This is a genomic window from Candidatus Tectomicrobia bacterium (genome assembly GCA_016192135.1).
Classification (GTDB): domain Bacteria; phylum UBA8248; class UBA8248; order UBA8248; family UBA8248; genus 2-12-FULL-69-37.
Genome location: JACPUR010000004.1, coordinates 56,915 through 145,310, shown reverse-complemented (window position 1 = coordinate 145,310; position 88,396 = coordinate 56,915). Strand labels below are relative to the sequence as shown.

Sequence of the window (88,396 nt, the reverse complement as noted above, 5' to 3'; positions counted from 1 at the left end):
CTCGGCGTGGACCTCGTGCGCCTGGCCACGAGCGGCCAGATCACCGACGCCATCCTCGTGGCGAGCGACAGCAACCTCGTGCCCGCCGTCTCGGCGGCCAAGGAGTGCGGGGTGCTGGTGTCTCTCTTCCACGGGCGGAAGGCCGGCGCCAACGAGGACCTCTGGACCCTCTGCGACGAGCGCTACGCCATCACCGATGACCTGCTGACGGCGGTCCAGCTCGCTCCCCGCAAGGACGGCCACGGGGTGCACGACATGCACAGCACTACGACGCTCTCGGCCTGAGCGCCGTTCCAGAAACGAAAAAGAGGGGGGCGGCGCGGGCCGCCCCCCTTCTCTTTTCTCCCCCGTCTCAGTCGTACACCGTCTCCATGTAGTGGCCGGAATCCACCTGGGCCTCGATGACGGTGGGGCCCGCCGCTCCCAGGGCCTTCCGGAGCGCCCGCTCCAGCTCCTCCGGCCCGCGCGCCGCGACCGCCGGGACGCCGAAGTAGTGCGCGGGGGGATCGGCGGGCATCGCCCCCTTCCCCTTTTCGAGGGAGGTGCCGTAGACCTCGAAGCTCCGGCGCTCCTGCTTCACCTGGATGAGGGAGAGCCACTGGTCGTTCAGGACGACGATGGGGAGGGAGATGCCCAGCCGCTTCGCCGTGGCCACCTCGCCGCAGGTCATCTGGAAGCAGCCGTCCCCGATGACGGTGACGGCCGGGAGCTCCGGCCGCGCCAGCTTGGCCGCGATGCCCGCCGGGATGCCGAAGCCCATGGAGGACCAGCCGTTCGTGATGAGGAAGGTGCGCGGCGCGTGGGCCGTCCACTGGCTGGCGATCTGGTGGGTGTGGGCCCCCACGTCGAAGGAGAGCAGCCCCTCCCGGGGCAGGGCGGCGCGCACCACGTCGATGGCCTGGTGGGGCGAGAAGCGGGGGGTCTGGGGCCGGAGCGCGCGCTGGAACTTCTCCTTCTGGCGCAGCGCCGCGTCCGAGGGCCACTCGTAGCGGCCGGGCCTCAGATCGATCATCCGCTTGAGCGAGGCGTCGAGGTCCCCCACCACCTCGTGGACCACGTTCACCTTGCCGCCCGTGTCGGCCGGCTCGATGTCCACGCTCGCCAGGGGCACCTCCTTGATCCAGGCCTCGTACTCCACCTCCACCACGTCGTAGCCCAGCCCGAGGATGAGGTCCGCCCCGCGCAGGAACTCCCGCTGCACCTGGCGCCGCGCCCGCTCGATGCACCCGATGGAGAGGGGGTGGTCCTCGTCGATCATCCCCTTGGCCATGGTGGTCGAGGCGAAGGGGAGCTGGTGCTTCTCGATGAAGGCGCGCAGGAGGCCCGGGTCCTTCATCCGCATGGCGGAGGCGCCGATGACGGCCACGGGGCGCCGGGCCCCGCCGAGGACCTCCTCCAGCTTGCGGAACTGCGTCTCGGGCGCCGGGTGGAAGCTCCGCCCCGCGGGGGCGGGCGGCGCCTCCTCCGTGGCCGGGGCCAGGCAGACGTCCTCCGGCAGGTCGAGGTGCACCGGGCCCTGGGGCTCGCTCAGGGCGGCGCGCAGGGCCTCCTCCACCGCCGGGGCGACGCGGCCCCTGCGCAGCGGATGGCTCCCCTTCGTGATCGGCCGGAAGAGGGCGTGGTGATCGATGTACATCTGGATGCGCCGGCCGATTTGGTCCGTCGGGATGTTGCAGGTGATGGCGATGAGGGGGGAGCGGTCGAGGTAGGCGTCCCCCACGCCGGTGGTCAGATTCGTGGCCCCGGGGCCCAGGGTGGCGATGCACAGGCCGGGCGCCCCGGTGAGGCGGCCCATCACGTCGGCCGCGAAGCCGGCCGAGCCCTCGTGGGCCACGAGGACGAACTCGATGCCCCCCTTCCGCATGGACTCGATGAGGGGCAGCACGTTTCCGCTGGGGATGCCGAAGGCGTACCGGACCCCGGCGGCCTTGAGCATCTGGACGATGAGGTCTCCGTTCGTCTGGGGCATGTCCTTCCTCGCCGGCGCCGCCGGGGCGGCGCGGTGGATGTCCGCGTCCGTTCAGGGAGCGCGGTTACCCGTGCGCCTGATCTTATGGCGCACGGTAAATATTGATGAGGTCCTTCAGCAGGGCGGCCGCCGCCCCCCTCGGGTCGCTCTTCCCGCCCAGGACGGTGACCCGGTCCATGGAGTCGGTGACGTACGTGATGCCCTTCTCGGCGCCGTCCACGGCGGCCAGGGGATGTCCCGCGGGCAGGGCCTCCGGCGCGACGCGAGCGGTGACCCGCCCATTCTGCCCCCGCTCGGCCCGGCCCACCAGCCGCATCACCCGGCCCTCGGCGGCCGCCCGGCGGACGTCCTCTTCCCCCACCCCGGTGATGCCCGCGCGGGCCACATCCTCGGGGCGCAGGTCCGCCCCCATGCACACGTTCGCGATGAGGGCGAGCTTGTTCGCCGTGTCGTAACCCTCCACGTCCAGGGTGGGGTCGGTCTCGGCGATGCCCATCCGCTGGGCCTCGGCCAGGGCGGCGGCGTAGCCCATCCCGCCGCGCATCCGGGTGAGGATGAAGTTCGAAGTGCCGTTCAGCACCCCCTCGATGGCCAGGATCTCGGCCCCGGCGAGGCAGGTCTGGGCCACGTCCAGGGTGGGAAGCGCCGCCGCGGCCGCGGCCGATAGCTTGAGGGCGGCCCCCCGCTCCGCCGCGAGGGCGCGCAATTCGCCGAAGTTGCGGATGAAGGGCCCCTTGTTCGCGCTCACGACGTGCATCCCCTTGCCGAGGGCGGCCCGGATGTGCCCCAGCGCCGGCTCCCCGGTGCGGATGTCGGTCGGGGTGCACTCGACCAGGAGCTCCGCCCGGGCCTCCCGGACGAGGTCCAGGCCCTTCCAGGCCGCCTGGAGGGCGGGATGGCCCCCGAAGCCCTTGCGGGCCTCGAAGAAATCCGCCGCCTCGGACGGGTCAATGCCCTCCGGCTGGTGGAGGCTCCCCACAAGCTCCCCGATCCCGGCCAGCCGGAGGTCGAGGCCGTAGGCGGCCCTCAGCGGCTCCCGCTTCGCGGCCAGGAGCCGCGCGAAGGCGCGCCCCACCCGCCCGAAGCCGCAGAGCAGGAACCGGACATCTCGGGCCACGGGATTTCCTCGCGCCGATGGGAAAAGAAAACGGGGGAAATCCCCCCCGGCCCCTCCTCATGCCACGCACGGGGGAGGGGGTCAAGGAGGGGCGGGGTGTCCACCTAGAACCACCCCCCCAGAACCTCCCCCCCTGAGGGGGGAAGGAAAGAACTCGCCTCATTCGAGGGCTGAAAGAACCCGCCCCCCCTTTTGGGCCGCATGCGGTCGGGTCCATGCGGACCCGACGTCCGCTTGCGGGCAGGCTTGAAGGGGGGAGGGAGCGCCCCGCCCAGGCGGCTCGCCGCCTGGGGACCCGGAAAGAGGGGCGCGATGGGGGGAGGTTTGGCTTGAAAGAGTACCTGCCGGACACCACCCCCCTGAGAGCTCCCCCTCGGCCACGGCCGTCCTTGCGCGGGCGGGGGATGTGTGGGAGAGATGGTCTGCCCCCGGCGCGGGGAACTCCCACACCCTCAGGAGGATGAGCCGCGATGGCCGACCTCGAGCTGACAGGCGCGTTCGGCGACTACGACCGCACCCACTACCTCACCAAGGGCCTGGTGAAGCCCGAGGGAATCGCCCTGCGGGTGGTGGAGATGCCCCCGACCGAGATCTTCCACCGGATGTGCAACTACCTCGAGTTCGACTGCTCGGAGATGTCCATGGGGGCGCACTGCTTCCTCCTGGGGGCGGGCGAGAGCCCCTTCGTCGGGATGCCCGCCTTCCCGAGCCGGGCCTTCCGGCACTCGATGGCTTACGCGAACACCGGCGCCAAGGTGGAGAAGGTTCCCGACCTGAACGGAAAGCGCGTCGCCATCCGCGAGTGGGGGATGACCGCCGTCGTCTGGATCGTGGGCATCCTCTCGGAGGAGTACGGCCTCGACATGAAGTCGGTGGAGTGGGTGGCGGCCCTCAAGCCCCGGGTGCCCATCCAGATGCCCAAGGGGATGAAGCTCACCTACATGAAGCCGGGCCAGAACCTCTCGGACATGCTCGACTCGGGCGAAGTGGACGGCGCCCTCTACCACCAGGTGCCTGCCTGCTTCGCCAAGGGCTCGTCCCGGGTGAAGCGGCTCTTCCCCGACTACAAGGCGGCCGAGGTCGAGTACTACCGCCGCTCGGGCATCCACCCGCCCATGCACTGCGTGGTGGTGCGCAAGGAAATCGCGAAGCGCGAGCCCTGGGTGGTGAGGAGCCTCTACAAGGCCATGTGCGAGGCCCGCAGGCGCGCCATGGAGGCGCTCTCCGACAGTGGCGCCTACTCCGCCATGGTGCCCTTCCTCCCCTCGGCGGTGGAGGAGACCCGCGCCCTCTTCGGCGAGAACTACTGGCCCTACGGCCTCGAGGCCAACCGCAAAACCCTCGAGAAGCTCGTCCTCTACGCCCACCAGCAGGGGCTCACCCCGCGCCTCCTCGAGGTGGAGGAACTCTTCGGGGAGAGCGTCCGGGAGGGGTAGCTCCGCCGAGCGGGGCGCTCACCCGGCACGGGAGTTCGCATGGCGGTGGCCCCTCCCAAGGAGCTCTACGTCGCGTCCTTCCACCGGCTGGAGGCCCTCGTGGGCGGCCTCCTCCGGCGGATGGAGGGGGGCGATCCCTTCCGCGCCCGCCGCGTCCTCGTCATCTCGAACCTGGTGCGGGACCGCCTGCAGGAGCGCCTCGCGCGGGAGGGCGCCTGGGCGGGGGTGGACTTCCTCACCCCGCTCGACCTGGCGAGAGAGATCGCGGGCCCGCGCGTCCGCCGCGCGGGGCTCCGGCCCCTTCCGCCCGGCGGGGACGCGGCCCTGGCCTCGCGCCTCCTCCGGGAGAACGCCGGCCGGCTGCGCCGCCTCCGGCCCCCCGAGGGGATCCCCGGCTACGACGAGGCCCTCGCCGCCACCCTGGCCGACCTGCGCGAGGCGGGGGTTTCTCCCGCCGATCTCCAGCGCGCGGGAGACGATTCTCTCCGCGACCTCGCCCTTCTGCTCGACGCCTACGAGGCCCGGCTCGCGTCGTTCGGTTTTTACGACGAGCCGGGGCTGCTCCGCGCCGCCTGCGGGGAGGCGGAGGCGTCGCCCCAGGACATCCCCACCCTCCTCTACGGCTTCGCCGACCTGAACGCCCTCCAGCGGCGGCTCGTGGAGGCCTGCTGCCGGAGCGCCCCCGCCGCCGCCCTCGTCCCGGCGGAGGAGGGTGCCCCCGCCTGCGCCTTCGTCCGGCCCATGCTCGCCTGGCTGCGCGCCCTGGGGTTCACGGACCGGAAGGTGGAGAAGGACGGAGAGCGACCCTTCGCGGAAGCGGGCCGGGCCCTCTTCTCGGCGGAGGGCGGGGCCTCCCTCGCGGGGGATGCCCTCCGCATCGTTTCTGCCCCCGCCCCGGGCCGCGAGGCCTTCGAGCTGGTGAGGGAGCTTCTGTATTCCCCCGGCGGGAGCCGCGAGGCCGCCGTCCTCGTCCCCGGCGGAGAGGGCTACGCGTCCCTCTTCGAGGAGACCTGCCGCTCCCTGGGCGTCGAGGCGCGCGCCGAGCGCGGAGTTTCCCTTGACCGCACTCCGGCGGGGCGGGCGCTGCTCGGGATGCCCCTCCTGCGCGAGCGGGGCTACCCCCGCGCCGAGGTGTTGCGTTTCCTGGACGAGGGGAGCTTCGCCGCCAGTGCCTCCTTCCTCGAATGGCGGACGGCCAAGGGCAGCGGGGAGGAGGATTCTTGCCTCGCCTCGCGCTGGGAGGTCCTCTCCCGCCGGCTGCCTTACGCGAACGGAGAGGACGGCTGGCGCCGGGCGATTGACCGGGCGAAGGAAGAAGAAGCGTCCGCGTCCGTAGGGGCGAGGCGCGCCTCGCCCCTGCGCACCTTCGAGGCCGCGCTGAACATCCTCTTCACGCATCTGCGCGCCCTGCCCGCGAGGGCCCTCCCCTCCGTCCACGCGGAGGCGGCGAAGAGAGCCTTCGAGGCGCTGACCGGAGAGATTGAGGGGAAAGAGGGCGTCCTCGCGGCGCTGGAGGGCGCGGGGCGGCTCGACCCTTTCCTCGGCGAGGTTGAGGGCGCGGAGTTCCGCCGGTGGGCCGCGCTCGCCCTCGAGCGCCCGGGCGGGGGCGAGCCCCCGAAGGCGGCGCGGGTGCGCATCCTCTCCCTCCAGGGGGCGCGGGGCCTCTCCTTCGGGACGGTGGCCATTCCCGGCCTGGCGGAGGGCCTCTTCCCCGCCCACGGCCGGGAGGACCCGCTCCTCGCCGACGACCTCCGGCGGCGGCTCAACGGGCGCCTCGCCCCGGAGGAGAAAGGGCTGCCTCCCCGCCTCGCCCTGAAGGGGGAGCGGATGGCGGAGGCGCGCTACCTCTTCTGGCTGGCGCTCCAGTCGGCCGGACGCCGCGTGGTGCTGGGCGTCCCGCGCGCGGGGGGTGACGGGGAGCGTTCGGAGCGCGCCTCGAGCCTCTTCTTGCATCACCTCGCCTCGGCGCTGGGGATCGCGGGAGAGGACGAGGGCCTGCCCCGCTTCGGCGCGGATATCCTCCGCATCGCCGCGCCGGGGCTGGAGAAGGAAACCCTCCGGCGCCGGCCCGTCAGCGCGCTGGAGGGTGACCTCGCGGCCCTCGCGGCGCTCCTGCCTCCGGCCCGGGCGGAGAGGGGGGCCCTCGCGCACCTGGGCGCGGCCCCGGGCTTCGCGCGGCGCAGGCAGGCCCTCGACGACCGCTGGCGGCCGAACGTCCTCACCGTTCACGATGGGATGCTGGAGGATCCCGATCTCCTGGAGCGGCTGCGCGGGCCGCTCCATCCCTCCCGGGCCGCCGTCGCCGTGACCCGCCTCGAGCGCTTCTTCCAGTGCCCCTATCAGTTCCTGCTCGGAAGCCTCCCGGAGCTCGACGCGGCGGAGGCGCCCGGCCCCCCGCTCGACGCGGACGGCCTGCTGCGCGGGAGCCTCTTCCACGCGGCCCTGGAGCGCTTCTTCCGCTCGCTGAAGGACCGGGGGGCGGGCCCGGGCGAGATGGCGGAGGAGGAATTTCACGGGGCGGTTTCCGCCGCCGCCGCGGGCGCGTTCGAGGAGGCGGAAGAGGCCGGTTCCGCCCTCCTGCCCCTGCCCTGGCGGCTCCTCCGCGCCTCCGTGGAGCGCCAGCTCGAGGGCTTCCTGCGGAGCGCCTACCGGAGCGGCCCGCCCGCCTGGCGGCCCGTCGAGGTCGAGGGAAAGTTCAAGGACTTGGCGCTTGCGCTCCCGCCCGAGGCGGGGGACGGCCGCCTCCTCGTGAGCGGCCGCTACGATCTCCTGGAGCGGAGCGCGGAGGGGGAGTACCGCTTCGTGGACTTCAAGAGCGGGCGCACCGCCCCGAAGAAGAAAGATCCGCTGGGCGGGGGCCTGTGGCTCCAGCCCCACCTCTACGTCCGGCGCGGCGAGGGGATGCTGGAGCCCGGCGCCCGCATCGGCGCGGCCTACGCCTTCGTGGCCGAGGGGGCGGGATACCGGCTGAGCGGGCTTTCCCCGGAGGAGATGGCCCGGCTGAGGCCCCAGGTGGACCGCCTCCTCGCGCTTTTCCTCCGCTCGGCGGAGGCGGGGGTTTTCTTTCCGCTGCCCTCCTCCGCCTGCGGCCATTGCGGCTTCATCGAGGTCTGCGGCCCCGAGCGCGGGCCCCGCGCCCGGCGCAAGGCGGAAGCGGCCGGGCGGCAGGCCCTGCGCATGGCCCAGGCGGCCGGCGAGCCGGACGGACCGGAGGAGGAGGAGGCATGAGCCGGCGCAAGCCCCTCGCCGATCAGGAGGCGCGCGATCTCGCCGTCACCTGGACGGAGGGCCCCGTCCTCGTCGAGGCGGGGGCGGGCACGGGCAAGACGCGCCTCCTGGTGGACCGGGTGGTCCACCTCGTCGAGAGCGGGGGTGCGCGGCTCGACGCCATCGCCGCCATCACCTTCACCCTCAAGGCCGCGGCCGAGCTGAGGGAGCGGGTCCGCAAGGGGCTGCGGGATCGGCTGGGCGGGGCGCGGGACCCGGGCGCGCGGGAGCGCCTGCGGGCGGCGCTCGAGGGGATCGATCAGGCCCAGATCTCCACCATCCACGGCTTCGCCCTGCGCCTGCTGCGCGAGAGGGCACTGGAGGCCGGCCTCGCCCCCGGCGCGGGGGAGGTGGATATCGTCGCCCACGAGGCGCTGCGGGACCGCCTCTGGCAGGAGTGGCTCGCGGAGCGCTTCACCCGGGGGGACGAGGGGATCGAGGCCTTCCTCTCGCTCGGCCTCTCCCTCGGCCACCTCACCGCGCTGCGCGACAGCCTCCTGGAGCTCCCCGAGCTCCGGGAGGGCTTCCCCCGGGCGCGGGACCTCTCGTCCGGAGAGCTCATGGAGAGGGTGCGCGCCTGCCACGCCCGCTGGGCGGCCCTCGCGGACGCGGAGTGCCTCGACCGCTCCGACAAGGCCTACGCCGAGGTGGCGCGGGTCGCGGAGTGGATGGGCGCCCTGCCGCGCGCCTCCGCGCCCGATCTCCTCCGCTCGCTCTGGCGGCCCTCGCTCAGGCTCAACAAGAAAGTCGGCAGCCCCAAGCGGTGGAGCGGAGGCATCAAGCCCTTCCGCGACGGCTACGACGCCTTCCTGCGGGAGGCCTGCGCCGAGGCGGGGCAGGAGATCCTGGCCGGGGCGATCGCCTCCCTGCGCGACTTCGCCGGGCGCCTCGGGCGCGCGGCGGCGGAGGAGGGGCTGCTCACCTACCAGGACATCCTCCACCGCGCCGTCCGGCTCGTGCGCGGGAGCGCCGGGGCGCGCGGGGAATTCCGGCGTCGCTGGGCGCACTTCCTGGTGGACGAGTTCCAGGACACCGACCCCCTCCAGGTGGAGCTGGTCTTCCTGCTGGCCTCGGGCGAGCCCTGCCCGGAGGACTGGCGCGGGGCGAGGCTCGCGGGGGGCGGCCTCTTCCTCGTCGGGGACCCCAAGCAGGCCATCTACCGCTTCCGCCGGGCCGACATCGCCGTCTACGAGGAGGCGAAGAGGATCGTCGAGCGCAGCGGGGGGAAGGTCCTCGCCATCACCCAGAACTTCCGCAGCGCGCCGGGCGTCATCCAAGTGGTGAACGGGATCTTCGGGCGGCTCATCGCCAAGGACGGGGACTTCCAGGCGGCGTACATCCCGCTCGAGGCGGACCGGGAGGAGGAGGGCCCGCGCGTCCTGCTCCTGGCGCCCAAGGATGCGGACGCGAAGGAAGCGCAGGGAGAGGAGGACGAGGCGGAGCGTTCTTCCGGCGAAGAGGGCGAGGCGCCGGAGGCCGGGAAGCCGGACGGCGCCGAGGCGCGCCGCAAGAAAGAGGCCGCTCTCCTCGCCTCCGCCGTGAGGCGGCTCGTCGAGGACGAGCGGCCCGAGATCCCCGCGCCGGGCGGGGGGCGGCGGCCTCTGGGCTACGGGGACGTGGCTCTCCTCTTCCGGGCGCGGACGGGCTACGCCGAGTACGAGGAGGCCTTCCGGGCGGCGGGGGTGCCGGTCGTCTCGGAGGGCGGGCGGGGCTTCTACGACCGGGCCGAGGTGGCCGCGGCGGCGGCCGTGCTGCGGGCCGTCCTGCGCCCCGCCGACAAGCTCGCTCTCGCGGCGGCGCTGCGCTCGCCTCTTTACGGCTTCGCGGACACCGACCTGGCGCGCGCTTTCATGCCGGGCCTCTCGCCCTCGCCCGGGTGGGCGGCGGCGGCGAAGGAGATCGGGGAGCTCCACGCCCTGCGCGGCGGGATGAGCGCCCGCGCCCTCCTGGGCGAGATCTTCCGGCGCACCCGGGCCTTCGAGCTCTTCCTCTCCACCTTCCAGGGGGAGCAGCGGGCGGCCAACCTCCTCAAGCTCCTGGACCTGGCCTTCGAGTATGAGGGGGGAGGGGCGCGCGCGGCGGAGGAGTTCAGCGCCTTCCTGGACGCCCAGGTGGCGCTCGGGAAGAAGGCCCGGGAGCCCGAGGCGGAGGCCGGGGGCGCCGGGGCGGAGGCCGTCCGCTTCATGAGCATGCACTCGGCCAAGGGCCTGGAGTTCCCCGTCGTGGCCCTGGCGGACCTGGGGGGGCGGGAGGGGTTCCGGAAGCGGGTCTGGCTCGCCGACCGGAGCGAGAACCGGGTCGAGATCGGGTTCTACGAGAAGAACGGGAAGGAGAATATCTGGTCCGTGGAGAGCCTGGGGTTCGCCCGGGCGGAGGAGCGGGAGCGGCGCTTCTGGGAGGCCGAGCAGGTCCGCCTGCTCTACGTTGCCGCCACGCGGGCGCGGGATTACCTGATGCTTCCCCTCTTTTCGGACAGGAACGACGCCTGGGCGCTCATGGCGAAGGGCGGGGTGACGATCGAGGCGCTGCGGAAGGGAGGCTTCGGGCCGGTGCGCCTGCTGGAGATGGAGACTCCCCGGGCGGAAGAGCCGGAGAGCTACTTCCGCCTGCCGCCCTCCGCCTTCGAGCCGGACGAGCGGAAGATTGACGAGGGGCGCCGCATGCAGGCGGAGCTGGAGGGGCGCCTGGCGGAGCTGAAGGCGCCTCCCGCCTGGCGGCCCCCGCTCGCCCCCAGCCGCCTGGCGGAGCACGAGGAGGGCTCCCGGGAGAGCGAGCGCTACGCCGGGGCGGACGGGACCGGCCGCGAGCGGAGCCTCGCCTTCGGCGCCCTCGCGCATGCCCTCCTGGCCGGGGTTGGCTCCATCCCGCCCGGTGAGTGGGAGGCACAGGCCCGCGCCCTGGCCCGCGAGAAGGGACTGGACGAGGCGGCGGCGCGGGAGGCCCTGGAGCTGATCCGCAAGGGGGCGGCGGGAAGGCTGCTCCAGCGGGCGGCGGCCGCCCCGCGCGCGTGGCGGGAGTTCTCGTTTTTCGCCCGGGTGGAGGGCCGGCTGGTCCGGGGCTTCGCCGACCTCGTGTTCGAGGAGGGGGAGGGGCTCGTGATCGGGGACTTCAAGACGGACGACGCGAAGGCCGGGGATGTTCCCGCGCGCGCCGCCCGCTACGCCCCCCAGGGCGCGGCCTACGCGCTGTGCCTGGAGGCGGCCTCGGGGAAGAAGGTGAAGGAGGTGGTCTTCTCCTTCCTGCGGCCCGGGGCGGAGCACGCCTTCCCGGTGGACGAGGCGTTCCGGGAGCGGGGGCGCCGGGCCGTCCGGGAGGACGGGCAGGGGACGCCAGCCGATATCTGCTAAGATTCTTTTTTCATTGTGCCGCGTATCGGGGAGAGGGACATGAAGGTGGCCTCGGTCGAGGTCTTCCGCGTGGACATGCCCATGCGGGGCTTCTTCAGGAACGCCTTCCACAACCACGACGTCCAGCCCTGCTGCCTCGTGCGCCTGCGCACCGACGACGGCTTCGAGGGGGTGGGGGACGCCGAGCCCTTCAAGGGCTACTCCTCGGGGGGGCGGGACGAGACGGCGGAGGCGATCGAGCGCCGCCTGGGCCCCGCGCTGCTGGGGGCCGACCCCAGGCGCGCCCGCGCCGCCGCGCGGTTGATGGACGAGGCGGCGGAGGGCCTCTACGAGGCCAAGGCCGCCCTCGCCATGGCCCTGGCCGACCTCCACGCCCGGGCGCTGGGCGTCCCCCTCCACGAGCTCCTGGGCGGGGCGGTGGTGGAGGAGGTCTTCTTCAACGGCTGGATCGGCATCCTGGGCCCGGAGGAGGCCGCCCGCGAGGCGAGCGCCTACAAGAAGCGGGGCTGGATCTCGGCCAAGGTGAAGGCTGGGGGGGACGTGGAGGCGGACGCCGCCCGGGTGCTCGCGGTGCGCGAGGCGGCGGGCCGGGACTTCGAGATCCGCATCGACGCGAACGAGTCCTACGCCCGGGTGGAGGACGCGGTGGCCTTCGCCCGCGAGGTGCGCGGGGCCGCGCCCTCCCTCTTCGAGCAGCCCGTCCCGCGCGCGGACCTCGAGGGCATGGCGCGCATTCGCCGCGCCATCGGCTTCCCGGTCATGGCGGACGAGTGCGTGTACGGCCACGAGAGCCTGCTGCGGATCATCCGGGCCGGGGCGGCGGACATCGTGAAGCTCAAGATCCTCAAGCAGGGAGGCCTCCTCCCTGCGCGCGAGATGGCGGCCACGGCCGAGGCGGCGGGCCTGAAGCTCGTCATCGGGCACGGCTTCGGTCTCACGGCCTACACCCTGGCCGAGATCCACCTCGCCGCGACCTCCGCGGCCTTCCTCAGGGCGATCGAGTCCGTGGGCCCCGACAAGATGCGGGACGACGTGGTGGACCGGCCCCTCGACATCGGCGCCGGACGCCTCGCCGTGCCCCGGGAGCCCGGCCTGGGGGTGCGTCTCGACGAGGAGAAGCTCGATCTCTACCGGGCGAAGGGAGCCGCCTTGGTGTAGCATTCCATCCGGGCATCCCTTTTTTCCGCCGTCCTGTCAGGGGATCGTTTCGTGCCGTTTCCCGAAGCCGATGTCCCGGCCCTCGTCCCGAGCGTCCTCCTCCCCGCGCTCCGCTACCTTTTTGGATTGGGCGCCGCGCTGGCGGCCGGGGGGGCCGTCCTCATGCTCCTGCCCGCCCTCGAGGCGGGCCGCAGCCTGGACCCCCGGTGGGGCCGGCTCGCGGAGCGGGACGCCCGCTGGACGCTGGTGCTCCTCCTCGGGGCCTTCCTCGCGGGAGGGGGCGCCTGGCTGGGGGAGATGGTGCTCTGGCCCCGGGCGGCGGAGCGCCTGGCGGCGGCCTTCGGGCCCGCCCTGGGGGCGGGCGCCCTCCTCGCCCTCGCGGGAACGCTCTGCCTCGCCCTCTACGCCTTCGGCTGGAGGAACGGGCGCGGGGGAGGGCGCCTGCATCTCGCGTCGGGCGCCGCCGCCGCCGCGGGAATCTGGGCGGGCGCCCTGGTGCTCGCCTCGCTCGGATCGTTCCCCGCGAGCCCGGGAGTCTGGCTGGAGTCGCGCGCCCTGCGGCATGCCCTCCTGCACCCTTCCGCGCCGCCCGCGGCCCTGCTCTGGGCGGCGGAGGCGATCGCCCTCGCGGCCGCGGCGGGCCTCGCAGCCGCCGCGGGCCAGCGCGACGCCCCCTGGCGGCTGGCGCTGGCGCGGGCGCTGGGCTCCTGGGGGGCCCCCGCGGCGTGGGCCGGGGCGGCGGGCGCGGCGTGGTGGGCCTATTCGATCTCGCCGGAGGAGGCCCGGACCTTCCTCGCGCTGGCCGGGGCGGCCCTCGCCCTCCAAGCGGGGCTCGGGATGTATCTCTACCGGTGCGCCGTCCGCGACCCCCGCAGGCTGAGCCGATCCGGGGCGCTCCTCGCCCTGCTCGCCGCGGCGCTGTCGCCCGCGCTCGTCCAGCTCGCGGGGGCGGAGGCGCGGGGGCCCTTCCTCATCCGGGGCGGCATGTACCGGAACGGGGTCCTCGTCTCGGAGATTCCGGAGCTCCGCCGGGAGGGCTTCTGGCGCCCGGCCCCCTGGCGGCCGGGGGAGGAGCGGCCCGCCCCGCCGGAGCTGGGCGCCCTCGTCTTCCGGGCCGAGTGCGGCCCCTGCCATCCCGCCTGGAAAGAGGGCGCGGGCGGGCTCCCCCCCTTCCGGGAGCAGGGCGCGCCGCTGCGCTTCCTCGGGGAGATGGAGAAGCGGCATCCGGCCTTCCCGGCCTTCGCCGGATCGGACGAGGAGATGAAGGCGGTGGCCTCCCACATCGAGGGGATGCTGAAGGGGGCCGGGGTGGCCCTCGCCGTCCCCGCCCCGCCCCCCAAGCCCGCCCCTCCCGCGCCCCCGAAGAAGAAGGAAGAAGAGAAAAAGCCGCCCGCCCCGGCTGCGGCCGCGCCCCGGCAGGGGCCCCTCACGGGGCAGCCGGCCCCCCTGGGCCAGCCCGCCTCCCCCGGCCAGCCCGCCAAGCAGGGCGATCCGGCGCGCCTGGGGGACCCGGCCTCCAAGGGCCAGCCCGCCCCTCTCGGCCAGCCCGCCCCCAAGGGCGAGCCCGCCGCCCCCGCGCCGGAGACCCCCCCGGTCCAGGCCCCGGCCGCTCCTCCCGCGCCTCAGGCTGCTCCCGCGCCGCCCTCGCCCTCGGGCCCGCCCGCCCCGCAGCCGCCACAAATCCCACCCGCCCCGAAGCCCTCCTCCGCGCCCGCCGGCCCGCCCATCCCCGAGGGCCAGCCCGGGCCTTCCACTACCCCGCCCCGCCCGCCCGAGATCCCCCCGCCCAGGCTTCCCGCCCCCGCTCCGGTGCCGCCGGTCGCGCCCATCCAGCCGGTTCCGCCCGTCGCGCCGGAGCCCGCGCCATCCCAGCGGCGGGAGGAGCCGCGGCCCGTCCCGCCGCCTCCGGCCCCGCCCGCGCCTGCGCCCCCTCCGGGCGGCGGGAGCGGCAGCCCGGGGGTGCCCGGACCATGACGGCGCTCATCGCGGGGCTCGACGGCGGGCGCATCCTCGGGACGCTGCTGGAGGTGGCCCTGGCCGCGTCGCTGTGGGCCGGCATCTCGCTGCCGCTGGCCGCGGCCCACCTGGAATTCTGGAGCGGGAGGCGGGGGAGGCCCGAGGACCGCGAGGCGGCGGCCCGCCTGGGCGAGGCGGCGGTGGCCAACCTGGGCGTCCTGGCTGCCGCGGCCGCGGGAACGATGCTCCTGGCCCTGGTCCGGAAGCCGGACCGGCTGCTGCCCCTGCTGATCTGGCTGGCTCCGGTCCTGCCCTGGGCCTGGCTGGCGGGGACGGCTTACGCGGCGCTGGTCCTTCTCTACGCCTCGGACTGGGGATGGAGAGGAAGGCCGCCCGCCGCGCGCACCGCCTGCGGCGCGGCCGCGGGGCTCCTGGCCCTCCTGCTGGCGGCGGTGCGCGAGAGCGCCGAAGCGGCGGCGTCGGCGCCCGCGCTCTGGCCGCTCGTGGCGGAGAACCCGTGGGTGATCTTCCGGCAGCCGGGGGCGGCGCTGTTCACCCTGCACCACGCCCTGGGCGCGGGGGCCGCCGGAGGGGTGGCCCTGATGCTGGCGGGCCGCGGGGCGTTCCGCTGGGAGAGCTCCGTCCCCCTGAGCGCGGGCGCCCGCCTCATCCGCTGGGGCGCGGCGTGCGTGCTGGCGTCCTCGGCGCTGCAGATACTGCTCGGGGCCGCCTGGGTGGGCTCGAAGGGACCGGCCTGGGTGCGGGCCACCTTCTACGGCGGGGGCCGGCCGCTGCTCATCGGCGTCGCCCTGCTCGTGGCGTCGGCCATCTTCCTGCTGGAGGTGGCGGTGAGCGCGCTGCGGCGCAAGGGGAGCGCCCCCCGGGCGGGCCTGGCCGCGGCCGCCCTGCTGGCGGCGGTCGCGCTGACGGCGGGCTGGGTGCGCGCCGGGGTGGAGGGCGCCTCCCGCCCGGGCCCGCCCAAGACGGTGCGGGCCGAGACCGGGGGGCGGGCCGCGAGGTGAGAGAAGGCCCGACATCCCGCCGTCCCCTCCACTGGGGCTGGCCCCTGGGGTCGGCCTGCGCCGCCGCGCTCGCGGCCTTCGGCTCCCTCGTCGCCACGAGCGGCCTCATCGAGCGCATCCGCGCGGACCTGGGCCTCACCTACGCGCAGGGCGGCTTCCTCCTCTCCATCCCCTTCCCGCTGATCGCCTTCTTCGCCGTGGCCGGGGGCCGCGTGGTGGACCTCCTCGGGGCGCGGCGCGTGCTCATGGCGGGGGGGCTCCTGGTGCTGATCGGCGGGGGCGGCCGCGCCTGGGCGGGGGGCTTCGGGGGCGTGGCGCTGGGGACGGCCCTGGTCGGGGCGGGGATGGGGCTCATCTTCCCCGTCCTGCCCAAGATCGTGAGCGGCGGTGTCCCCCCCGGGCGGCGGAGCCTGGGGGCGACGCTCTACACCGTCTCGCTCGTCAGCGGGGCGGGGTGCGGGGTGGCCCTCTCCCACCTGATGGGCGGAGCGCTCGGCCCCTGGCTCTCTCCCGGGGCTTCGGGCGCCGTCTGGCGCGGGGGCTACCTCGCCTGGGCGCTCCTGCTGGGGGCGGCCCTCCTGCTCTGGGGGGCGGTGGGATCGGGCGGGGAGGAGGAGGCGGAGGCGCCTCCTTCCTCCGCGAGCCTCTCCCAGGCGGTGCTGCGCAACCCGGCGGTGTGGGGGGTGGCGGCCTCCCTCTTCATCAACAACCTCGTCTTCTACACCGGCCTCGGCTGGCTCTCCTCCCTCCTCGCCGGGAAGGGCTGGAGCCCGGCCGGGGCGGCCGGGCTCGTCTCCCTCATGCCCTGGCTCGGGGTGGCGGCGGTGCTGGCGACGGTGCCGGCGGCCCGCGCCATCGGCGGCGACCGGAGGATGATCGCGGCCTGCGCCCTCCTGACGGCGGCGGGCCTCGCGGCGATGCCCCCCGGCGGGCCCTGGCTCGCGGCGGCGGGCCCGGCCCTCCTCGGCTTCTCGACGAACTTCTGGTTCCTGCTCTGCCTGGCCTTCCCGGCCCGCCGGGTGGAGCGCGCCCATGCAGGGACGGCGGGGGGCCTCATCATCGGGGTGGGCTACCTGGGAGGCTTCATCGGCCCCTGGGCGGCGGGGGCGCTGCGCGACCTGGCCGGGGGCTTCGGCCCCGCCGTCTACGCGCTGGCGGCCCTCTCTCTCCTGGGGATCCTGACCGCGCCCGCCTTCGAGGCGGGCCCGAAGGAGTGAGGGAAGAGCGCCCGCGCTGGCCCGGCGGAGGGCTTCCCGCTAGAATTGCCGCTCCGGTTGCTGTTGAATTGCCGTTCCCCCCTTCCTCCGGGCCTTCGCCCGCCGAAGCGAGCTTTGGGAAGGCGGGAGGGGGCAGGGGGAGGGAAGGGCGGTCGCCACCTCATATCTTTCCCCCTCCCCCGGAGGGCGAGCCGCAGAGCCTAAGCCGTTCGGTTTTCCTGCGAAAGGAAATTGCATGACTCAAGACGCCTCCCCCCGCCCCGGCGCCCAGGCCCCGGACTTCCGCCTCCCGAGCACGGAGGGGGAGGTGCGCCTGGGGGAGTGGACGGGAAAGGGGAAGGTGGTCCTCGCCTTCTACGCCGAGGACGGCACGCCCGCGTGCGCCTCACAGCTCGAAGGCTTCAAGGCCGAGTACGGCCTCATCCGGGAGCTGGGGGCCTCGGTGATCGGCATCAGCCGGGACGATCTCGCGAGCCACCGCGCCTTCGCCGGGCGGGCCGGGGGCTTCCCCTTCCCGCTGGCGAGCGACGCCGACCTCGCCGTGGGCCGCGCCTACGGGGTGGACGACCCGGACTCCCGGCGCCACCGCCGCGCCGTCTTCGTCATCGGGGAGGACGGCGGCGTCCTCCACGCCGACACCCATTTCCAGCCGGGCAGCGTGCCCGCCATGACGGCGGTGTTCGAGGCCCTGGGGCTGGAGTTTTGAGCGCCGTGGACCTGCCCCGCCTCCGGCCCCTCGAGGTGATCCCGACCGAGCAGGAGGGCCGGCGCGCCCTCATCCTGCGCGACCCCTTGCACCTGAGCGAGGCGGTGCTGGTGGTGCCGCTCCCCCTCGTGCCCGTCCTCCAGCGGATGGACGGCCGCCACACCCCCGCCATGATCCGCGAGGAGATCATGGCCGCGCACCGCGTGGACGTGCCCGAGGCGAACCTGCGACAGATCGCGGCTCAGCTCGAGGAGGCGCACTTCCTCGGGGGGGAGGGCTTCGACGCCTGGAGGCGCTCGGTCGAGCGCGCGTTCGTCGAGTCCCCGGAGCGGCCGAGCTTCCTGGCCGGGAAGAGCTACGACGCCGACCCGGCCGCCCTGCGTGCGAGGCTCGATGGCTTCTTCACCCATCCGGAGGGCCCGGGCCTCCCCGAGCGGAACGGCCGGCCCGCGAGGCCCCTGCGGGGGCTCGTGGCCCCCCACATCGACTTCCACCGGGGCGGCACGACCTTCGCCTGGAGCTACCGGGCGCTCGCCGAGCGCTCGGACGCGGACCTCTTCGTCGTGCTGGGCACGGTGCACGCCCCGACGCGCGGCTTCTACACCCTGACGGAGAAGGGCTTCGAAACCCCGCTCGGCACCCTGGAGGCCGACCGCGGGTTCATCCGCGCCCTCACCCGCCGCGCCCCTGGCGACCTCTTCCGGGACGAGTTCGCTCAGCGGGCCGAGCACTCCATCGAGTTCCAGGCCGTCTTCCTCCGCTACCTCTACGGCGGGGAGCGCGAGGTGAGCTTCGTGCCCCTGCTCGTGGGCTCCTTCGGGGAGTTCGTCGCCGAGGGCCGCTCCCCCCGGGGGGACGCGCGGGTGGAGGGCTTCGTCGGGGCGCTCCGGGAGACGCTCCGGGAGGCCGAGGCGGCGGGGCGGCGCCCCTGCCTCCTCGCCAGCGTGGACCTGGCCCACGTGGGGCCCCAGTTCGGGGACGAGGACCCGGTGGACGGGGAGCGCCTGGCCGCCCTCGATCGGGCGGACCGGGCCTCGCTCGAGGCGGCCTGCCGGGGGGACGCGGAGGCGTTCTGGTGGAGCGTCGCGGAGGACGGGGACGCCCGCAAGGTGTGCGGCCTCGCCCCCATCTACACCCTGCTCCGCACCCTGGACGGTTGCCGGGGGGAGGTGCTGCGCTACAGCCAGTGGCCCGACCCGAACGGCACCGTCACCTTCTGCAGCGTTGCGATTGAATGATCCAAACCTGCCACCAGGGTTTGTCCGTAGGGGCGAGGCATGCCTCGCCCCTACGGAAAGACGCGATATGCGGTTGGCATTTCCCTCCCCCTCCCGGAGGGTGGGGGAGAGGCCAGGCCGGTTGAACATCATCTATCGAGGCAAAGGAGATTCACCGTGCTCTACCTGAACGAGAAAGAGATCGAGAGCCTCGTCACCATGCCGGACGTGATGGAGGCGGTGGACAAGTGCTTCAGGCTCCAGGGGGAGGGCCTGGCCCCGAACCAGCCGAGGCGGCGCATCTTCATGCCGAAGGGCACCCTCCACGCCATGTCGGGGGGCCTCGTGGACGGCGGCGAGTCCTACCTCGGGGTGAAGGCCTACACCACCTTCCCGGGGCTGGGGACTCGCTTCATTTTCATCCTGTGGGACGCGAACTCGGCCGAGCTCCTCTCCTTCATGGAGGCGAACATCCAGGGCCAGCTCCGCACCGGGGCGGCGAGCGGGGTCGCGGCCAAGTACATGGCCCGGGAGGACGCCTCGGAGGCGGGCCTCTTCGGCACGGGCTGGCAGGCCCGCACCCAGCTCGAGGCCCTCTGCTGCGCCCGGCCCCTCAAGAAGGTGAAGATCTACAGCCGCTCGCCCGAGAAGCGCGAAAAGTTCATCGCCACCATGCAGCCCAGGGTCAAGGCCCGGCTCGTTGCCGTAAGTTCCCCCGCCGAGGCGGTGCGGGGCTCCCAGATCGTCTGCACCATGACGAACGCCAAGGACCCCGTCTTCGACGGCAAGGACCTCGAACCCGGCACCACCGTCATCGCGGCGGGATCGAACCGGGCCGCCAACCGCGAGGTGGACGAGGAGACCTTCCGCCGGGCGGCCAAGGGGCGCATCGCCACGGACAACATCGAGGGCTCCCGCTTCGAGAGCGGGGACCTGATCGCGGCGGTGGGGGCGAACGCCGTCCAGTGGGGCCAGGTGGTCGAGATCGGCCTCATCGCCTCGGGGCGGATGCCCGGCCGGGCCTCCCGGGACGAGATCAACCTCTTCCTGAGCCAGGGGATCGCCATCGAGGACGTGGCGCTGGGCGCGCTCCTCTACAAGCGCGCCAAGGAGCGGGGCGTGGGGACGAAGCTCCCGGTCGAGGGCGTCTTCAAGAAGGCGACGTGACCACCAGAATAATCATTTTTTTGATGGTGGCGAGGGCGGAGGCGCAGGTCTCGGTCTGATAGGGGGTTCGCCGCGTGGAAGTTGGCGATCCTCCCTTAACGGGATATTAGGAGTAGGCTTTGGTGGAGGAATCGGCGCGTTAGGTCCCTTGCCCATCATCTATTCCTCCCGAGGTAAATAAAGCCTTCAACGACTCCGTAGGCAATGCCTAGGATGAAGAGGATGAGGGCAGTGCCACCTAATAAAATGCTATACCAAACTTTTGGCTGAATGTTCTGGGCCTCTTCGTCAAATTGAGCAAAAGTTATTCGATTTGAGATAAAATTACTATATACCTTTGTCACTTTTCCATAGTAATAATTCAGACGTAAATATTCCACGCCGACTAAGATTGCGGAAAATATAAGCCCGAGAGTGAGAAAAAGGAGAGGGTATCCGAGGCTTAAGTCGGGCAGTTTAGTAAAGGTTGCTCCCTTATAGCTTAGGACAGCGACCGCGCCCCCACCGTTCAGTAAGAAAAGATGTTTGATGTACAGAAAGGCAGCTTGATTAATTTGATCTTCGCCACGTATGTAATAACTTGTATGCTCCTGATGTATCTTTGATTTGTAATCATCAGGAAAATCCTTAAATTTTCGATTGTCGTTCAAGAGTTTTCCTCCACCGCAATATATGTGAAATTATACCAATTTCTGTCCAATAAAGTCGAATGAGGCTGTAGCCATGGGCTTTTATAAAAATGAGGCCGCCCGCCTGAACGTCGAGAGCTTCACCCGCCGGGCGGACTGCTTCACCGAGCGCACGAAGGGGGACCCCATCCCCGCCCTGCGCCGCGCGGTGGAGCGGATCGGCTTCGGCCCGGGCCGGTGGGCGGCGGACTTCGGGGTGGGCACGGGCAACTCGGCCCTCCCCTTCCTCCAGGCGGGCGGGCGCGTCCTGGGCATCGACATCACCCCGGCCATGGCGCGCTCGGGGCGCAAGCGCCTCGCGGAGGAGAGCCTGGCGAGGAACGCCCACTTCGTCCTCGCCCTCTGTGAGCGGGCCCCGCTGCCGGACGGGGCGGCGGACTGCGCCGTCTGCCGCAACACCTTCCACCACCTGGCCCGGCCCGAGGAGGTGCTGCGCGAGATGGCGCGCGCGGTGCGGCCGGGCGGGGTCGTCCTCCTGATGGACCACCTCTACCCGGACGACGGCCGGGAGCGCGCCCGCATCGAGGAGATCGACCATGTGCGCGAGCCGGCCATGGTGCGCATCCTCTCGATGAAGGACATGCGCGCCCTCTTCGCGCGGTGCGGCCTGGAGGTCGAATCCGCCGAGACGATGAGCCGGCGGGACACCTTCGACAACTGGCTCCGCGGGGCGGAGACGGCGGCCGGGAGCGTCCCCTTCGTCCGGGCCGGGGTGGAGCGGCTCCGGGAGGAGGGCGGGAGCTGGATGGCCCCTGAGGGGGAGGGCGCGGGCCTCACCGTCCTCCGCTGGGACGCCCTGGTGACGGGGAGGAAGGGGTAGGGGAATCCTCGCGTTCCGGTGGCTTCTCTCCTTCCGTGGGGGCGGTTCGCGAACCGCCCCTGCAAAAGGCGCCCGACCGTTGCGTCCGTAGGGGCGCACGCCCCGGACGATCCCCCCCCGGCTTGATATTTCCCCCCGGCTCGGCTATGGTTTGGCCTTCCACCGGCGGGGCGGGGGGCGGTGGGCTCTCCTAACCGGCGGATTTTTCTTGGGTTGAAGGCTTTCGTCGGCTGAAAGGCTGGGGCCATGCGCGAGATCATCCAGTTGGAATGCACCGCCTGCAAGAAGTACCGCTACTCCACCACCAAGAACAAGCGGAAGACGACCGACCGGCTGGAGCGCAAGAAGTACTGCAAGTTCTGCCGGAAGCACGTGCCGTTCAAGGAGACCAAGTGATGGCGGCCTCGAAGAAGCCCCTCGCCAGCCGCCGCTGCGCGGTGACGGGCCGCACCGTCAAGTTCGGCAACAGCGTGAGCCACTCGAACCGCAAGACGCGGCGGCGCTTCGAGCCCAACCTGCACGACAAGCGGTTCTGGGTGCCCGAGGAGAAGCGCTGGATCACGCTGCGCGTCTCGGCCCGGGCCTTGAAGACCATCGCCAAGCGCGGCATCTCGGTCGTCCTGGCCGACATGCGCCGCAAGGGCGGGAAGTAGGGGAGGTTCGCGAACCGCCCCCGCGTTGCATCCAAGCTTCTCCGGACCGGGCGCCGCAGGGCGCCCGGTTTTGTTTTTTCCCCCCAAGCATGAACCAGCGCGAAATTGGACGAAATTGCGGTAGCGGCTCCTCCGCGCCCGGGGCGTATCTTGCCCGAGGGCCGCGGCGCGCCCGCCCTTCCGTAGAGGCGCACGGCCGTGCGCCCGTGGAGACCGGGAGTGACGGCAAATGACGCTTAGTGACGGATAAAGCCCATGAAAAAACGCTGTGGCGCGGTATGACCACCCCGGGGTGCGCATCTGAGACCCGCCCCACAGAACCGGGAGGCCATCGGGTGGCCGTCCAACCGCCCGTCACGGATATTGAGGGATATTGAGGGAAAAAGCGCGTCAAAAGACCCCTTTCCTCAGTCGACTGTGCGCGGTGAGGCCGGGGGCTTCCGGCGGTTTCCGGGAAATTCCGGGGGATTCCGGCATTTTCATCCGCCCGGCTTGAGGACGCCGGCCGCCAGGGCGGTCAGGATGACCACGATCCAGGGGGGGAGCTTCCACAGCATGAGGAGGCCGAAGGCGGCGAGGCCCAGGGCGAAGTCGAGGGGCTTGTGGATGGCGCTGGTCCAGACCGGGTGGTAGAGCGCCGCCAGGAGCAATCCCACCACGGCGGCGTTCACCCCGCGCAGGGCGCTCTGGACGGCGGGCCGGGCGCGCAGGGCGTCCCAGAAGGGGAGCGCCCCCACGATCAGGAGAATGGCGGGAAGGAAAACCGCGATGAGGCAGATCGCGGCCCCGATCCAGGCGGTGGGCGGGGTGGCCATCACGGCCCCCAGGTAGGCCGCGAAGGCGAAGAGCGGCCCCGGGATGGCCTGGGCGGCGCCGTAGCCGGCGAGGAACTGCTCGTTCGTCACCCAATCGGGCCGCACGGCCTCGGCCTGGAGCAGGGGCAGCACCACGTGGCCTCCCCCGAACACCAGGGAGCCCGCCCGGTAGAAGCTGTCGACCTGGGCCAGGGCATTGGAGGGGACGGCCCGGGCGAGGAGGGGCAGCAGGACGAGCAGGCCGAAGAAGAGAATCAAGGAGGCGGCCGCCACGCCGCGCCCCACCGTGCGGCCGAAGCCGTCCGAGGCGGAGGCCTCGCCCTTGAGGAAGGCCCAGCCGATGATCCCCCCGATGAAAATCACCGCCACCTGGGACCAGGCGGCGGGCACGGCGAGGATGAAGATGGCGGCGAGGATGGCCACGGTGGCGCGGGGAGGATCGGGGGCGAGGGAGCGGGCCATCCCCCACACGGCCTGGGCCACCACGGCCACGGCCACGATCTTGAGGCCCGAGAGCCAGCCGCTCCCGGCCGCCCCCTCGAGCGCGCTCACCCCGAAGGCGAAGAGGACGAGGGCGAGGGCCGAGGGCAGGGTGAAGCCGAGGAACCCCGCGAGGCAGCCCGGCAGCCCGGCCCGCATGACGCCCACCCCCATCAGCACCTGGCTGCTGGCGGGGCCGGGGAGGAACTGGCAGAGCGCGACGAGGTCGGCGAAGGCGCGTTCGTCGAGCCACTTGCGGCGCACCACGAACTCCTCGCGGTAGTAGCCGATGTGGGCGATGGGACCCCCGAAGGAGGTGAGGCCGAACTTCAAGGAGACGAGGAGGTATTCCCAGAAGGTGTTGGGGTGAGTGACGGCGGCTTTCCGTTCCGTGGCTTCGGCCATGAGACTCCCCCGGCTATCCTGGAGGAACCGCGGACGCTTCGCACGAGAGGGCGGGGCTACTATAGCAGAAAGTCTTTGGGCGGCGGAATCGAAAGGGGGTCAGGGGCGTTCGGGCGGGCGGTCCTCGTCGAGCATCTTGCGGTAGGCCTCGTAGGAGGGCGGGAAGCCCCCGGTGTAGTTCAGCCAGTTGGTGACGGGGTAGCGGGTGGCGCCCGCCTTGTGGGTGGCCTCGAGGCCATCGAGGATCTCGTCCATCGCATCGAACGGAAAGCTGAAGGCCACCTCGTGATCCTGCACCTGGCCGAAGATGCGGTCGCCGGTGCAGGGGACGATCATCTGGGGCTGGCCGGTCGTGTGGGGGGCGATGGCCAGGTCGGCGCAGTCGATGCGCCCCCGGAACTCGCTCGTGAGGGTGCCGCCGCGCTTCCAGAGCCAGGCCTGGCCCAGCCGCATGATTTGGGCGCTGTTACCGTAGACGATGATGGAGTGGGGCTCGAAGGCGGCCCGGCCGAGGGGGGCGGCCACCACGCCGACGTGCTCGCCCTCCGGGAGGCGGGGGACGCTCTCCTCGCTCAGGCGGCCGGCCGCGAGGCTCTCGGTGTAGAGCTGGATGCAGAGGTTCCCCTCCTCGTAGTGAGGGAGGCGCCGCTCGATGCCGAGCGCCATGGCCCCCAGGACGCAGCTGCTGTCCTCCCGCCCCAGGGCCACAACCCAGCCGTAGCGCCGGGCCATGGAGATCGCCTGGCAGGTGGTGAAGCGGTTCCCCAGGTCCTTGAGGGGCCGCTTGGCGCGGGGGGGCAGCTCGTCCCAGCTCTTCAGGAACCGCACCGCCACCGGGAAGGTGTTGAGCCTCAAGTGGCGGTTCAGGCGCTCCTCGCATTCGGCCATCCGGGCCGCGTCCATGCAGGTTCCTCTCGCGTGGAAGGGGTGGCGCGGGGCCATAATACCATTTTCGGAGGGAGCGGGGCGCCCGTGGCCGGTTTGCATGACGGGCGATGGATGGGTTGGGCCTTTGCCCTCCGCGGGGGGCTTTGGCCTCCGACCTTCAGCCGGCCAGAGCCGGCTTTCGGCCGGCGTAGGCCGAAGGAGGGGATGGGGGTGAGGAAAGCCGCGTTCGGGATGGCGGCAGAATCGCCAAACCGGCCCACGATTCCCCAATCCCGGCGATTTCATGCGCCGGAAACGGGCTTGAAATGAAAGTGGGGTTTAACTAGGATGCGGCATCGCTCTGCGAGCGTCTCCTTGCGTTTCCGTGACGGCCGCGGGACTCCCATCCCGGAGCACGCCCCCCGGCGGATGCCGGGCGCCGCGCGGCTTCCATGCAGGCACACGCCCCGCGCCGAAGGGCGGACCGCCGCCCCGGGGGGCTTCTTTGGAGGGGAAACCTTGATGCGCACGATGATAAGAGGATTCGCGCTGGCGCTTTGGCTCGCGGCGGGAGCCGCCGTCCTCGTTCCGCCCGGGGCCTCCGCCGCCCCCGGCGGGGAGCAGGCGATCCGCGTCCGGGCGGACGACGATCTCATCACCATGGACCCGGCCTACATCGGCAAGCCCTCCGACCACATGCTGGCCATGAACGTGTTCAGCGGGCTGGTGCGCCTCAAGGCGGGCACCCTCCAGGTCGAGCCCGATCTGGCCACCCGTTGGGAGCTCTCCCCTGACGGGCGGACCTACACCTTCCACCTGCGGCGGGACGCCAAGTTCCACAAGGGCTACGGCCCCGTCACCGCGCGCGACGTCAAGTTCTCCTTCGACCGCATCAAGGACCCGAAGACGAAGTCGCGCTTCCGGGGCTCCCTCCAGTCGCTCGAGAAGGTCGAGGTGGTGGACGACCACACCGTCCGCCTCACCATCAGGCAGCCCCATCCCGCCTTCATGGTGGCGGTGCTGGCCTTCCGGCCGGGCTGGATCGTGAGCGAGAAGGCGGTCAAGGAGAAGGGCTCCAAGTTCGGGCAGGACCCGATCGGCTCGGGGCCCTTCATGTTCGAGAAGTGGGTGCGCGGGAGCGAGATCGTCCTCGCCCGCAACCCGGACAGCTGGGAGAAGGCGCACCTCTCGAAAGTGGTCCACAAGGTGATCCGCAACGACACGGTGGCCAAGCTCGCCATCGAGCGCGGCGACCTGGACGTGGCCACCCTGCTCGAGGGTGCCTCGATCCAGGAGATCAAGAAGAACCAGAAGCTGAACGTCCTCGCCACGCCGGGCTACGCCACCCATTTCATGCAGTTCAACCTCAAGCGCAAGCCCTTCGACGACGTCCGCGTGCGCCGCGCCTTCCTGCACGCCACCGACCGGGAGTCCATCGCCAAGCACGTCTTCTTCGGCAACGCCACGCCCCGGCACAACCTGCTGAACCCCCACGTCTTCGGCTACAAGGAGCTCTACAACCCCTCGGACTACGATCTGGAGAAGGCGAAGAAGCTCCTCGCCGAGGCGGGCCACCCCAACGGCATCGACGTGGACGTGAACGTCATGCCCTCTTCCCAATGGCCCCAGATGGCCGCCGTGCTCCAGGAGCAGTGGAAGAAGGCGGGCATCCGAGCCAAGATGAACGTCCCGGAGCGGGCCATCTACGACAAGCGGTCGCGGGCCGGGCAGTTCGACGTCGTCTTCATCCGGATCACCCGGAGCGACGCCGACCAGTACCTCTACGAGTACTTCTTCAGCAAGAGCCAGCCCTACCCCAACGCCTCGGGCTACATCCGGGCCGACGACCTCCTGCTCAAGGCCCGCCACACCGTGGACGACGAGCAGCGCAAGGCCTACATCGAGCAGGCGGAGCGGAAGATCCTCGCCGAGGACGTCGCGGGCTTCGCGATCGTGAACGTGAACTACGTCGTCGCCATGCAGCCCTACGTGAAGAACAACGTGCCCACGTTCCAGGACTCCTTCCCCTGGCGCCAGGTCCGGATCGAGAAGTAGCCCTCGCCGCCTCCCCCCGCCCCCGGGCGGGGGGAGGCCGGGATTCCCGCCGCCATGCGCTACGCGATTCAACGCTTCTGGGCCACTCTGCTGACGCTGGCGGCCGCCTTCGTCATCGTCTTCTTCATCGTCCATCTCGTGCCCGGCGACCCGGCCGCCCTCATGCTCTCCGACCTCGGCGGGGACAAGCAGGCCGTCGCGGACCTGCGCCGCGACCTGGGGCTGGACCGGCCCCTCCACGTGCAGTTCCTCCGCTACCTGGGCCGCGCGGTGCAAGGCGACCTGGGGCAGTCCTACCGGAGCCAGCGGCCGGTGATGGCCGAGATCGCGGCCATCTACCACCACACCCTCTACCTGGCCTTCGGCGGGGTCCTCATCGCCGTCCTCATCGGCATCCCGGCGGGCTTCCTCTCGGCGGCCTACCGGAACAGCTGGATCGACCGGCTGTGCATGGTGGGAGCGCTGTCGGGCATCTCGATGCCGGTGTTCTGGCTCGGCATCCTCCTCATCATCTTCCTCTCGTTCCAGCTCAGGCTCTTTCCCACCATCGGGGTGGGCGAGCCCTCGAGCCCGACCGACGTGGTCTGGCACCTCTTCCTCCCCGCCCTCTCGCTGGGGTTGCGGGGGGCGGCCCTCATCGCCCGGGTCACGCGCTCGAGCTTCCTCGAGATCCTGGGGCAGGACTACATCCGAACGGGCCGGATGAAGGGCCTCTCCGAGGCCGCCGTGAAGGGCAAGCACGCCTTCCGAAACGCGCTCCTGCCCATCGTCACCGTGATCGGGCTGGACCTCGGGCAGCTCCTGGGCGGCACCACCGTGACGGAGGTCGTCTTCAGCCGCCCCGGCATGGGGACGCTGCTGATCGAGTCGGTGCTGGCGCGCGACTACCCGATGGTGCAGGGGACGATGCTGGTCTACCTGCTGGTGATCATCTTGGTGAACCTCGCGGTCGACCTGATCTACGGATACGTCGACCCGCGCATCCGGTACGGGTGAGGCGATGGTGGCGGCGGGAACGGTGACCCCTGGTGCGACGGCGGAAGAAAAGGGCGCCCTCACCGCGCGCCGGGGGGCGCTCCGGCTGCTGCTCGGCTCCCCCTCGGCCCTGGCCGGGGTGATTCTGGTGCTGGGCGTGGTGCTGGCGGCCGTCTTCGCCCCCTGGGTCGCCACCCACGAGCCCTCCGCCCAGATACTCGCGGATCAGCTCCAGCCCCCCGGCGCCAAGTACCTGCTCGGCACCGACCAGCTCGGGCGCGACATCTTCAGCCGCATCGTGTGGGGGGCGCGCATCTCGCTGCGCATGGGCATCCTGGCGGTGGCCATCGGGCTGGCGCTGGGGCTGGTGGTGGGCTTCCTCTCGGGTTTCATCGGGGGGTGGGCCGACATGCTCCTCATGCGCCTGGTGGACATCCTCCTCTCGTTCCCCCTCTACCTCCTGGCCATCCTGGTGATGGCCATCCTGGGGCCCTCGCTCACCAACGCCATGATCGCGGTCGGGATCGCCACCTTCCCCCACATCGCGCGGCTGGTGCGCGGCGAGACCCTCGCGGTGAAGGAGCGGGAGTTCGTCGAGGCGGCGCGCGGCCTGGGGGCGGACTACCTGCGCCTGGGGACGCGCCACATCATCCCCCAGATCATGGGGCCGCTCGTCGTGCTGGCGACCTTCCGGGTGGCGACGGCCATCGTCGTGGAGTCGAGCCTGAGCTTCCTGGGGCTGGGCCCCCCGCCCCCGACGCCCGCCTGGGGGCTCATGATCGCCGAGGGGCAGCAGGTGCTGGAGATCGCGCCCTGGGTTTCGGTCATCCCGGGCGCGGCCATCATGGTGCTGGTGATGGGCTTCAACCTGGCGGGCGACGCCCTGCGGGACGTGCTGGACCCCCGCCTCAGGGGCTCCGCGCCGGGCAAGGGCGCCGAGGAGGACACGGCGTAGGGGAGGCAGAGAGAATCGCCTCGGTGCCCGGAACCTCTCCCCCACCCTTACCCTCCTCCGGAGGGGGAGGGTAATTCCAACTCCACCTTGACCTTCTGCTTCTCCCCCTCCCTCCGGGAGGGGGCAGGGGGAGGGAACTCCTCCAGGTGAGATGCGCCGCCCCGCGCCTTGGCGTGAAGCGCCCCTATCTCCCCTCCGCTATCTCCGCCGCCTGGCGCAGCGCTGCGGCGGCGCGGTTGCGCTCCCGCACCAGGCGGGTGTAGAGGAGCCGCCCCTCGTGCGAGGCCGCCCCCGCGGCGAGATAGCCGTTCAGGCGGTGGAGGCCCGGGAAGCGCACGGCGGGCGAGGCCGGGTCCTGGTCGTAGGGCCCCGCCTGGGTGTAGAGCACGGGGTTGAGGGTGTGGCTGATCTTGAGGAGAGCGCGGTTCGCCTCGGGGGCCTTCAGCTTCCCGATGCGCTTCATCAGCCCCTGGGCCGCCCCCCGGAACTCCCGCGCCGCCTCCTCGGCCTCCGCGAGATCGAACGCCCCCGCCGCCTTCTTCCGCAGGGCGGCGAGCTCGGCCTCGGCCACCCCCGCGACCGTCCTCGGGTCGAGGGGCGCCACCTCCATCGAGCAGAGCTCGTGCAGCGCCCCCGCGTAGAGGCGGCAGTGCTCGGCCAGGAGCTTCTTGTCCATCTTGTCCAGGGTGTCGGCCGGGTTGTGCCAGTACTCCGGGAAGCCCGCGTGGGGGTGGTCCTTCTGGAGGTCCGGCGCCCCCTCGGGCAGGACGGGCAGGAACGAGAACGAGGGCACCCCCACCCCCCAGAAGGACTGGTCCGCCATCCGCAGCGGATGGGTGGGGACGGTCTTCTGGCCGCCCAGGCGCTTCACCACGTCCTGCACCCAGGCCGAGATGTCCGCCGTCGAGAAGGGCCGGTAGAGAGTGGCTTGGCGGGCGCCCGGCTGGTCGATGTTCAGGTAGCCCACGCAGCGCGCGCGCAGCTCCTCGAACTTGTGGTCGGCGTACCAGGTCGAGCCCGAGAAGCGCCCGTGGGAGTGGCCGTTGAACCAGATGACCCGGAGCCCTCGCCGGAGCTCCCTGCGGCGGGCGTGGATGAGCCGGGCCAGCTCCATGAGGGTGGTGTCCCCGGCCGCGTTGTCGTTCGCCCCGATCTGCCAGGAGTCGAGGTGGCCGCCCAGCAAGGCGAACTCCTCGGACTTCTTGGAGGGCGAGATGTCGGCCACGGGCATGCGGGTGCGCCGCCAGCGGGTGTCGGCCTTGGACCGCACCCGGAGCCGCACATGCCGCCTCGTCTTGAGGCGGTCGATGAGGTCCTGGCCCTGCTCCCGGGAGAGGGTGACGAGGGGGGTGCAGGGGAGCCGCCCCGCCGTCTCGGGGGTGGGGGAGCCCCAGATGGTCGAGATGGGCCCCTCGTGGGCGTAGCCCAAGTTCACGTACACCTGGGCGATGGCGCCGGCCCGCTCGAAGGCGAAGAAGCGGGCGGGGCTCATCATCCGCTCGGCCACCACAATGCGCCCCGCGACCGAGCCCTCGCCCGGGCCCTCGGCCTCGCCCACGTAGGCGGCGTCGCCCGTCACTCCGGCTTCCCCGGTCGAGGCCGCGAAGACGGCGGTGATAGCGGGGATGCGCTCCTCGTCCTTGCCGAGGATGTCGAGCGAGGCGGGGCCGGGGATGCTGATGTAGGCGTCGAATTCGTGGACGGTCACCGGAATGCCGAGGGCGTCCATCTCGCGCGCGATGTAGTCCACGGCGGCGTTCTCGCCCGCGGTGCCCGTGTAGCGCTCCCACTGGCAGAGCGCCTCCATGTGCTTCCAGAGAAGATCGGCGTTCACGTCGGCGGAGATGGATGCCATCGCGTCCCTCATGCGGAAAATATGGGTAAAAGCGGGGGAGAAGCGGGCCCAGGATAAACGAGCGGGGTGGCGCTGTATAGCGTCAGGGGGAGGGCCGGGCGCCCCCGATCTGCTCCCAGGGGACGCGGTCCAGCGCCTCCCCGATGGCCTGGCCCATCGCGAGGCCCGCGCCCCCGCCCAGGATGCGCGAGTCGTCGTGGGCGCCCCGCCCGGAGGACGTCCAGCGGCCCCGGAGCTTGCCGTCGCTGCCGGCCGCCTCGACCGTGAGGACGGCGGCCGCCTCCCAGCGGTTCTTCTCGAGCGCCGCCTCGAGCCGGGTCAGGACCACGATGAGGCGCCCCGACGCCATCCCCGCCTCCCGGGCCTCGAGCGGATCGAGGCCGAAGGCCCGCATCCGGGGCGCGGCGGCCTCCAGCAGGGTGGAGGCGAGGGAGGCCTTGGCCCGCAGCACGTAGTCCTTGGTGCGGGCGAGGTCGGGCTCCGGGAGGGCGTCCGCCGCCAGGAGGACGTAGCGGGCGCGCACCGGGGCCGTCCGGCCCCGGGGCGCGGGCACGCGGATCTCCACGGGCTGGCTCCTCGCCTCCTGGGTCGCGGCGCAGCCGGCCAGGAGAGCCAGCGCGGCCAGGGGCGCGAGGAGCCGAGCGAGCGATCGGGCCATCATGGAGGCATCTGACTCCTCGCATGGGACGCCCGTCAACCCGCCCGGACGCTCCTTTCGCGGACCGGGCGATTTGTGCGAACCTGGGCGGGTTCCCTCTCCAAAGACCGCTCTCCACAGACAGGAGGTGAGGCCATGGCTTCCGTGGGATTCATTGGACTGGGCCTGATGGGCAAGCCGATGACGCGGCGGCTGCTGGGGGCGGGCCACAAGGTGGCGGTCGCGAACCGCAGCCGCCCGGCCGTGGACGAGCTCGCGGGCGAGGGCGCCGTCCCCTGCGGGAACCCCGCCGAGGTGGCGAAGCAGGCCGAGGTGGTCTTCACCTGCCTGCCCGACGCCCCCCACGTGGAGGAGGTGGTCCTGGGGCCGAACGGGCTGGCGGGGGCCATGCGCCCCGGCAGCGTCCTCGTCGACTGCACGAGCAACCAGCCCGCCAGCGCGGCGAAGGTGGCCAAGGCGCTGGCGGAGCGGGGGGTGGAGATGCTCGACGCCCCGGTCTCGGGCGCCCCCGAGGGCGCGGCCGCGGGCACCCTCTCCATCATGGTGGGGGGGCCGCGCAAGGCCTTCGAGCGCTGCAAGCCCCTCCTCGACGCCCTGGGGCGCAAGGTGGTGCTCGTGGGGGAGGCCAACGGCTCGGGCTGCATCGCCAAGCTGGCGAACCAGGTGCTGGTGGCCGTCACCTTCCTCGGGGTGGGGGAGGCGCTGGTCCTGGGCGCCAAGGCGGGGCTCGACCCGGCGGCGCTGGTCGAGGTGCTGGGCGCCGGGCTCGCCCGCTGCGGCGCCCTCGAGGTCAAGGCGCCCAAGATCCTCTCGGGGGACTTCCGTCCCGGCGCGCGCGTCACGATGCACGTCAAGGACCTGCGCTACGCGCTCGATCAAGCCCGCGAGCGCCAGGTGGCGCTGCCGGGGGCGGCCCTCGTCTCGCAGCTGTTCAACGCCCTGGTGGCGAACGGGGAAGGGGACCTCGACCACATCGCCGTCGTGAAGCAGATCGAGCGCATGGCGGGGGTGGAGGCGCGGGCGCGCAAGTCTTCTTGAGCAGGAGGGGGGCGGCTCCCTATACTGGCATCGGCATGCGGCCCCGCGCCCGCCCGAGGAGAGAAGGGTGAAAGCCGAACCCGTCCTGGCCAAGCTGAACGACCTCCGCAAGGACGCCCAGGGGGAGGAGAGCGTCGAGGAGGCGGCCCTCCACCACGCCTTCTGCTACGTCTCCTACCAGGCGGGGCCCTTCGCCGAGTTCGTCGAGAAGGAAAAGCCCCCCGCCGCCAAGAAAAACACCCCGCCCGGCGAGCGCGCCCGGGAGTACCTCGAGGCGCTCAAGAGGCTCCGGGACGAGGCCGCCGGGGACGCCTCGGACATGGAGTTCATCGCCCTGGACCGCGCGGCCGGCTTCATCTCCCGCACCCTGGGGGATTTCCAGGCCTACCTGGACGAGGCGGGGGAGGGCCGCTGATCCGCCCGCCCTCCCTGCTCCGGCTGGCCGCCCTCGCCCTGCTCCTGATGTGCCAGTCCGCGGCCGCCGCCCCGGTCGTCTACCGCTACGAGGTGATCCCGGAGCGCAGCCGCGTCTCCTTCTCCTTCCGGGGGATCATCCTTCCCAGCGACGCCTATTTCGGGATCGTCCGGGGGGAGATCCTCCTCCCGGTCGGCGACGGCCTCGAAGGGGCCTCCGGCCGCATCGAGGTGGAGACGGCCTCGGTCCGGGCGGGCGACCCCATCCAGGAGCGGATGCTCCGGGACCAGGTGCTGGAGGCGGAGCGCCACCCCAGGGCGGAGCTGCGGGTCCCCGCCGCGCGCGCCTCGGGGCCGCCCGGGCGCCGGGGCCGGGAGCGGGACTGGGAGGCCGAGGGCCAGGGGGTCCTCTCGCTCCACGGCGTGGAGCGGCGGGTCTCCCTCCGGTTCCAGATCGCCGACACGGGGGCCGAGCTTTACCTGCGGGGGGAGGGGGAGGTCCGGCTCTCCGAGTTCGACATGGCGCGTCCCGCGACCCTCCTCCTCATGCCCGGGAGCGACGCGGTGCGGGTGAGGGTGCGGCTCGTGGCGCAGCCGGCGCCGCGCCCCGCAAAATAGCGCGGTTCGCGACGCACCCAGCCGGATAGCGTGGCCCTCGTCCCGCCTCTGAAATAGCGGGGCCCCCGCCCGGGCGGGCCCGAGGGCCGCCGCGCCTTGCCGGGCCGGAAAGCGGTGGTGTAAGGTCGGGCCTTCCCGGGATTTCCGAGTCATTCGCGCGAAGGAGAGGACGTGAACTTCGAGGAGACCGACCTCCAGCGCAGCGTGCGCCAGATGGTGAAGGACTTCGTGGACCGCGAGGTCCGGCCCGTCGCGATGGAGTACGAGCTGGCGGACGAGTATCCCGAGCCCCTCGCCCGGAAGATGCGCGAGCTGGGCTTCTTCGGCTTCACCATCCCCGAGCGCTACGGCGGGGGCGGGATGGACGAGGTGTGCTACGCCATCCTGATGGAGGAGCTCTCGGTCGGGTGGATGAGCCTGGGCGGCATCCTCGGCACCCACATGATGACCGCCTGGATGATCCTGAATTACGGCACCGAGGAGCAGAAGAGCACCTACCTGCCCAGGATGGCGACGGGGGAGTGGCACTCGGGCATGGCCCTGACCGAGCCCGGCTCGGGCTCGGACGCCGCCGCCCTCAAGACCTCGGCCCGAAAAGAGGCCGACTGCTGGGTGGTGAACGGCACCAAGATGTTCATCTCGAACGCCGGGCACGGCACCATGTTCAGCACCTTCGTGCGCACCGACCCGAGCCTCCCCAAGGCCAAGGGCATCTCCTGCCTCCTCGTCCACAAGGGGGCGCCCGGCTTCAAGGTGGGCCGCCACCTGAAGAAGCTGGGCTACCGGGGGATCCGGACGAGCGAGCTCATCTTCCAGGACGCCCGCGTGCCCCTGGAGAACCTGCTCGGGAAGGAGAACGAGGGCTTCCCCATGATCATGAGCGCCCTGGAGGGCGGGCGCATCAACGTCGCCGCGCGGAGCGTGGGCCTCGCGCGGGCCGCTTTCGAGGACTCCGTCCGCTACGCCCAGCAGCGCGAGACCTTCGGGAAGCCCCTGGCCCAGCACCAGCTCATCGCCGCCAAGCTGGCCGAGATGGCCACCCGCATCGAGGCCTCGAAGCTCCTCACCTACCAGGCCGCGAGCCTCAAGGCGGCGGGCAAGCGCAGCGACCTCGAGGCCGGGATGGCCAAGTTCTTCGCCTCCGAGACGGCGGAATTCTGCGCGAGCGAGGCCATCCAGGTGCACGGTGGGATGGGCTTCATCCAGGAGCTCCCGGTCGAGCGCTACTTCCGCGACTGCAAGCTCCTGACCGTGGGCGAGGGCTCGAACGAGATCCAGCGCCTCATCATCGCGCGGCGTCTCCTGGAGAAGTACCCGGCGTAGGAGAAACACGCCGTAAGGCCGTTCTGCGTAGGGGCGTTCCATGGAACGCCCCTACAGATGAAAATCCTGTGGCGCGGCGTCTCCTTCATCTTCGCAGGAGGGAACCCCCATGCCCGAGTTCCAGATGGGCCGCTGGTACGAGGACTTCGTGGTGGGCGAGGTCGTCAAGCACCGCCCGGGCCGCACCATATTGGAGTCCGACAATACCTGGTTCACCCTCCTCACGAACAACACCCACCCCATCCACTTCGACCGCCACTACGCCTCGAAGACACCCTTCGGCCGGCCCATCGTCAACTCGGCCCTCACCCTCGCCATCGTGACCGGCATGACGGTGACGGACATGTCCTACCGCTCCATCGCCAACCTGGAGTGGGAGCACATCCGGATGCCCGCCCCCGTCTTCGCCGGCGACACCCTCTACGCCGAGAGCGTGGTGGTGGAAAAGCGCGAGTCCCGGAGCAAGCCCGACCGGGGCGTCGTCACCATCGAGACCCGCGCCCACAACCAGCGGGGCGAGCTCGTGATGGAGTTCCGCCGCAAGTCCCTCGCCGCGAAAAAGGGCTCGGGCGCCATCCCCGACTACGAGAACATCCCGCTGGACGGGGAGTAGGATAATGGAGGTAAATGAAGCCGATGTAGTAAGCAAACTGCTTACGTTTGGTGAGACTGTTGGGGCCAATGAGCTTGTTTTTGCTTCTGATAAATTTGTGGGGAATCTGCTTAGAGATGATCCGTTTGGATTCTTGCTCGCCTCCTCTATAGACCGCGGTCGTCCCGCAGAAAGTATCTGGCAGATTCCTGCAAAGATTAGAGGTTTGTTGGGCCATTTGGATCCATGCAAAATGGCCAAGATGTCGGAAGATGAGTTGTTGGCAGTTATTCAACAGATTAAAGGCAAGCCCAGATACCCTCGCAAAGCCGCGCGTGCTTTTATTTCAGCGGCCCTCTTAGTCTGTAACAATTATCAGGGCGATACTCGAAATATCTGGATTGGGAGAAAGGCGTGGGATACGCATCGTCGATTGCAGGAAATTAAAGAAGTCGGTCCAGGGATTGCCACAATGATCATATTGCTTCTTGAGAGGCTTAATGAAATTGTATTCGACGCGAGCGAATTAGCTTTTCTTGACATTAAACCCGATGTTCATACCAGACGGGTATTGCGAAGACTCGGATTTACACATGGCGACACAGACCACGAGGCCATTCAGGCGGCAAGAAGACTCTACCCTACTTATCCTGGCAAACTGGATGCGCCATTGTGGGAAATAGGGAGAAAATGGTGTCGACCGCAACATCCAAAATGTTCCGAATGCGTTATGGTGGGTCTATGCTCGCAAGAAGTCTAACAACAACTCGTCAACGGAAAGGGGGGAGCATTAGCTCCCCCCTCCGTTTTCTTGCCTTTGAGGATTAGCTGAACGCCAGCGGCGCGGCGGCGTCGATGTCGCTGATGACGTCGAGGACGACGGGGCCCTTCTTGATGGAGAAGGCCTTGTCGAGGGCGCCCTTGAGGTCGCCCGGCTTCTCGACCCGGATGCCGGTCGCCCCCAGGCTCTCGGCCACCTTGGCCAGGTTCACCTCGTTGAAGCCCCAGAGCTCGAAGCCCTTCTTGGTCTGCTGGCCGCCGTAGGCGCGGTCGAAGCCGCGCTTGGACTGGTTGCCGGAGCGGTTGTCGTTCACCAGGATGACGGCGTTGATGTTCCAGCGGGCGGCCGTCTCGACCTCGCCGATGTGGTAGTAGAAGCCGGCGTCCCCGGTGAAGCAGAGGACGGGCCGCTCCGGCGCGCCGCACTTGGCGCCCAAGGCCGCCGGGAAGGCCCAGCCCAGGTGGCCGGCGCTGCGCATGTAGCCCTGGCCCTGCTTCAGGTCCCACATGCCCCCCATCCACATGCCGGAGTGGCCGGTGTCCACCGCCGCGATGGCGTCCGAGGGAAGGTGCTCCGAGAGCTCCCTGCAGATGCGCTCGGGCCGCATGGGCACCTGCTCGGAGTTGAGGAGCGGGGCGTACTCCTCATAGAACTCCTTGACGATGGCCTGGGCGCGCTCGACCCAGGGCTTGCGCGAGGCGGCGGTCGAGGGGTCGGCGGCCTCGGCCAGCTTCTTGAGGGAGACCTTGGCGTCCCCGTTGACGGCGGCCTTCAGGGGGTAGTTGCGCCCCAGGGTCATGGGGTCGATGTCGAGCTGGATGGCCGGGGTGCCGATGGGGGGGACGGCCCAGAAGTGGGTGGCCATGCCTCCCGCCGAAGAGCCCACGAAAAAGACGAGGTCCGCCTCCTTCACCACCCGGTTGGCGCTCTTGCGGGAGTAGGTGCCCACCACCCCCACCGAGAGGGGGTGCCTGGCCGGGATGGAGTCCTTCCCGTTCAGGGAGGTGGCGACGGGGATCTGGAGCTTCTCGGCGAGCTCGAGGAGCTCCTTCGAGGCGCCCGAGGCGCGCACCCCGCCGCCCGCGACGATGACGGGCTTCCGGGCCGCGCCGAGGAGCCTCGCCGCCTCGCGCACCTTGGCCGGGTCGGGCTCGGGCCGGAAGGGCGACACGCGGGAGAACTCGGGCTCGACGCGCACCTCCATGTCCGCCTCCTCGGCGTCGAGCTGGCCCTCGTTCCCGGCGAACTGGAGGTGCACCGGCCCGGGCGAGCCCGTGGTAGCGGCGCGGAAGGCCTGGCAGAGCATGTCCGGGATGCGGGCCACGTTGTCCACCGTGGCGTTGAACTTGGTCACGGGCTCGAAGGAGGGCACGTCGTCCACCTCCTGGTACACGCCCCGGAACTTGGTGGCGGCGGAGCGGCCCCCGGTGAAGGCGATGACGGGGGAGCGGGCGAGCCAAGCGTCCCGCAGGCCGGCGGCCAGGTTGAGGGCCCCGATGACCTGGGCGCCGCACACCCCGGGACGGCCCGAGGCGCGGGCGTAGCCGTCGGCCATGTAGGCGGCGGCCTTCTCCCCGTGGGTGACCACGCGGTTGATCTGGGTGCGCTCCTCCATCTCCACCATGGTGCGGCGCAGGATGGCCGGGACGTGGAACAGATGGGTGACGCCGTAGCCCTTGAGCGCCTCGGCGAGGTATTGGGCGCCGGTCATCTTCGGCATTCTATTTCCTCCGGTCGATAAGTCGGGATGATGGCTGGGGTGGACCCGGCGGGATTCTCTCACAGGACGCCGCCCGCCTCCAGGCGCGCAGGCCCCCCGGACCGGCGGCCCGCCGGAGAGGCGCAGGAGGCTACTTGAAGGCGCTGAAGGCGAGGAGGGTGTGGCTCCGCCGCAGGCCCGGGATCCGCTGGATGCGCCCGGTGATGATGCCCGGCACGTCGTCCATGGACTCCACCACCAGCTTGGCCAGGATGTCGTACTCCCCGCTGATGGAATAGACCTCGTGGACGGGCTCGATCTCGATGAGAGAATCCGCCACGGCCTCGGCCCGGCCGGGCTCCACTTCTATCAGGGCGAATGCGGCGCGCACGGGCGTCCCTCCTGTTCCGGGAAAAGGACCGAAGCGGATGAATTCCACCAGAACGCCGCCCGGAGCCTCACCGGCCGAAGACGGCTCGGGAGGGAATGGCCCAGGGCCGGGAACAGAACCCGGCCCTCAAGGGTTTATTTCTTGACACCCTTGATGTGCTTAAAGTATAAGCGATCATCTCTTTTATGTGAATTGCAGCGGCCTCTTAGGCGAACTCTTTTCTCTCCCCCCTCCCTGCAGGGAGAGGGGAAGGCAGGGGCATGGGGGCCCGCATCTTTTTGCTGCGTGTTTCGATGGCGCGGTGAGGGGGCGTTTCTGTTTCTAAGGAGGGTTTCGAGATGGCACCCGAGGGGCAGAAAGCGAAAGGCAATGCCGGGATTTCCCGCCGATCGGTCATCGCGGGCGTAGGAGGCCTCATCGCCGGGGGGGTCGTCGGCTACGCGGCCGGCAGGAAATCCGCGCCGGCCACTCCTCCCGCCTCCGCTCCCAAGGCGGTGGAAGCGCCGATGGTTTCCCGGGCACAGACGGTCACGCTGAAGATGCAGGGAGCCTGGGGCGCGAAGGACATCTTCAACGAATTCGCCGAAGACTACGTGAAGCGCGTCAACGAGATGGCCGGAGGGCGGCTCAAGATCGACTATCTGGTCGAGGGGGCCGTGGTGAAGGCCTTCCGCGTCCAGGACGCCGTGCACCGGGGGGTGCTCGACGCGGGCCACCAGGTGACGGTCTACTGGTACGGCAAGAGCAAGGCGGCCTCGCTGTTCGGGACGGGGCCCGTCTTCGGGCAGAACGCCCACCACATCCTCGCCTGGATCGCCTACGGCGGCGGCCAGAAGCTCTACGAAGAGCTCATCGAGAAGCTGGGCCTCAACACCGTCGGGTTCTTCTGCATGCCGATGCCGACCCAGCCGCTCGGATGGTTCAAGACCCCCATCACGGACGCCAAGCAGATGGAGGGCCTCAAGTACCGGACGGTGGGACTCGCGGCCGACCTGTTCCAGGCGATGGGCGTCAAGGTGACCCAGCTCCCCGGCGGCGAGATCGTCCCCGCGCTCGAGCGCGGCGTCATCGAGGCGTTCGAGTTCAACAACCCCACCTCCGACCGCTCCTTCGGCGCCCAGGACGTGAGCAAGGTCTACATGATGGGCAGCTACCACCAGGCGGCGGAGTTCTTCGAGATCATCTTCAACAAGGCCAAGTACAACTCCCTCCCCAAGGAGCACCAGGCCATCCTCAAGTACGCGGCCGAGGCGGCCTCCTCGAACAACTACTGGAAGGGGCTCGACCGCTACTCGGCCGACCTCGAGTGGCTGCGGGATAAGGCGGGGGTCAAGATCATCCGCACGCCGACCGCGGTCATGCAGGACCAGCTCAAGGCCTGGGACAAGATCATGCCGGAGCTGGAGAAGGACGAGTTCTTCAAAAAGGTGACGGCGTCGCAGAAGGCCTTCTCGAAGCGAGTGGCCTACTACGAGCTGTTCAACTCGGCCGACTACAAGCTGGCGTACGAGCACCACTTCGGGAAGCTCGGCTTCGTCTAGGCCGCGGCCCGGAACCGGAAAGAACCTTGCCAGCGCGCAGCGGGGCGGCGCCCATGCGCCGCCCCGCCCGCGTGAGGACCCGCCCCCCCTTGAGAGAGCGTCCGCATGCAGAGGGTTCTCCTGTACATCGACAGCCTCAGCCTGAAGGTCGGTCACGCCTTCGCCTGGTGCATCCTGTTGCTGACGCTCGCCGTTTGCTACGAAGTCATCCTCCGCAAGATATTTCGCAATCCCACAGCTTGGGCCTTCGACGTCAGCTACATCATGTACGGCACGCTGTTCATGATGGGAGGGGCATACGCCCTCTCGCGGGATAGTCATGTGCGCGCGGATTTTCTCTTCCGTCTTTGGCCCCCGCGCGTCCAGGCGGGAGTCGAGTTCGTGCTGTACATCATATTTTTCTTCCCCGGCGTTCTGGCCTTGGTGTATTCCGGGTACGACTTTGCCCGGGAGTCCTGGAGTTACAGGCCTTATGGCCCGGCCGGCCCGGTCGGCGAGATCAGCATCAATAGCCCGGTGGGGGTGCCGGTTTCTCCCCTCAAGACGGTGATCCCGGTCGCGGCTTTTTTCCTTCTGCTCCAGGGGATCGCCCAGATCATCCGCTGCGCCATTTGCCTGAGGACGGGAGAGTGGCCGCCCCGGCTGCACGACGTGGAGGAGACGGACGTCGCGCTCAGGGCCGCGATCGAAGCCAGGAAGCGGCGGGAGGCCGAAAAAGCGAAGGGGGCCGGCGGATGAGCAATCCCGAAGTCGCCCTCGTTCAACTGGGAATCTTCATCTTCCTCATCATGCTGGGCTTCCCCATCTGCTTCACCCTGATGGCCCTGGGGGTGGCTTTCGGCTACTACGCCTACGCCTTGCCCGACCAGATGCAGAACATCTTCGCGAACCGGATCTTCGATCTCCTCGTGAACCAAACCTACTCCGTGATGACGAACGATGTCCTGGTGGCGATCCCGCTGTTTCTCTTCATGGGCTACATCGTCGAGCGCGCCAACATCATTGACCGGCTCTTCTACAGCATGAGCATCGCGGCGAACAGGGTGCCCGGCTCCTTGGCGGTGGCCTCGCTTGCGACGTGCGCCCTGTTCGCCACGGCCACCGGCATCGTCGGCGCCGTGGTGACGTTGATGGGGCTGCTCGCGTACCCCGCCATGCTGCGGGCGGGCTACGACCACAAGCTGTCCGCCGGCGTCATCTGCGCGGGCGGCTGCCTGGGCATCCTGATCCCCCCGAGCATCCTGCTCATCGTCTATGGCGCCACGAGCGGCATCTCCGTGGTCAGGCTTTACGCGGGCGCCATGTTCCCGGGGCTTTTGCTGACCAGCCTCTATATTCTCTACGTGGTGGGCAGGGCCATCCTGAACCCTTCCCTCGCCCCGAAGCCCCCCAAGGAAGAGTCGGATATCCCTTTTCTTCAGGTTGCCTGGTTGCTCATCACGTCGTTCGTCCCGCTTTCGGTTCTCATCATCGGGGTTCTGGGGGCCGTCCTTTTTGGTTTTGGAACGCCCTCGGAGGCCGCGGCGGTGGGGTCGGGCGGCGCCTTGCTGCTCGCCGCGGGCTACCGGGAGCTCACCTGGGAGCGCCTGAAAGAGTCGGTCTTCCTCACCGTGCGTACCTCGGCCATGGTGTGCTGGCTCTTCGTCGGCTCGGCGACCTTCGCCTCCGTGTTCGCGTATTTGGGGGGGGAAGCCTTCATCAAGCAGTTCGTCGAGGGGTTGAATTTGTCGCCCTTCCAGTTCCTCCTTGTGGCGCAGGTCATCATCTTCCTGCTGGGCTGGCCGCTTGAGTGGACGGAAATCATCATCATCTTCGTGCCCATCTTTTTGCCGCTGGTGGATCACTTCAAGATCGATCCCCTTTTTTTCGGCATCCTGGTGGCCCTCAATCTCCAGACCGCATTTCTGAGTCCTCCGATGGCCATGGCGTGCTTCTACCTCAAGGGAATCGCCCCTCCGCATGTTTCGTTGGCGGATATCTTCCGGGGGGCCATGCCGTTCATGGTCATGGTGATTATTTCCATGGTGCTGCTCTACATCTTCCCGGGAATCGCCATGTGGCTGCCCGATCAAGTCTACGGAGTTGCAAAATAGCGCTTGCCCCGCGCTTCTTGGGGGCCATTCCCACCTAGGAAGAGCATGGAACTTATCCAGATGACGGCCGGCCAGGCGGCGGAGGCCATCCGCTCCGGCCAGATCGCCTCCGAGGAGCTGGTGCAGGCCTGCCTGGACCATACCGCGGCGCTGGAGGAGCGGGTGGGCGCCTGGGCCTTCCTGGACCGCGGCTTGGCCCTCGCCCAGGCGCGCGCGGCGGACTTGGCCCGGAAGGAAGGCCGGGCCCTCGGTCCGCTCCACGGGGTGCCGGTCGGCGTCAAGGACATCTTCGACACCCACGACATGCCCACCGAGGACGGTACCGTCCTCCACGCCGGCCGGCAGCCCCTGGCCGACGCCACGGCGGTGGCCCTGCTCCGCCAGGCCGGGGCCGTCATCATGGGCAAGACCGTCACGACCGAGCTGGCCGTCTACTCCCCGGGAAAGACGCGGAATCCGCGCGACCCCGAGCGGACCCCGGGGGGCTCCTCGAGCGGCTCGGCCGCGGCCGTCGCGGCGGGCATGGTGCCCGTGGCCATCGGGACCCAGACTAACGGCTCGACCCTCCGCCCTGCTTCTTACTGCGGGATTTACGGCTACAAGCCCTCCCACGGGCTGATCTCCCGCCACCACATGCTCCAGCAGTCGCGGCCGCTGGACCACGTCGGCGTGTTCGGGCGCACCCTCGAGGACGTGGCGCTCGCCGCGGAGCCGATGATGGCGTACGACGAGCACGACCCCGACACGCTGCCCCGGGCACGGCCCTCCCTGGTCCAGGCGGTGGCCTCGGAGCCCCCCCTGCCGCCCCGCCTGGCCTTTATCAAGACCCCGGTGTGGGAGAAGGCCGACGAGGACACCCGCGCCGCCTTCGCCGAATTGATGGAGCACTTGGGGGAGGACGCGGAGGAGGTGCAGCTCCCCGAGGTCTTCGGCAACGCGGTGGAATGGCACCGGATGATCCTGGAGCCGGACCTCGCCCGGAACTTCGAGCGGGAATACGCCCACGGCAAGGAAAAGCTGAGCCCCATCCTCCGGGAGATGATCGAGCGCGGGCAGAAGGTGCCGGCCGTGGACTACAACCGCGCCCTTGAGGGGCGGCTCCTCCTGGTCCGCATCCTGGACGAGATATTGAAGTGGTATGATGCCATTCTCACGCCCGCGGCCACCGGCGAGGCGCCCCGGGGCCTGGAGTCCACGGGGAGCCCGGTGTTTTGCACGCTCTGGACCCTTTGCGGGCTGCCGGCGGTGAGCCTTCCCATCCTCGAGGGGTCCGGCGGGCTGCCCATCGGGGCGCAGCTCGTGGCCTCCAAGGGCGGGGACGCCCAACTCCTCCGGACGGCCGGCTGGCTGGCGCGCTCGGTCGAGGGGGGATGAGGGCGGGACGGGGAAGGCGGATGGAGAGCCGCCGGGGCAGGTGCCGCCCCCGGGCGGAGCGCGAGAGCCGCGGGGCACCATGGAGGCTCCGGATACTGTGGGAAACATCGTCAACAGCCTGATTGGCATCGTCCTGGTCGCCCTGTTCTTGGGTATCTATGCGGTCAGCCTGAAGTCCGTCCCCCTGGCGATCATCGTGGTTTTCGTCCTCGCCCTGCTGGGATTCGATTTCGTCCAGGCGGTGATGAAGGAGAACGGCAACCACCGGTAGTTCCCATCCGCTCGCGCGCGGCAAGGCCGCGGCCATCCCGCGGATGTTCCGTCCCGGCCCGCGGGCGGGAACCTCAAGCCGGCCCATCGGCGCCCTTTCGGAGGGGCGCGCGGCGGGCCCAAGGAGGCCGCCATGTGCGCCGAGCATTACTCCATGTACATCAACGGCCAATGGGTCGAGGCGGAGGGGAGGGGGCGGTTCGAGGTCCGCGACCCGGCCAACGGCAACCTGGTGGCCACGGTGGCCGACGGGGGCGTCCCCGAGGTGCGGAGGGCCATCGACGCGGCCCACGCGGCCTTCCCCGGCTGGGCCTCCACCCCGGGCAAGGAGCGGGGGGCGCTCCTCCGGAAGGCCGAGGCCCAGATGAGCGAGCGCCTCGAGGAGATCGCCCGCCTCATGACGCTCGAGAACGGCAAGCCCTTCGCCGAGTCGAAGGGGGAAGTCGGCTTCTCCATAGGCTACTTCAACTGGTACGCCGAGGAGGCGCGCCGCGCCTACGGGGAGACGGTCCCCTCCCCCTTCAAGAACAAGCGCCTGTGGGTGCAGGCCAGCCCGGTCGGGGTGGTGGGGGCCATCACCCCCTGGAACTTCCCGGCGAACATGATCACCCGTAAGATCGCCCCCGCCATGGCGGCGGGCTGCACGGTGGTGCTGCGGCCCGCCTCGGCCACCCCGCTCACCGCCCTGGCCATCGCCCGTGCCTGCCACGAGGCGGGCATCCCGCCCGGGGTGCTGAACGTGGTGACCGGCTCCAAGTCGCGGCCCATGGCGGCCGAGATGATGGAGAATCCCAAGGTGAAGAAGATCGGCTTCACCGGCTCCACCGAGGTGGGCAAGGCCCTCATGGAGCAGGCGGCGAGGCAGATCAAGCGCATCACCTTCGAGCTGGGCGGGAACGCGCCCTTCATCGTCTTCGATGACGCCGACTTCGACGCCGCCGTGGACGGCGCGGTGGCCATCAAATACCTCCGGGTCGGCGGCCAGTCGTGCATCTGCGCGAACCGCATCTACGTCCAGGAGAGCATCGCCCAGAAGTTCACCGAGGCCTTCGTCGCGAAGGTGAAGGCCCTCAAGGTGGGGCCGGGCTTCGAGCCGGGGATGCAGGTGGGCCCCCTCATCAACGAGGAGACCCGCAAGGGGATCCACGCCCTGGTGGAGGACGCGAAGAAGCGGGGCGCGAAGGTGCTGGCGGGCGGCGACTACATGCGCGAGGGCGCCTACGCGAAGGGCTACTTCTACGCCCCCACCGTCATGGTGGACGTGAAGGACGACTGGCCGGTCTGCCAGGAGGAGATCTTCGGCCCCGTGGCCCCCATCCTCACCTTCAAGACCGAGGAGGAGCTCATCCGCCGGGCCAACGACACCATCTTCGGCCTCGCCTGCTACCTCTACACCAAGGACATGTCGCGGGTGGTCCGCGTGACCGAGCAGCTCGACTACGGGCTCATCGGGGTGAACGACGCCGCTGGCTACACCCACGAGATCCCCTTCGGCGGCTTCAAGCAGAGCGGCCTCGGCCGCGAGGGCGGCCGCGAGGGCCTCGAGATGTACCTGGAGGTCAAATCGGTGGTGGTCAACCTGGGGTCCTAAGCTCCGCCTTCCTGGAACAGTCCCCGGATCCTCCCCGGAGGCCCCTCCGTCCGCCCGGCGGAGTGGGCCTCCGGGCATTTCCGCGCCTCCTTCCGTGTGCTAGGATGCCGCCCGTTTTCCCGCCTGCCCGGCTCCCGAGGGCGCCGGGGCTTTTTTCCCCAGCCATGCGAGGACTCAATGACGATCGGCGAGTTGAACCCCCATCTGCGCCTGCTCCTGGGCCCCGGCCCCAGCCCCGTGCACCCCCGGGTCCTCAAGGCGATGAGCACCCACGTCGTGGGCCACCTGGACCCCGACTTCCTGGCCGTGATGGACGACTGCCAGCAGATGCTGCGCGGGCTCTTCAACACCAAGAACCGGGTCACCTTCCCGGTCTCGGGCACGGGCAGCGCCGCCATGGAGGCCTCGGTCTGCAACATGGTCGAGGAGGGCGAGAAGGCGATCATCTGTGTCAACGGGGTGTTCGGCGAGCGCATGGCCGACGTGGCCGGCCGCTACGGCGCCCGGGTCATCCGCGTCGAGGCGCCCTGGGGCAGGCCCATCGACCCGCAGGACGTGAAGAAAGCCCTGGGCGCCCACCCCGACGCGGTGCTGGTGGGCATCGTCCACGCCGAGACGAGCACCGGGGTCCTCCAGCCCATGGAGGAGATCGGCGCTATGTGCCGCAAGCACGGGGCGCTCCTCCTGCTGGACTGCGTCACTTCCCTGGGGGGGGTGCCCGTCGAGCTGGACAAGTGGGGGATCGAACTCGCCTACAGCGGCACCCAGAAGTGCCTCTCCTGTCCGCCGGGCCTGGCGCCCATCACCTTCAGCGAACGCGCCCTGGGCAAGGCCCGCGAGCGCAAGAGCAAGGTCAAGAGCTGGTATTTCGACGTGACCATGGTGGAGAAGTACTGGGGCCAGGAGCGGGTCTACCACCACACCGGCCCCATCACCATGAACTACGCCATCCGGGAGGCCCTGCGGATCGTCTTCGACGAGGGCCTGGAGAAGCGCTTCGCCCGCCACGCCCGGGCCAGCCGGGCCCTCCAGGCGGGGGCCGAGGCCCTGGGGCTCTCCATGTTCGCCCAGGAGGGCTTCCGCACCCCCACCCTCAACACCGTGAGCCTCAGGCCGGGCATGGACGACGGGGCCATCCGCAAGCGCCTCCTGAACGAGTTCGACATCGAGATCGGGGGCGGTTTGGGCGCCGTGGCGGGGAAGATCTGGCGTATCGGCATGATGGGCCACGGAGCCACCCAGGCCAACGTGGTCTACCTCCTCTCGGCCCTGGAGGTAATCTGCCGCCAGATGGGGTATACTGACTCCGTGGGCCGCGCCGTGGCCGCCGCCACCCAGGTGTACGCGGAGGCCGCGGCCTGAGAAGATCGAGGAGCGAGCAGCTATGTTCCCGGCAATCGGTTTTCCCGAGCTTCTGATCATCCTGGCGATCGCCGTCCTGGTCTTCGGGGCCAAGCGCCTTCCGGAGATCGGCTCAGGGCTCGCCAAGGGCATCAAGAGCTTCAAGCAGGGCATGAGCGACGAGCCCGAGAAGCCCGAGAAGACCCAGGTCTCCGGCAAGCAGGAGGGCGGGGGCTCCCCGGGCGCGGGCCACAGCTAAGGAATCCCGGGACCGCGCTCCGAGCGGCCCGCCCTAAGCCCTCCCGGAGGGTACCGGGCGTTCCGCCGACAGGGTTCCGCTGGAAACGGCGGGGCCTCCCGGTCATGGAAAGGAGCGCTGGGCGGGCAACGGGCGCCGCCTCCCCGAGGGGGGAGCGGGCGCCCGCGAAGGTCGAGCCAGCCCCGCGCGAGCGGCGGCTGGCTTTTCTGTTGGCCCGCCGGACGGATGGAGGCAGCCGAGTGGAGTTCTTCAAGGTCGTGTCCCCGGCCGAGGCGATGCGGGCCGTCCAGGGGTTCGCCCCCCTGCCGGCGGAGGAGGTGCCCGCCTTCGAGGCCGTGGGGCGCATCCTGGCGGGGGAGGTGCGGAGCCCGGCCGACCTGCCGGACTTCCCCCGCGCCACCATGGACGGCTACGCCATCCAGGCGGCCGACTCCTTCGGGGCGGGGGAGTCCGTCCCCGCCTACCTGGAGATCGCGGGCGAGGTCCGGATGGGGGAGGCGCCCGGGTTCAAGGTGGGCCGGGGCCGGGCGGCGCGGGTGAGTACCGGGGGGATGATCCCGGAGGGCGCGGACGCCGTGATCATGGACGAGCACACCTCCCGGCCCGACGAGGGGACGCTCGAGGTTCGGCGTCCCGTCTCGGCGGGGGAGAACGTGCTCGCCCCGGGCGACGACCTGCGGAAGGGGGAGGTCATCCTCCCGGCGGGCCGCCGCCTGCGCAGCCAGGACATCGGCGCCTTCGCCGGGGTGGGGGTCGTATTGCTCAAGGTGCGGCGCCGCCCCCGGGTGGCCATTCTCCCGACGGGGGACGAGCTGGTGGACCCGCGCGCCGAGCCCCGGCCCGGGCAGGTGCGGGACATCAACCGCTTCTCCCTCGCCGCCGCCGTGGTCGAGGCGGGGGGGATCCCCGAGACGGAGGACATCCTCCCGGACGATCTCCCCGCCATCCAGGCGCGGCTCCGCGGGGCCGCCGAGCGGGCGGATGTGGTGCTCATCTCGGGCGGGAGCTCGATGGGGGCGCGCGACCACACCGTCGAGGCCATCGACTCCCTGGGGGAGCCGGGGGTGCTGGTTCACGGCATCTCGATCAAGCCGGGGAAGCCCACCATCATCGGGCGCATCCGGCGCGGAAGCGTGGACAAGGCGGTGGTGGGGATTCCCGGCCATCCGGTGTCGGCGCTGATGATCTTCCATGCCTTCGTCCGGCCCATCCTCCGGCAGTTGATGGGGGAGGCCGACTCCTTCGCCGCCGAGGCGGGCCGGGTGACGGCGCGGCTGGCGCGGAACCTCCCCTCCGCCCCCGGGCGGGAGGATCTGGTGCGCGTCACCCTGGAGCGGAAGGACGGCCTCCTCGTGGCCCATCCCCTCATGGGGAGCTCGGCCATGATCTCGACCCTGACCCGGGCGGACGGCTTCCTCACCCTCCCGCTGGAGCGCGAGGGGCTCCCGGCCGGGACGGATGTGCAGGTGACCCTCTACTGATGCGGACGGAGCGGCCATGAACGAGACCTCCCTCCCCATGGCGGGGCGGAAGCTCTACCTGGAGAACATCCCCCGGGAGGAGGCCCTCGCGCGCCTGCTGGAGAAGGCGGGGCCCGCGGCCTCCCTCCCGGCCGAGGAGGTGGAGGTCGCGCGCGCGCTCGGGCGGGTGACGGCGGAGGTGGTCCATGCGGCGCTCTCGAGCCCGCACTTCCACGCGGCCGCGATGGACGGCTACGCGCTGCGCTCCGAGGCCACCTCGGGCGCCTCGCCGGTGCGGCCCCTCAACCTGAGGTTGAACGCTGACGCCTACCCGGTGGACACGGGGGATCCGCTCCCGCCGGGCACCGACGCCGTGGTGATGGCCGAGCACGTCCACGAGCCCGAGCCCGGCCTGATCCAGATCGAGGCCGCCGTGGCACCCTGGTCCCACGTGCGGGTGGCGGGGGAGGACATGGTCGAGGGCCAGCTCCTCCTGCCGCCCGGACACCGCCTCCGGCCCTTCGACCTGGGCGGGCTCCTCGCGGCCGGGGTGGCCCGGGTGAGCGTCCGGAGGAAGCCGCACGTGGCCGTCATTCCCACCGGGGACGAGCTGGTGCCCGCCGGAAGGACGCCCCAGCCGGGCCAGCTCATCGAGTTCAACTCGGTGGTGCTCTCGGGCTGCATCGAGCAGTGGGGGGGCGAACCCCTGGCCTGGCCCATCGTGGCGGACCGCCTCGAGGCCATCGAGGCCGCCGTGAGGGAGGCGCTGGAGCGGGCCGACATCGTGCTCGTCAACGCGGGCTCCTCGGCCGGGCGGGAGGACTACACCTCCGCCATCGTCCAGCGGCTCGGGGAGCTCTTCGTGCACGGGGTGGCCATCTTCCCCGGCAAGCCCACCGTGATGGGCGTCTGCCGGACGGCCTCGGGCGCGGCGAAGCCCGTCATCGGCGTCCCGGGCTATCCGGTTTCGGCCGCCATCGCGGCCCAGGAGTTCGTCCGGCCCCTCATGGCCCACCTGGAGGGAACCGTTCCCGTCGAAGAGGAGGCGGCGGAAGCCGTGCTGAGCCGGAAGAGCGCCTCCCACCTGGGGATGGAGGAGTTCCTGCGGGTCAAGCTCGGGGAAGTGGGGGGGCGGCTGATGGCCCTCCCGGCGAAGCGGGGAGCGAGCGTCATCAGCAGCCTCATCGAGTCGGACGGCGTGGTCCGGATCCCCCCGAACGCCGAGGGAGTGGAGTCGGGCGAGCGGGTGCGGGTCGAGCTGCTTAGGCCCCGGGCCGAGGTGCGGGGCAACATCCTCATGGCGGGGAGCCACGACAACGCCCTGGACCTCCTGGCGGGGGAGCTGCGCCGGCGCTTCCGGGGGGTGAGCCTCTCGGCCTCGGCGGTGGGCTCGATGGCGGGGCTCATCGCCGTGAGGAACGGGGAGGCCCACCTGGCGGGGAGCCACCTTCTGGACCCCAAGACGGGGGAGTACAATTGGAGCTATATCCGCCGCTACCTCAAAGGCCGCGAGGTGGTGGTGGTGAACTTCGTCCAGCGCGAGCAGGGCATCATGGTCCCGCCGGGGAACCCGAAGCGGATCGCCTCGGTGGCCGACCTCACCCGGCCGGGCGTCACCCTCGCCAACCGCCAGCTCGGCGCGGGCACTCGGGTGCTGCTCGACCACCTGCTGGCGAAGGCGGGCATCGAGCCCGCCCGGGTGCGCGGCTACGACCGGGTGGAAACCACCCACGTCGCGGTCGCGATGGCGGTTTCGGCGGGCCGTGCCGACGCGGGCCTGGGCATCCTGGCCGCGGCCCGGATGCTGGGCCTGGACTTCGTCCCCCTGGGCGGGGAGCGGTTCGACTTCGTCGTCCCGGCCGAGCATTGGGAGACGGAGCCCATCCGCAGGCTGGTGGACATCCTGCGGGACGAGGATTTCGCCCGCGCCGTACGGGCGCTGGGCGGCTATGACACGGAACTCACCGGGAGGGTCCTCGACCCTCCCGCCCAGCCACAGGAGGGCTGAAGTGCCCCCCCAACTGTTCGACAACTACGGCCGGGGCCACGACGACCTGCGCATCTCGGTGACCGACCGGTGCAACTTCCGGTGCTTCTACTGCATGCCGGAAGAGGGCATGGAATGGCTCCCGCACGAGGAGGTCCTCACCTACGAGGAGATCGCCCGGGTGGTGCGCATCACCACGGAGCTGGGCTTCGCGAGCTACCACCTGACCGGCGGGGAGCCCCTTCTGCGCAAGGACATCGACCGGCTCATCCGCATGATGCTCGAGATCCAGCCGGACATGGACCTGGCCCTCACCACGAACGGCGTCTCGCTGCCCCAGGTGGCCGGGAGGCTCTATGAGGCGGGGCTCAGGCGGATCAACATCAGCCTGGACACCCTGGATGAGCAAAAGTTCTTCCTCATCACCCGCCGCAACGTCTTCAGGCAGGTGATGGAGGGCATCGAGGCGGCCGCCCGGGCGGGCTTCAGCCCGATCAAGATCAACGCCGTGGCGGTGAAGGGCCTGACCGAGGCCGAGCTCCCCCGCTTCGCCCGCTGGGCGCGGGAGACGGGCTACATCGTGCGCTTCATCGAGTACATGCCCCTCGACGCGGACCGCTCCTGGGAGAGGGGCAGGGTGCTCACGGCCGAGGAGATCCTGGAGGGGCTCTCGGCCGAGGGGGAGCTCGAGCTCACGGGCGGCCACCCCTCCGACCCGGCCACCCGCTACCGCTACAAGGACGGGAAGGGGGAGGTGGGGGTCATCGCCTCGGTCACCCGGCCCTTCTGCCAAGCCTGCAACCGCCTCCGCCTGACAGCGGAGGGGATGGTCCGGACCTGCCTGTTCTCCACCGTGGAGCACAACCTGAAGACCCTCCTCCGCGGCGGGGCTTCCGACGAGGAGATCAAGGTCTGGCTCGCCGGGGTGGTGCGGACCAAGACGCCCGGCCACTTGATCGGCCAGAAGGAATTCGTCCAGCCCGCCCGCACCATGAGCGCCATCGGAGGATGAACGGGCCTCCCCAGCCGGCCGCCAGTCCCGCGCCCAGGCCTTTTTTTCACCCGCTGTGATATATTTGTGGAGTTCATACGTTAGTTGGTAAAGACGCCGCCGGGAAAGGCGGGTGGCCCGGCGGGTCGGCCTTGGAGACCATCTTTCCGTGAAAAGCCTCGCGGTTTGCCTTGCTTTCGTCTCCGCGCTGGCCCTTTTTCATGCCTCCGGCGCCCAGGCGGGCCGGCCTCAGCAGGGCGACCGCCCCCTGCCCGTCCTGGTGGTCGAGGCGGTTTCGGGCCGTCTCGGCCGCAAGGTGACCGCCACCGGCACGCTCTATCCCCTCAGCGAAGTGAAGCTCATGTCCCAGGCCGAGGGCCAGGTGAAGGAGGTCCTGGTCCGGGAAGGGATGCAGGTGAAGCAGGGGCAGCTCCTCGCGCATCTCGACGACACCACCCGCCGGATCGAGCTGGCCCTCGCACGGGCCGAGATGGACGCCGAGCGGGCGAAGCTCGGCGAGGCCGAGGCCAACGCCAAGTCGCGCGAGCCCCTCTACCGCTCGGGCGTCGTGAGCCAGAACGAGTGGATCAAGGTTTCGGCGGAGCTGAACCGCGCGCGGGCCGAGGTGGAGAAGATGCGCCAGAAGGTGAACCTCCTCCGGGCGCAGCTCGAGTACTTCGAGATCCGCTCCCCCATCAACGGGGTAATCACGGAGCGGAAGATGGAGCCGGGCGATCTCGCCATGCCCCGATTCCACATGTTCACCCTGGCGCACGTGAGCACGCTCCGGATGCGCGCCCCGGTGAGCGAGCTGGAGCTGCCCCGCCTGCGCCCGAATCAGCCCGCGGTCGTCGAGCTGGATGCCTACCCGGGCCGGCGCTTCCAGGGCCAGCTCACCGTCATCTTCCCCCAGGTCGATCCCCGCACCCGGCAGGCCCTGACCGAAGTCGAGCTGCCCAATCCGGACGGCACGCTTCGCCCGGGCCTCCACGCGCGGGTTTCCTTCGAGCCCCAGCTCGGCCGCGAAACCGTCGTCATCCCCACCCACGCGGTCGAGTGGAGCGACAACAGCCCGAGCGAGGGGCACGTGTTCCTCCTGGCGCCGGCCCCGCCGGACCGGGGCGCGGGCCCGGGCCAGCGGCGCGCCGAATCCCCCCGGCCCCCGCGCGGAGGCCCCGGCGAGGCGCAGGCGCAGGGCCAGCGCCCGGCCCAGGGCCAGCGGCCCCAGGGGCCGCGCCACGTGGCCCAGAAGCGGAAGGTGAAGCTCGGGGAGAGCGTCGAGGGGCGGGTCGAGATCATCGAGGGGCTCAAGCCGGGCGAGAAGGTCATTGTGAGCGGCATCGGCCAGCTCAAGGAGGGCGCGCCGGTGCGGGTAGTGACCGAATGACCGGAGTCCCCCCGTGTCGCTGAGCCAGCTTTCCATCCGCCGGCCGGTGGGGACCATCATGCTGATGGTCTGCGCGGTCGTGGTGGGTTTCTTCTCGCTCTACCGTCTGCCGGTGGACCTCCTGCCCCGCATCATCTACCCCCGGATATTCGTGGGCGCCGACTGGCCCGGCGCCGACGCCGAGGTCGTCGAGGAGCAGCTCACCAAGATCATCGAGCGCGAGATGGCGACGACGGAGGGCCTCGTCCGCATCTACTCCACCAGCCAGGAGGGGACGATGCGGATTTTCCTGTTCTTCGACTTCAACCGGGACATCAACCTGGCCCTGCAGGACGCCATCACGAAATTCAACGTCGCCCGCCGCAACCTGCCGGACGAGCTTCAAGCCCAGATGCAGAATGCCCGCATCTTCAAGAGCGACCCGGCGCAGATCCCCATCGTGGAATACGCGCTGGCCTCCTCTAGGCTCAAGGGGCCGGCCCTCCAGACCTGGGCGAAGCAGGTGCTCGTCCCCCAGCTCCTGGTGGTGCCGGGGGTGGCCTCGGTGGAGGCCTTCGGCGGGCTGGACGAGGAGGTGCAGGTGCTGGTGGATTTCCCGCGCCTCCAGGGGATGGGGCTCAGCCTGAGCTCCGTCCTCCAGCGGATGCGCGACGAGAACGTGGACGTGGCCTCCGGCCGGGTGGACACGACCGACCGCGAGTACTCGAGCCGCACGGCCGGCAAGCTGCGAAACGCAGGGGACCTCTCCCGCCTCATCTTCCCGACGCCCGACGGCGGCCGCGTGTACCTGCGGGACTTCGCCAAGGTGTCGGACGGGGCGGAGGAGAAGCGCCTCTTCGTCTGGTTCAACGGGCAGGAGAGCGTGAAGGTCATCGTCCTCAAGCAGCCCGACGCCAACACCGTGGCCGTGGTGGACGGGATCAAGGACCGCATCGATTTCCTCGCGCGCTACAAGATCGTCCCCGAGGGCACGTCCCTCACCCCGGTGGGGGACCAGAGCTTCTTCATCCGCACCGCCATCCAGAACGTGCTCTCGTCCGCGGTGGTCGGCGGCATCCTCGCCATCCTGGTGGTGCTGGTGTTCCTGTCGAGCATCAGGCGGACCTTCATCATCGCCCTGTCCGTGCCCATCGCCTCCGTGGCCACCTTCTTCGTCATGTGGGCCCTGGGCCTCACCTTCAACATCTTCAGCCTGGGCGGGCTGGCCCTGGGCGTGGGCATGCTGGTGGACAACGCCATCGTCATGCTGGAGAACGTTTCGCGCCACCAGGCCCAGGGAGGGGACCCCATCGAGGCGGCGGAGCGCGCGGGGCGCGAGGTGGAGAGCGCCATGCTCGCCTCCACCCTGACCAACGTCGCCTCCGTCGTCCCCTTCCTGCTCATCTCCGGCTACGTCTCGCTCCTGTTCCGGGAGCTGATCCTCACCATCACCGTCTCCTTCATCTGCAGCCTGTTCGTGGCGCTCACGCTGGTGGCCATGCTCTCGGGCCGGCTCCTCCAGCTCCCCCAGCGGAGCGGGATCGACCGCTGGCTGATCTTCCGCGCCTTCGCCCGCTTCATCGAGCGGATGAACGCCCTCTACCGGCTCTCCCTCCCGCTGGTCCTCCGCTGGCGGTGGGGCGTCATGGCGGCCCTGTTCGTCCTCTTCGGGCTGAGCTTCACCATCTTCGGCAGGCTGGGGAACGAGCTTCTTCCCGAGACCGACGACGGTCGTCTCAGCGTCTCCGTCCGCTTCAGCCCGGGGACGAAGCTCGAGACCACGAACGCGGCGATCCACCGTATTCATGACATGCTCCAGCGGGACGATCGGGTCGCCCACGTCTTCGCCACCTCGGGCGGGCGGCTCTTCGGCCGGGGCATGGCGCGGAACTCCACGCGGGGAGAGGTGGAGTTCATCCTCAAGAAGGGACAGAACTCGTTCGAGTACCTGGGAAGGCTCCGCCCCCAGCTCGCGCGGCTCGACATCGCCGACGCCCGCATCACCGCTTATAAGACGAGGGTGCGGGGCCTGCGCACCTCGAACTCGACCCACAACAAGCCCTTCTCCCTCGCCGTGCGGGGGGAGGACCTGGACGCCCTCCAGCGCGCCTCGCGCGAGGTGCTGGATCGCCTTCAGGGCATCCCCGGCCTGGTGAACCTGGAACTCGACCAGGAGCAGCGGCGGCCGGAGTTCCTGGTGCGCCTGGACCGCGAGCGGGCCTCGGCCTTCGGCCTTTCGGTCCAGCAGGTGGGCGACACCGTGAACACGGCGGTGGACGGGACGGTCGTCACTTACATCAACCGGCAGGATCGCCGCGTGCCCGTCCGGGTCAAGTTCCAGGAGACCCTGGTCCGCACCGCCCAGGACCTTGAGCGCCTGCCGCTCTTCCCGTCCGGACGCGAGCCCATCCACCTCGGGCACATCGCCCAGGTGCGGATTGGGCAGGGGAGCTCCGAGATCACCCGCATCGACCAGAGCCGCATGGTCGAGATCACCGCCGACCTGGCCGGCCGCTCGCTCGGCGACGTGAGCCGGGACGTGCGGGCCCGCCTCGCCGGCCTCAAGCTCCCGCAGGGCTATTTCGTGCTGCCGGGCGAGGACGAGCAGGCGCTCGAGCGGTCGAACCGGGAGCTCATGGTCCTGGCCGTCCTGGCGGTCTTCCTCGTCTACGTCGTGATGGCCGTACAGTACGATTCGCTCGTCAACCCCTTCGTCATCATGTTCGCCGTCCCGCCGGCGCTCTCGGGGGCCGTCCTCGGCCTCTACCTCACCGGCACTTCCTTCGGCGCGACCGCGCTCATCGGGGTCATCATGCTGGTGGGCATCGTGGTGAACAACGCCATCCTCATGGTCGAGTACATCGAGCAGATCGAGTCGGAGGGCGTGCGCCGCTGGGACGCCATCGTCTCGGGCGCCTCCATCCGCCTGCGGCCCATCCTGATGACCTCCGTCACCACCATCGTCGGTCTCATCCCGCTCGCCCTGGGCTGGGACCAGGGCTCCGAGATGCTCAAGCCCCTGGGCGTGGTCATGCTGTTCGGCCTCTCGGTCTCCACCTTCGTCACCCTGTTCCTCACGCCCTGCCTGTACACCACGGCGCACGGCGGGGTGGACGTCCTGCGGCACTGGGTGGGGCTCGGCGGGGCCCCGGTCTCCGCCTCCCCCTCCACGACGGACGCCCCCTCCGAGCCCCGCAGGGGATAGCGCGTTCCCGGTGGTGCGTTTCCGCCTCCCCCGGTAAGATGCGTCCCGGCCGCCGGTCCGCCCGGCGGGACGGGAGATCCGATGCCGCGCCCGGCCCATCCCAAGTCCGCCGCTCCGCCGCGCGCCGGCCGGCGCGCCCCCGGCGCGCTGCGCCCCGTCCGCTTCGAGCCCGGCTGCATCCGGACCGCCCCCGGGAGCTGCCTCATCGAGATGGGCCACACCCGGGTCCTCTGCACCGCCACGGTGGAGGAGAAGGTGCCCCCCCACAAGAAGGAGAGCGGGGAGGGCTGGGTGACGGCCGAGTACGCCATGCTCCCCGGGAGCGGCAACGTGCGCGTGCCGCGCGAGCGCGCGCGGAGCGGGCGCTCCATGGAGATCCAGCGGCTCATCGGGCGCTCCATGCGCGCGGTGGTGGACCTCTCCCGGCTCGGCCCCCGGACGATCTACATCGACTGCGACGTCCTCCAGGCGGACGGCGGCACGCGCTGCGCCGCCGTCACCGGCGGCTACGTCGCCCTCGCCCACGCGCTGGCCGCGCTGGCCCGCGGGGGAGAGATGGCGAAGAGTCCTCTCACCGGGGCGGTCGCGGCCGTGAGCGTGGGGGTGATCGGGGGCGCGGCCTTCCTCGACCTGGACTACGGCGAGGACTCCCTCGCCGACGTGGACATGAACGTGGTGATGACCGACAGGGGCCGCTTCGTGGAGCTCCAGGGCACGGCCGAGCGGACGCCCTTCGGCCGGCCCGACCTCAACCGGCTCCTGCGGCTCGCCGGGGAGGGCGCCTCCCGGCTCCTCGAGCTTCAGGCGAAGCATCTCCCCTCCGCGTGATCCTCCTGCTCGCGAGCGGAAACCCCGGGAAGGCCCGGGAGGTGGGCGCCGCCCTGGCCGGCCTCCCGGTGCGTGTGGTCACGCCGAAGGAGGCGGGCATCTCCCTCGAGGTGGAGGAAACCGGCTCCACCTACGCCGAGAACGCCCTGCTCAAGGCGGAGGCGGCGTGCCGCGCGGGCGGCCTTCCCGCCCTGGCGGACGACTCGGGCATCGAGGTGGACGCCCTGCCGGGCGAGCTGGGCGTGCGCTCGGCCCGCTTCGGCGGCGAGGGCCTGGACGACGCCGGGCGCAACCGCCTCTTGCTTGAGCGCCTCGCGGGCGTCGAGGAGGCGCGGCGCGGGGCGCGCTTCGTGTGCGTGCTGGCCTTCGTCCGGCCGGGCGGGCGGTTCGGCTTCTTCGAGGGCGAACTCTCGGGCAGGGTGCTCGCGGAGCCGAGGGGGGAGGGCGGGTTCGGCTACGACCCGCTGCTCTACCTGCCCTCCCTGGGGCGCACGGTGGCGGAGCTCGATCTCGAAACCAAGAACCGGATCAGCCACCGGGGGAGGGCCCTCGCGGCCTTCCGCGGGTGGCTGGCCCGGGAGCTGGCGGAAAACCCATATAGGCCCATGCGCGGCCGGAGGAGGACGGGATGAAGGAACGGGTGAACCTGGTTCAGCCTGAGGCGGCCGGCCCCGAGGTGGCCCGCCTCTACGAGGCCGTGACGAAGATGCTCGGGCGGGTGCCGCACTCCTACCGGGCGCTGGCCCGGACGCCGCACGTGGCGCGGGTGATGCTCCCGTTCAACGCGGTGCTCCAGCGGGAGGGGGCGGGCAGCCTGCTCTCGTCGCGCATCAAGGAGATGGCCGTCATCAAGACCAGCAAGGTGAACGGCTGCGCCTACTGACTGGCCCACAACACCGCCCTTGGTCAAGCGGCGGGCATCACCGAGGATCAGGTCCAGGCCATCGGCTCGGACGGCTACATGGATTCGCCCCTGCTCACCCCCCGCGAGAAGGCGGCCGTGCTCTGGGCCGAGCACGTCACCCGGAACACGGCGCGGGAGCGGGACGACGTCTACGAGGCGGCGCGGGAGCATTTCTCCGAGGCCGAGCTCGTCGAGCTCACCCTCATGGCGGGCTTCTTCAACATGTTCAACCGCTTCATGGACTCGCTGCGGATCCCCCTCGAGAGCGAGGGCGAGGTGAACAAGATCAAGCGCTCCGTCCGGCTCGACCCGGGCACCGTCAAGCGCTACCTGGAGGATGCCGTCGCCGCCTGGCCGCAGGAGTTCCCGCGGCCCGACGCCTTGGCGCCCTGAGCTAGGCCGCCGCCTCCTTGAGGCACTCCCGGCCGCAGCCGCGGCGCTCGGGCCAGCGGCGGCAGTCCAGGAGCCGGATCTCGGGCTCCCCGAACAGCGCGGTGCGGGCCGCGCGCCCGGCGTCGAGCTGGATGGAGGCCTTCTCCCCCGTCTCCGGGCAGATCACTTGGCGCCTGGACCGGAAGCGGCCGTAGACGTGCGCGGCGGCGGGGGCGAGGACGTAGATTCCGCCCAGCGCAACGATGGAGAAGACGAGCCACAGCGGATTCGCGAACATGACGGGCCTCCCTCGTCAGAGCAGGCGGCCGATGCACTCCCGCCTGCAGTCCTTCTCCCCGTTCCACCACCGGGCGCAGTCCTTCACCCGGAGCTCGGGCGCGCCCGAGAAGATCACCTTGCGCGCCGCGCGCGCCGCGTCGATCTGCACCGGGACGCGCTCTCCCGTCGCGGGGCAGACGAGCCGGCGGGGGCGGCGGAAGCGGCCGTACACCGAGGCCGCGTAGGGAAGCTGCGGGTAGTAGATCGAGAACGCCACCAAGAAAAGAATGAGGCCCATCACCAGCCATTCCATAGGGATTCCTCCCGCGGCGCGCGCCATAAACCGGATTTAAAAATCCGAATCCAATATACACCCTTTCCGGCCTCCCGGGCACCCCCCGGTGGGGCGGAATGCCCCTCCCGTGGCCCAAATGCCCGCCGCGAAGGGGCGCTGAATTCATAAGTCATTTAAAAACAATCATCTTATCCAAGGGCACGGATTTTGGAAGATATGGTCTGGAAGGGCCCGGCGCCGGGTGCGGGCCCTGCCGCGACGGGGAGGTGGGAAGGTGCAAATGCGTCCGAAGGAATACCGCTACAAGGTGGGGGTCATCTGGGAGTCCGAGCGCCAGGGCTTTCTCAGCGCCGGGGGCAAGCCCGCCATCCGGGTCGCCACCCCGCCCGAGTTCAAGGGCCACGAGGGCGTCTGGAGCCCCGAGGACCTCTTCGTCGCCGCCCAGGCCAGCTGCTTCATGATGACCTTCCTCGGCACCGCCTACCACCGGGGCCTCAAGTTCCAGGCCTTCGAGGCCGAGGCCGAGGGCACCCTCGCCCGCCCCGAGGGTGAGTTCCTCTTCACCGAGATCCTCATCAAGGCCCGCGTCGCCCTGCCCCCGGACGGCGACCGCGCCCTCGCCCAGGAGATCCTCTCCTTCGCCGAGAAGGACTGCCTCGTCACCCACTCCATCGTCTCCCGCGTGCGGGTCGAGGCCATGATCCTCCTCCTCACCCCGGGCGCCTCCGCCCCCGCCGCCTGAGCCTCCCGTGGCCTGCGAGGACCCCGGCTGCGCCTACTGCCCCGGCGCCCTCCAGCTGGCCGACACCTACTTCAGCCGCGTCTGGGGTCCCCTCAAGCCCGGGAAGCTCCCCAGCAAGCTTCGGGAGAAGCGGGAGGGCTGACCCAAAGCCCCCGGCCGCCGGACCCCTCTTTAGACGGCTTTTTTCCCTCAATTTCCCTCAATATCCGCGACGGCCGCTCCGGCGGCCGGCCATCCTCCCCCCCCCTCTTTTGACCCTCTTTTCCCGTTGCTTCGCGTTACTAAGCGTTACTCCCCCCTATCCTCCTCCCCGGGCGCCTCCCTCCAGCCGGGCAGCCGGGGCGCGCGCCGGGCGCGCCCGGCGGGGGCGCGGCTCCGTCCGGGCCAATGTACGCCCCGGGGCGGTGAGGGCCGCTACCGCAATTTCGTCCATTTTCGCGCACGTTCATGGCTGGGGGGAATTTCTTGGGGGGCACCAAATTCCCCCTCTCCAGAGGGAGTGAGGGGAAAAGGGGACAGAGAAGAGCCAAGTTTCAGACTTTTCTTATCAGTACCGTAAAACCTTCCTGCTCAAAGTGATGGTCGCCCGTAAGGATTTCCAGCAGCCCTTCTTTCCACATGACACTCATCGAAATGCAGTCGGTCAGGCTATATTCCTTGTCCGGCCGATTCTTGAAAAGCTCCAGTCCGTTCATGAATGAATCCCTCGACTGGGGAACGACCACTACATCAGGGTCTTTCAGAATAGTTTGAACCATTTTCACCGCCTGCCTTCGAAGATATTCTCCTTTGGAAGAAAGGGCATTTAGAAATTCGACAAGCACTTCGTCCGTCGTCACAATTTGAACTTCGCCCAAATCCTCCCTCGCCTTTTTCGCAGCTTCATGCCCTTGATCCCTCGGGTGGACGCGGGCAATCCAGTAGAAGGAGTCCGCAAAAACCATCTTCATTTCTTGGCAGTGCCATACAGATAATGATCCAGATTGGTGCTCAAGTCCCTCGGAAGCTTATCCCATTCTTCCTGGGGAATTTCTCTAGCCAAAGCGTCCAATTCTTCCTCAATCGAAGGTGGCGGCGCATCCTTCCCACTCAGCAACCCAAGAATTTCATCTCGGAAATCGTTGAGGTCCCGGCATGTGGAACCGCGCACATTCAACCGCTTCAGAAAATTCTCGGTTAATCCTGAACGGGGATATTCTTTAATCTGGCCATTCTTTCGTCGCACGTACTTAACAAGCCGTTGGTTCGCCAGGTCGAATTGTTCACCCGCTTTATCGTCATAGATTTCGGCAGAGCCTGCGGTGGCAATTGCAATGTATTCAGGGCATGGAACAACAATTTTGTCGCCCTTCTTGATGCTTTTGAATCTTTTCACCTCTTCCTTTTTTCTTCCCACAACTCTAGGGTCATAACTCGCATCATGGCGATATTCGCCCTGAACTTTACCTATCAACTTTTCAAGATCGTCATATTGACTGAAATTCACGCGGCTCCAGCCCACGGCAACTACGCTCTTTGAAAAGAATAGTTCTAGCACAGTCGGGCTTTGATCCATGGGACGGACCATGTAATAGGTACACTGAGAAGTTTTCATTGTCCTTCCACTCTGTCGGAAAGGGAATGCATCTCACCGCATTGCGACGATTTTCGGATTTCTTCCCCGCGCATGTCTCTATAAAATCTCGCCTCTATCATATCATTCAGCTAAGGACAATCCCTACCCCATCATCCACTGGAAGGCGTACCCCGCCGCGAGGGAGCCCAGGATGCCCGAGCCCAGGTAGAGGGCGAAGGCGCGCCCGCGCACCAGGGCCAGGACGGCGCCCACGGCGCAGACGGTGGTGACGGGCCCGGCGACGAGGAAGGCCATGGCGGCGCCCGGGCTCATGCCCCCCTCGAGGAGGCCGCCCACGATGGGGATGGCGGCCACGCCCGAGACGTAGAGGGGGATGCCCACGGCGGTGGCCAGGGGGATGCTCCAGGGGCTCGACCCGCCCAGGAGGGCCTGGATCCAGGCCGGGTCCACGTAGTGGGTGGTCAGGGCCTCGAGGAGGAAGGCCAGGGCCAGCCACTTCCCGAGGAAGAGGGCGGACGCGGCGGCTTGGCGGACGAAGGGGGAGAGGGCGGGGGCCATGCCGCCCGGCCCGCCTTGTAGGGGCGTATTGCGATACGCCCCTGCGCTGGCCGCACCTTGATCAGGGGGAGAAGGGGAGGCGGCGCCGCAGCAGGCGCCCGCGCCGCCCAGGGGCTTGATCTGGCCGGCGAGGAGGCCCCGGCGGACGGCGAACCGGGCCGCGAGGCCCGCCCCCGCGCCGATGGCCACGGCCGAGGCCAGGTTCATCAGGGCGTAGGGGAGGCCGAGCACCCCGGCCATCAGGGTGAACTTCTCGGGGCTCATGACGGGGGCGCTGATCCAGAAGGCCATGACGGGCCCCAGGGGGACGCCCCCCGCGAGCAGGGCCGCGATGGCCGGGATGACCCCGCACGAGCAGAGGGGCACCACGGCGCCCACGGCGGCCGCCCCCAGGATGGCGGGGACCTCCCCGCGCCGGAAGAGGATCTGGACGCGCTCCGCCAGACCGGAGGTCGTCGCCCAGGCGGAGATGAGCACGCTCGCGGCGAAGTAGGGGAGGATTTTCCAAAAAGCGTCGGCGGCGAAGAGGAGGTTGCGCAGGGCCTCGCCCGCCATCCTTCCGGGCGTCAGCCCCATCCCGAGCCCCAGGCCGAAGAGCCCGGCGCCCGCGAGGAGGGCGAGCGCCAGCCAGGCGCGCGGGCGGCCGGGGGCGGCCCCGATGCGTGTCCAGCGGCTGGCCGCAGGGGCGTATTGCAATACGCCCCTGCCCGCAGGCGTGCCACAAGCATCCTCCCGGGGAGCCTTGCGTGCCTCTGTGGTTTCGGCGCGAAGCAGGGGCAGGGACTCGCGGGCGGGCATGGGCGCTCCTTACTCCGCTTCTTCCACGGGGGCGGGGGATTCGGGCAGGCAGCAGGGGCCGGCGGGGGCGAAGAGGGTGTCCGCCTCCTGGGCCAGCCGCTCGATCGCCCAGACGATGGGCTCCCGGTCCTCCGCCGGGAGGCGCGAGAGCAGGGCGCGCTCCCGCTCGGCGCACTCGGCCGTGATCTCGTGGCGGAGGGCGATGCCCCGGGGGGTGGGCATGAGGCAGCACACCCGCCGGTCGCCGGGGCGCATCCGGCGCTCGAGGAGGCCGCGCTCGACGAGGGGCTCGGCGCAGCGGGTGGCCCCGCCGGGGGTGACCCCCAGGCGCTGGGCGATGATCCCCATGGGGAGCCCCCCGCCCCCGCCCTCCTCGCAGATGAGGCGCAGGAGCGCCCACTGGTTGTAGGTCAGCTCGCGGCAGCAGATGGCGTCGCGGTCGGCGGGCCGGCGCCGGTCGGCGAGGAGATCCAGGGCGCTCTTCAGGCGCATGCCCAGGGCGTCCCGCTCCGCCAGGGCGGCCTTTCCTTTCCCGTTGCCTTTGCTCCCCGCCATGCTTGAACCTCCGAATATTTCGGGCCGGAAATATTTGACCAGTTCAAGTATAAGGGGGCCCACCCCTCCCGTCAACCCCCGCGGGGCGGCTGCGGGCGGTAGTTTGACGGTTCTGATGTCATTCCGAGCGCAGCGAGGAATCTGCTTTTACTTTCAAAGAAAAAGCAGATTCCTCGGTCGCCCTCTCTTCGGGTCCCCAGGCGGCGAGCCGCCTGGGCGGGCTCCCTCGGAATGACAGGGCGCGCTACAAATTAGGACATTGCCCCTGCGGGGTTGTGGCGCCGGGGAGGGGGGCCTATACTCGGAAAACTGAACGCGCGCGCGCTTTTTCCCGTCGCCGAGGCCGAGGAAGGTATCCATGGACGAAGCCCCGCTCGCCCAGGTTTCCGGCGCCACCGGGCGCGCCTCCGAAATCCTGGAGGACGCCCGCCGAATCCTGCGGGTGACCGACGCGGGCCTGCTCTTCCCGGCCCTGGCCGCCCACGAGGGCTACCTCGCGGCCGCCTGGGAGGCCCTGAGGCCGAACGCCTCCATCGCCTACTTCGAGCGCTGCGCCGACAGCCTGCGGATGCGGATGGCCCCCCCCATGCCCCCCGACGTGCCCGAGCACGCCGAGGCGCTCGAGGAACTGGGCTATTCCGGGGAGCGCATCGCGGAGATCGACGGCGTCCTCGACGCCTGCAACTACGCCAGCCCGAAAATCCTCATCCTCGCCGCGGCGCTCAAGGGGGCGCTCAACGGGGTCCGGATGGGCGGGGTGAAGCCGGGCCACGCGGGGGACCTCGACCCCCTCCCCCAGGGCCCGCCGCGCTCGATGCGGCCGCTCCGGCTCGCGGACCCCGGGCGGGCCGAGGGCCGGGCGCGGGCGGTCTTCGACGAGATCCGCCGCCTCTCCCCGGGCGGGGCGGTCGACGCCGCCTGGCGCGCGCTGGGGAGCCATCCGGAGTACCTGGAGATGGCCTGGGCCTTCGTCCGGGAGGAGAGCCGGAAGAAGGGCTTCGAGATCACCGTCAGCCTCGCCCAGGGGGCCGCGGCCGCGGCGGCCCAGGAGTTCCCCCACCCGGTCGCGCTGGACCGCGGGCGGGTGCGCGCGCTGGGGCTGGGCGATTCGGAAGCGGACGCCATCGACCGCGGGCTGGACGCGCTCATCCACCTCGTCCCCCGCACGCACGGCGCCCTCGTGCTCCTGAAGGCCGCCCTCGCCGGGGAGGGCAAGGCGCGGCGCAAGCCCTTCGAGGGGGAGTGAGTGACCGAGTGGCAGGCGGCCCTGGCGGCGCTGGTCCTCTTCGCCGCCGGGATGATCAAGGGCATCATCGGCTTCGCGCTCCCGCTGATCGGGGTGCCCTTCCTCTCCATCTTCCTCAGCCCGCGCGAAGCCGTCATCATCATGTCCATCCCCGTGTTCCTCACGAACTGGGCCAACGCCCAGTACGACTGGCGCCAGTGGCGCCACCTGAGGGAGATCGTCCCCTTCATCGCGGCGGGCATCGCGGCGGTGCCGGTCGGCGTCTACGTGCTCCGCTGGGCGGACCCCGAGCTCATCCGCCTGCTGATGGGGCTGGCGGTGTACTTCTATCTGGCCTCGCGGCGCTTCTTCCCGCCCGCCGAGGGTCTCTCGCGCGCCTCGCGCTGGGGCGTGGGGGGCGCGCTGGGGGCGCTGGCCGGCTTCATGACCGGGGTGGCGAGCGTGCCGGGGCCGGTGAGCATCGTGTACTTCTCGATGTTCACCTGGCCGAAGGAGGTGTTCATCTTCCTGATGAACGCGTTCAACACCGTCGTCTCGGGGGTGCTCCTCTCCTCGCTCGCGCAGCAGGGCGCCTTCACCTGGCCGCTCCTCCAATGGGCCGGTCTCCTGCTCGTCCCCATCTTCGCCGGGCTGTGGGCGGGCATCCGCCTGCGGGACCGGCTCGACCAGAAGCTCTTCTACCGCGCGGTGCGGATTGCGCTCTTTTGGGTGGCGACGAGCCTCGTGGTGCGCTCGGGATGGAAATTCCTGCTCTCCCGGTGATTTTTCCGGGGGTATAGACCTGAGAAACCTTCGGGATTCATTCGCTTTCCCGGGTGATCACCCAAAAAACAAGCTAGACAATCTTGCTGAGGGCGATATACTGGATACATACCAGACGTACGGGGGGAGGATGGGGGGCTCCATGATGGGGCGGGGCCCGGAGGCCCCCCTCGTGCGAACGGTCCGCCGGCTCCTCCCGATCCCCTGAATCCCGCGAATGGTTTTCCGGAGAAAACGGCCCGCCGGGGTTGATCTTCCCCGCGGCGTGGGGTAGCTTCCACTGCCTTGCCGGGGGGCGGGGGGCGCGTTGTTGACACGCCCCCGCACGGGTGTGAAGATTCCGGCGCCCTCCGGCGGGGAGCGCCTCCTTCCGGCCGGAGCCGGACTTGCGAACACCGGGAGCGCCCGTAGCTCAGCCGGATAGAGCAACGGACTTCTAATCCGTAGGTCGCAGGTTCGAATCCTGCCGGGCGCGCCAAACGCATATCGCACGGTGGGTGTAGCTCAGCGGTTAGAGCGCCGGGTTGTGGCCCCGGAGGCCGGGGGTTCAAATCCCCTCACTCACCCCATTCTTTCCCCGGGGACGCCCGGGCGAGAGCTCCCGCCGGGCCGGGGGCGCCCGTAGCTCAACTGGACAGAGCGTCGGACTTCGGATCCGAAGGCTGTAGGTTCGAGTCCTACCGGGCGCGCCAGCGGCGGAACGACGACAGGCAGCGACGAGCGCCCTTCCGGGCGCTTCCATGGGCCGCTAGCTCAACTGGCAGAGCAACGGACTCTTAATCCGTCGGTTGAAGGTTCGATTCCTTCGCGGCCCACCATGGACTCCTCCGGACGCCGGGCGCGCGAGCGCCCGGCGTTGTTTTGTTGTCAATCGGACCATCCTTTGGATGTGCGTTTTCCTAAGACAACATTACCAATAATGGATTTATCCTCGATTGCGTATATGAAACCAGAATGTTGAATTTTAAAGCCCAGCAAAGTTCGAACCTCGCAGCATACAGCGAGATGTCGTTTGCCCGGTGAATAAACCGTAGCCTCAATTCGGCAGCGATTCTTTCCGAGGATTGTTCCTATTTTCGCCGCCATGTCATCCCAAATATTGGTTGCGTCTGCAGTTCTCCTGATGCCACTGAGGAGCTCGACAAGCGGCTGGAGTTTTGGCTTGTTACTTGATGTTGCAAACTCGATGTGGATAGGCAGGCCGGTTAGCTCGCATAGCCGAAGGTCATCTATGTGGGATTTGCGACCGCTCCAGAAACACGGTTTAGCCTCAAGGGGGGAGCAAAAATTTCCTGCCATCGATCGTATTGTAACTCTTTCTAAAATACGTGCCCCCGACAAAGAGCTGGTCACCAGGAATCGTTGTAGCGCTTTTTCCCCACTCGCTGAGCATCGTTCAAGCTCGGATGAGAGCACCCGTTTCCGCGTGATCGCACATTCTTCCAAAATTCCCGGTCTTACATATTTGCCGGTTACCTCGCATTTCTCTGCCTCTAGCACCATTAGGGGTTGTCGAGTCTCGTGGCAGAATACGAATTCAGACTTGTGCCCTGTTTTTCCTGAAAGGCCAGAACTCAATTGTTCATCCGAGCGATAACGTTTGCCTGACATCTGACTGACAGCAAGTTCGGTGTTCAGGACTTCGGCATTTGTAAACTCACACCGACCGAAATGATTGGGTTCGGCTCTCTTTCCACTTTGTGCTGAAGTTTTCAGGAAATTGCTTGCAACATGAAGGCCGGTCACAGCGGAAATTTCCACCTCGTCTTTTAGGACAAGTTTTCCACTGAAATGGCAACGCAGGGTATATTCGGGCAAGGCAAGTCTATGACTTACTTCTGATTGAACAAGGAAATTCGGCAGAGCCATCCGCTTTGAGATTTCACATTGTTTTAGACAAGTCTGGGGAACGTTCTTGCCTGAACGCTCACACAGAGCCAATTCAGGCTTGTCCAGTATTTTCTGGAGATGAGGGTCGACCGTTAATATGGTCGAAAATTCAATTCCAGGGTCAATCTTAAATTTAATTTTTAGTTTTAGTTGCCGATGCAAGTTCCCTTCGAGAGCGACGAGCGTCATTTCAAGTCGGGGAGTAAAGTCATCCTCAAGTTTTTTCCGCTTTCGCTCATCACCTTCTGCAGCTTTGATTTCTTCCGCCCGTCTTTCTAAATAAAATCTGCGAAATTCACTAATTCCCTCATCAAGTTTGGCGGCATCGGCCAATCTGTCAAGGTTAACTCCGATAGAGGCGGGTTCATCAATAGTGGAGGGCAATGGGTCTAGGCCCGGTCGGCCTGTTCGGATTTGATGCTCGGTTGGGGAACAAGGAATCTCAACGAGACGCTCGTAGCTGTCATGCGCCACGGTGGCTCGGACGCGGACCAAGGCTTTGCCTTCGAAAACGCGAAGTACTTCGGCGACTCCAGCGGTATCGGGGGATCCTCCGAACGTTTTTGCCCAGGAACGGATGAGCTCCGCACTTACCTTGCGAGGGTCCTGGTCGACATCCTTAATGTCATGAATGCCTGTCGCAATAATCCGCTCTACCAAACGGGTAAAAGCGGGGGTACTAGGCGCATATAGGGTGCTCCTGATTCCTGTTTCGGAGATTTCGTTGAATCGAATGTATTCCCGTCTCCCGTCTTCTTCCATGAAATATAAGTCAGGAGATTTTGGTGTGATGCGGGCACCTAAAATGCCTAAAGCCGCCAAGGCAAATTCCTTTGGCTCCATGGAGCGTGTAGTGCTCGGCAAAGTGGGAGTGCGAGGACCGACATATCCAGTGCCATCCATTCCGCCCAGCAAGGAATTGATGTTCTCTTCTTCAAGTTCCAACGTTTTTCTTGCTTCGGAGATACTTTCCTCTTCTTTGCGCGTCGCCGCCTCCACATCCTTTCCCGCAAGCGCAGCGATGACAAGTTGCCGGATCTTCTCTTCAAAACTAGTCGTCCCGTTGTCGTTGTCTCCGCCGATACCCGATGCTTCGAGCAACGCTTCTATATCGCCAATGGCGTGAGATGCCATTTGGAGTTTTTCCATCAGCCGCCCCACAATATATTCCTCAAAGGTGCCTCGCAGCATCACATTGAAAATACTGACGTTTGCATGTTCGGATGCCAAACGTTGAATCCGGCCGATGCGCTGCTCGACGATCATGGGGTTCCAAGGTAAGTCATAGTTGACCAGCACGTTCGCGACTTGCAAGTTGATGCCCTCGGCGCCTTTTTCGGTGGATATAATGACATGGCAGTTGGGCGGTTTTTTTCGGAAACGTGCGAGGGTGTCCTGGTCCCGCGGACCAGATTCACCGTTAATGGTTCCAACTTTAAGGCCATGTTTCTCTAGAAATGTTTGAATGGTGGTTTGAGTTTCGCGTCGACCAGTAAAAATGACTAATCGCCAGTGCGCTGGATTTTCCTGTCTGAGACCATCGATCAATCTTCCGAGGCCATTGAGCTTGGCGCTGGCCGGCATTTTGACCACAATCTCATTAACCGTTTCCGCGAGTTGGCTTGGAACGGTGCCGTTTCTTGCCATATTCTTCAACTGAGCCAATAGTGCCTCAGGGCTGCTCGTCAAAGCCTGCAAGATTGAAATTTGTGCGAGCTTGTTTTTTAAGCACTGAATTGGTTTTGCAATTGCATCAATTAGCTGAAGCTCCGCCACTGTCGGATCGACCCTATGCATCTGAACAATCCGGTCAGGAAAATACAGTTTTGCGTCGTTGCGCCTAACTCTCGACATATAGCCATAAACAATCGACCGAAATTCATCTTGTGCATGTAATTTTAGACGCCGAGCCTGATCTGAGCCGTCCGCGATAAATCTCCGAGCAAACGTTCCTTCATCACCGAAAGGATTCTGGTGCCCACGCGCAACAGTTAGCAAATCAACCAGCGAATAAAGGTCCCATAGACGATTTTGTATTGGGGTTGCGGTTAGCATTAAGACAAAACGAAATCGTCGTTCCTCTAAGGCCTTCCGAAAGCAAATGGCAACTTTGGGGGGCTTGTCCACGCCATAGAGGTTTCGAAGCTTATGGGCCTCATCCAATACAAGCATTTGGAATCGGTCCTTTGGGATCGATTCCAAATACATTCGCGCTGAATCATACGTTGTGATGATGGCTCCGGTTTCATCAGGGTCGGCCTTGCGAAGATTCTTCCCAGTTATAATGTCGGAGAAAATATTAAATTTTGTCAGCAGTTCTTCTTTCCATTGTGAACCTAGAATTTTAGGGCAGACGATGAGAATTTTCGAAAGACGTGAGCGCGCCATCAATTCACTAATGATTAACCCAGCACTGATCGTCTTGCCAAGGCCGACGTCATCGGCGAGTAATGTGACCGGCAAGCGGCGGCAGAATGTGATTAGATTTGAAACCTGATGATGGTACGGTTCCAGGCGGTTGCGCCAAAGTTGTTCGGACCTAATGTCTTCCCGCTTCTCAATTACTATGGGGTCGACCAAGTCCCATTCGAGGGCTGCCCGGTAAATGCGATATTCTTCGATTCCTGCTTTACGGCGCAGGATTTTCGATTGAAAGGCGGCTGTAGCCATTCTCGTTCCCTCGCCTGACAACTGCGGAAGGCCCGACTAGCGAGGAAAATGCCGAGTTTCAAATGGAATCAATAATGGTCGGGATTTTAATTGGTTTTTGAGAATTTGAAAATGGGAGGCGGGGACACTGGGAGTGTCTTTGGAAGGAGGTTACCGCAGGGAAAGATCGCGGGCCCCGCCCTCAGGAGGCTGGGAGGAGCGGGGCCTCGGGGAGCCTGAGGGCCAGGCGGAGGGGCGCGGGCTTCTCGGGGTGGGGGGCGCGGGCGGCCCGGGCGCGCCGGGCGCGCGAGGCCTCGTCCACCACGGCGTAGAGGCGCGAGGTCATGTCGCCCCGCGTGATCTCCCACCCCAGGTCGAGGAGGAAGAGGGAGGCCCCCCGCCGGCGGAAGTGCGCCAGCACGAGGGGGATCTCGCCCGGCGCCCCGAAGAGGTACTCGGCGCGGCAGGCCACCGCCCGGTCCCCCGGCCCGATGGCGGAGAGGAGGCGCCGGCCCTCGGGACGCTCGCCGAGGGGCTTGCCGAAGGAGGACTCCTTCTCCGGAAACACGTGGTCGAGGGCGAGCCCCCGCCGGGCGGCGTGCCGCTCGAGGTACCGGAGCTGGACCTCCGGCGAGGCGGGGCCGTCCGGGGGGATGTGAGGGGGGACCTTGATGTAGCCATAGAGGGCCATCGTCTTCCCTCCGGCCGGCTGCGGGGACCGCGCCCGCTTTTTGGCGGGTCCGGCCAGGGACGGCTGCCATCCGACTGTATCCGCCCGTCCGCCGCCGGACAATCCAGGGTTCGCCCGAGGGCCTCGGCCCAATATCCCGGCGGCTGGACGGGAGAAGACCTGGGAAGCCGCTCAGGTTTCTCCGGGCTTGGCTCCCGCTCAGGTCGCGGCGGCGTGGGCCGGCCGGCCGGAGCGGACCAGCCGCCCCACCGCCTCGGGCGAGAAGAAAAAGCCCTTGCGCTTCAGGAGGTGGGAGATCTTGCCGCAGGAGAAGCCGCTCTCCCGGAGCACGGCGATCTCGTGGAGGACGGCCTGCTCCCTCCCCACCGGGGCGGGCTGGCTGTCATCCGGCCCGGCCGCGGCGTAGCCGAACGCCCGGGCGGCGCCCCCGAGGTATCCGGCGGCCCGGGCGGCGGGCGCGAGCGGGCGGGTCCGATCCGACTCGATGCGGGCCACCGCGCCGAGGATGGTGAATACCCGGTCGGCCAGGTTTCCTTGCGTGATCTCCCACGCCGGGTCGAGGATGATGAGGGAGGTCTTCCGCCGCCGGAAGCCCTCCAGGGCCGGGAGCACCTCCTCCGCCGAGCCGAACATGTGCTCGAGCCGGCTGGCGATCACCACGTCCCCCTCCTCCAGGACGGAGAGCAGGTTCTTGCCCTGGGGGCGGATCTCGAAGCGCTTGTCGCAGGAGGGCTCCCACTCCGGGAACACCTGGCGGATGCCCCAGCCCCGCCGCATGGCGTAGCGGACGATGGCCCGGATCTGCTTTTCCGCCGAGTCATGCTCCCGGCCCGGGCGCCGGGCGGGTACCTTGATGTATCCGTAGACCGCCATCCGCTTCCTCCGCTGGTTTTCTTTGCCGCCGCCGATTCCTTATTCCCCGGCGAAGCCGCCTTTCGCGCCGCCCTGTGTTACCCGAAAGTTACGCGGGGCGAGGGGACGGAACAATCAAGGGATTTGCTGAATTGCGGCTGGCGAATGCCGGGCGAAGCCGGGGGGCCAAGACAGGAAGCGGAGCATCCGGTGCGTTTCCCCGGCGCGCCCGTTTTCCCCCATGCCCGGCCCGGGGCGAGGCGGCTCCCCGAGGAATCACCCGCGGGAATTCCAGGTTTCCCCTCAGAAGATCGGCCCGGCGGCGCGTGTTACTATTCCGTCAGGTATTCGTTGACGGGCCATTTTGCCGGGACGGGAAAGCGATGATGCCGGCCGGACGGCCGGGAAAGGATTCGTGCCGATGACGCGTGTATTGGTGACGGGCGGGGCGGGATTCATCGGGAGCCACGTATGCGAGGCCTGCCTCGCGGCGGGAGAGGAAGTCGTCGTGGTGGACAACCTCGCCACCGGCTCGGAGGAGAACCTTCCCCCCGAGGTCCGGTTCGTGCGGGGGGACCTGCGCGACCCCGAGCTGGCGGGCTTCTTGATGAAGGAGTTCCGTCCGGACGCCGTGTATCATCTGGCCGCCCAGTCGAGCGTGGTCAAGAGCACCGGCGACCCCACGCTGGACATGAGCGTGAACGTGACCGGGACGCTCCGCATGCTCGAGGCCTGCCGCGCGGCCGACCCCCACCCGGTCTTCATCTACGCTTCGACGGGCGGGGCCATCTACGGCGATCCGGTGATGGCCCCCGTCGGGGAGGACTATCCGGTCGAGCTGCGCTCGCCCTACGGGGCGAGCAAACACGCGGCCGAGCACTACGTCTCGGTCTACGCCAAGCTGTTCGGCTTCCAGGCGGTCTCGCTCCGCTTCGCCAACATCTACGGCCCGCGCCAGCGGGGAGACCTCGAGGCGGGCGTCATCTCCATCTTTTCCCGTCTCCTCGTGGACGGGCGGCCCGTCACCCTCTACGGCAACGGCAAGGCCGCGCGGGACTACGTCTACGTGGCGGACGCGGTGGAGGCCATGCGCCTGGCCGGCCGGCTGGGCGCCCCGGGCGGGGCCTACAACGTCGGCACCGGCGTCGCCACCCGGGTGGAGGAGGTGCTGGGGCTGGTGGCCCGCGCCCTGGGTCGCGAGCCCGTCGAGGTCCGCCGGGAGCCCCTGCGGCCCGGGGAGGTCTTCCACATCAGCCTGGACTCGGCCCGCCTCCAGGCGCAGACGGGCTGGCGCCCGAGCCGCACCCTCGAGGCGGGCATCGCCGCCTTCGCCGAGTGGTTCCTGGGCGCCCAGGCCCTCGCCGGGGCCTCGGCCACCAACGGGCAGAAGCCGGCCAAGTAGGGGAAAGAAGCAGGGGCGGGCCGTTCGGCCCGCCCCTATTTTTTGCGCGGATGGATGCGGCGGTTTCCCCCCGCCCGGGGAGAGGGCGGGAGGGATTCGCAAACAGCCCCGTTTTCTTGCGCGGAGAGACGCCGCGAACCTCCCTCTCCCTCTGGGAGAGGGCCGGGGTGAGGGGATTCAGCGCCCAGGACGGGTTTCCCTCACCCCCATCCCCCCTCTCCCCCCTCCCGAACCGGCGGGCCGGTTCGGGGACCCAGAAAGACGGGGAGAGGGGGGATGGGCATGAAACCCTCATTCGTCCGTCTCGACTTCCAGCTCGAACCGCCGGCTTGGATAGGTGTCCCGCCTCTCCTTCACCCCTCCTCCGGCACGAAGGCCACGGCCCGGATCCAGCTCCCGCTCGCCCGCTCCACCTTGATGGGGAAAAGCGCGATCTTGAAGCCGTGGGGGGGGAGCTGCTCCAGGTTGGCCAGCTTCTCGGCGTGGATGTACTCGCGCTCGCGCGCCAGGAAGTGGGAGGGCCACAGCGAGTGGGGCCGCCCGGACTCGTGGTTGCGCTTCATGAACTTGTAGGGCACGTCGAAGCCCCAGGCGTCGGTGGCCATCACCTTGATGCCCTGCTCGATGAGCCAGAGGGTGGCCTCCCGCGACATCCCCGCGAAGCATTCGAAGAAGTCGGGCTTGCGGTGGTGCTTGTCCGCCCCGGTGCGGATGCAGACGATGTCCCGGGGCTTGAGGGCGTAGCCGATCTTCTTGAGCGCGTCCTGTACGTCCCGCGCCGTGATCTCGTAGCCCGCCGGCTTGTCGTGGAAGTCCAGCACCACCCCGTCCCCGAAGCACCACTCGAGGGGCACCTCGTCGATGCGCTTGGCGGGCCTGCCCTCAGAGAGGGGCCCGTAGTGGTAGGGCGCGTCCAGGTGGGTGGCCGCGTGGGTGGCGACGCGGAGGGTCTCGCTCGAGGTGCCCATGCCGTCCGGCAGGTCGTTCGGGTCGATGCCCATGTTCTTCGCGGCCTGCCGGCCGAACTCCTCGTGCGTCCAGTACATGATCACCTGCTCCTGCGGCTCGAAGGCGCAGTTCATGATGGGGACGCTGAGGTCCACGAGGCGGACCTTGGGCCAGTTCACCATGGGGAAAGTCTCCTGAGGGGGGGAGGCCTCAGCCGCCCATCACGATGCCGCCGTTCACGTCGAGGCAGATGCCGGTGACGAAGGAGGCCTCGTCCGAGGCGAGGAAGAGGGCCGCGTGGGCGATGTCGATGGGCCGCCCGACCCGGCCCAGCGGGATCTGGGCCACGACCTCCTTCTCCCGCGCGGGGAGCCACTCGTCCGTGAGCGGCGTGGCGGTGGGGCCCGGGGCGATGGCGTTCACGGTGATGCCGTGGGGCCCCAGGTTGCGGGCGAGGGCCCGGGTCAGGCCGATGACCCCGGCCTTGGCCGCGGTGTAGGGGAAGCCCGCCGCGACCGAGCCCAGCCTCCACGCCGAGGAGGAGAGGTTCACGATGCGGCCGTACCGCTGGGCCATCATCGGCTCGGAGACGGCGCGGGCGCAGAGGTACTCGCCCTTCAGGTTCACGGAGAGGACGGCGTCCCAGTCTTCCTCCGTGTAGTCGAGGTAGGGCTTCTTGGGCGAGATGCCCGCGTTGTTGACGAGGATGTCGATGCGCCCGAAGGCCCCGAGGCTCTCCCCCACCACCCGGCGGACCTCGGCGCCCTTCGAGACGTCCAGGATCTCGGCCCGGGCCGCGTGGCCTTCCTTTGCCACCTCGGCGCAGAGCGCCTCCAGCAGATCCTTCCTTTGATCGCAGGCGATGACGGAGGCGCCTTCCTTCGCGAAGAGCCTGACGACGGCCTCCCCGATGCCCCTCGCCGCGCCCGTGACCATGGCCACCCGGCCCTTGAGACGCATGATGTGGTCCTTTCCGGCTCAGGACTGGACGAAGCCGCCGTCCACGTTGATGGACTGGCCGGTGATGCCCGCCGCCCCGTCCGAGGCGAGGAGGAGGGCCAGCGGGGCGACCTCTCCCGGGTCGATGAAGCGCTTCATGGGGACGCGCTGGCGCAGCTCCTCCTCCTGCTGCGCGTAGGTCTTGCCCGTCTCGTCGGCCCACTTCTGGATGCTCTCGGTGAACATCTCGGTCGCCACGAAGGTGGGGCAGATGCAGTTGGCGGTGATGCCGAGCGGCGCCACCTCGGCCGAGAGCGACTTCGTGAGGCCGATCACGGCGTGCTTCGAGGCCGCGTAGGCGCTGCGGAAGGGGAGGCCGATCTTCCCCGAGACGGAGGCCACGTTGATGATGCGGCCCCACTTGCGCTCCATCATCGAGGGCAGTACCTCGCGGATGGCGGTGAAGGGTGCCTTGGCGTTGATCTGCATGGTGCGGTTCCACACCTCGTCCGGGAGCTTATGGACGGGCTCGAAGCTGACGATGCCGGCGTTGTTCACCAGGATGCCGATCGGCCCCAGCTCCTTCACCGTGGCGCGGATGGCCTGGATGATGTCGTCGTCCTTCAGTACGTCGCAGCGGCAGACCACGGCCTTGCGGCCCAGCTTCCGCACGTCGGCGGCCACCTTCTCCATCTTCTCGACCGTGCGCGCGGCCAGCGCGACGTCCGCGCCTTCCTGGGCGTAGAGCCGGGCGACGGCCCCCCCGATTCCGCCCGAGGCACCCGTGATGAAGGCGACTTTTCCTTGCAGCTTCATGGCTTCTCCTCGTCAGATGGTGATGCGCGCGTACGGCTCAACGCGCCAGGACGTCCCGCGCGTACTTCCTGAGCTTCTCGGGCGAGACCTTGGTCGAGCGCATGCCCGGCGGCGGCGTCTCGAGGTCGAGCTGGAGCGTGTCGTTCAGCCGGTTCATCAGGTTGAAGTGGCAGACGACCATGGTCAGCTCGATGATCTCCTGGCTGTCGAAATAGGTCTTGAGCTCCTCCCAGCACTTGCGGTCGCGCTTGGCCTCGTTCCGGGTGACGAGCTCGGCCCAGCGCACCACGCACTTCTGCCTCGGCGAGAGGACGGGTGAGCTCTCGAAATCCCCCTCCGCCGCCTTCACCTCCTCCTCCGTCAGCCCGCTGACTTGACCAAGCCGGCGATTGTGCCCGAGTCAGAAGTCGCAGGTGTTGACGGCGGAGGTGCGGATGATGGCCAGCTCCTTCGTCTTGGCGTCCAGCTTGCCGCCGCTCTCGCGCTGGATGGCGGTGGTGAAGGGGATGAGCCACTTCACCGCCCAGGGGCTGTGGGCGACGGTGCGCGTGGAGTTCGACACGAACCCGAGGAGCTCCCGGGCGCCGTCGAACGCCCGGCGGACCTCCTCGGAGGCTTCCTCGTCCTTGATCATGGGCAGCCGGGGCATCTCTCTCTCCCGTGGCGAGGCGGCCTAGCGGCCCGCCTCGCTGACGATCCTGCAAAACTCCTCGTTGGTGAGCTGGCGCTTGCGCCAGCGGATCTCCGAGCGGACCCTCTGCACCACCGCCGGCTCCTTGCCCGGGGTGATCCTCAGGCCCAGCTCCTTCGCCTTGGTGCGCACGGCCCAGGGGCCGGAGTAGTGGCCCAGCAGGTTGTGCTGAGCGTTCCCGAACATGTGGGGCTTCATGCAGAGGTAGGACCAGAAGCCCTCCTCGCCCTCGGGCACACAGTAGTGGACCTCGACGAGGTGGGAGAAGGCCGTCTTCCCGACGAAGGGCAGGGTGTCGGTCATGGGCCACTTCATGACGTCGGAGACGAGGCGGGAGAGCTCCGTCATCTTGTCGAGCTTAATCCCCAGGTCGACGCCGTAGTAGATCTGGATGACCGAGGCGATCTCGGCCAGGGGCGCGATGTGGGCGCGCTCGCCCAGGCCGTTCACGCAGGCGTCGATGAGGTCGGCGCCTCCTTCCACGCCGGCGTAGATGGCCGCCGTGGCCAGCCCGATGTCGTTGTGGGTGTGCAGGCCGATCTCGGTGCCCGGCAGCAGGCGCTTCATCTCGCGCACCACGTGGGTGTAGACGGGGGTGATGGCCATGCCGTTGATGTCGTCGAGCTTGATCATGTCGGCGCCCGCGTCCACCAGCTTCTTGCAGACCTCGGCGAGGCGCTGGATGGGGATGCGGGTACAGTCCTGGATGAGGCAGCCCACCTTCTTGTCCTTCCCCGATCTCTTCCGGGCGTAGGCGACCGAGCCCATGGCGCGCTCGATGGCCTCCTCGATGGTGATGCGGGCGCCCGCCATGGACTCGAAGAGGCACATCTGGTGCTCGGAGAAGGAGAAGCACAGGGTGGTGTAGTCCGCGCCGTGGTCCACGTTCAGGTCCACCTCCACCTTGGCCATCTCGGGGTTCAGGACGGCGGTGGGATGGACCAGGGCCTCGATGGTCACCCTGGGGTGGCGCTTCTTGACCTCCTCCATCTCCTGGGGGTCGTCGTGGTGCATCTGGAGCATGCCGACGCCCGCCTCGACCAGCTTGTCGGCGATGAGCAGCACCTCGTCGCGGCGCAGGGAGACGCCGGGGAGCTGGCGCCCCTCGCGCAGCGTGATGTCGCAGAGCTTGAGGTTGGGCGAGATGGTCATCTTGGAGCGGATCTCGTCCGAGAAGCAGTGCTGCGAGATCCGCCAAGAGCCGGTGATGGCTTCGAGCTTGCTGTTGACCGGGTGCCCAGGCATCTGTTTTCCCTTTCCCTCCGTTGGGAAGCGCGGTGCGGTGTACGTTATTGCCGGGGCGGGTTCGCCGGCGCCGCGCCGGCCCCCTTGGCTTGGAACAACCCGGCGGGCCAGGCGATCTGCTTGATGATCGCCGCGCCGAGCAGGACGAGGCCGATGAAGAAGGGTGTGGGCGTCGGAGTCACCACATCGGCCGTGAAAAAGACGGCCGAGGCGAGGAACAGCAGCCGGTCGGGCAGGGTGGCGCGCTTGATGAAGTAGCCCTGCAGGCAGGCCGCCGCCGCCGTCGTGGCGAAAAAGGCACCCGCCGCCGCGAGGAAAATCTCATAGGGCGTGCCCAGGCCCATCAGCGCGGGGTTGTAGGCGAAGAGGAAGGGGACGAAGAACGCGACGTACCCGTAGCGCATGGACTCCCACGCCGTTTTCCAGTAGTTGGCCCCCGCCAGCTTGGCCCCCGCCAGGGCGGCGAGCGCCACGGGCGGGGTGAGGGCCGAGAGGATGGAGTAGTAGAGGACGAAGAAGTGGGCCGGGAGCTCCTGTGCCCCCAGCTTCATGAGGGCGGGCACCACGATGACCGCCACCACGATGTAGGCGGGCACGGTCGGAACCCCCATCCCCAGGATAGCCGAGGCGATGGCGGTCATGACGTAGGCGAGGAGAAGGTTCCCCTGGGAGTACTCGGCCACCAGCAGAGGCAGCTTGAGGCCGACGCCCGTCGCCATGATGATCTTGACGAAGATGGCGATGCAGGCCATCCCGGCGGCGAACTCCGCCGCCCGCCTCCCGCCGTTGTCGAGGCAGCGCAGGAGGGTGGCGGTGTAGCCCGCCTCGGACTTCTCGAGACCCAGCATCGCGGCCAGGAGCAACGCCGCCCAGAAGGCCGCGAGGTAGGGCGTGTAGCCCAACACCATGATGAACACGAGGGCGGCGATGGGGAGGAAATACTTCCAGCCGCCCATGATATCGCGCAGCCGGGGGAGCTCCTCGACCGGGATGGCCTTGAGGTCCCGGTAGTGCGCCCGGAAGTGCACGCTCAGCCCCACCGTCCAGAAATAGAGGATGGCCGGGATGGCGGCATAGCCCATGATCTTGACGTAGGGGGTCGAGGTGAACTCGGCCATCACGAAGGCCACCGCCCCCATGACCGGCGGCATGATCTGGCCGCCCGTCGAGGCCGCCGCCTCGATCGCCCCCGCGACATGGGGATGGAACCCCTGGCGCTTCATCAGCGGGATGGTGAAGGTGCCCGTCGTCACCACGTTGGCGACGGGGCTGCCCGACCCCATCCCCATCATGGCGCTGGCCATGACGGCGGCGTATCCCCCGCCCGCTTTTTTCCCGCGGAAGAGGGCGAGCGGTAGGTCGATGAAGAACTTGGCCACGCCCGAGTTCTCGATGAAGCTCCCGAACACGAGAAAGACGACCATGTAGGTGGCCGAAATGAAAAGGAGGGTCCCGTAGATGCCCGAGAGGTCGGTCGTGAGCATGGCGATCAGGCGGACCGGCTCGATACCTCCGTGGAAGAAGGCGCCGGGGAGCCAGGGGCCGGCGAAGGCGTACCCGATCCCGATCAGCGCCATGATGGGGAAGACGGGCCCGAAGGCCAGGTGGGAGGCGGCCAGCACCAGCACGATGATCACGAGGCCGATCGCCGTGTCCACCGAGGTGGGGAAGCCCTCCCGGTCCACGAGGGCGTCGGCCTCGATGTGGATGTAGGCCACCGCCAGGAGGCCGAGGGCCAGGGCCAGCAGGAACAGGTAGCGGGTTCTTTCTTCCCGCTGGGCGGCCTGGAGGAACACGACGCTCAGGCCGAAGGCCAGGTGGATGTTAAGGAACGGGATGTGGGAGAAGAGGACGATCTGGGTGCTGAAGAGGTGGTAGACGGCCATGCATACCGCGACCACGGACGCCGCCCACGCGATCCTGTTGCCTCCTAACAGCGGGATACCCATGCTGACGGTCCTATCTCTGGAGGGGGAGGGCGCCTGGCCCCCGGCCGCCGCCGGCTTGGCCGGCGGCGGCCGTCAAGGCCAGACTTACTTCATGAGGCCCTTTTCCTTGTAGTAGCGGATCGCCCCGGGATGGAAGGCCAGCTTTGGGGGAAGGCCCTTCAAGGCGTCCTCGGGCTTGACGCCCTTGGCCGCCGTCGAATACTTGCCTAACTCCGCGAGATTCTCCTGGATCGTCTTGGTGAACATGTAGGCTGTCTTTTCGTCCATCTTGGCGGAGACGCCCGCGATCAGGTACTCGCTCATGGTGGGGAAGCCCGGGCTCCCCTTGAGGAGGCCGGCCGGAATCACGTAGCGGTCCAGGCCGGGCCGCTGGACGAGCTTGGTGATGGTGGGCTCGTCGAGGCCGAAGAAGTTCACGTCCAGGGTGGACATGACCTCCTGGACCCAGGGGGCGAGGGAGCTGCCCGTGGCCAGGCCGAAGCCCGCGTCGATGTTCCCGTCCCGCAGGCTGTCGATCATGGCGCTGGGCTGGAGGTAGAGGAGCTGCGCCTTTCCCTTCAGGCCCTTCGCGGCGACCACGAGGTCGCCGCCCACGCGGGTGGAGCCCGCGGGGGTGCCGACCGCCATCTTCTTGCCGGCGATCTGGTCCCACGAGGTGACGCCCGAGGCCTTCCGGGCGAACCAGAGGAAATGCTGCCCGTACATGCTGAAGAGGGCCTGGACTTTGGCCTTCTCCTTGAAGGGGGCCTTGCCCTCGAGGGCGTCCGCCACCACCATGCCGGAGAAGCCCGTCAGGTGGATTCTCCCCGCGTCCACGAGCCGGATGTTGGCCACCGTGCCGCCCGTCTCCTGGGGCGCGAGGGCGAAGTCGTTCGGATGAGCCTTGTTGATGATGGTGGCGACGCCCACCATGTACGGGAAGGACGCCGTCCCCACCGGGGCCGTCCCGAGCACCATGCTCTTGGGGGCGGCGTCCGGCGCGGAGGGCAGGGCGCCCACCAACAGGCAAGTCAGAATCAGACCCAAAGCCGTCCGGACATGCTCGGTCATCATGGCTTTTCTCCCTCAGCGGACACCATGGTTTAAACCCCCTCGTCTCACCGGGGGCACCCAATCCCCATTTCCCCCGGCCCGAACCCTCGTGTAATGGGCCTTCGCTCTCGCCGCGTCCTTCGCCGCCGGCGATCGGCTTCTCTCCCCGGGGGATGCCTTTACTTCATGAGGCCCTTTTCCTTGTAATAGCGGGTCGCGCCGGGGTGCAAGGGCACGCTGGAGGGAATGCCCTTGAGCGCATCCTCGGGCTTGGCGCCCTTGGCCGCCGGCGAGTAGCTGGCCAGAGCCGCGAGATTTTCCTGAACCGTCTGGGTGAGCAAGAAGGCCGTCCGCTCGTCCATCCCGGCGGAGACGCCCGCGATGAGGGGGTCGCCGACCGTCGCGAATCCCGGGCTTCCCTTGAGGAGATTGGCCGGCACCTCCAAACGGATCAGGCCGGGCTTCGCTTTGATGAGCGCGGCGATGGTGGGTTCATCCAAGCCGAAGAAATTCACGTTCAGGGACGCCATGACCTCCTGGACCCAAGGCACCGGGGAATTGCCCGCGATCTGGCCGAATCCCGCGTCGAGGTTCCCGTCCCGCAGGCTGTCGATCATGGCGCTGGGCTGGAGATAGAGGATCCGCGCCTTGCCCTTCAGTCCCTTCGCCTCGACCACCAAGTCCCCGACCAGGCGGGTGCCGCCTCCGGGGGTTCCGACGGCTATCTTCTTGCCCTGGATCCGGTCCCACGAGGTGATGCCGGAAGCCCCGCGCCCGAACCAGAAATAGGGCTGCTTGTACATGCTGAAAAGGGCTCGGACGTTGTACTTCTGCTTGAATGGGGGCTTGCCCGCGAGGGCGTCCGCCGCCACCATGCCGGAGAATCCCGTCAGATGGATTTTCCCCGCGTCCAGAAGCCGGATGTTGGTCACCGATCCGCCCGTCTCCTGCGGGGAGAGGGCGAACTCGCCGGGGTGGGCCTTGTTGATGATGGTCGCGACGCCCACCATGTAGGGGAAGGACGATGTCCCGGCCGGGGCCGTTCCGAGGATCATGGTCTTGGGGGCGGCTTCCGGGGCGGAGGGCAGGGCGCCCGCAAGCACGAAGATCAGGACCAGACCCAAAGCCGCCCGCGTGCGTTCATTGCGCATGGCCGATCTCCTTTCTTGGGGTTCCGGGCCGGGGCCTTCACGGCCGGGAGATCATGCGCCCAGCGCGCGGGCGAACTTCGCGAACTCCTGATCCGTCACGGTCCGCTTGCGCCACCGGACCTGCTCCCGGATCTTCTCCAGCATTTCCATGGCCTGCTTCTCGGTCAATTTGATGCCCATCTCCTTCGCCTTCCGGCGGACGGCGAAGGGGCCCGAATACAGGCACCACAGGATGCGGCTCTTGTTCCCGACCGTCTCCGGCGCCCAGGCGTTGAACGACCAGCGGTCGCCCTCGGGCAGCACGTAGTGGACCTCGGCCGCGTGGGAGAAGGAGCGTTCCCCCACGCCCGGTAAATGGGAATACACGGGAACATTCCAGAGATCGGACACCAGGCTGGAAAGCTCGCACATCTTCTCCAGGCGTATACCCGTGTCCAAACCGTAGAGGATTTCGGCGATGGCCGCCACCTCGGCCAGGTTGGGGATCCCGGCGCGCTCGCCCAGGCTGTTCACGCCGGCGTCGATGATGTCGGCCCCGCCCTCGAGCGAGGCGAAGAGGGCGGCCGTGCCCAGGCCGAAGTCGTTGTGGGAGTGGACGGCGACCAGGGTGTTGGGGATGACCTTCTTCACCTCGCGGACGTGGTGCTTGTACACCGCGGGGATGATGGGTGCGCAGATATCGTCGAGCCGGATGATGTCCGCCCCCGCGTCCGCCAGGGAGCGGGCGATGTTCAGCAGGCGCTTCAGCTCCAGGCGCGAGAAATCCATGAGCAGGCAGCAGACGGTCGCGCCCTGGCTCTTCGCGTAGCGCACGGCCTCGCAGGCCTTGGCCAGGGCCTCCTCGCGGCTGATCTTCATCTTGCCCATGGACTCATAGAGGCCGAAGTTGTAGTCGGAGACGGCGAACGCCATGCAGATGATGTCCGCCCGGCACTCGATGCAGTTGTCCACCTCGTGGCGGCAGGTCTCGGGGTTGAGGGTCGCGGTCGGGTGGACGAGCACCTCGACCTTGAACGGCGCCTTCAGCGCCTTGACCTCCTTCACCTCCTCGGGGTCGTCGTGGTGCATCTGCACCATCGGGACCCCCGCCTCGGCCAGCTTCTGCGCGACGAGGATGACCTCCTCCTTGCGCAGGTTGACCCCCTCGTACTGCCTCCCCTCCCGCAGGGTGAGGTCGCAGATCGTGACCTTCTTGGGAAGGTTCATGTCCGCGCGGATGGAGTCGGCGAAGTTGTATGGGCTGACCGCCCACCGATCGGACTCATGCTTTGGCGCCATGTGTGACCTCCAGATCAAGAACGGATGAAAGAGCCCCGGGGGGGGAAGGAATGGCCTCTCAATGCTCCCGCGGCGCGCTCAGGATTGCAGGAACCCGCCGTCCAGCTGGATGGCCTGGCCCGTCAGGGAGATGGAGTCGTCGGACGCCAGATACACGGCCAATGGCGCGAGCTCCCAGGCCTCGGTGAAGCGCTTGACGGGGATGCGCTGGCGGAACATCTCCCTCGCCTCCTCGGGCGTCTTCCCCATCTCGGCGGCGAAGTTCTCGACGCTCGTGTCCCACATCTGGGTGTCCACCAGGCCCGGGCAGATGGCGTTCACGGTGATGCCCTTGTCGGCCACCTCGCTGGCGAGCGACCGCATGAAGCCGAGGGCCCCGTGCTTGGAGGCGGCGTATGCGCTGCGGTAGGGGAGGCCGATCTTCCCCGAGCTCGAGTTGATGTTGATGATGCGGCCCTTCCCCCTCTCCAGCATCTGGCCCAGGAACGCCTGGGTGACGAGGAATATGCCCGTCAGGTTGATCGCCAGCGTGGTGTCCCACGTCTTCTCGTCGAGCGTGGCGGCCGGCCCCTTGCTCAGCACCCCGGCGTTGTTGACCAGGATGTCCACCCGGCCGAAGTGCTCCAGAACGGTCTTCGCCGCTTGGCGGATGTTGGCCCGGTTCGTCAGGTCGAGCCGCACGGCCAGGCTCCGGCGGCCCAGCCCCTGAACTTCCTTCGCCACGCTCTCAACCTCGGAGGCCGTGCGGGCCGCCACGGCGACGTCGGCCCCCTCCCGGGCGAACGCCAGGGCGATCTCGCGCCCGATTCCACGGCCCCCGCCGGTGATGAACGCAATCTTGTTGAGGAGTCTCATAAGCGGTGGTCCCCCTTGGTTTCATTATTTGGAACTAGGTTTCATGAGGTGCATACAAAATTTAGGATGCACCTGTATGATTTGCCACTCCCAAATCTACTTCGTTCTATATATTGAAACTATGTTTTGAAATGTGGTATAGATAATTTATGGGCTCGGGCTGGAAGCCTGTCAAGTCAAAAACCCCTGGGAACCTGTCGGAGCGGAACCCGCCGGATCATTTGGATAGCAGGACGGGATTCCGCCGGAGCGCGGGATGAATCAATCGCTGCAGAAGACGGCCCGTATCCTCGACATCCTCATGGAGTCGAAGGCTCCGATCGGGGTGAACGAATTCGCCCGCCTCCTGAGGATGCCCAAGAGCACGGTCTCGCGCTTCATGTCCACGATGGAGTCGCTCGGCATGGTGCGCCGGGACCCCGAGAACGGCCGGTTCTTCCTGGGCTTCCGGCTCTTCGAGCTGGGTTGCAAGGCCGTCGAGGACCTGGGCCTGCGCAAGGCCGCCCTCCCCTTGATGGAATCCCTGCGCGACCGCATCAACGAGAGCGTCGTCCTGACCGTCCTGGAGGACACCCACATCACCTACCTGGACATAATCGAGAGCCATCACGCCATCGTCGCCCGCACCCACGTGGGCGGGACGGCCCCCGCCTACTGCGTCTCCAGCGGGAAGGTGATGCTCGCCCACCATCCGGAGCGCATCGAAAAAGTGATTGCCCAGGGCCTGCGCCCCTACACCTCCCAGACCGTCACCGACCCGGACCGCTTGCGGCGCGAGTGCGAGAAGGCCCGGGAGCAGGGCTACGCGCTGAACCGGGGGGAGTTCCGCGAGGGGGTCAACGGCGTGGGGGCTCCCATCTTCAACGCGGCGGGCGCCGTGGTCGGCGCGGTCAGCACCTCCACCCCCGCGGCGCGGATGCACAAGCAGGCCTGGCAGGAGCACGCGAAGGCCGTCACCGAAACCGCCCGCGCCATCTCCCGGCGCCTCGGCGCCACGGTGCACGAAGGGGCGGCGGCTCACCACCTGCCCGGGTAGTCCTCCGGAAGGTCGCCCTTGTAGGGCCCCGCGCCCGAGCCCTGACGGACGTACACGATCTCCTTGTGCCCGGGGCGGATGTTCCCGTTTAGCGCCTCCCGGAGCCAGTCCGCCGCGAAGGGATTGAGGTCCAGGCCGCCCAGGCCCTTCATGCCCCAGACCCGGTGGAACTCGTTCTCGAGGATCCACAGCTCCTTCGGGCAGTTCAGCCTCCCGAAGAGGGCGAGCGCCCCCTCCACCGGGCTGAGCGGATCGAACTCCCCCGTCCCGAGCAGGACCGGGCAGCGGATTCGCTCCGCGTGTCCGTCGAGGGTCATCTTCTCGACCATCCGGTCGAAGGCTTCCTCGTCCGAGACGCCCGCCATGTACATGAATATCTGCTTGAAGCGGGGGGAGGTCTCCTCGAAGATGTGCCGGGTCCCGGAGAGCATCGCGCTGGCCGCGGCGCAGGCCTTGAGCCTGGGCTCCAGGGCGGCGAGGCGGGGCGCCCAGAAGGAGCCGAAGCTGATGCCGAAGGCCCCGATCCTGTCCCCATCGATCTCGGGGCGCGAGGCCAGGTAGTTGACCACGGCCTGGGCCGCGCGCTCGTAGTTGTCGTCCGTCACGCGGATCTTGCGGATGTTCGACATTCCCTGGCCGGGGCCGTCCATGGCGCAGGCGTGCATCCCCCGGCGATGGAAATCGTTCTGGAGGATGTAGGGGTAGAACTCCTTGGTCTGGTCCATCCCCGGGATGTAGAGCACGCAGGGGGCCTTGCGCCGGTCCGGCAGCAGGTGGAGCAGGATCTGGATCTGCTTGCCCTCGAAGGGCACCTCGATCCGCTCGATGGGGTAGGGGGCGAGTGAGGCGGCCTTGTCGTAGCAGCGGATGAGGCCCGCGTGGAGCTTGAGCTTCTGCGGGTGGTCGTCCTCGTAGATGACGTGCTGGCCCTTGCGGTAGGACTCGGCCGCCTGGACGTAGGCCTCGAGCGCCGTCTCCTTGTGCCCCGCCTCCTCGGCGGCCCGGGCCACGGCCTCCTTGTGGGCGGCGTCCGCGCCCTGGAACTTGCCGATCATCTTGTAGTTCTTGACGCCGCGCGGCAGCTCGAACTTCTCGTCCTCGAAGTTCTGGACCATGCCCGAGCTCTTGGCGACGTAGTCGAGGATCCACTGCTGGCTGTCGCGGCGGCGGGTCAGCTTCCTGGACATTCGGACCTTCTCCCGGTTGAAAAAAGACGAATGAGCGCGCCCGCCGCGAGGCGGGCCTTAAGACGGGCCCGGCAAGAACGGCCGCCGGGCGTCAGGCCTGGCGGGCCGCGGCCCCGGCCGCCCCCGGCTCCGCCGGGGCGGGGGGCTCCGGCAGGATGACCGGATCGAGGTCCCGCAGCAGCGGGAGGACCTCCCGGCCGAATATCCCGGCCTCCTCCAGGTAGGGGTAGCCGTGCATGATGAAGTGGGCGACCCCGGCGTGCACGTAGGCGCGGATCTGGCCGGCCACCATGTCCGGCGTGCCGACGAACATCGTGGCGCCTCCGCCGCGCACCTTGTTGATGCCCATCCAGATGGTCTCGGTGAGCCAGTAGGAGGGGTTCCGCGACGCCATCTCGTTGATGCGCCGCTGGCTGGTGGACTCGGTCATGCGGACGGAATCGGCCCAGGTGGCGGTGTTGCCCAGGTCGCTGCCCTCGATCATGCGCTCGGCGGCCCGGCGGGCCTCCTCCTTCGTCTCGCGCACGCAGATGCAGTGCCGCACCCCGAACTCCAGGGGCCGGGCGCGGGGCTGCTCCGCCGCGAGCCGGGAGACCTCCTCGACGTCCTTGGCCACGGTCTCGGGCTCGTAGGCGAAGAAGACGTGCACGTCCCCGAAGCGGGCGGCCACCCGCTTGGCGCTCTCGGAGCTCCCGGCCAGGAAGATGTCCGGGTGCGGCTTCGTGTGGCGGGGCGGCCAGACGTGGGCGCCCTCGATCTTGAAGAACCTCCCCTCGTGGGTGACGGGGCCCTTCTCCTCCCAGATGCGCATGACCACCTCGAGGAACTCCTCCGTGCAGTCGTAGCGCTCGTCGTGGGCGGCGTGGTAGCCGTAGCGCCGGAGGTCGGCCGAGTTGGCGCCCGAGACGACGTTGAGGGAGAGGCGGCCGCCGGTGAGGTAGTCCAGCGTGTTCGCCTGCTGGGCGGCCAGGACCGGCCCCACCAGGCCGGGGCGGAAGGCGACGAGGAACTTGATCTTGCGGGTGCGGGTGGCGAGGGCGGCGGCCGTCTGCCAAGCGTCCACGCAGTGGGTGCCCGTGGGGACGAGGATGTTGACGCAGCCGGCGTCCTCCGCGGCCCGGGCGACGCGCGTCAGATAGTCCAGGGTGGCGGGGCGCTCGGGGACCTTCGGGTTGGCGTGATGGCCGTCGCCGGCGTTGAAGGAGCACAGCGCCCAATGGAACTGGACCGGCATATCGGACCCCCCGGCTCCCTCACGCAAGCGCAGGCACCCGCCAGCGCCGGCGGCTTATATTCTAGAAAGTGAAACGTGATTCCGAATAGCGGCCTGGCCGATCCTGTAAGCCGCCGGAGGGAGCCTGTCAAGGCAGGACGGGCGGGCAAAAAAAAAGCCCGGCGGATAGGGTCCGCCGGGCCGATGGCCTTCGCAGCGCCTTATGTCACCTTCCCTCCACGCCGGCCCTCTGCACCACGGCCGCGGAAAACTCCTTGAACCGCTCGAGGGTCAGATCCCCCACGAGGGCGTAGATGAACGGCCCGTGGCGCCACACGAAGGTCCGCGGGGACTCCTCGTTCAGCAGCACCCAGCCCTCCTTGCGCAGGACGTGGGGCCACTCCGCGTTCTGCTCCATGGGGACCACGGTGAGGAAGAGGCGGACGTCCCCCGTCCGGTAGGCCAAGCGGGCGATCTTCTTGCCGTCCACCTCGCGCAGCGTGGCGCCCTCGAGGACGAATTCGCTCTCCCCGGTCACGGCCACTTTCTGCTGGTAACGGAAGTCCTTGTTGAAGGAGAAGAAGAGCTTGTCCAGCCGGCCCTTCTGGCGCTCCCGGATGGCCGCCGGAAGGGCGTCACCCAGGCGGGAGAGATTCCTCGCCTCCTGGGCGACGATGTCGTAGGGGTCCGGGGAGTCCCGGTCGGAGAGCCAGGCGTAGCCGCCGAGGCCGGCCGCGAGCGTCAGCGAGGCGGCCAGAGCGCCCCCCAGGCTGGCCTGCCAGAAGCGCCGGGTGAGCCAGCGGTTCTCCCGCCGCTCCACCTCGGCGAGCCGGTAGAAATGCTCCACCAGCCGCTCCGGAGCACGGTGGCGCTCGGCGTACTTCTGGACAAGCCCGCTCATTTCCACGTCGCGGGAAATGCCCTCCGCCTGCCCTTCGCCCGGTCCCTGCGGTCTCATTTTCCCTTCGGCTCCTGGTAAACCTTCAGTTTCTTGCGGAGCGCCTGGTGCGCCCGCCACAGCTTGCTTTTCACCGTCCCGGCCGGAATGTTCATCACCTGGGCGATCTCGTCGACCGAAAACCCTTCCACGTCCGCCAGGATCACGACGCTCCGGCTGTCCGGATGGAGGCCCGCGAGCGCCTCGTTCAGGTCCTGCCGGAGAAGCTCGGGCGGCAGCTCCGAGAACCCGCCCTTCTCCGACGGGGCGGAGAGTGTGGATTCGTCCTCGGGGTAGCCGGCGGAAGTCGCCTCGTACCGGCCCCGCCTCAGCCGGTTGATGTAGGTCCTCCTAATGATTGTAAACAAATAAGTTCGGATTTCTCCTCCCTCTAAATTGCAGTTTCCGTTCAAAAATACGCGGGAAAGTGCGTCGTGAACGATATCCTCGGCCTCATCGCCGTCATGGGTGAGCCAACGGGAGAAGCTGTAGAGGGAATTCAGCTGGGGCAATAGGGCCCGGAGAAAGGCTTCTCGGTCCACGGAAAATCGGATGCCTCCCTCGTGTCCGTCCCAATCCATCGGGGAAAAGGGCAATTTAACGAAAGCGGCGGGGGCCATTTTACCCCAAATGCCCCCTCCCGGGGGACGCCCTTTCCCCCTTCCCGGGGCGCCGGGCGAAAAAGCAGGGATTTTGCCCTCGATTTCGGCTGGTTTTTCCCCCGATCCGGGGCGAAAATCGCGCTAAACTCCCGGGAAGCGGGGGGGATTCGGGCCCACTTTCGCGCGAGGGAGAGCGCCGCCCATGATGGTCGCCATCCACCAGCCGGCCTACCTGCCCTGGCTGGGCTACTTCCACAAGATCCTCCAGGCCGACCTCTTCGTCCTCCTGGACACGGTCCAGATGGAGAAGAACGGCTTCGTGAACCGCAACCGCGTCTGGACCCCCCAGGGCGTCCAGTGGCTCACCGTGCCCGTCCTGATGAAGGGCCACACCCACAGCAGCCTCCAGGAGATGCGCATCAACCCGGCCGCCTCCTGGAAGTCCAAGCACCTGCGCACCCTCGCCCTCTCCTACGTGAAGCGCCCCCACTACCCCCGCTACGCCGGGGACATCGAGCGCCTCCTCGTCGCCTCCGGCGAGGACTTGACCCCCTTCCTCGCCCGGATGCTCGCCTACTTCCTCGAAGCCCTCGGCCTGAAGGAGAAGCGCGTGGTCCTGGCCTCCACCCTCGCCCCCGAGGGCAAGGCCACTACCCTCCTCCTCGACATCTGCAAGAAGGCGGGCGCCACCTCCTACCTCTCCGGCGTGGCCGGAAGGGACTACCTGGAGCGCAAGCCCTTCGAGGAGGCCGGGATCGAGGTGGTCTTCCAGGACTTCCGCCACCCGCGCTACGACCAGGGCCGCCCCGGCTTCGAGCCCAACCTCGCCCTCGTGGACGCGCTGTTCAACATCGGCGGGGAGGCGGTGCTGGAGCTGCTGAAAGGGGCGGGCGGGGTGGAGGGTTAGGGGGGCGGGCAGCTCCGGTTGATTTCAGGCAGCGGGATCAGGAAAGAGCTATATGAACAACTAGCCTTCCT

General features: G+C 68.7%; 79 protein-coding genes, 4 tRNA genes and 1 riboswitch. Of the genes, 50 read left to right on the top strand and 33 right to left on the bottom strand.

Annotated features, from left to right (window positions below; translation table 11 throughout):
- A partial coding sequence (locus tag HYZ11_03180) for an NYN domain-containing protein (protein MBI3126589.1) occupies window positions 1-285 on the top strand: 285 nt, incomplete at its 5' end.
- A 67-nt stretch (window positions 286-352) separates the two neighbouring features.
- On the opposite strand, the gene HYZ11_03175 is transcribed toward HYZ11_03180, so the two are convergent.
- Both HYZ11_03175 and HYZ11_03170 read right to left on the bottom strand, forming a co-directional pair.
- On the bottom strand, window positions 353-1,969 hold the full coding sequence (locus tag HYZ11_03175; protein MBI3126588.1) for a thiamine pyrophosphate-binding protein: 1,617 nt from the start codon (window positions 1,967-1,969) through the stop codon (window positions 353-355).
- A gap of 82 nt (window positions 1,970-2,051) precedes the next feature.
- Complete coding sequence (locus tag HYZ11_03170; protein MBI3126587.1) at window positions 2,052-3,086, bottom strand: homoserine dehydrogenase; 1,035 nt, start codon at window positions 3,084-3,086, stop codon at window positions 2,052-2,054.
- Window positions 3,087-3,556: 470 nt separating this feature from the next.
- On the opposite strand from HYZ11_03170, the gene HYZ11_03165 reads away from it, so the two are divergent.
- The 10 genes from HYZ11_03165 (at window position 3,557) to HYZ11_03120 (ending at window position 19,579) form a co-directional block, all read left to right on the top strand.
- Window positions 3,557-4,522 (top strand): ABC transporter substrate-binding protein, encoded by a 966-nt coding sequence (locus tag HYZ11_03165; GenBank protein ID MBI3126586.1) that lies wholly within the window; start codon window positions 3,557-3,559, stop codon window positions 4,520-4,522.
- Window positions 4,523-4,561: 39 nt separating this feature from the next.
- Entirely contained in the window at window positions 4,562-7,750 is a 3,189-nt protein-coding gene (locus HYZ11_03160; GenBank protein ID MBI3126585.1) for a PD-(D/E)XK nuclease family protein, read from the top strand.
- Window positions 7,747-11,136 carry a UvrD-helicase domain-containing protein gene (locus HYZ11_03155; protein MBI3126584.1) on the top strand — a complete coding sequence of 1,130 codons (3,390 nt, stop codon included), beginning with the start codon at window positions 7,747-7,749 and terminating at the stop codon, window positions 11,134-11,136. The genes HYZ11_03160 and HYZ11_03155 overlap by 4 nt, the downstream gene beginning before the upstream one ends.
- Before the next feature lie 39 nt (window positions 11,137-11,175).
- Window positions 11,176-12,294: a dipeptide epimerase gene (locus HYZ11_03150; protein ID MBI3126583.1), complete on the top strand. Its 1,119-nt coding sequence runs from the start codon at window positions 11,176-11,178 to the stop codon at window positions 12,292-12,294.
- Between the two features lie 51 nt (window positions 12,295-12,345).
- Entirely contained in the window at window positions 12,346-14,268 is a 1,923-nt protein-coding gene (locus HYZ11_03145) for a hypothetical protein (GenBank protein MBI3126582.1), read from the top strand.
- Window positions 14,265-15,272 (top strand): hypothetical protein, encoded by a 1,008-nt coding sequence (locus HYZ11_03140; GenBank protein ID MBI3126581.1) that lies wholly within the window; start codon window positions 14,265-14,267, stop codon window positions 15,270-15,272. Before HYZ11_03145 ends, HYZ11_03140 begins: the two co-directional genes overlap by 4 nt.
- A complete protein-coding gene (locus HYZ11_03135; protein ID MBI3126580.1) occupies window positions 15,269-16,489 on the top strand; it encodes an MFS transporter in 1,221 nt (406 codons plus the stop codon). The genes HYZ11_03140 and HYZ11_03135 overlap by 4 nt, the downstream gene beginning before the upstream one ends.
- Window positions 16,490-16,724: 235 nt before the next feature.
- Complete coding sequence (locus HYZ11_03130) at window positions 16,725-17,195, top strand: redoxin domain-containing protein (protein MBI3126579.1); 471 nt, start codon at window positions 16,725-16,727, stop codon at window positions 17,193-17,195.
- A gap of 5 nt (window positions 17,196-17,200) precedes the next feature.
- A complete protein-coding gene (gene amrB / locus HYZ11_03125; protein ID MBI3126578.1) occupies window positions 17,201-18,433 on the top strand; it encodes an AmmeMemoRadiSam system protein B in 1,233 nt (410 codons plus the stop codon).
- Window positions 18,434-18,589: 156 nt separating this feature from the next.
- Window positions 18,590-19,579 carry an ornithine cyclodeaminase family protein gene (locus HYZ11_03120; protein MBI3126577.1) on the top strand — a complete coding sequence of 330 codons (990 nt, stop codon included), beginning with the start codon at window positions 18,590-18,592 and terminating at the stop codon, window positions 19,577-19,579.
- Window positions 19,580-19,734: 155 nt separating this feature from the next.
- Here HYZ11_03120 and HYZ11_03115 read toward each other — a convergent pair whose 3' ends face one another.
- Entirely contained in the window at window positions 19,735-20,229 is a 495-nt protein-coding gene (locus HYZ11_03115; protein ID MBI3126576.1) for a hypothetical protein, read from the bottom strand.
- A 73-nt stretch (window positions 20,230-20,302) separates the two neighbouring features.
- On the opposite strand from HYZ11_03115, the gene HYZ11_03110 reads away from it, so the two are divergent.
- The 3 genes from HYZ11_03110 (at window position 20,303) to rpmB (ending at window position 21,741) form a co-directional block, all read left to right on the top strand.
- The gene (locus HYZ11_03110) at window positions 20,303-21,088 is read left to right on the top strand and encodes a class I SAM-dependent methyltransferase (protein MBI3126575.1); all 786 of its coding nucleotides are present in this window, start codon (window positions 20,303-20,305) and stop codon (window positions 21,086-21,088) included.
- A 246-nt stretch (window positions 21,089-21,334) separates the two neighbouring features.
- Window positions 21,335-21,484, top strand: coding sequence for a 50S ribosomal protein L33 (gene rpmG / locus HYZ11_03105; protein MBI3126574.1), 150 nt, complete (start codon window positions 21,335-21,337; stop codon window positions 21,482-21,484).
- Window positions 21,484-21,741 carry a 50S ribosomal protein L28 gene (rpmB, locus tag HYZ11_03100; GenBank protein MBI3126573.1) on the top strand — a complete coding sequence of 86 codons (258 nt, stop codon included), beginning with the start codon at window positions 21,484-21,486 and terminating at the stop codon, window positions 21,739-21,741. The genes rpmG and rpmB overlap by 1 nt, the downstream gene beginning before the upstream one ends.
- A 479-nt stretch (window positions 21,742-22,220) precedes the next feature.
- On the opposite strand, the gene chrA is transcribed toward rpmB, so the two are convergent.
- Both chrA and HYZ11_03090 read right to left on the bottom strand, forming a co-directional pair.
- Complete coding sequence (gene chrA, locus HYZ11_03095; protein MBI3126572.1) at window positions 22,221-23,441, bottom strand: chromate efflux transporter; 1,221 nt, start codon at window positions 23,439-23,441, stop codon at window positions 22,221-22,223.
- Between the two features lie 99 nt (window positions 23,442-23,540).
- Complete coding sequence (locus tag HYZ11_03090; GenBank protein MBI3126571.1) at window positions 23,541-24,344, bottom strand: DUF169 domain-containing protein; 804 nt, start codon at window positions 24,342-24,344, stop codon at window positions 23,541-23,543.
- A 486-nt stretch (window positions 24,345-24,830) separates the two neighbouring features.
- Here HYZ11_03090 and HYZ11_03085 point away from each other — a divergent pair, with 486 nt between their 5' ends.
- The 3 genes from HYZ11_03085 to HYZ11_03075 are packed head-to-tail and all read left to right on the top strand — an operon-like array spanning window position 24,831 to window position 28,293.
- Window positions 24,831-26,363 (top strand): ABC transporter substrate-binding protein, encoded by a 1,533-nt coding sequence (locus HYZ11_03085; protein ID MBI3126570.1) that lies wholly within the window; start codon window positions 24,831-24,833, stop codon window positions 26,361-26,363.
- 54 nt (window positions 26,364-26,417) lie between these two features.
- Complete coding sequence (locus tag HYZ11_03080; GenBank protein ID MBI3126569.1) at window positions 26,418-27,359, top strand: ABC transporter permease; 942 nt, start codon at window positions 26,418-26,420, stop codon at window positions 27,357-27,359.
- A 4-nt stretch (window positions 27,360-27,363) separates the two neighbouring features.
- Window positions 27,364-28,293, top strand: coding sequence for an ABC transporter permease (locus tag HYZ11_03075; protein ID MBI3126568.1), 930 nt, complete (start codon window positions 27,364-27,366; stop codon window positions 28,291-28,293).
- Window positions 28,294-28,477: 184 nt separating this feature from the next.
- On the opposite strand, the gene HYZ11_03070 is transcribed toward HYZ11_03075, so the two are convergent.
- Together HYZ11_03070 and HYZ11_03065 are read right to left on the bottom strand one after the other, a co-directional pair.
- Complete coding sequence (locus HYZ11_03070; protein MBI3126567.1) at window positions 28,478-30,148, bottom strand: M28 family peptidase; 1,671 nt, start codon at window positions 30,146-30,148, stop codon at window positions 28,478-28,480.
- An 82-nt stretch (window positions 30,149-30,230) separates the two neighbouring features.
- On the bottom strand, window positions 30,231-30,809 hold the full coding sequence (locus tag HYZ11_03065) for a hypothetical protein (protein MBI3126566.1): 579 nt from the start codon (window positions 30,807-30,809) through the stop codon (window positions 30,231-30,233).
- 132 nt (window positions 30,810-30,941) lie between these two features.
- Between HYZ11_03065 and HYZ11_03060 the strand changes: the two genes are divergently transcribed.
- The 6 genes from HYZ11_03060 to HYZ11_03035 all read left to right on the top strand — a co-directional run bounded on the left by HYZ11_03060 (window position 30,942) and on the right by HYZ11_03035 (window position 35,551).
- Window positions 30,942-31,844, top strand: coding sequence for an NAD-binding protein (locus HYZ11_03060; protein MBI3126565.1), 903 nt, complete (start codon window positions 30,942-30,944; stop codon window positions 31,842-31,844).
- A 67-nt stretch (window positions 31,845-31,911) separates the two neighbouring features.
- Complete coding sequence (locus tag HYZ11_03055; GenBank protein ID MBI3126564.1) at window positions 31,912-32,259, top strand: hypothetical protein; 348 nt, start codon at window positions 31,912-31,914, stop codon at window positions 32,257-32,259.
- A gap of 47 nt (window positions 32,260-32,306) precedes the next feature.
- The gene (locus tag HYZ11_03050; GenBank protein MBI3126563.1) at window positions 32,307-32,876 is read left to right on the top strand and encodes a YceI family protein; all 570 of its coding nucleotides are present in this window, start codon (window positions 32,307-32,309) and stop codon (window positions 32,874-32,876) included.
- A 213-nt stretch (window positions 32,877-33,089) separates the two neighbouring features.
- Window positions 33,090-34,199: an acyl-CoA dehydrogenase family protein gene (locus tag HYZ11_03045; protein MBI3126562.1), complete on the top strand. Its 1,110-nt coding sequence runs from the start codon at window positions 33,090-33,092 to the stop codon at window positions 34,197-34,199.
- A gap of 109 nt (window positions 34,200-34,308) precedes the next feature.
- Window positions 34,309-34,812 (top strand): MaoC family dehydratase, encoded by a 504-nt coding sequence (locus HYZ11_03040; GenBank protein MBI3126561.1) that lies wholly within the window; start codon window positions 34,309-34,311, stop codon window positions 34,810-34,812.
- A gap of 4 nt (window positions 34,813-34,816) precedes the next feature.
- The gene (locus HYZ11_03035) at window positions 34,817-35,551 is read left to right on the top strand and encodes a hypothetical protein (protein MBI3126560.1); all 735 of its coding nucleotides are present in this window, start codon (window positions 34,817-34,819) and stop codon (window positions 35,549-35,551) included.
- A gap of 64 nt (window positions 35,552-35,615) precedes the next feature.
- Here the strand turns inward: HYZ11_03035 and HYZ11_03030 are convergent, their stop codons facing one another.
- Both HYZ11_03030 and HYZ11_03025 read right to left on the bottom strand, forming a co-directional pair.
- Window positions 35,616-37,292 (bottom strand): thiamine pyrophosphate-binding protein, encoded by a 1,677-nt coding sequence (locus HYZ11_03030; protein MBI3126559.1) that lies wholly within the window; start codon window positions 37,290-37,292, stop codon window positions 35,616-35,618.
- Between the two features lie 130 nt (window positions 37,293-37,422).
- Window positions 37,423-37,662, bottom strand: coding sequence for an Lrp/AsnC ligand binding domain-containing protein (locus HYZ11_03025; protein ID MBI3126558.1), 240 nt, complete (start codon window positions 37,660-37,662; stop codon window positions 37,423-37,425).
- 338 nt (window positions 37,663-38,000) lie between these two features.
- Here HYZ11_03025 and HYZ11_03020 point away from each other — a divergent pair, with 338 nt between their 5' ends.
- The 17 genes from HYZ11_03020 to HYZ11_02940 all read left to right on the top strand — a co-directional run bounded on the left by HYZ11_03020 (window position 38,001) and on the right by HYZ11_02940 (window position 57,265).
- Entirely contained in the window at window positions 38,001-39,203 is a 1,203-nt protein-coding gene (locus HYZ11_03020) for a TRAP transporter substrate-binding protein (protein MBI3126557.1), read from the top strand.
- Window positions 39,204-39,308: 105 nt separating this feature from the next.
- Window positions 39,309-39,941 (top strand): TRAP transporter small permease subunit, encoded by a 633-nt coding sequence (locus HYZ11_03015; protein MBI3126556.1) that lies wholly within the window; start codon window positions 39,309-39,311, stop codon window positions 39,939-39,941.
- Window positions 39,938-41,296: a TRAP transporter large permease subunit gene (locus tag HYZ11_03010; protein ID MBI3126555.1), complete on the top strand. Its 1,359-nt coding sequence runs from the start codon at window positions 39,938-39,940 to the stop codon at window positions 41,294-41,296. Before HYZ11_03015 ends, HYZ11_03010 begins: the two co-directional genes overlap by 4 nt.
- A gap of 45 nt (window positions 41,297-41,341) precedes the next feature.
- On the top strand, window positions 41,342-42,670 hold the full coding sequence (locus tag HYZ11_03005; protein ID MBI3126554.1) for an amidase: 1,329 nt from the start codon (window positions 41,342-41,344) through the stop codon (window positions 42,668-42,670).
- Window positions 42,671-42,767: 97 nt separating this feature from the next.
- Entirely contained in the window at window positions 42,768-42,941 is a 174-nt protein-coding gene (locus HYZ11_03000) for a hypothetical protein (GenBank protein ID MBI3126553.1), read from the top strand.
- Between the two features lie 153 nt (window positions 42,942-43,094).
- Window positions 43,095-44,531: an NAD-dependent succinate-semialdehyde dehydrogenase gene (locus HYZ11_02995; protein MBI3126552.1), complete on the top strand. Its 1,437-nt coding sequence runs from the start codon at window positions 43,095-43,097 to the stop codon at window positions 44,529-44,531.
- A 177-nt stretch (window positions 44,532-44,708) separates the two neighbouring features.
- Window positions 44,709-45,893, top strand: a complete 1,185-nt coding sequence (locus tag HYZ11_02990) for an alanine--glyoxylate aminotransferase family protein (protein ID MBI3126551.1) — start codon at window positions 44,709-44,711, stop codon at window positions 45,891-45,893.
- Window positions 45,894-45,915: 22 nt separating this feature from the next.
- Window positions 45,916-46,131 (top strand): twin-arginine translocase TatA/TatE family subunit, encoded by a 216-nt coding sequence (locus tag HYZ11_02985; protein MBI3126550.1) that lies wholly within the window; start codon window positions 45,916-45,918, stop codon window positions 46,129-46,131.
- A gap of 15 nt (window positions 46,132-46,146) precedes the next feature.
- A riboswitch (molybdenum cofactor riboswitch) is annotated at window positions 46,147-46,250 on the top strand.
- Window positions 46,251-46,406: 156 nt separating this feature from the next.
- Window positions 46,407-47,612 carry a molybdopterin molybdotransferase MoeA gene (locus HYZ11_02980; GenBank protein MBI3126549.1) on the top strand — a complete coding sequence of 402 codons (1,206 nt, stop codon included), beginning with the start codon at window positions 46,407-46,409 and terminating at the stop codon, window positions 47,610-47,612.
- Between the two features lie 37 nt (window positions 47,613-47,649).
- On the top strand, window positions 47,650-49,599 hold the full coding sequence (locus tag HYZ11_02975) for a molybdopterin biosynthesis protein (protein ID MBI3126548.1): 1,950 nt from the start codon (window positions 47,650-47,652) through the stop codon (window positions 49,597-49,599).
- A complete protein-coding gene (gene moaA, locus HYZ11_02970; GenBank protein ID MBI3126547.1) occupies window positions 49,541-50,590 on the top strand; it encodes a GTP 3',8-cyclase MoaA in 1,050 nt (349 codons plus the stop codon). The genes HYZ11_02975 and moaA overlap by 59 nt, the downstream gene beginning before the upstream one ends.
- Window positions 50,591-50,738: 148 nt before the next feature.
- On the top strand, window positions 50,739-51,956 hold the full coding sequence (locus HYZ11_02965; protein MBI3126546.1) for an efflux RND transporter periplasmic adaptor subunit: 1,218 nt from the start codon (window positions 50,739-50,741) through the stop codon (window positions 51,954-51,956).
- A 13-nt stretch (window positions 51,957-51,969) separates the two neighbouring features.
- A complete protein-coding gene (locus HYZ11_02960; GenBank protein ID MBI3126545.1) occupies window positions 51,970-55,140 on the top strand; it encodes an efflux RND transporter permease subunit in 3,171 nt (1,056 codons plus the stop codon).
- 81 nt (window positions 55,141-55,221) lie between these two features.
- Window positions 55,222-55,968, top strand: a complete 747-nt coding sequence (gene rph, locus HYZ11_02955) for a ribonuclease PH (protein ID MBI3126544.1) — start codon at window positions 55,222-55,224, stop codon at window positions 55,966-55,968.
- Entirely contained in the window at window positions 55,965-56,600 is a 636-nt protein-coding gene (gene rdgB, locus HYZ11_02950) for an RdgB/HAM1 family non-canonical purine NTP pyrophosphatase (protein MBI3126543.1), read from the top strand. Before rph ends, rdgB begins: the two co-directional genes overlap by 4 nt.
- Entirely contained in the window at window positions 56,597-56,851 is a 255-nt protein-coding gene (locus HYZ11_02945; GenBank protein ID MBI3126542.1) for a hypothetical protein, read from the top strand. Before rdgB ends, HYZ11_02945 begins: the two co-directional genes overlap by 4 nt.
- A 78-nt stretch (window positions 56,852-56,929) precedes the next feature.
- On the top strand, window positions 56,930-57,265 hold the full coding sequence (locus HYZ11_02940) for a carboxymuconolactone decarboxylase family protein (protein MBI3126541.1): 336 nt from the start codon (window positions 56,930-56,932) through the stop codon (window positions 57,263-57,265).
- A 1-nt stretch (window position 57,266) separates the two neighbouring features.
- Here HYZ11_02940 and HYZ11_02935 read toward each other — a convergent pair whose 3' ends face one another.
- Together HYZ11_02935 and HYZ11_02930 are read right to left on the bottom strand one after the other, a co-directional pair.
- Window positions 57,267-57,542 carry a hypothetical protein gene (locus tag HYZ11_02935; GenBank protein ID MBI3126540.1) on the bottom strand — a complete coding sequence of 92 codons (276 nt, stop codon included), beginning with the start codon at window positions 57,540-57,542 and terminating at the stop codon, window positions 57,267-57,269.
- 15 nt (window positions 57,543-57,557) lie between these two features.
- A complete protein-coding gene (locus tag HYZ11_02930) occupies window positions 57,558-57,836 on the bottom strand; it encodes a hypothetical protein (GenBank protein MBI3126539.1) in 279 nt (92 codons plus the stop codon).
- Window positions 57,837-58,098: 262 nt separating this feature from the next.
- On the opposite strand from HYZ11_02930, the gene HYZ11_02925 reads away from it, so the two are divergent.
- Complete coding sequence (locus HYZ11_02925; protein ID MBI3126538.1) at window positions 58,099-58,560, top strand: OsmC family protein; 462 nt, start codon at window positions 58,099-58,101, stop codon at window positions 58,558-58,560.
- Window positions 58,561-59,093: 533 nt separating this feature from the next.
- Here HYZ11_02925 and HYZ11_02920 read toward each other — a convergent pair.
- The 4 genes from HYZ11_02920 to HYZ11_02905 form a co-directional block, all read right to left on the bottom strand.
- Window positions 59,094-59,510: a PIN domain-containing protein gene (locus HYZ11_02920; GenBank protein ID MBI3126537.1), complete on the bottom strand. Its 417-nt coding sequence runs from the start codon at window positions 59,508-59,510 to the stop codon at window positions 59,094-59,096.
- On the bottom strand, window positions 59,507-60,061 hold the full coding sequence (locus tag HYZ11_02915; GenBank protein MBI3126536.1) for a hypothetical protein: 555 nt from the start codon (window positions 60,059-60,061) through the stop codon (window positions 59,507-59,509). Before HYZ11_02915 ends, HYZ11_02920 begins: the two co-directional genes overlap by 4 nt.
- A 216-nt stretch (window positions 60,062-60,277) precedes the next feature.
- Entirely contained in the window at window positions 60,278-61,390 is a 1,113-nt protein-coding gene (locus tag HYZ11_02910; protein MBI3126535.1) for a permease, read from the bottom strand.
- A 111-nt stretch (window positions 61,391-61,501) separates the two neighbouring features.
- A complete protein-coding gene (locus HYZ11_02905; protein ID MBI3126534.1) occupies window positions 61,502-62,047 on the bottom strand; it encodes a MarR family transcriptional regulator in 546 nt (181 codons plus the stop codon).
- Window positions 62,048-62,405: 358 nt separating this feature from the next.
- Here HYZ11_02905 and HYZ11_02900 point away from each other — a divergent pair, with 358 nt between their 5' ends.
- The 6 genes from HYZ11_02900 (at window position 62,406) to HYZ11_02875 (ending at window position 64,873) form a co-directional block, all read left to right on the top strand.
- Window positions 62,406-63,293 (top strand): hypothetical protein, encoded by an 888-nt coding sequence (locus HYZ11_02900; protein MBI3126533.1) that lies wholly within the window; start codon window positions 62,406-62,408, stop codon window positions 63,291-63,293.
- Complete coding sequence (locus HYZ11_02895) at window positions 63,294-64,055, top strand: sulfite exporter TauE/SafE family protein (GenBank protein MBI3126532.1); 762 nt, start codon at window positions 63,294-63,296, stop codon at window positions 64,053-64,055.
- 401 nt (window positions 64,056-64,456) lie between these two features.
- A tRNA-Arg gene (locus HYZ11_02890) sits at window positions 64,457-64,533 on the top strand.
- 15 nt (window positions 64,534-64,548) lie between these two features.
- Window positions 64,549-64,624: transfer RNA gene (locus tag HYZ11_02885), tRNA-His, on the top strand.
- 46 nt (window positions 64,625-64,670) lie between these two features.
- Window positions 64,671-64,747: transfer RNA gene (locus HYZ11_02880), tRNA-Arg, on the top strand.
- 50 nt (window positions 64,748-64,797) lie between these two features.
- A tRNA-Lys gene (locus tag HYZ11_02875) sits at window positions 64,798-64,873 on the top strand.
- A gap of 49 nt (window positions 64,874-64,922) precedes the next feature.
- Here the strand turns inward: HYZ11_02875 and HYZ11_02870 are convergent.
- The 3 genes from HYZ11_02870 to HYZ11_02860 form a co-directional block, all read right to left on the bottom strand.
- On the bottom strand, window positions 64,923-68,615 hold the full coding sequence (locus HYZ11_02870; GenBank protein ID MBI3126531.1) for a DEAD/DEAH box helicase: 3,693 nt from the start codon (window positions 68,613-68,615) through the stop codon (window positions 64,923-64,925).
- Between the two features lie 181 nt (window positions 68,616-68,796).
- Entirely contained in the window at window positions 68,797-69,285 is a 489-nt protein-coding gene (locus HYZ11_02865) for a recombinase family protein (GenBank protein ID MBI3126530.1), read from the bottom strand.
- Between the two features lie 198 nt (window positions 69,286-69,483).
- Complete coding sequence (locus HYZ11_02860) at window positions 69,484-70,158, bottom strand: recombinase family protein (GenBank protein MBI3126529.1); 675 nt, start codon at window positions 70,156-70,158, stop codon at window positions 69,484-69,486.
- Window positions 70,159-70,558: 400 nt separating this feature from the next.
- Here HYZ11_02860 and HYZ11_02855 point away from each other — a divergent pair, with 400 nt between their 5' ends.
- On the top strand, window positions 70,559-71,539 hold the full coding sequence (locus tag HYZ11_02855) for an SDR family NAD(P)-dependent oxidoreductase (protein MBI3126528.1): 981 nt from the start codon (window positions 70,559-70,561) through the stop codon (window positions 71,537-71,539).
- Between the two features lie 353 nt (window positions 71,540-71,892).
- Here HYZ11_02855 and HYZ11_02850 read toward each other — a convergent pair whose 3' ends face one another.
- The 11 genes from HYZ11_02850 to HYZ11_02800 form a co-directional block, all read right to left on the bottom strand.
- Window positions 71,893-72,669, bottom strand: coding sequence for a cyclase family protein (locus HYZ11_02850; GenBank protein ID MBI3126527.1), 777 nt, complete (start codon window positions 72,667-72,669; stop codon window positions 71,893-71,895).
- A 28-nt stretch (window positions 72,670-72,697) separates the two neighbouring features.
- Entirely contained in the window at window positions 72,698-73,447 is a 750-nt protein-coding gene (locus HYZ11_02845) for a 3-oxoacyl-ACP reductase FabG (GenBank protein ID MBI3126526.1), read from the bottom strand.
- Window positions 73,448-73,465: 18 nt separating this feature from the next.
- A complete protein-coding gene (locus HYZ11_02840; protein MBI3126525.1) occupies window positions 73,466-74,242 on the bottom strand; it encodes an SDR family oxidoreductase in 777 nt (258 codons plus the stop codon).
- Window positions 74,243-74,279: 37 nt separating this feature from the next.
- Entirely contained in the window at window positions 74,280-74,591 is a 312-nt protein-coding gene (locus tag HYZ11_02835) for a hypothetical protein (protein MBI3126524.1), read from the bottom strand.
- A 51-nt stretch (window positions 74,592-74,642) separates the two neighbouring features.
- Window positions 74,643-74,891, bottom strand: coding sequence for a carboxymuconolactone decarboxylase family protein (locus HYZ11_02830; GenBank protein MBI3126523.1), 249 nt, complete (start codon window positions 74,889-74,891; stop codon window positions 74,643-74,645).
- A 24-nt stretch (window positions 74,892-74,915) separates the two neighbouring features.
- Window positions 74,916-76,178 carry a hypothetical protein gene (locus tag HYZ11_02825; GenBank protein MBI3126522.1) on the bottom strand — a complete coding sequence of 421 codons (1,263 nt, stop codon included), beginning with the start codon at window positions 76,176-76,178 and terminating at the stop codon, window positions 74,916-74,918.
- Between the two features lie 44 nt (window positions 76,179-76,222).
- Window positions 76,223-78,079 carry a TRAP transporter fused permease subunit gene (locus HYZ11_02820; protein MBI3126521.1) on the bottom strand — a complete coding sequence of 619 codons (1,857 nt, stop codon included), beginning with the start codon at window positions 78,077-78,079 and terminating at the stop codon, window positions 76,223-76,225.
- 132 nt (window positions 78,080-78,211) lie between these two features.
- Complete coding sequence (locus tag HYZ11_02815) at window positions 78,212-79,180, bottom strand: TAXI family TRAP transporter solute-binding subunit (GenBank protein ID MBI3126520.1); 969 nt, start codon at window positions 79,178-79,180, stop codon at window positions 78,212-78,214.
- Between the two features lie 158 nt (window positions 79,181-79,338).
- A complete protein-coding gene (locus HYZ11_02810) occupies window positions 79,339-80,310 on the bottom strand; it encodes a TAXI family TRAP transporter solute-binding subunit (GenBank protein ID MBI3126519.1) in 972 nt (323 codons plus the stop codon).
- Window positions 80,311-80,361: 51 nt separating this feature from the next.
- Entirely contained in the window at window positions 80,362-81,588 is a 1,227-nt protein-coding gene (locus HYZ11_02805; protein ID MBI3126518.1) for a hypothetical protein, read from the bottom strand.
- A 78-nt stretch (window positions 81,589-81,666) separates the two neighbouring features.
- A complete protein-coding gene (locus HYZ11_02800) occupies window positions 81,667-82,443 on the bottom strand; it encodes an SDR family oxidoreductase (GenBank protein MBI3126517.1) in 777 nt (258 codons plus the stop codon).
- Between the two features lie 256 nt (window positions 82,444-82,699).
- Between HYZ11_02800 and HYZ11_02795 the strand changes: the two genes are divergently transcribed.
- Window positions 82,700-83,479, top strand: a complete 780-nt coding sequence (locus tag HYZ11_02795; protein MBI3126516.1) for an IclR family transcriptional regulator — start codon at window positions 82,700-82,702, stop codon at window positions 83,477-83,479.
- Here HYZ11_02795 and HYZ11_02790 read toward each other — a convergent pair.
- The 4 genes from HYZ11_02790 to HYZ11_02775 form a co-directional block, all read right to left on the bottom strand.
- Complete coding sequence (locus HYZ11_02790; protein ID MBI3126515.1) at window positions 83,461-84,666, bottom strand: alpha/beta hydrolase; 1,206 nt, start codon at window positions 84,664-84,666, stop codon at window positions 83,461-83,463. The genes HYZ11_02795 and HYZ11_02790 overlap by 19 nt on opposite strands.
- Before the next feature lie 91 nt (window positions 84,667-84,757).
- Window positions 84,758-85,900 carry an LLM class flavin-dependent oxidoreductase gene (locus HYZ11_02785; protein MBI3126514.1) on the bottom strand — a complete coding sequence of 381 codons (1,143 nt, stop codon included), beginning with the start codon at window positions 85,898-85,900 and terminating at the stop codon, window positions 84,758-84,760.
- 205 nt (window positions 85,901-86,105) lie between these two features.
- Window positions 86,106-86,837 (bottom strand): hypothetical protein, encoded by a 732-nt coding sequence (locus HYZ11_02780; GenBank protein ID MBI3126513.1) that lies wholly within the window; start codon window positions 86,835-86,837, stop codon window positions 86,106-86,108.
- Window positions 86,834-87,358: an RNA polymerase sigma factor gene (locus tag HYZ11_02775; protein MBI3126512.1), complete on the bottom strand. Its 525-nt coding sequence runs from the start codon at window positions 87,356-87,358 to the stop codon at window positions 86,834-86,836. Before HYZ11_02775 ends, HYZ11_02780 begins: the two co-directional genes overlap by 4 nt.
- A 262-nt stretch (window positions 87,359-87,620) precedes the next feature.
- Here HYZ11_02775 and HYZ11_02770 point away from each other — a divergent pair, with 262 nt between their 5' ends.
- The gene (locus tag HYZ11_02770) at window positions 87,621-88,325 is read left to right on the top strand and encodes a WbqC family protein (protein MBI3126511.1); all 705 of its coding nucleotides are present in this window, start codon (window positions 87,621-87,623) and stop codon (window positions 88,323-88,325) included.
- Window positions 88,326-88,396: the final 71 nt, after the last annotated feature.

Bases quoted from the DNA above. Each gene is read 5' to 3' on its own strand.
- HYZ11_03175 (MBI3126588.1), bottom strand. From the start codon at position 1,969: ATGCCCCAGACGAACGGAGACCTCATCGTCCAGATGCTCAAGGCCGCC.
- HYZ11_03165 (MBI3126586.1), top strand. From the start codon at position 3,557: ATGGCCGACCTCGAGCTGACAGGCGCGTTCGGCGACTACGACCGCACC.
- HYZ11_03160 (MBI3126585.1), top strand. From the start codon at position 4,562: ATGGCGGTGGCCCCTCCCAAGGAGCTCTACGTCGCGTCCTTCCACCGG.
- HYZ11_03155 (MBI3126584.1), top strand. From the start codon at position 7,747: ATGAGCCGGCGCAAGCCCCTCGCCGATCAGGAGGCGCGCGATCTCGCC.
- HYZ11_03150 (MBI3126583.1), top strand. From the start codon at position 11,176: ATGAAGGTGGCCTCGGTCGAGGTCTTCCGCGTGGACATGCCCATGCGG.
- HYZ11_03140 (MBI3126581.1), top strand. From the start codon at position 14,265: ATGACGGCGCTCATCGCGGGGCTCGACGGCGGGCGCATCCTCGGGACG.
- HYZ11_03130 (MBI3126579.1), top strand. From the start codon at position 16,725: ATGACTCAAGACGCCTCCCCCCGCCCCGGCGCCCAGGCCCCGGACTTC.
- HYZ11_03110 (MBI3126575.1), top strand. From the start codon at position 20,303: ATGGGCTTTTATAAAAATGAGGCCGCCCGCCTGAACGTCGAGAGCTTC.
- rpmG (MBI3126574.1), top strand. From the start codon at position 21,335: ATGCGCGAGATCATCCAGTTGGAATGCACCGCCTGCAAGAAGTACCGC.
- rpmB (MBI3126573.1), top strand. From the start codon at position 21,484: ATGGCGGCCTCGAAGAAGCCCCTCGCCAGCCGCCGCTGCGCGGTGACG.
- chrA (MBI3126572.1), bottom strand. From the start codon at position 23,441: ATGGCCGAAGCCACGGAACGGAAAGCCGCCGTCACTCACCCCAACACC.
- HYZ11_03090 (MBI3126571.1), bottom strand. From the start codon at position 24,344: ATGGACGCGGCCCGGATGGCCGAATGCGAGGAGCGCCTGAACCGCCAC.
- HYZ11_03085 (MBI3126570.1), top strand. From the start codon at position 24,831: ATGCGCACGATGATAAGAGGATTCGCGCTGGCGCTTTGGCTCGCGGCG.
- HYZ11_03080 (MBI3126569.1), top strand. From the start codon at position 26,418: ATGCGCTACGCGATTCAACGCTTCTGGGCCACTCTGCTGACGCTGGCG.
- HYZ11_03075 (MBI3126568.1), top strand. From the start codon at position 27,364: ATGGTGGCGGCGGGAACGGTGACCCCTGGTGCGACGGCGGAAGAAAAG.
- HYZ11_03070 (MBI3126567.1), bottom strand. From the start codon at position 30,148: ATGGCATCCATCTCCGCCGACGTGAACGCCGATCTTCTCTGGAAGCAC.
- HYZ11_03065 (MBI3126566.1), bottom strand. From the start codon at position 30,809: ATGATGGCCCGATCGCTCGCTCGGCTCCTCGCGCCCCTGGCCGCGCTG.
- HYZ11_03060 (MBI3126565.1), top strand. From the start codon at position 30,942: ATGGCTTCCGTGGGATTCATTGGACTGGGCCTGATGGGCAAGCCGATG.
- HYZ11_03050 (MBI3126563.1), top strand. From the start codon at position 32,307: ATGTGCCAGTCCGCGGCCGCCGCCCCGGTCGTCTACCGCTACGAGGTG.
- HYZ11_03045 (MBI3126562.1), top strand. From the start codon at position 33,090: ATGGTGAAGGACTTCGTGGACCGCGAGGTCCGGCCCGTCGCGATGGAG.
- HYZ11_03040 (MBI3126561.1), top strand. From the start codon at position 34,309: ATGCCCGAGTTCCAGATGGGCCGCTGGTACGAGGACTTCGTGGTGGGC.
- HYZ11_03035 (MBI3126560.1), top strand. From the start codon at position 34,817: ATGGAGGTAAATGAAGCCGATGTAGTAAGCAAACTGCTTACGTTTGGT.
- HYZ11_03030 (MBI3126559.1), bottom strand. From the start codon at position 37,292: ATGCCGAAGATGACCGGCGCCCAATACCTCGCCGAGGCGCTCAAGGGC.
- HYZ11_03020 (MBI3126557.1), top strand. From the start codon at position 38,001: ATGGCACCCGAGGGGCAGAAAGCGAAAGGCAATGCCGGGATTTCCCGC.
- HYZ11_03015 (MBI3126556.1), top strand. From the start codon at position 39,309: ATGCAGAGGGTTCTCCTGTACATCGACAGCCTCAGCCTGAAGGTCGGT.
- HYZ11_03010 (MBI3126555.1), top strand. From the start codon at position 39,938: ATGAGCAATCCCGAAGTCGCCCTCGTTCAACTGGGAATCTTCATCTTC.
- HYZ11_03005 (MBI3126554.1), top strand. From the start codon at position 41,342: ATGGAACTTATCCAGATGACGGCCGGCCAGGCGGCGGAGGCCATCCGC.
- HYZ11_02995 (MBI3126552.1), top strand. From the start codon at position 43,095: ATGTACATCAACGGCCAATGGGTCGAGGCGGAGGGGAGGGGGCGGTTC.
- HYZ11_02990 (MBI3126551.1), top strand. From the start codon at position 44,709: ATGACGATCGGCGAGTTGAACCCCCATCTGCGCCTGCTCCTGGGCCCC.
- HYZ11_02985 (MBI3126550.1), top strand. From the start codon at position 45,916: ATGTTCCCGGCAATCGGTTTTCCCGAGCTTCTGATCATCCTGGCGATC.
- HYZ11_02980 (MBI3126549.1), top strand. From the start codon at position 46,407: ATGCGGGCCGTCCAGGGGTTCGCCCCCCTGCCGGCGGAGGAGGTGCCC.
- HYZ11_02975 (MBI3126548.1), top strand. From the start codon at position 47,650: ATGGCGGGGCGGAAGCTCTACCTGGAGAACATCCCCCGGGAGGAGGCC.
- moaA (MBI3126547.1), top strand. From the start codon at position 49,541: ATGACACGGAACTCACCGGGAGGGTCCTCGACCCTCCCGCCCAGCCAC.
- rph (MBI3126544.1), top strand. From the start codon at position 55,222: ATGCCGCGCCCGGCCCATCCCAAGTCCGCCGCTCCGCCGCGCGCCGGC.
- HYZ11_02945 (MBI3126542.1), top strand. From the start codon at position 56,597: ATGAAGGAACGGGTGAACCTGGTTCAGCCTGAGGCGGCCGGCCCCGAG.
- HYZ11_02940 (MBI3126541.1), top strand. From the start codon at position 56,930: ATGGATTCGCCCCTGCTCACCCCCCGCGAGAAGGCGGCCGTGCTCTGG.
- HYZ11_02935 (MBI3126540.1), bottom strand. From the start codon at position 57,542: ATGTTCGCGAATCCGCTGTGGCTCGTCTTCTCCATCGTTGCGCTGGGC.
- HYZ11_02930 (MBI3126539.1), bottom strand. From the start codon at position 57,836: ATGGAATGGCTGGTGATGGGCCTCATTCTTTTCTTGGTGGCGTTCTCG.
- HYZ11_02925 (MBI3126538.1), top strand. From the start codon at position 58,099: ATGCGTCCGAAGGAATACCGCTACAAGGTGGGGGTCATCTGGGAGTCC.
- HYZ11_02920 (MBI3126537.1), bottom strand. From the start codon at position 59,510: ATGAAGATGGTTTTTGCGGACTCCTTCTACTGGATTGCCCGCGTCCAC.
- HYZ11_02905 (MBI3126534.1), bottom strand. From the start codon at position 62,047: ATGGCGGGGAGCAAAGGCAACGGGAAAGGAAAGGCCGCCCTGGCGGAG.
- HYZ11_02900 (MBI3126533.1), top strand. From the start codon at position 62,406: ATGGACGAAGCCCCGCTCGCCCAGGTTTCCGGCGCCACCGGGCGCGCC.
- HYZ11_02870 (MBI3126531.1), bottom strand. From the start codon at position 68,615: ATGGCTACAGCCGCCTTTCAATCGAAAATCCTGCGCCGTAAAGCAGGA.
- HYZ11_02865 (MBI3126530.1), bottom strand. From the start codon at position 69,285: ATGGCCCTCTATGGCTACATCAAGGTCCCCCCTCACATCCCCCCGGAC.
- HYZ11_02860 (MBI3126529.1), bottom strand. From the start codon at position 70,158: ATGGCGGTCTACGGATACATCAAGGTACCCGCCCGGCGCCCGGGCCGG.
- HYZ11_02855 (MBI3126528.1), top strand. From the start codon at position 70,559: ATGACGCGTGTATTGGTGACGGGCGGGGCGGGATTCATCGGGAGCCAC.
- HYZ11_02850 (MBI3126527.1), bottom strand. From the start codon at position 72,669: ATGGTGAACTGGCCCAAGGTCCGCCTCGTGGACCTCAGCGTCCCCATC.
- HYZ11_02845 (MBI3126526.1), bottom strand. From the start codon at position 73,447: ATGCGTCTCAAGGGCCGGGTGGCCATGGTCACGGGCGCGGCGAGGGGC.
- HYZ11_02840 (MBI3126525.1), bottom strand. From the start codon at position 74,242: ATGAAGCTGCAAGGAAAAGTCGCCTTCATCACGGGTGCCTCGGGCGGA.
- HYZ11_02830 (MBI3126523.1), bottom strand. From the start codon at position 74,891: ATGCCCCGGCTGCCCATGATCAAGGACGAGGAAGCCTCCGAGGAGGTC.
- HYZ11_02825 (MBI3126522.1), bottom strand. From the start codon at position 76,178: ATGCCTGGGCACCCGGTCAACAGCAAGCTCGAAGCCATCACCGGCTCT.
- HYZ11_02815 (MBI3126520.1), bottom strand. From the start codon at position 79,180: ATGATGACCGAGCATGTCCGGACGGCTTTGGGTCTGATTCTGACTTGC.
- HYZ11_02810 (MBI3126519.1), bottom strand. From the start codon at position 80,310: ATGCGCAATGAACGCACGCGGGCGGCTTTGGGTCTGGTCCTGATCTTC.
- HYZ11_02805 (MBI3126518.1), bottom strand. From the start codon at position 81,588: ATGGCGCCAAAGCATGAGTCCGATCGGTGGGCGGTCAGCCCATACAAC.
- HYZ11_02800 (MBI3126517.1), bottom strand. From the start codon at position 82,443: ATGAGACTCCTCAACAAGATTGCGTTCATCACCGGCGGGGGCCGTGGA.
- HYZ11_02795 (MBI3126516.1), top strand. From the start codon at position 82,700: ATGAATCAATCGCTGCAGAAGACGGCCCGTATCCTCGACATCCTCATG.
- HYZ11_02790 (MBI3126515.1), bottom strand. From the start codon at position 84,666: ATGTCCAGGAAGCTGACCCGCCGCCGCGACAGCCAGCAGTGGATCCTC.
- HYZ11_02785 (MBI3126514.1), bottom strand. From the start codon at position 85,900: ATGCCGGTCCAGTTCCATTGGGCGCTGTGCTCCTTCAACGCCGGCGAC.
- HYZ11_02780 (MBI3126513.1), bottom strand. From the start codon at position 86,837: ATGAGACCGCAGGGACCGGGCGAAGGGCAGGCGGAGGGCATTTCCCGC.
- HYZ11_02770 (MBI3126511.1), top strand. From the start codon at position 87,621: ATGATGGTCGCCATCCACCAGCCGGCCTACCTGCCCTGGCTGGGCTAC.